This window comes from Maricaulis sp. W15 (assembly GCF_001924955.1).
Classification (GTDB): domain Bacteria; phylum Pseudomonadota; class Alphaproteobacteria; order Caulobacterales; family Maricaulaceae; genus Maricaulis; species Maricaulis maris.
Genome location: NZ_LQXG01000018.1, coordinates 112,224 through 227,566 on the forward strand (window position 1 = coordinate 112,224; position 115,343 = coordinate 227,566).

The 115,343-nt window shown below is 62.6% G+C and carries 99 protein-coding genes and 3 tRNA genes (2 of these 102 cut by a window edge); 51 read left to right on the forward strand and 51 right to left on the reverse strand.

The window, feature by feature from the left end; translation table 11 throughout:
- Nucleotides 1–254, forward strand: partial view of an AbgT family transporter gene (locus tag AWH62_RS11815; protein ID WP_075190706.1) — the 3' end only. Its footprint begins 1,300 nt before the window's first position; only the last 254 of its 1,554 coding nucleotides appear in the window; its start codon lies beyond the left edge, outside the window; the stop codon is at nucleotides 252–254.
- 21 nt (nucleotides 255–275) lie between these two features.
- Here the strand turns inward: AWH62_RS11815 and AWH62_RS11820 are convergent, their stop codons facing one another.
- Entirely contained in the window at nucleotides 276–1,643 is a 1,368-nt protein-coding gene (locus AWH62_RS11820) for a DEAD/DEAH box helicase (protein ID WP_075190707.1), read from the reverse strand.
- 356 nt (nucleotides 1,644–1,999) lie between these two features.
- Between AWH62_RS11820 and AWH62_RS11825 the strand changes: the two genes are divergently transcribed.
- Nucleotides 2,000–2,851, forward strand: coding sequence for a metal-dependent hydrolase (locus AWH62_RS11825; RefSeq protein ID WP_075190708.1), 852 nt, complete (start codon nucleotides 2,000–2,002; stop codon nucleotides 2,849–2,851).
- 80 nt (nucleotides 2,852–2,931) lie between these two features.
- Here the strand turns inward: AWH62_RS11825 and AWH62_RS11830 are convergent.
- From AWH62_RS11830 to AWH62_RS11845, 4 genes are all read right to left on the reverse strand, one after another.
- Nucleotides 2,932–3,008, reverse strand: a tRNA-Asp gene (locus tag AWH62_RS11830).
- A 103-nt stretch (nucleotides 3,009–3,111) separates the two neighbouring features.
- The gene (locus AWH62_RS11835; RefSeq protein WP_075190709.1) at nucleotides 3,112–3,516 is read right to left on the reverse strand and encodes a VOC family protein; all 405 of its coding nucleotides are present in this window, start codon (nucleotides 3,514–3,516) and stop codon (nucleotides 3,112–3,114) included.
- Entirely contained in the window at nucleotides 3,513–3,857 is a 345-nt protein-coding gene (locus AWH62_RS11840; RefSeq protein ID WP_075190710.1) for a helix-turn-helix transcriptional regulator, read from the reverse strand. The genes AWH62_RS11835 and AWH62_RS11840 overlap by 4 nt, the downstream gene beginning before the upstream one ends.
- A gap of 56 nt (nucleotides 3,858–3,913) precedes the next feature.
- A complete protein-coding gene (locus AWH62_RS11845; RefSeq protein ID WP_075190711.1) occupies nucleotides 3,914–5,203 on the reverse strand; it encodes an adenosylmethionine--8-amino-7-oxononanoate transaminase in 1,290 nt (429 codons plus the stop codon).
- Between the two features lie 43 nt (nucleotides 5,204–5,246).
- Here AWH62_RS11845 and bioF point away from each other — a divergent pair, with 43 nt between their 5' ends.
- Both bioF and bioD read left to right on the forward strand, forming a co-directional pair.
- Nucleotides 5,247–6,425: an 8-amino-7-oxononanoate synthase gene (bioF, locus tag AWH62_RS11850; protein ID WP_075190712.1), complete on the forward strand. Its 1,179-nt coding sequence runs from the start codon at nucleotides 5,247–5,249 to the stop codon at nucleotides 6,423–6,425.
- Entirely contained in the window at nucleotides 6,425–7,090 is a 666-nt protein-coding gene (bioD, locus tag AWH62_RS11855; protein ID WP_075190713.1) for a dethiobiotin synthase, read from the forward strand. Before bioF ends, bioD begins: the two co-directional genes overlap by 1 nt.
- Nucleotides 7,091–7,145: 55 nt before the next feature.
- On the opposite strand, the gene AWH62_RS11860 is transcribed toward bioD, so the two are convergent.
- From AWH62_RS11860 to AWH62_RS11895, 8 genes are all read right to left on the reverse strand, one after another.
- Nucleotides 7,146–7,221, reverse strand: a tRNA-Val gene (locus tag AWH62_RS11860).
- A 70-nt stretch (nucleotides 7,222–7,291) separates the two neighbouring features.
- Nucleotides 7,292–7,933, reverse strand: coding sequence for a TetR/AcrR family transcriptional regulator (locus tag AWH62_RS11865; protein ID WP_158025621.1), 642 nt, complete (start codon nucleotides 7,931–7,933; stop codon nucleotides 7,292–7,294).
- 125 nt (nucleotides 7,934–8,058) lie between these two features.
- Complete coding sequence (gene pheA / locus AWH62_RS11870) at nucleotides 8,059–9,213, reverse strand: prephenate dehydratase (protein WP_158025622.1); 1,155 nt, start codon at nucleotides 9,211–9,213, stop codon at nucleotides 8,059–8,061.
- Between the two features lie 280 nt (nucleotides 9,214–9,493).
- The gene (gene lon / locus AWH62_RS11875; protein WP_075190716.1) at nucleotides 9,494–11,899 is read right to left on the reverse strand and encodes an endopeptidase La; all 2,406 of its coding nucleotides are present in this window, start codon (nucleotides 11,897–11,899) and stop codon (nucleotides 9,494–9,496) included.
- 146 nt (nucleotides 11,900–12,045) lie between these two features.
- Nucleotides 12,046–13,317 (reverse strand): ATP-dependent Clp protease ATP-binding subunit ClpX, encoded by a 1,272-nt coding sequence (gene clpX / locus AWH62_RS11880; RefSeq protein ID WP_075190717.1) that lies wholly within the window; start codon nucleotides 13,315–13,317, stop codon nucleotides 12,046–12,048.
- Nucleotides 13,318–13,479: 162 nt separating this feature from the next.
- Nucleotides 13,480–14,115, reverse strand: coding sequence for an ATP-dependent Clp protease proteolytic subunit (locus AWH62_RS11885; protein WP_075190718.1), 636 nt, complete (start codon nucleotides 14,113–14,115; stop codon nucleotides 13,480–13,482).
- A 189-nt stretch (nucleotides 14,116–14,304) separates the two neighbouring features.
- Complete coding sequence (gene tig / locus AWH62_RS11890) at nucleotides 14,305–15,864, reverse strand: trigger factor (protein ID WP_075190719.1); 1,560 nt, start codon at nucleotides 15,862–15,864, stop codon at nucleotides 14,305–14,307.
- A 183-nt stretch (nucleotides 15,865–16,047) separates the two neighbouring features.
- Nucleotides 16,048–16,132 (reverse strand) — tRNA-Leu (locus AWH62_RS11895).
- A 154-nt stretch (nucleotides 16,133–16,286) separates the two neighbouring features.
- Between AWH62_RS11895 and AWH62_RS11900 the strand changes: the two genes are divergently transcribed.
- Both AWH62_RS11900 and AWH62_RS11905 read left to right on the forward strand, forming a co-directional pair.
- Complete coding sequence (locus AWH62_RS11900) at nucleotides 16,287–17,528, forward strand: hypothetical protein (RefSeq protein WP_075190720.1); 1,242 nt, start codon at nucleotides 16,287–16,289, stop codon at nucleotides 17,526–17,528.
- Between the two features lie 32 nt (nucleotides 17,529–17,560).
- Nucleotides 17,561–18,169 (forward strand): methyltransferase domain-containing protein, encoded by a 609-nt coding sequence (locus tag AWH62_RS11905; RefSeq protein WP_075190721.1) that lies wholly within the window; start codon nucleotides 17,561–17,563, stop codon nucleotides 18,167–18,169.
- Here AWH62_RS11905 and AWH62_RS11910 read toward each other — a convergent pair.
- The 3 genes from AWH62_RS11910 to AWH62_RS11920 form a co-directional block, all read right to left on the reverse strand.
- The gene (locus AWH62_RS11910) at nucleotides 18,166–19,614 is read right to left on the reverse strand and encodes an MATE family efflux transporter (protein ID WP_075190722.1); all 1,449 of its coding nucleotides are present in this window, start codon (nucleotides 19,612–19,614) and stop codon (nucleotides 18,166–18,168) included. The two genes, AWH62_RS11905 and AWH62_RS11910, sit on opposite strands and share 4 nt — an antisense overlap.
- Before the next feature lie 164 nt (nucleotides 19,615–19,778).
- A complete protein-coding gene (locus AWH62_RS11915; protein ID WP_075190723.1) occupies nucleotides 19,779–22,055 on the reverse strand; it encodes an NADP-dependent malic enzyme in 2,277 nt (758 codons plus the stop codon).
- Between the two features lie 71 nt (nucleotides 22,056–22,126).
- Nucleotides 22,127–23,659 (reverse strand): bifunctional ADP-dependent NAD(P)H-hydrate dehydratase/NAD(P)H-hydrate epimerase, encoded by a 1,533-nt coding sequence (locus tag AWH62_RS11920; RefSeq protein ID WP_075190724.1) that lies wholly within the window; start codon nucleotides 23,657–23,659, stop codon nucleotides 22,127–22,129.
- Between the two features lie 130 nt (nucleotides 23,660–23,789).
- On the opposite strand from AWH62_RS11920, the gene AWH62_RS11925 reads away from it, so the two are divergent.
- The 9 genes from AWH62_RS11925 to AWH62_RS11965 all read left to right on the forward strand — a co-directional run bounded on the left by AWH62_RS11925 (nucleotide 23,790) and on the right by AWH62_RS11965 (nucleotide 39,581).
- Entirely contained in the window at nucleotides 23,790–24,128 is a 339-nt protein-coding gene (locus AWH62_RS11925; RefSeq protein ID WP_075190887.1) for a P-II family nitrogen regulator, read from the forward strand.
- Nucleotides 24,129–24,160: 32 nt separating this feature from the next.
- Nucleotides 24,161–25,564, forward strand: coding sequence for a type I glutamate--ammonia ligase (glnA, locus tag AWH62_RS11930; RefSeq protein WP_075190725.1), 1,404 nt, complete (start codon nucleotides 24,161–24,163; stop codon nucleotides 25,562–25,564).
- Nucleotides 25,565–25,732: 168 nt separating this feature from the next.
- Nucleotides 25,733–28,912: an autotransporter outer membrane beta-barrel domain-containing protein gene (locus AWH62_RS11935; protein WP_075190726.1), complete on the forward strand. Its 3,180-nt coding sequence runs from the start codon at nucleotides 25,733–25,735 to the stop codon at nucleotides 28,910–28,912.
- Between the two features lie 162 nt (nucleotides 28,913–29,074).
- Complete coding sequence (gene parE / locus AWH62_RS11940; protein WP_075190727.1) at nucleotides 29,075–31,093, forward strand: DNA topoisomerase IV subunit B; 2,019 nt, start codon at nucleotides 29,075–29,077, stop codon at nucleotides 31,091–31,093.
- A gap of 108 nt (nucleotides 31,094–31,201) precedes the next feature.
- A complete protein-coding gene (locus tag AWH62_RS11945; protein ID WP_075190728.1) occupies nucleotides 31,202–33,814 on the forward strand; it encodes a M14 family zinc carboxypeptidase in 2,613 nt (870 codons plus the stop codon).
- Between the two features lie 234 nt (nucleotides 33,815–34,048).
- Nucleotides 34,049–35,476 carry an amidohydrolase gene (locus AWH62_RS11950; RefSeq protein WP_075190729.1) on the forward strand — a complete coding sequence of 476 codons (1,428 nt, stop codon included), beginning with the start codon at nucleotides 34,049–34,051 and terminating at the stop codon, nucleotides 35,474–35,476.
- Nucleotides 35,476–36,747 carry an amidohydrolase family protein gene (locus AWH62_RS11955; protein ID WP_075190730.1) on the forward strand — a complete coding sequence of 424 codons (1,272 nt, stop codon included), beginning with the start codon at nucleotides 35,476–35,478 and terminating at the stop codon, nucleotides 36,745–36,747. Before AWH62_RS11950 ends, AWH62_RS11955 begins: the two co-directional genes overlap by 1 nt.
- Before the next feature lie 112 nt (nucleotides 36,748–36,859).
- Nucleotides 36,860–38,383 carry a DEAD/DEAH box helicase gene (locus tag AWH62_RS11960; RefSeq protein ID WP_075190731.1) on the forward strand — a complete coding sequence of 508 codons (1,524 nt, stop codon included), beginning with the start codon at nucleotides 36,860–36,862 and terminating at the stop codon, nucleotides 38,381–38,383.
- Nucleotides 38,384–38,528: 145 nt separating this feature from the next.
- The gene (locus tag AWH62_RS11965) at nucleotides 38,529–39,581 is read left to right on the forward strand and encodes a GGDEF domain-containing protein (RefSeq protein WP_075190732.1); all 1,053 of its coding nucleotides are present in this window, start codon (nucleotides 38,529–38,531) and stop codon (nucleotides 39,579–39,581) included.
- A 59-nt stretch (nucleotides 39,582–39,640) separates the two neighbouring features.
- Here the strand turns inward: AWH62_RS11965 and AWH62_RS11970 are convergent, their stop codons facing one another.
- The 12 genes from AWH62_RS11970 to AWH62_RS12025 are packed head-to-tail and all read right to left on the reverse strand — an operon-like array spanning nucleotide 39,641 to nucleotide 49,099.
- Nucleotides 39,641–40,231, reverse strand: a complete 591-nt coding sequence (locus tag AWH62_RS11970; protein WP_075190733.1) for a glutathione S-transferase N-terminal domain-containing protein — start codon at nucleotides 40,229–40,231, stop codon at nucleotides 39,641–39,643.
- Nucleotides 40,232–40,236: 5 nt separating this feature from the next.
- Entirely contained in the window at nucleotides 40,237–40,596 is a 360-nt protein-coding gene (locus AWH62_RS11975; RefSeq protein ID WP_075190734.1) for an iron-sulfur cluster assembly accessory protein, read from the reverse strand.
- A 9-nt stretch (nucleotides 40,597–40,605) separates the two neighbouring features.
- The gene (locus AWH62_RS11980) at nucleotides 40,606–41,034 is read right to left on the reverse strand and encodes an SUF system Fe-S cluster assembly protein (protein ID WP_075190735.1); all 429 of its coding nucleotides are present in this window, start codon (nucleotides 41,032–41,034) and stop codon (nucleotides 40,606–40,608) included.
- An 8-nt stretch (nucleotides 41,035–41,042) separates the two neighbouring features.
- Entirely contained in the window at nucleotides 41,043–42,284 is a 1,242-nt protein-coding gene (locus tag AWH62_RS11985) for a cysteine desulfurase (protein WP_075190736.1), read from the reverse strand.
- Nucleotides 42,281–43,309 carry a Fe-S cluster assembly protein SufD gene (gene sufD / locus AWH62_RS11990; RefSeq protein WP_083635170.1) on the reverse strand — a complete coding sequence of 343 codons (1,029 nt, stop codon included), beginning with the start codon at nucleotides 43,307–43,309 and terminating at the stop codon, nucleotides 42,281–42,283. Before sufD ends, AWH62_RS11985 begins: the two co-directional genes overlap by 4 nt.
- 3 nt (nucleotides 43,310–43,312) lie before the next feature.
- On the reverse strand, nucleotides 43,313–44,077 hold the full coding sequence (gene sufC / locus AWH62_RS11995) for a Fe-S cluster assembly ATPase SufC (protein ID WP_075190737.1): 765 nt from the start codon (nucleotides 44,075–44,077) through the stop codon (nucleotides 43,313–43,315).
- Between the two features lie 40 nt (nucleotides 44,078–44,117).
- Nucleotides 44,118–44,801 (reverse strand): hypothetical protein, encoded by a 684-nt coding sequence (locus tag AWH62_RS12000; protein ID WP_158025623.1) that lies wholly within the window; start codon nucleotides 44,799–44,801, stop codon nucleotides 44,118–44,120.
- 60 nt (nucleotides 44,802–44,861) lie between these two features.
- Nucleotides 44,862–45,356 carry a cupin domain-containing protein gene (locus tag AWH62_RS12005; protein ID WP_075190739.1) on the reverse strand — a complete coding sequence of 165 codons (495 nt, stop codon included), beginning with the start codon at nucleotides 45,354–45,356 and terminating at the stop codon, nucleotides 44,862–44,864.
- Complete coding sequence (locus AWH62_RS12010) at nucleotides 45,353–45,964, reverse strand: hypothetical protein (RefSeq protein WP_075190740.1); 612 nt, start codon at nucleotides 45,962–45,964, stop codon at nucleotides 45,353–45,355. The genes AWH62_RS12005 and AWH62_RS12010 overlap by 4 nt, the downstream gene beginning before the upstream one ends.
- The gene (sufB, locus tag AWH62_RS12015) at nucleotides 45,964–47,439 is read right to left on the reverse strand and encodes a Fe-S cluster assembly protein SufB (protein ID WP_075190741.1); all 1,476 of its coding nucleotides are present in this window, start codon (nucleotides 47,437–47,439) and stop codon (nucleotides 45,964–45,966) included. Before sufB ends, AWH62_RS12010 begins: the two co-directional genes overlap by 1 nt.
- A gap of 17 nt (nucleotides 47,440–47,456) precedes the next feature.
- A complete protein-coding gene (locus AWH62_RS12020; RefSeq protein ID WP_075190742.1) occupies nucleotides 47,457–48,605 on the reverse strand; it encodes a cysteine desulfurase family protein in 1,149 nt (382 codons plus the stop codon).
- Nucleotides 48,606–48,610: 5 nt separating this feature from the next.
- A complete protein-coding gene (locus AWH62_RS12025; protein WP_075190743.1) occupies nucleotides 48,611–49,099 on the reverse strand; it encodes an Rrf2 family transcriptional regulator in 489 nt (162 codons plus the stop codon).
- A gap of 210 nt (nucleotides 49,100–49,309) precedes the next feature.
- Here AWH62_RS12025 and AWH62_RS12030 point away from each other — a divergent pair, with 210 nt between their 5' ends.
- Nucleotides 49,310–49,993 carry an alpha/beta hydrolase gene (locus AWH62_RS12030; protein ID WP_075190744.1) on the forward strand — a complete coding sequence of 228 codons (684 nt, stop codon included), beginning with the start codon at nucleotides 49,310–49,312 and terminating at the stop codon, nucleotides 49,991–49,993.
- A gap of 62 nt (nucleotides 49,994–50,055) precedes the next feature.
- Here the strand turns inward: AWH62_RS12030 and AWH62_RS12035 are convergent, their stop codons facing one another.
- Nucleotides 50,056–51,159: an anhydro-N-acetylmuramic acid kinase gene (locus tag AWH62_RS12035; protein WP_075190745.1), complete on the reverse strand. Its 1,104-nt coding sequence runs from the start codon at nucleotides 51,157–51,159 to the stop codon at nucleotides 50,056–50,058.
- Nucleotides 51,160–51,222: 63 nt separating this feature from the next.
- Between AWH62_RS12035 and tyrS the strand changes: the two genes are divergently transcribed.
- Nucleotides 51,223–52,470, forward strand: coding sequence for a tyrosine--tRNA ligase (gene tyrS / locus AWH62_RS12040; protein WP_075190746.1), 1,248 nt, complete (start codon nucleotides 51,223–51,225; stop codon nucleotides 52,468–52,470).
- 5 nt (nucleotides 52,471–52,475) lie between these two features.
- Here tyrS and AWH62_RS12045 read toward each other — a convergent pair whose 3' ends face one another.
- A complete protein-coding gene (locus AWH62_RS12045) occupies nucleotides 52,476–55,937 on the reverse strand; it encodes a DUF3971 domain-containing protein (RefSeq protein ID WP_075190747.1) in 3,462 nt (1,153 codons plus the stop codon).
- 103 nt (nucleotides 55,938–56,040) lie between these two features.
- Between AWH62_RS12045 and AWH62_RS12050 the strand changes: the two genes are divergently transcribed.
- The 7 genes from AWH62_RS12050 to AWH62_RS12080 all read left to right on the forward strand — a co-directional run bounded on the left by AWH62_RS12050 (nucleotide 56,041) and on the right by AWH62_RS12080 (nucleotide 61,653).
- Nucleotides 56,041–56,511, forward strand: coding sequence for a peroxiredoxin (locus tag AWH62_RS12050; protein ID WP_075190748.1), 471 nt, complete (start codon nucleotides 56,041–56,043; stop codon nucleotides 56,509–56,511).
- The gene (locus AWH62_RS12055; RefSeq protein WP_233128317.1) at nucleotides 56,504–57,319 is read left to right on the forward strand and encodes a ferritin-like domain-containing protein; all 816 of its coding nucleotides are present in this window, start codon (nucleotides 56,504–56,506) and stop codon (nucleotides 57,317–57,319) included. Before AWH62_RS12050 ends, AWH62_RS12055 begins: the two co-directional genes overlap by 8 nt.
- Nucleotides 57,320–57,432: 113 nt before the next feature.
- Nucleotides 57,433–58,662 (forward strand): peptidoglycan DD-metalloendopeptidase family protein, encoded by a 1,230-nt coding sequence (locus AWH62_RS12060; protein WP_233128318.1) that lies wholly within the window; start codon nucleotides 57,433–57,435, stop codon nucleotides 58,660–58,662.
- Nucleotides 58,663–58,720: 58 nt separating this feature from the next.
- Nucleotides 58,721–59,197, forward strand: a complete 477-nt coding sequence (locus tag AWH62_RS12065) for a polymer-forming cytoskeletal protein (RefSeq protein WP_233128319.1) — start codon at nucleotides 58,721–58,723, stop codon at nucleotides 59,195–59,197.
- Nucleotides 59,198–59,420: 223 nt separating this feature from the next.
- The gene (locus tag AWH62_RS12070) at nucleotides 59,421–60,638 is read left to right on the forward strand and encodes an acyltransferase family protein (RefSeq protein ID WP_075190752.1); all 1,218 of its coding nucleotides are present in this window, start codon (nucleotides 59,421–59,423) and stop codon (nucleotides 60,636–60,638) included.
- Nucleotides 60,639–60,698: 60 nt separating this feature from the next.
- Nucleotides 60,699–61,319 carry a hypothetical protein gene (locus tag AWH62_RS12075; RefSeq protein ID WP_075190753.1) on the forward strand — a complete coding sequence of 207 codons (621 nt, stop codon included), beginning with the start codon at nucleotides 60,699–60,701 and terminating at the stop codon, nucleotides 61,317–61,319.
- Nucleotides 61,320–61,329: 10 nt separating this feature from the next.
- A complete protein-coding gene (locus AWH62_RS12080; RefSeq protein ID WP_075190754.1) occupies nucleotides 61,330–61,653 on the forward strand; it encodes a transcriptional regulator in 324 nt (107 codons plus the stop codon).
- On the opposite strand, the gene prfB is transcribed toward AWH62_RS12080, so the two are convergent.
- The 3 genes from prfB to AWH62_RS12095 form a co-directional block, all read right to left on the reverse strand.
- Nucleotides 61,650–62,778 (reverse strand): peptide chain release factor 2 gene (gene prfB / locus AWH62_RS12085; RefSeq protein WP_143743034.1). Its coding sequence is split into 2 segments (ribosomal slippage): nucleotides 61,650–62,708 and nucleotides 62,710–62,778, totalling 1,128 coding nucleotides; the frame shifts between segments, so codons are not numbered across the junction. The two genes, AWH62_RS12080 and prfB, sit on opposite strands and share 4 nt — an antisense overlap.
- Before the next feature lie 102 nt (nucleotides 62,779–62,880).
- The gene (locus tag AWH62_RS12090; protein ID WP_075190755.1) at nucleotides 62,881–65,382 is read right to left on the reverse strand and encodes a penicillin-binding protein 1A; all 2,502 of its coding nucleotides are present in this window, start codon (nucleotides 65,380–65,382) and stop codon (nucleotides 62,881–62,883) included.
- 108 nt (nucleotides 65,383–65,490) lie between these two features.
- A complete protein-coding gene (locus AWH62_RS12095; protein WP_075190756.1) occupies nucleotides 65,491–66,681 on the reverse strand; it encodes an N-acetylmuramoyl-L-alanine amidase in 1,191 nt (396 codons plus the stop codon).
- 495 nt (nucleotides 66,682–67,176) lie between these two features.
- On the opposite strand from AWH62_RS12095, the gene AWH62_RS12100 reads away from it, so the two are divergent.
- The 6 genes from AWH62_RS12100 (at nucleotide 67,177) to AWH62_RS12125 (ending at nucleotide 75,428) form a co-directional block, all read left to right on the forward strand.
- Complete coding sequence (locus AWH62_RS12100; protein WP_075190757.1) at nucleotides 67,177–69,840, forward strand: ribonuclease E/G; 2,664 nt, start codon at nucleotides 67,177–67,179, stop codon at nucleotides 69,838–69,840.
- A 109-nt stretch (nucleotides 69,841–69,949) separates the two neighbouring features.
- Nucleotides 69,950–71,311, forward strand: coding sequence for a M48 family metalloprotease (locus tag AWH62_RS12105; protein ID WP_075190758.1), 1,362 nt, complete (start codon nucleotides 69,950–69,952; stop codon nucleotides 71,309–71,311).
- A gap of 11 nt (nucleotides 71,312–71,322) precedes the next feature.
- Nucleotides 71,323–72,507: a GNAT family N-acetyltransferase gene (locus tag AWH62_RS12110; RefSeq protein ID WP_075190759.1), complete on the forward strand. Its 1,185-nt coding sequence runs from the start codon at nucleotides 71,323–71,325 to the stop codon at nucleotides 72,505–72,507.
- 59 nt (nucleotides 72,508–72,566) lie between these two features.
- Nucleotides 72,567–73,454 carry a DUF3365 domain-containing protein gene (locus tag AWH62_RS12115; protein WP_158025624.1) on the forward strand — a complete coding sequence of 296 codons (888 nt, stop codon included), beginning with the start codon at nucleotides 72,567–72,569 and terminating at the stop codon, nucleotides 73,452–73,454.
- The gene (locus AWH62_RS12120; RefSeq protein ID WP_075190761.1) at nucleotides 73,454–74,986 is read left to right on the forward strand and encodes a mechanosensitive ion channel family protein; all 1,533 of its coding nucleotides are present in this window, start codon (nucleotides 73,454–73,456) and stop codon (nucleotides 74,984–74,986) included. The genes AWH62_RS12115 and AWH62_RS12120 overlap by 1 nt, the downstream gene beginning before the upstream one ends.
- 4 nt (nucleotides 74,987–74,990) lie before the next feature.
- On the forward strand, nucleotides 74,991–75,428 hold the full coding sequence (locus tag AWH62_RS12125; RefSeq protein WP_075190762.1) for an HIT family protein: 438 nt from the start codon (nucleotides 74,991–74,993) through the stop codon (nucleotides 75,426–75,428).
- A gap of 24 nt (nucleotides 75,429–75,452) precedes the next feature.
- On the opposite strand, the gene AWH62_RS12130 is transcribed toward AWH62_RS12125, so the two are convergent.
- From AWH62_RS12130 to AWH62_RS12140, 3 genes are all read right to left on the reverse strand, one after another.
- Nucleotides 75,453–75,992, reverse strand: a complete 540-nt coding sequence (locus tag AWH62_RS12130) for a hypothetical protein (RefSeq protein WP_158025625.1) — start codon at nucleotides 75,990–75,992, stop codon at nucleotides 75,453–75,455.
- Nucleotides 75,970–77,772, reverse strand: a complete 1,803-nt coding sequence (gene recQ / locus AWH62_RS12135; RefSeq protein ID WP_075190764.1) for a DNA helicase RecQ — start codon at nucleotides 77,770–77,772, stop codon at nucleotides 75,970–75,972. The genes AWH62_RS12130 and recQ overlap by 23 nt, the downstream gene beginning before the upstream one ends.
- A gap of 157 nt (nucleotides 77,773–77,929) precedes the next feature.
- Nucleotides 77,930–78,598 (reverse strand): glutathione S-transferase family protein, encoded by a 669-nt coding sequence (locus AWH62_RS12140; RefSeq protein ID WP_143743036.1) that lies wholly within the window; start codon nucleotides 78,596–78,598, stop codon nucleotides 77,930–77,932.
- 156 nt (nucleotides 78,599–78,754) lie between these two features.
- Here AWH62_RS12140 and AWH62_RS12145 point away from each other — a divergent pair, with 156 nt between their 5' ends.
- The gene (locus tag AWH62_RS12145; RefSeq protein WP_075190889.1) at nucleotides 78,755–79,720 is read left to right on the forward strand and encodes a GlxA family transcriptional regulator; all 966 of its coding nucleotides are present in this window, start codon (nucleotides 78,755–78,757) and stop codon (nucleotides 79,718–79,720) included.
- Here the strand turns inward: AWH62_RS12145 and AWH62_RS12150 are convergent.
- Nucleotides 79,717–80,544: a DUF2306 domain-containing protein gene (locus tag AWH62_RS12150; RefSeq protein ID WP_075190766.1), complete on the reverse strand. Its 828-nt coding sequence runs from the start codon at nucleotides 80,542–80,544 to the stop codon at nucleotides 79,717–79,719. The two genes, AWH62_RS12145 and AWH62_RS12150, sit on opposite strands and share 4 nt — an antisense overlap.
- Before the next feature lie 202 nt (nucleotides 80,545–80,746).
- On the opposite strand from AWH62_RS12150, the gene AWH62_RS12155 reads away from it, so the two are divergent.
- Nucleotides 80,747–81,877 carry an AraC family transcriptional regulator gene (locus tag AWH62_RS12155; protein ID WP_075190767.1) on the forward strand — a complete coding sequence of 377 codons (1,131 nt, stop codon included), beginning with the start codon at nucleotides 80,747–80,749 and terminating at the stop codon, nucleotides 81,875–81,877.
- A gap of 77 nt (nucleotides 81,878–81,954) precedes the next feature.
- Here the strand turns inward: AWH62_RS12155 and clpA are convergent, their stop codons facing one another.
- The 3 genes from clpA to AWH62_RS12170 all read right to left on the reverse strand — a co-directional run bounded on the left by clpA (nucleotide 81,955) and on the right by AWH62_RS12170 (nucleotide 85,436).
- The gene (gene clpA, locus AWH62_RS12160) at nucleotides 81,955–84,264 is read right to left on the reverse strand and encodes an ATP-dependent Clp protease ATP-binding subunit ClpA (protein ID WP_075190890.1); all 2,310 of its coding nucleotides are present in this window, start codon (nucleotides 84,262–84,264) and stop codon (nucleotides 81,955–81,957) included.
- A 4-nt stretch (nucleotides 84,265–84,268) separates the two neighbouring features.
- On the reverse strand, nucleotides 84,269–84,598 hold the full coding sequence (gene clpS, locus AWH62_RS12165) for an ATP-dependent Clp protease adapter ClpS (protein WP_075190768.1): 330 nt from the start codon (nucleotides 84,596–84,598) through the stop codon (nucleotides 84,269–84,271).
- A 421-nt stretch (nucleotides 84,599–85,019) separates the two neighbouring features.
- Nucleotides 85,020–85,436: a phasin family protein gene (locus tag AWH62_RS12170; RefSeq protein ID WP_075190769.1), complete on the reverse strand. Its 417-nt coding sequence runs from the start codon at nucleotides 85,434–85,436 to the stop codon at nucleotides 85,020–85,022.
- Between the two features lie 31 nt (nucleotides 85,437–85,467).
- Here AWH62_RS12170 and AWH62_RS12175 point away from each other — a divergent pair, with 31 nt between their 5' ends.
- The 7 genes from AWH62_RS12175 to rpmG all read left to right on the forward strand — a co-directional run bounded on the left by AWH62_RS12175 (nucleotide 85,468) and on the right by rpmG (nucleotide 94,416).
- Entirely contained in the window at nucleotides 85,468–85,845 is a 378-nt protein-coding gene (locus AWH62_RS12175) for a hypothetical protein (protein WP_143743038.1), read from the forward strand.
- A gap of 54 nt (nucleotides 85,846–85,899) precedes the next feature.
- A complete protein-coding gene (locus AWH62_RS12180; protein ID WP_233128320.1) occupies nucleotides 85,900–87,204 on the forward strand; it encodes a D-alanyl-D-alanine carboxypeptidase in 1,305 nt (434 codons plus the stop codon).
- Nucleotides 87,205–87,352: 148 nt separating this feature from the next.
- On the forward strand, nucleotides 87,353–89,983 hold the full coding sequence (gene topA / locus AWH62_RS12185) for a type I DNA topoisomerase (protein WP_075190772.1): 2,631 nt from the start codon (nucleotides 87,353–87,355) through the stop codon (nucleotides 89,981–89,983).
- A gap of 5 nt (nucleotides 89,984–89,988) precedes the next feature.
- Nucleotides 89,989–92,253, forward strand: a complete 2,265-nt coding sequence (gene rnr, locus AWH62_RS12190; RefSeq protein ID WP_075190773.1) for a ribonuclease R — start codon at nucleotides 89,989–89,991, stop codon at nucleotides 92,251–92,253.
- Nucleotides 92,250–92,930: an NUDIX hydrolase gene (locus AWH62_RS12195; protein ID WP_083635175.1), complete on the forward strand. Its 681-nt coding sequence runs from the start codon at nucleotides 92,250–92,252 to the stop codon at nucleotides 92,928–92,930. The genes rnr and AWH62_RS12195 overlap by 4 nt, the downstream gene beginning before the upstream one ends.
- Before the next feature lie 49 nt (nucleotides 92,931–92,979).
- On the forward strand, nucleotides 92,980–94,158 hold the full coding sequence (locus tag AWH62_RS12200; protein WP_075190775.1) for an MFS transporter: 1,179 nt from the start codon (nucleotides 92,980–92,982) through the stop codon (nucleotides 94,156–94,158).
- Nucleotides 94,159–94,248: 90 nt separating this feature from the next.
- Nucleotides 94,249–94,416: a 50S ribosomal protein L33 gene (gene rpmG / locus AWH62_RS12205; RefSeq protein ID WP_011643217.1), complete on the forward strand. Its 168-nt coding sequence runs from the start codon at nucleotides 94,249–94,251 to the stop codon at nucleotides 94,414–94,416.
- 49 nt (nucleotides 94,417–94,465) lie between these two features.
- Here rpmG and AWH62_RS12210 read toward each other — a convergent pair whose 3' ends face one another.
- Both AWH62_RS12210 and AWH62_RS12215 read right to left on the reverse strand, forming a co-directional pair.
- Entirely contained in the window at nucleotides 94,466–95,830 is a 1,365-nt protein-coding gene (locus AWH62_RS12210) for a PleD family two-component system response regulator (protein ID WP_075190776.1), read from the reverse strand.
- Nucleotides 95,831–95,842: 12 nt separating this feature from the next.
- Nucleotides 95,843–96,220, reverse strand: coding sequence for a response regulator (locus tag AWH62_RS12215; protein ID WP_075190891.1), 378 nt, complete (start codon nucleotides 96,218–96,220; stop codon nucleotides 95,843–95,845).
- A 180-nt stretch (nucleotides 96,221–96,400) separates the two neighbouring features.
- Here AWH62_RS12215 and AWH62_RS12220 point away from each other — a divergent pair, with 180 nt between their 5' ends.
- Nucleotides 96,401–97,312 (forward strand): ROK family protein, encoded by a 912-nt coding sequence (locus AWH62_RS12220; RefSeq protein WP_075190777.1) that lies wholly within the window; start codon nucleotides 96,401–96,403, stop codon nucleotides 97,310–97,312.
- The gene (locus AWH62_RS12225) at nucleotides 97,309–98,610 is read left to right on the forward strand and encodes a DNA polymerase IV (RefSeq protein WP_075190778.1); all 1,302 of its coding nucleotides are present in this window, start codon (nucleotides 97,309–97,311) and stop codon (nucleotides 98,608–98,610) included. The genes AWH62_RS12220 and AWH62_RS12225 overlap by 4 nt, the downstream gene beginning before the upstream one ends.
- Here the strand turns inward: AWH62_RS12225 and AWH62_RS12230 are convergent.
- The gene (locus tag AWH62_RS12230) at nucleotides 98,607–99,209 is read right to left on the reverse strand and encodes a hypothetical protein (protein WP_143743040.1); all 603 of its coding nucleotides are present in this window, start codon (nucleotides 99,207–99,209) and stop codon (nucleotides 98,607–98,609) included. The two genes, AWH62_RS12225 and AWH62_RS12230, sit on opposite strands and share 4 nt — an antisense overlap.
- Before the next feature lie 54 nt (nucleotides 99,210–99,263).
- Nucleotides 99,264–100,127, reverse strand: a complete 864-nt coding sequence (locus AWH62_RS12235; protein ID WP_143743041.1) for a serine aminopeptidase domain-containing protein — start codon at nucleotides 100,125–100,127, stop codon at nucleotides 99,264–99,266.
- A 107-nt stretch (nucleotides 100,128–100,234) separates the two neighbouring features.
- On the opposite strand from AWH62_RS12235, the gene AWH62_RS12240 reads away from it, so the two are divergent.
- Together AWH62_RS12240 and AWH62_RS12245 are read left to right on the forward strand one after the other, a co-directional pair.
- Nucleotides 100,235–100,696 (forward strand): RidA family protein, encoded by a 462-nt coding sequence (locus AWH62_RS12240; protein WP_075190781.1) that lies wholly within the window; start codon nucleotides 100,235–100,237, stop codon nucleotides 100,694–100,696.
- The gene (locus AWH62_RS12245) at nucleotides 100,696–101,007 is read left to right on the forward strand and encodes a cupin domain-containing protein (protein WP_075190782.1); all 312 of its coding nucleotides are present in this window, start codon (nucleotides 100,696–100,698) and stop codon (nucleotides 101,005–101,007) included. Before AWH62_RS12240 ends, AWH62_RS12245 begins: the two co-directional genes overlap by 1 nt.
- A 47-nt stretch (nucleotides 101,008–101,054) precedes the next feature.
- Here AWH62_RS12245 and AWH62_RS12250 read toward each other — a convergent pair whose 3' ends face one another.
- Nucleotides 101,055–101,483, reverse strand: a complete 429-nt coding sequence (locus AWH62_RS12250) for a hypothetical protein (RefSeq protein ID WP_075190783.1) — start codon at nucleotides 101,481–101,483, stop codon at nucleotides 101,055–101,057.
- Between the two features lie 138 nt (nucleotides 101,484–101,621).
- Here AWH62_RS12250 and AWH62_RS12255 point away from each other — a divergent pair, with 138 nt between their 5' ends.
- Nucleotides 101,622–102,365, forward strand: coding sequence for a thioredoxin domain-containing protein (locus tag AWH62_RS12255; RefSeq protein WP_075190784.1), 744 nt, complete (start codon nucleotides 101,622–101,624; stop codon nucleotides 102,363–102,365).
- Here the strand turns inward: AWH62_RS12255 and AWH62_RS12260 are convergent.
- Together AWH62_RS12260 and thiS are read right to left on the reverse strand one after the other, a co-directional pair.
- Nucleotides 102,362–103,165, reverse strand: a complete 804-nt coding sequence (locus tag AWH62_RS12260) for a thiazole synthase (protein WP_075190785.1) — start codon at nucleotides 103,163–103,165, stop codon at nucleotides 102,362–102,364. The two genes, AWH62_RS12255 and AWH62_RS12260, sit on opposite strands and share 4 nt — an antisense overlap.
- A gap of 1 nt (nucleotide 103,166) precedes the next feature.
- Nucleotides 103,167–103,367 carry a sulfur carrier protein ThiS gene (gene thiS, locus AWH62_RS12265; RefSeq protein WP_075190892.1) on the reverse strand — a complete coding sequence of 67 codons (201 nt, stop codon included), beginning with the start codon at nucleotides 103,365–103,367 and terminating at the stop codon, nucleotides 103,167–103,169.
- 76 nt (nucleotides 103,368–103,443) lie between these two features.
- Here thiS and aroQ point away from each other — a divergent pair, with 76 nt between their 5' ends.
- Genes aroQ through aat form a run of 4 tightly spaced genes read left to right on the forward strand, consistent with a single transcriptional unit; the run spans nucleotide 103,444 to nucleotide 106,443 of the window.
- Nucleotides 103,444–103,884: a type II 3-dehydroquinate dehydratase gene (aroQ, locus tag AWH62_RS12270; RefSeq protein WP_075190786.1), complete on the forward strand. Its 441-nt coding sequence runs from the start codon at nucleotides 103,444–103,446 to the stop codon at nucleotides 103,882–103,884.
- A gap of 22 nt (nucleotides 103,885–103,906) precedes the next feature.
- Nucleotides 103,907–104,389 carry an acetyl-CoA carboxylase biotin carboxyl carrier protein gene (gene accB, locus AWH62_RS12275; RefSeq protein WP_075190787.1) on the forward strand — a complete coding sequence of 161 codons (483 nt, stop codon included), beginning with the start codon at nucleotides 103,907–103,909 and terminating at the stop codon, nucleotides 104,387–104,389.
- Nucleotides 104,390–104,414: 25 nt separating this feature from the next.
- Complete coding sequence (gene accC, locus AWH62_RS12280; protein WP_075190788.1) at nucleotides 104,415–105,761, forward strand: acetyl-CoA carboxylase biotin carboxylase subunit; 1,347 nt, start codon at nucleotides 104,415–104,417, stop codon at nucleotides 105,759–105,761.
- Nucleotides 105,762–105,792: 31 nt separating this feature from the next.
- Entirely contained in the window at nucleotides 105,793–106,443 is a 651-nt protein-coding gene (aat, locus tag AWH62_RS12285; protein ID WP_075190789.1) for a leucyl/phenylalanyl-tRNA--protein transferase, read from the forward strand.
- On the opposite strand, the gene AWH62_RS12290 is transcribed toward aat, so the two are convergent.
- Nucleotides 106,410–106,886 (reverse strand): DUF2155 domain-containing protein, encoded by a 477-nt coding sequence (locus AWH62_RS12290; protein WP_075190790.1) that lies wholly within the window; start codon nucleotides 106,884–106,886, stop codon nucleotides 106,410–106,412. The genes aat and AWH62_RS12290 overlap by 34 nt on opposite strands.
- Before the next feature lie 42 nt (nucleotides 106,887–106,928).
- Complete coding sequence (locus AWH62_RS12295; protein ID WP_198928892.1) at nucleotides 106,929–107,345, reverse strand: NADH:ubiquinone oxidoreductase subunit NDUFA12; 417 nt, start codon at nucleotides 107,343–107,345, stop codon at nucleotides 106,929–106,931.
- A gap of 154 nt (nucleotides 107,346–107,499) precedes the next feature.
- Between AWH62_RS12295 and AWH62_RS12300 the strand changes: the two genes are divergently transcribed.
- The 3 genes from AWH62_RS12300 to AWH62_RS12310 all read left to right on the forward strand — a co-directional run bounded on the left by AWH62_RS12300 (nucleotide 107,500) and on the right by AWH62_RS12310 (nucleotide 112,481).
- Nucleotides 107,500–110,457, forward strand: coding sequence for a hypothetical protein (locus AWH62_RS12300; protein WP_075190791.1), 2,958 nt, complete (start codon nucleotides 107,500–107,502; stop codon nucleotides 110,455–110,457).
- Nucleotides 110,458–110,514: 57 nt separating this feature from the next.
- Nucleotides 110,515–111,003, forward strand: coding sequence for a pentapeptide repeat-containing protein (locus AWH62_RS12305; protein ID WP_075190792.1), 489 nt, complete (start codon nucleotides 110,515–110,517; stop codon nucleotides 111,001–111,003).
- Nucleotides 111,004–111,122: 119 nt separating this feature from the next.
- Nucleotides 111,123–112,481: a pentapeptide repeat-containing protein gene (locus tag AWH62_RS12310; protein ID WP_158025626.1), complete on the forward strand. Its 1,359-nt coding sequence runs from the start codon at nucleotides 111,123–111,125 to the stop codon at nucleotides 112,479–112,481.
- A gap of 70 nt (nucleotides 112,482–112,551) precedes the next feature.
- On the opposite strand, the gene aspS is transcribed toward AWH62_RS12310, so the two are convergent.
- Together aspS and gatB are read right to left on the reverse strand one after the other, a co-directional pair.
- Nucleotides 112,552–114,369, reverse strand: coding sequence for an aspartate--tRNA ligase (aspS, locus tag AWH62_RS12315; RefSeq protein WP_075190794.1), 1,818 nt, complete (start codon nucleotides 114,367–114,369; stop codon nucleotides 112,552–112,554).
- A 619-nt stretch (nucleotides 114,370–114,988) separates the two neighbouring features.
- Nucleotides 114,989–115,343: the end of an Asp-tRNA(Asn)/Glu-tRNA(Gln) amidotransferase subunit GatB gene (gatB, locus tag AWH62_RS12320; protein WP_075190795.1), read on the reverse strand. Its footprint extends 1,139 nt past the window's final position; 355 of the gene's 1,494 nt are visible here — the last part of the coding sequence; its start codon lies off the right edge, out of view; it ends in the stop codon at nucleotides 114,989–114,991.

A 115,343-nucleotide genomic window follows, 5' to 3' on the forward strand; every position in this document is an offset into this window, starting at 1 on the left:
CCAATATCATCACGCCGCTGATGCCCTATCTGCCGCTGATCCTGATCTTCTGCCAGCGCTATGTGCCGGAATTCGGTCTCGGCAGCCTGATCGCGGTCATGCTGCCCTATTCCATGGCCATCCTGGTGTCGTCCCTGGCCATGATTTTCGTCTGGTTTGCCTTCGACCTGCCGCTCGGGCCGGGTGATGCAAGCTTTACCTATGAGGTGCCCGCCGCCGCCACCGCCCCGGCCGAAGCCGGGACGGGAGGCTGACGCCTGATACCGGGCGCTGGATCAGGCCGGCGTGCGGGCGCCCGAACGGTTGCGACGACGCGGCCGTTTGGCACCGCCGCCGGACTGACCGCCACCGGGCTGGCCTGATCCACCACCACGATTGCCGCCACCCTGGCGTTGCCCATTACCCTGTCCCTGCGGCCGTGAGCCGCCGGTAAAGGGCTTCTTGCGGGCCGGACGCTGTTGCTTCTTCTGCGAAGCCGCCGGCGTCGCCTTCTTGGCTTCGGCGAGAAACTTGTCCTCATCGCCCAGATAGACACGCTCGATATCGAGCCCGGTCAGGCGCTCGATATCGCGCAGATATTCATATTCGCCCGGCTCGCACATCGACACCGCCACGCCCGATTTTCCGGCCCGTGCCGTCCGGCCGATCCGGTGGACATAGGCTTCGGGAATGTTCGGCAGGTCGTGATTGACGACGTGCGAGACATTGTCGACATCAATGCCGCGGGCGGCAATGTCGGTCGCGACCAGGATTTTCACCGCACCGGTCTTGAACCCGTCGAGCGCCTTGATGCGCTGGGCCTGGGACTTGTTGCCATGGATGGCGGCCGATTTGAGGCCGTAATCGACCAGATGGCGGTTGATCTTGTCGGCACCGTGCTTGGTGCGCGAGAAGACAATGGCCCGCTCGACGGCACGGTCCGACATCAGTTCGAGCAGGAGGTCCTTCTTGGACTCCTTCGGCAGCAGGACGACCGATTGTTCAATCCGCTCGATCGGGCGCGATTCCGGGGCGACGGAAACCTGTTTCGGATCATCCAGCATCTCATGCGCCAGCGCCCGGATCGGCTTGGGCATGGTCGCCGAGAGGAAGGCCGTTTGGCGCTTTTTCGGCAGGAAGCCGACGATCTTGCGGATCGCCGGGAAAAAGCCGAGATCGAGCATCTGGTCGGCTTCATCGAGGATCAGCGTCGAGGTCTGGTTCAGGCGAATGGCACCGGATTCCATCAGGTCGAGCAAACGGCCTGGCGTGGCCACCAGCACATCAACACCCTTGGACAGGGCCCGGATCTGCGGTCCCGGCTTCACACCGCCAACGACAAGCGTCGAGGTGACACGCATGTGACGACCATAGGCGCGGACATTCTCGAGGATCTGGGCGGACAGCTCGCGGGTCGGCGACAGGATCAGGGCGCTGCAGGTCTTCGGCTGCGTCCGCAGATTTTCGGTATGGAGCCGATTCAGGATCGGCAGGGTGAAGGCGGCGGTCTTGCCGGTACCCGTCTGGGCGATACCGAGGACGTCGCGGCCGTCGATCATCGCGGGAATCACTTCGCACTGGATCGGGGTCGGCGTTTCATAGCCTTCATCGGACAGGGCGCGGAGAATGGGCTCGGCCAGGCCGAGATCAGTAAACTGGGTCAAAAATCAATATCTTTCTTGGAAATCCTGCCGCGAAACATCGCTTGGCGGATCCTTGGGGTTTTGCGTTGCGGAAGCTTGCGTAGATCAGCTGCCAATTGACTGGCGCCGGACCTGGCACCGCGGTGGCAATGATCAATACGCGCCGGATCACCGACGGACTGTCTCGCCAACGCCTGCCGTTCGCAGCCATAGGGCTGCCTACACGCGGCAGGTCGTGAGGGCCATGTCCCATGTTTCGCCGGTCATGGCAAATCATTTCGCACGCGCAGCATGGCCGTTTGATTGACATGGCCGGGAACTCACGCAGAATGTGAACAGCGTTCACCTGTTGGTGGCAACGTGATTGGAGACTTGCAATGGCCCGTACCGCAACGCCTGCCGACCTGGTCATCACCCCGCGCAATCGCCGGTTTGAGGACACGCCCGGACGGGTCCGTTGGTGGATGGGCGGCAACGCCTTTTCCACGGCCTGGCACAATGCCCTCTCCGTCACTTTCCCGGCCGGCGAAACCTTCTTCATCGAGAGCGTGCGTCGTTTCCAGAAGGACGTGCCGCCGGAACTGGCCGCACAGATCAAGGACTTCGCCCGTCAGGAGGCCTTCCACACCCGCGAGCACAACGCCTTCAACGCGCGCGTCATCGCCGACGGCTATGATGTCAGCCGTGCCCTCAAGACCGTCGAGGAGAGCCTGGCCCAGGCCCGCGAAGGCCATCCGGTCGCCCAGCTGAGCATCACGGTCTCGCTGGAGCATTTCACGGCCATCTTCGCCCATCTCGCGCTGAAGGACCGCAGCCTCTACGCCGACACCGACCGCGAATCGCAGCGCATGTGGCTGTGGCATGCGATCGAGGAGATCGAGCACAAGAGTGTCGCCTTCGACACCTATGCCCATATCATGCGGGAGGTGAAGCCGATCAAACGCTGGGGTATCCGCTGCGCGGTCTTTGCCCGGGTTTCCCGCGACTTCATTGTCAAGCGCTGGCGGGAGAGTCTCGACCTGCTGGCCCAGGACGGTATCAAGGGCGTTCGCGCTCGCGCTGGTCTCGCCTGGTATCTGTGGGGACGACCGGGCATCCTGCGCCGTGTCCTGCCGGCCTGGCTGGCCTATTTCCAGCCCGGCTTTCATCCTTGGCAGATCGATGACCGCAACCTGATCGCCGACACCGAGACCCGTCTCGACCTCGCCGAGCCGGTCGCTGCGGAATAGGCGCATTGCGCCGGACCCAAACGCAAACGGCCGCCCCGAAGGGCGGCCGTTTTGTTTTGCGTCATTTCCGTGGTGGGAAATGGCGCGAGTGACGGGACTCGAACCCGCGACCTCCGGCGTGACAGGCCGGCGCTCTAACCAACTGAGCTACACCCGCTTGAGGCGTCTCGCCGAAGCGAGGTGCGTTGTTTATGGGCAGACCGCGGCCCGGTCAAGCGGGTTTCAGCACGCTTTGCAGACCGAATGCAGATCGAAGGCAGTCAGCGTTCCTGCGGCAGAAATTGTGAAACTTCCCCGCGCTCTTCAGTCCGGTGTTGGGTGTGAAATGCTTCCCACATCACGCCATCAGGGTCGGACGTCCAACTCTTCTCGGACTTGTGATAGCAGCAGGTTGTCACGCCTTCCGGGAGATAGGGCGCTTCCGCCGATTTCATGCGCTCAAAGACATCATGCAATTCGTCACTGCTGTCGGACTGCAGACCTGCATGACTGAAACCGACCGGCCCGTCACCGCTTTCGATCACGAAATTCATGCGCGGATCGTCCAACAGCCATTTGGCATAATCCTCACGAACCAGGGTCGGCTCACTGTCGAACAGCTTGGAATAAAAGCGGATGGACGCATCGAGATCGCGGACATTGAAACTGACATGCAGGCGTTTCATAAACAGGTCTCCTTGGTTTCGGTTGGGGCGCCCTGAGCGGCCACGCCCTTGCAACAATCGTCGAGAAGAAATCCGGCCAACGCCTCCAGTGCGGCAACGCAAGGCGAGTAGATCAATGATCGCCCACGCCGTTCGTACGTTACCAGTCCGGCGCGCGACAACTCCTTCAGATGGAAGGACAGCGTCGGTGCGGGCAGGCCCAATTTTTCGGCCATCAGGCCAGGCGTCAGCCCCCCCTCACCGTCACGCGGCGATGCCGAAGCAACGAGCAGACGGAACACATCCAGTCGGGCGGAATGGGCAAGCGCCGCGAGCGCGGCTATGGCGTCAGTCTTTTTCATAATTTCAGTATAATGAAATTAAATGATTGTACAAGCTCAATTTCAAAATATTGAAATTAAAGGAAATGGCGGCGCGCCCAAGCCTCTGTCACGCGCAGCGCCGCCTCGATCAGCGCCTGCAAGTCCTCGGCACTGATCACGTAGGGCGGCATGAGATAGATGATATTGTTGAACGGTCGCACCCAGACACCGGCACCAACGAAGGCCGCCTTGAGCGTGTCCAACGCGGGCAGGCTCTGCATTTCGATGACGCCAATGGCGCCCTGCCAACGCACATCGAGCACGCCCGGCAAGTCGCGCGCCTGTGGCAGCAGCGCGGCGAACATGGCCTCAATGGCGTGCACCTGGGCCAGTCGCGGCTCTCGCTCAAACAGGTCGAGCGAGGCATTGGCCGCGGCGCATGCGGCGGGATTACCCATATAGGTCGGCCCGTGCATCAAGGCCTTGCCAGCATCGTCATCCCAGAAGGTTTCGAACAGCCGCGTCGAAGCAATCGCTGCAGCCAGCGGCAGGGTCCCGCCCGTCAAGGCCTTGGACACGGTCATGATGTCCGGCGTGACCCCGGCCTTCTCGGCGGCAAACATCGTCCCGAGTCGGCCAAAACCGGTCATGATCTCGTCGAAGATTAGCGGCAGGCCGTGTTGGTCACACAGGGCACGCAAGGCCTGCAGTGTTGCCGCATCATGAAAACGCATGCCGCCCGCGCCTTGGACCATGGGTTCGACGATCACACCCGCCAGTGTCGCGCCCTGTTGGTCGAGAATGACCGACAGGCTGTCGAGCCGATCCGGATCGGTTGGCAGATCGGCGATCACCTGACGGGCAATTGCGCCGGCGAAGAGACTGTGCATGCCCTCATCCGGATCGCAGACCGACATGGTCGCCAGCGTGTCGCCGTGATAGCCGCCGCGAAAGGCCAGGAATTTCGTTCGCCCGCGCTGACCGCGATTTATGAACGATTGCACCGCAATCTTCATCGCGATCTCGACCGAGACCGAACCCGATTCGCAAAAGAAGACGTGATTGAGATCACCCGGCGCCAGCGCCGCCAGACGGCGCGCCAAACGCTCGGCCGGTTCATGGGTCAGCCCGCCCAGCATCACATGGGGCACCGCGTCGAGCTGACGTTTGACCGCATCGATAATGTGCGGATGACAATAGCCGTGACACACCGTCCACCAAGACGAAACGCCATCAATCAGGGTCCGGCCATCGGCAAGCTCCAGCCGCACGCCGCTCGCTCCAACAACCGGAAGGGCCGGCGCTATGGTCTTCATCTGGGCATAGGGCCGCCACAAGGCATGGTCGCCTGGGTCAAAGCCGCGCTTGTCTGCATCCTGAGTCATGGGGAGGCTTTAGCAGGCTACAATTCTGTGCGACAGGCTTTGCATGACCACCTCGACCGCTTCCCTGCAGCGTTTTGCCGACCGCAAACTCGCCGGACTGGACCGCCACAATCTGCGCCGCGTCACACATGAGACCCGGCCGATGGGCGGCGCCATCGTCGAGCGCGACGGGCGGCGCATCGTCAATGCCTGCTCCAACGACTATCTCGGCCTCAGCCAGGACCCGGCTGTCATCGAAGCCGCCGCCGCGGCCACCCGAACCTTCGGGGCCGGTGCCGGGGCATCACGTCTGGTGACCGGTGGTCATCCGCTATTGTTCGAGCTGGAACGGCGGCTGGCGGCTTTCAAGGGCAGCGAGGACTGCCTCCTGTTCGGTTCCGGCTATCTCGCCAATCTGGCCATCACCCCGGCGCTGGTCGGCGCGGGCGATCTCGTCCTGGTCGATGCCCTGGCCCATGCCTGCCTGCATGCCGGTGCCCGTCTGTCCGGTGCCCGGGTCGAGATTTTCGCGCACAATGACATGGATGATCTGGACGCCCGCCTCACCGTCCTGCGTGGCGATCACCGCCACGCCATGATCCTCACTGATGGCGTGTTCTCGATGGATGGCGACCTGGCGCCCCTGCCCGGGCTGCTCTCCCTGGCCGATCAGCACGACGCCTGGACGCTGGTCGATGACGCGCACGGTATTGGCGTGATCGGCGATGGTCGTGGCAGCTCGCATTGCTTCACTCCGCCGGTCACGCCGCCACTGCAGATGGGGACGCTGTCGAAGGCGCTGGGCAGTTATGGCGGCTATCTGTGTGCCTCGCGGGCGGTTTGTGACCTGCTGCGCACCCGGGCCCGACCACTGGTTTTCACAACGGCCCTGCCGCCGGCCTGCGCCGCCGCGGCTCTCGCGGCGCTAAACCGGATCGAATCCGATGAGGGTCTACGGGACCGTCCGATGACACTGGCCCGGCGGTTTTGCCGACGGCTCGGCCTGCCAGACCCCCACTCCCCCATCGTCCCGATTGTGATGGGCAGCGAAGGCGCAGCGCTGGCCGCGTCGAAGTCCCTGGAGGCGAGTGGCTTCCTGGTCACCGCGATCCGGCCGCCGACTGTGCCCCGCGGCACGGCGCGGCTGCGCATCACCTTCAATGCCGCCCATACCGACACAGATATCGACCAGCTTGCACAAGCCCTTGCAGCGATCCTGGAAACAACCCAAGCTGCCGAGTAATGCGACCACTTTTCTTCACCGGCACCGGCACCGATATCGGCAAGACGCATGTGCTGTGCTCCCTCATCCGCGCCTGGCGCGATCAGGGGCGGACAATGCGCGTCCTCAAACCGGTCATTTCCGGGTTCGACCAATCCGCACTCAACGAGACCGACACGATCCGGCTGATGCGGGCCAATGGCGACGCATTGACCGGAGACGGCGTTCAAGCAGTCTCGCCCTGGCGTTTCAAGGCCCCGCTATCACCGGACCTGGCCGCCCGCAAGGAACGCCGAGAACTCCCGCTCGATAGGATTGTCAGCTGGTGCCTCGACCATATCGACCGCGAGATGCCGACAGTGATCGAGGGGGCCGGCGGGGTGATGTCGCCGATCGCGTCAGACGGCCTCAATCTCGACCTGATCCGCGAACTTGATGCCCGCCCGGTCCTGGTCGCCGGAACGTATCTCGGCACGATTTCGCACACTCTGAGCGCCCTCAGAGTGCTCGACGGGCATTGCACGGTGATCCTCAATGACCACCCGCACAGCGACACACCGGTCACGGAAACCGCCCGCACCATCACCCGCTTCGCCTCGCGCGCCGATGTCCGAGTCTTTAATCCGGACGCGCCCGGCGGTCTGCTCGACCTGTTCGAAAGCGCGACGGACACCGTTCTCGATTAAGACAAGCCGGGTGGCTCCAAACCGAAAAACACGATTGGTCGTGTACCTACGGATATGGTGGGCGGTGAGGGGCTCGAACCCCCGACCCTCTCGGTGTAAACGAGATGCTCTCCCAGCTGAGCTAACCGCCCGGATATCGGTGCCCGGCTGGCGGGCAGGTGGCGCTTGTAATGCCTACCGCCCCAAAGACGCAAGCCCGTCTCAACGACGCGCTGCAGCATCCCGGATAAATGCGCCCACGATCATTTCGATCTGTGCCATCGCCGTCGCCACCGGGTCGGCATAGCGGGCATTGGGCAGGACGATAACGATGATGCCGTGCACGGCAGCCCAGATGGCCCGGGCAGCGGTCTCCCGAGCCTCCAACCCGTCCAGTCCCGGCGCCGGTTCCAGCACATCGGTGATGATATGGAAAAGCTCGTCTTCATGCTGCGTGTAATAGCGCGGCGCCTCGCCCGAATTGCGGCGATTGAAGGTCAGCAGGGCTCTCCAGCGGGCATCATTGTTGATGATGAAATCAAGATAGGCGCGGGCCAGAACCATCAGACGCCCGTGCACATCGCCAGCGTCCAGTCCTGCATTGGCCAGCGCGGCCTGATGATGCAGGGCGACATCACGATAGGTCAGCACATTCAGCTCGCGCACCAGGTCATCAATGTCGCCGAACAGCTTGTAGATCGAGCCCACGCTCAGGCCGGCCCGCTCCGCAATCGTTCGGGCCTTCATGCCCTTCAGTCCCTGCTCGGCGAGCAGTGCGCCGGCAGCCGCCAACGCCTCCCCTCGGGCTTCCGGAGCGAGTGCGGGACGACCGCGCGGCCGGGACTGATCCTGAACATCTGTCATGCGGTTCTGATACTCCCGACCGCGCCGTCGAACAACGTTCATTTTGTCGCCCCAACGAACCGTCATGTCACGGAGCGGCCGAACCGGAAGCGCCCGGTCAACCCCTTCCCGCCTCGCCATTCCACCTACTCGGCGGATGTCACCTTGTCGATCGCGTCCATGGCATAACAGCCGAGCAGTTTGATCTCGCGTGTGTGCTCCTCGAGCACCGCCATGGAATCCTTGATCTTGCGGTCCTCCAGATGGCCCTCGACATCCATGATGAACATTTCTTCCCAGGGATTGCCGGCAATCGGCCGCGATTCCAGCTTCACCAGATTGATGCCATTGTCGCGGAAACCCAGCAGGGCATCGACCAGCGAGCCCGGCGTATCGCGCGTGGTGAACATCATCGAGGTCTTGCATTCCACTTCACGGGTCGGGAGTTTGGACTTGCGACCGATCACAATGAAACGGGTGATGTTCTGCTCGTGATCACCGACATTGCGTTCCAGCACATCCATGCCGAAAAGGCGGGCCGCATCCTCACCGGCGACGGCGACGGCCGTGTCGTCATCCTCCAGCAACCGCTCCAGGGCGCGCGTCGTGGAGGCGGCCATATGGGTCTCCAACTCCGGATGGGACGCGATGTAACGGCGACATTGCGCCAGTGCCTGGGGATGCCCGAAGACCCGACGCACACGCCCCTGCCCGCTCGCCCGCCCCACCAGGCAATGATCCACCCGCAGCAGGAACTCACCGATGATCTGGGTGTGGGAATTGATCAGGATGTCATAGACCTCATTGATCGAGCCGGTGGTCGTGTTCTCGATCGGGATGACACCGTAATCGACCTCGGCATTCTCGACGGCCCGGAAGATCGACACGAAGTCACGTTTCGGCGACGGGATGACGGTCGCGTTGCGGCGCTGGAAGACTTTCTGGGCCGCGATATGACTGTAACTGCCCGGTCCGCCAAGATAAGCGACACTGGCTTCGTTGAGCTCGTCATTGCGCAGTGAGTCAAAATTTTCGCGCTGACGCCGGATCGAGCTTTCGAAGAGGGCATGAAACACCGTTTCGACAAGTTCGCTCGACAGACCGCGCTCTGCGCCCTGCTGGACGGCCGACCGCAACACTTCGCGCTCGCGTTCACGGTCGCGCACCGGGCTGCCGGTTTTCGCCTTGGCCTTGAGCATGTCCTCGACAAGGTCCGAGCGGCGGGCGATGGCATCGATCAATTGTTGATCGATCTCGCTGATGGCGGTGCGGATCTCGTCCCGCGTCATTTCCGTTGTCATGCTCGTCATCCCTTCAGACAAAAGAAAAGGGCCTCCCCGTGGGGGAGGCCCTGGTTACGCTGCGCTGATGCACATGCTAGCCGGCCACCGCCCCCAGATGGGTCGCGTTGGTAAAATAGGCCGCAAAGAAATACGTCGCGCTGTTCATGACGGCGACAGTGGCCGCCCCGGTGCGCACGGTCAATCCACTTTCTGCGCGAAATCAGATGATTTCTGCACAAAAATGGCCGGAGACATCGCCTCCGGCCAAGATTGTTTCAAATGAAACGATTTTCAGCGCCTAGTGCGCAATCGGCTGCCCAGCCGGGTCACCACCCTGCTGGGCGGCCATTGCGGCCAGGGCGGCCTCGTCTGCCTCCGTCCACTCGACCGGTTCAACTGGCTCGACCAGGGCTCGCATCAGCACTTCATCGGCGGTCTCGACCGCGATGATTTCCATGCCCTCTTTGACATTGTCCGGGATCTCGGCGAGGTCCTTTTCATTGTCTTTCGGGATGAGGACGGTCTTCACGCCACCGCGCAGGGCCGCAAGCAGTTTCTCCTTGAGGCCGCCAATCGGCAGGACACGGCCGCGCAGGGTGATCTCACCCGTCATGGCGATATCCTTGCGCACCGGAATACCGGTCAGCACCGAGACAATCGCGGTCATCATGCCGACGCCCGCCGACGGGCCGTCTTTCGGCGTGGCGCCCTCGGGCATGTGGACGTGAATGTCTGCCGCACGGAAAATCGTCGGCTTGATGCCCAGCGACGGCGCGCGCGACTGGACAAAGGAATTGGCCGCCGAGATCGACTCCTTCATCACATCGCGCAGATTGCCCGTGACCATCATCTTGCCGCGCCCCGGCATGCGGACGGCTTCGATCGTCAACAGGTCACCACCAACTTCCGTCCAGGCCAGGCCGGTGACAATACCGATCTGGTCATGATCCTCGGTCTCGCCAAAGCGGTGCTTCCGGACCCCCGCGAAATCACCGAGATTGGCCGGCGTGATCGTGATCGCGCTGGCCGTGCCGCGCTCAATGCGAACGACGGACTTGCGGGCAAGATTGGCGATTTCACGTTCGAGACTGCGAACACCCGCTTCACGCGTGTAATAACGGATCAGATCACGAAGACCTTCCTCGCTCAGCGACCACTCACTGTCCTTGAGCGCATGATTTTTCATCTGCTTGGGGATGAGGTGGCGCTTGGCGATCTCGACCTTCTCGTCCTCTGTATAGCCAGCGATACGGATGATCTCCATCCGGTCGAGAAGCGGCTGCGGCAGGTTGAGCGTATTGGCCGTGGTCACGAACATGATGTCCGACAGGTCGTAATCGACCTCCAGATAGTGATCGTTGAAATTGGCATTCTGTTCCGGATCGAGCACTTCCAGGAGGGCCGAAGCCGGGTCACCGCGATAATCGGCGCCGAGCTTGTCGATCTCATCGAGCAGGAAGAGCGGATTGGACGAATTGACCTTTTTCATCGACTGGATGATGCGGCCGGGCATGGAACCGATATAGGTCCGGCGGTGACCGCGGATCTCGGCTTCGTCGCGAACGCCGCCGAGCGACATGCGCACGAAGTCGCGGCCGGTCGCCTTGGCAATCGAGCGGCCAAGCGAGGTCTTGCCGACGCCGGGCGGGCCGACGAGGCACAGGATCGGGCCTTTCAGCTTCTTGGTGCGAGCCTGAACTGCGAGATGCTCAAGGATGCGCTCCTTGACCTTCTCGAGGCCGTAATGGTCCGTTTCCAGAATGTTTTCAGCGCGTTCCAGGTCATTCTTCAGACGCTTGCGCTTGCCCCACGGAACAGAAAGGATCCAGTCGAGATAATTGCGCACGACGGTGGCCTCGGCCGACATCGGGCTCATATTGCGCAGCTTCTTGAATTCGGCATCCGCCTTGGTGCGGGCTTCCTTGGAAAGCTTGGCCTCGGCCAGTTTCTCTTCCAGCTCGGCCAGCTCTTCACGGCTGTCATCGGTCTCGCCCAGCTCACGCTGGATCGCCTTCATCTGCTCGTTGAGATAATATTCGCGCTGGGTCTTTTCCATCTGGCGCTTCACGCGCGAACGGATTTTCTTCTCGACCTGAAGGACACCGATCTCGCCCTCCATCATGCCGAGAATGCGCTCCAGGCGGCGGGTCACGTCCGGCTCTTCGAGCAGCGACTGTTTCTCGTCGATCTTGACGGCGAGATGGGCTGCAATGGAGTCCGACAGCTTGCCCGGTTCACGGATCTGCGACAGCGACGCCAGGGCTTCCGGCGGCACTTTCTTGTTCAGCTTCACGTAGTCATCGAACTTGGCCGACACCGTACGCATCAGCGCTTCCAGTTCGGAGACATCGCCCGGATCCTCGTCGATCGGCGTGCATTCGGCCTCGTAGAAATCGGTCCGGGCCGTATAGCCGCCGATTTCGACGCGAACACCGCCTTCGACCAGCACCTTGACCGTGCCATCCGGCAATTTCAGCAATTGCAATACCGAAGCGATCACGCCGGTGGTGTGGATCGCGTCAGCGCTCGGCTCATCGTCGGACGCGGTGCGCTGGGTGGCCAGCAGGATTTGCTTGTCGGCCTTCATCACCTCTTCGAGCGCCTTGACCGATTTCTCGCGCCCGACAAAGAGCGGCACAATCATATGCGGGAAAACGACAATGTCGCGCAGGGGTAGAAGGGGGAGTGTCTTCGTGGTGGACATGCTTGCTCCATGCGCGCTCAACCGGAGGAGCGCGTGCAGACCTTGATACAGATCGTGACTCTATTCGGAACCACCGGATGCACGCGCCGAGCGCGGTCTCCGGTGTTCCAGCTTACCTCAAGAGGTGGCGACGAGACCCTGAAAGGTCAAGCACCCTCCCGCTTGTCGTCCTTGCGCTCGGCATAGATGGACAGCGGCTTGGCATTGCCCTCGACCACTTCGCCGTTGACGACGATCTCTTCCACGCCTTCCAGACTTGGAAGATCGAACATGGTTTCCAGGAGGATGCCTTCCATGATCGAACGCAGGCCACGGGCACCGGTCTTGCGGGCAATGGCCCGGTTGGCAATGCCTTTGAGGGCGTCTTCGGTGAAGGTCAGGCCTACGCCTTCCATCTCGAACAGGCGCTGATACTGCTTCACGAGCGCGTTCTTCGGTTCGGTCAGGATCTGCACCAGCGCACCGACATCAAGGTCCTCCAACGTCGCGATGACGGGCAGGCGACCCACGAATTCCGGGATCAGGCCGAAGCGCAGCAGGTCATCGGGCTCCACTTCGCGCAGGATTTCACCCGTACGACGGGCGTCCGGCTCACGCACATCAGCGCCAAAGCCAATCGAGGAACCCTGCCCGCGCTGCGAGATCACCTTGTCGAGACCGGCGAAGGCGCCGCCGACGACGAAGAGGATATTGGTGGTGTCGACCTGCAGGAATTCCTGCTGCGGATGCTTGCGACCGCCCTGCGGCGGCACCGACGCGACCGTGCCTTCCATGATTTTCAGGAGCGCTTGCTGCACACCCTCACCCGACACGTCACGGGTGATGGAAGGGTTGTCAGACTTGCGCGAAATCTTGTCGATCTCATCGATATAGACAATGCCGCGCTGGGCCCGTTCGACATTATAGTCGGCAGCCTGGAGCAATTTCAGGACGATATTCTCGACATCCTCACCGACATAACCGGCTTCAGTAAGCGTCGTTGCATCGGCCATGGTGAAGGGCACATCGAGGATACGGGCCAGCGTCTGCGCGAGCAGCGTCTTGCCGCAACCGGTCGGTCCGATCAGCAGGATGTTCGATTTGGCGAGTTCAACGTCAGAGTTCTGCGAAGCGTGATTGAGGCGCTTGTAGTGATTGTGGACCGCCACGGCGAGCACGCGCTTGGCATGCGCTTGGCCGATCACATAATCATTGAGCACGTTGAAAATTTCCTGCGGAGACGGGACGCCTTCCTTGGACTTCACCAGCGAGGATTTGTTCTCCTCGCGGATAATATCCATGCAGAGTTCGACGCATTCATCACAGATGAACACCGTAGGTCCGGCGATCAGTTTGCGGACCTCATGCTGACTCTTTCCGCAAAAAGAGCAGTAGAGAGTGTTCTTCGACTCGCTGTCTCCGCCCGTCGTCTTACTCATGACCGCTCCATTTCAACCCGCAGGCATCGCGATGATACCTGCTTTCGCTTTCAGCCTCGTGCAAAATCAAGGCCGAACTTTAGCGAAAGGTTTCCGTCGCTGCGCATTCGATCACATGGATGCAGTACCGATCAAGCATCATGCCTGCATCCCGGTTCGGTGCTAGCTGTCAGAACCTTCCTTCTCGTCTTCCGCGCGGCGTTCGATGACCTTGTCGATCAGGCCGAATTCCAGCCCCTCTTCCGCCGACATGAAATTGTCGCGATCGAGGGCATTTTCAATCTCTTCATATGTGCGACCGGTGTGGCTCACATAAATCTCGTTCAGGCGCCGTTTGATCTTCTGGATGTCAGCCGCGTGGCGCTCAATGTCGGACGCCTGGCCGCGGAAACCACCGGACGGCTGGTGCACCATGATGCGCGCATTGGGCGCTGCAAAGCGCATGTCCTTCTCGCCCGCCGTCAGCAGCAGAGATCCCATCGAAGCGGCCATGCCCAGGCACATCGTCGACACCGGCGAGCGGATATATTGCATTGTGTCATAGATGCCGAGACCGGCCGACACCACACCGCCCGGTGAGTTGATATACATCGAGATCTCTTTTTTCGGGTTCTCGGACTCGAGGAAGAGAAGTTGGGCAATGATCAGGCTCGCCATATGGTCCTCGATCGGACCGGTGACGAAAATGATGCGCTCCTTGAGGAGGCGCGAATAGATATCGAAAGAGCGCTCGCCACGGCTCGTCTGTTCGACGACGATCGGAACCAGATTCATCATTACATCCTGGGGATCATGCATATCGCGCTCCTTGGGGTGACGGCACCGGGATCGGGCCGATTCTCATCAGACGGGATAATGGGACTATCGCGGGCGTCGAAGTTGTAGGCAAGGCGCACGCTGCAGCGACATCTGCCAAATCGTGCCGAAACGAAAAGCGCCGACGCTTGGATAGCGCCGGCGCTGTGTCATTGCGAAACGCTGTCAGGATCAAGCGTCTTTCTTGGCAGCCGCCTTCTTGGCCGGGGCCTTCTTCTTGGCAGCCGGCTTCTTGGCCGCAGCCTCGTCCTTGTCAGCGGTTTTCTTGGCCGGCGCCTTCTTCTTGGCGGCCGGCTTGTCGTCATCCGCCTTGGCAGCGGTCTTCTTGGCCGGTGCTTTCTTGGCCGGAGCCTTCTTTGCGGCGGCCTTCTTGGCCGGCTTGGCAGGCGCTTCGTCCTCGTCCGCGTAGAGCGCTTCCTTGGAGACCGTGGTTTCGGTCACTTCGGCAAGCTCGAGGATATAATCGACGACTTTTTCCTCATAGATCGGCGCGCGCATCTGGGCGACGGCGTTCGGGTTCTTCTGGTAGAACTCGACGACTTGGCGCTCCTGGCCCGGATACTTCACCGCTTCCTGGTTGATGGCGCGGGACAGTTCTTCCTGGGTCACATCGATATTGTTGCGGCGACCGATCTCGGCCAGCACCAGACCCAGGCGCACGCGGCGCTCGGCGATCTCGCGGTATTCCGACTTGAGTTCGTCTTCCGACTTGTTCTTGTCTTCTTCCTCGAGATGATCGTGCTCGATGGCGTGCGCCACTTCACGCCAGATATTCTCGAACTCGGCTTCCACCATTTTCGGCGGCAGGTCGAATTTGTGCTCGGCATCCAGCTTGTCGAGCAGGTCACGCTTGACCTTCATGCGCGACTGCTGGGCGTGCTCGCCGGCGAAACGCTTTTTCAGCGCATCCTTCAGGCTGTCGAGGTTTTCCAGGCCGAGACGTTTGGCCAACTCGTCATCGACCTTGGCCTCCTGCGGGGCCTCGAGGCCCTTCACGGTGACGTCAAAAGTGGCAGCCTTGCCGGCCAGCTGAGCGGCTTGATAGTCGTCCGGGAAGGTCACATTGAGCACGCGCTCTTCGCCGACCTTGGCGCCAAGCAGCTGCTCTTCAAAGCCAGGAATGAAGGCGCCATCGCCAATGGCAACGCGCGCGTCCTCGGCGGAACCGCCCTCGAAGACTTCACCATCCAGCTTGCCGACAAAGTCGACCACGACGACATCGCCGTCTTCGGCCTTGGCGTTCTTGCCGCCCTTCCTGGCCGCGAACTCACGGCTTTCACCGGCCAGACGCTCGAGCGCCTCGTTGACTTCAGCGTCCTCGACTTCAGCCACCGGACGGGTCACCGACAGTTTGGACGGATCAGCCGGCTCGAAATCGGGCATGATCTCAAGAGCGATCTCGAAAACGAAGTCAGCCTTGCCGCCGAGCACGTCCTTGGCTTCGCTGGTCACCGAGATGTCCGGCTGCGAGGCCGGACGGAGATTCTTCTCGTCGAGCGTTTTCTGGGTAGTTTCCGGAACCAGCTCGTTGAGCAGGTCACCCATGATACTTTCGCCGAACATCTTGCGGATGTGGCTGGTCGGCACCTTGCCCGGGCGGAAGCCCTTCAGACGGACTTCAGGACGGATCTCTTCGATCTTCGCAGCCAGGCGAGCTTGCAGATCGTCGGCCGGGATGACGATCTCATAGATGCGGCTCAAGCCTTCGGTAGCTTTCTCGATGACGTTCATGGGTTAGCCTTGATGTTCAGGTAAACGGGCGGCGCGAACCGCGTGCAAAATCGAGCGCGCGTTATGTCACGCGGATTCGGCGCGTGCAACGCTGTGCAGCGGTTGGGCCGCATCACCGCACACTGTTCGTGCTGATTGCGACCGCCAAGGCGGCCTGCCACCCGAAGCCCGCAGGGCGATGGGTGGTGCGGATGGAGGGACTCGAACCCCCACGCCTCTCGGCACCAGAACCTAAATCTGGCGCGTCTACCAGTTCCGCCACATCCGCAGGTCGGGCCGGCGTTATGGCGCGGCTTGTCGCGGCAGGCAAGAGCCGTCCTGCGCCGTCACACGTCGATGGCTGCTGCCGGAACCTGCAGGGTCAATGTGGCCTTAAGCATTGTCGGTACATCATCCCTCAAACGACTGTGCGACGGGCCTTCATGACAGCCGATCTCAAGACCTTCATACGCCGGGCCATGGCCCGGGGCGAGCGCATTGATGTCGGGCAATTCCGCTTGCTCAACCTCAATGCCGTCCGCGAACAGGCCGGCGAGAACTGGCCCAGCGTCAAGAAGAAGGCGCTCGTCGCCGGAACGCAGTTTCTCGCCAAACGCCTCGACGAGGATGACGCCGTCATTCCGTGCGAGGAAGGCTTTCTCGTCCTGTTTGCCAGCGCGCCGGACAATCCCGCGGACATGCTTGCGGCCCTCTCCGAGGCGCTGATGCGTTTCTTCCTTGGATCACCCGATACGGCCGACCTGTCCGTCGAGACGGAAGCCGGCCGCGTCGATGCCAGCGATATCACGCAACTCGCCGCAACGCGCGTGGCAACAGCGCCGGAGACGGATGCCGACGCCCGGCGATCCCGCACCCAGCCACCGGTGGAGCCGGAAGTGCCCCTGCCCCGCAGCCGCCCGGTGACCGAGTGCGAGGAAGACAGCGTCATTGCGCAATACCGGCCGCTCTGGGATGCCCAAAAACAACTGCTGGCCGCCAATGCCTGTCTCGCCAAGGTCGTTATCGGCGGACGGGCCCTGGAAGGGCGTCGCGCCATCGCGACCCGGATGAGCCGGGTCAGCCAGATGGATCTCGACAGCTGCGCGATCGACGCCGCGACCGCAATGCTCCTGGCCCTTGCCCGCAAACAAAAGCGGATGACGCTGCGGGTTGCCATACACGCCAGCTGTTGGGCCAATGACACGCACCGCGCGACGCTCCTTGATACCATCAACGGATTACCGGCGCCGCTTCGCAAGTCGCTGCTGGTTCGCATCGACGGCCTGAGCGATCAGCCGGCCAAGCAGGCCGCCGCGCTGGCCGAGCTAGGCAAACACGGTGTGGGTTTGATGGCCGAGATACCGTTCGGTGAGAGAGAGCTGGGCGCGTTCGCCCAAAGCGGCGTCAGCCTGTTCTCTTGCGCCTCGCCGCCGCCGATGAATGCGAACTCGGAAGGTCTGATGGACCACGACGCGCGTGCCCTGAACCAGATGGTGAAGGCGGCGGCAGCACTGAAGGCCGCCACCTATCTGCACGATGTCCGCGACCTGCATGTGCTCAAGGCCGCGATGGCCAGCGGCGTTCGCTTCTTTTCCGGCCAGACGGTAGTCGCGGATCGCGCCGCGCCTGCGCCGGGCCAAGCCTTGTCGATGGTCGATCTCTATCGCATGCACAAGGCAGCCTAGACCCGGCACGAGGCGCATCAGATACTGTCGCCATGACGCCTGATGAAGATCGCAGCCCAATCGATTGGGAGATCCGGTTTCGCGACAATGACACACCGTGGGAACGCGCCACTGTGCACCCCGCCTTTGCCGCGTGGGAAGCAAGCGGTGCCTTCATCGCCGATGAGCGGGTCGTGGTGCCGGGCTGTGGCCGGTCGCCGGAGGTCCTCGCCTTTGCCAAAGCCGGCCTGACAGCAGCAGGGATTGATCTCTCACCGACCGCGATCGACTGGCAGACGGACCAGTTTGCCACGGCGAAACAGCGCGCCCGGCTGATCGCTGGCGATGTCCTCGCCTGGACACCACCGGAGCCGGTCGACCTTGTCTATGACCAGACATTCCTGTGTGCCATCCATCCGCGCCTGCGAAGCGACTATGAGACAACGCTCGTGCGTTGGCTCAAGCCCGGCGGCCGGATGCTTGCGTTGTTCATGCAGAAGGATGAGCGCGGAGGTCCGCCTTATGGCTGCCCGTTGGATGTGATGCGGGACCTGTTTTCCGATATGCGTTGGCGATGGCCCGAGCCGGAGACGATCTCCACTTGGCCGCATCCACAGCTGAACGGCAAACCCGAACTCAGCGCCGTTCTGGTCAAGCGCTAGGGCGTATCCTGCGCCGCGACCGGGTCGGCAACCGGCTCGGCCGCGGGCGGAGCGCTGCGCTTGCGCTGCCGCCCGTGCTTGGCCGTCATCGGCGCCCTGGTGAGAACAAACAGCGCCGTTGCCAGACCGGCCACGATGTTGGCAAAGGCCACGCCCCAGATAACGCCGACCGGCGCATCCAACCAGTACGCCCCGATGATGACGGCGGGAATCATCATGCCAAGTGCGCGCGATGCCGTGATCACCATGCCATGCGCCGGTCGGCCAAGGCCGTTGAAACCGGCAGATGCCGCGATGGTGATGCCATAGCCGGCGATCGTCAGCGGCACAATGCGCCAATAGGCGATGGCGGTGGATTGCCCGGCCTCACTGGGAAGGAAGGCGGCTGCCAGCCAGGGCGCGGTCACCCACAGGATCGCAGCGATGCCAAGGCTCCACCCGATGCAGAAGATAAAACTCGACCGGAAGGCCTCGCGGACCCGGTCGAGGCGGTCAGCACCACCATTCTGTCCGGTCACGGCGCCAATGCAGGCCGACAGCGCAAACAGCGGTACGATGGCAAAGGCTTCGATACGGCCGGCCACCCCCAGGCCACCAACCGCAGAATCCCCGAAACGAGCCATGGCGAGACCCGACATTGCGATCGTCATCGCCAACGGATTGAACACATTCGACAAGCAGGCGGGCAGGCCAACCCGGGCAATGTCCAGCCAGTGATGCCAGACCTCGCCAAACCCTTCCGGTTTGACATCGATCAGCTTTTCCTTAACCGCCAGATACCAGGCGACCATTGCGAACGTCACCGCATTGGCGGCAACCGTTGCCAGCGCTGCACCGGACACGCCCCAGCCGAGGCCGGGAATGATGCCGAACACGTCATCAAGGATGAAAATCGGGTCGAGAATCAGGTTCACGAAAGCGGCCGCAATCATCATCAGGCTGGGGATAACGGCATTGCCGAGTGCGCGGAGTATGTTGCTGGCGACCATGGGACCGACGATCAACACGATGCCGGCGAACCACACCGACATGTAATCGACGACATGCGGCAACATGGTCTCACTGGCGCCGAGTTGCCGGAAGATTGGCTCGACGAAGATCACGCCGAGCATCGAGACCGAGCCGACCGATATCAACGCCAGGGTCATGGCATCGGTCGCGATCCGGGCGATGGTCGACGTGCCGTCCTTGCGACCGGCGGCGCGCGACACGGCCGAGACCGCACCCGCGCCCAATCCGATCGCCACACTCATCACCAGCATGGTGACCGGGAAACTCATCTGGACGGCGGCCTGTTCGGCGGTGCCGAGCGTGCCGACCCAATATGTGTCGACAATCCCGACCAGCATCATCGCCAGGATGCCGAAACTCATCGGCATGATCATGCGGAGGATATGGCCGAAGACCGGCCCTTCCGTCATGTCATGTGCTGCCCGTCCCGCCATTCGCAACCCCTCTTCACTCGAACACGAGCATAGATAGGCATGGCGGTGCCTGTCTGCATCGCAACGCCGTCAATTCGCCGTGAGATCACTGCGATTGGTTACTGCTTCCGGCCTCGGCCGAAACGCTTGACGAGTACTCCGGCGCACCGGCCGCGATCACGATCTCAAAGCGCCGGCTGATTGAGGTCATAAGCGGCAATGCCCGCCAGATTGACGATATCCGTCACATTGGCGCCAAGGCGTGCGATCTGAACCGGTTTTTCCAACCCAACCAGCATCGGACCGATCACGGTCGCGCCGCCGGCCGCCTTGAGCAGGCGCACGGCAATCGAGGCGGAATGAATGGCCGGCATGATCAGCACATTGGCCGGCTGGGTCAGGCGCGAGAACGGGTAAAGCTTGTGATGGTCCGGGTCGAGGGCGACATCGGCCGCCAGCTCGCCCTCATACTCGAAATCAGCCCCCTGGGCGTCGAGAATTTCGACCGCCTGCTGGATCTTGGTCGTCCGTTCGCCCGGCGGGTTGCCGAAACTGGAATAGGACAGGAAGGCTAGGTGCGGCGTCATCCCGAAACGACGGGCAGCGTTGGCCGTGACGACAGCGATTTCAGCCAGCGCCTCGGCGTCCGGAAACTCGGTGACCGAGGTGTCGCCGATGACCAGGCTGCGACCGCGGGTGACCGCGATGGTTACGCCGACAGGCCGACTGCCCGCGATCGGTTCCAGCACCAGCTCGACGTCATTCATGACCACGTTAGAGTGGCGCGTGACGCCTGTGACCATGCCATCGGCATGGCCCATTTTCAGCATGCAGGCGGAGAAGACATTCCGGTCATTATTGACCCGCCGCTGAACGTCACGACGCAGATAGCCCTTCCGTTGAAGGCGCTCGTAGAGATAGTCGGAATAGTCGGCATTATACTCGGACAGTCGCGCATTGCAGACTTCGAGCGTCCCCGCCGGAATCCCCAACTCTTTCATGTTGGCCGCAACCACGTCCTCCCGCGCCACTAGGATCGCCTTGCCCAGACCCTGGGTCTGGAAAGCGTGCGCAGCACGGATCACGGCCGGCTCTTCGCCCTCGGCAAAGACAATGCGCTTTTGTTGGGCGCGGATTGAGGCAGTGATGCGCTGCTGGACGGCCGCCGTTGGGTCGAGGCGCCGGGCCAGAACCTGTTTGTAGGCCTCGCTGTCCTCGAGGGGGCGGCGGGCAACGCCACTGTCGATCGCAGCCTGCGCCACGAAGGGCGGAACCCAGGAAATCAGACGCGGATCGAAGGGCGTCGGGATGATATAGTCCGGCCCGTATTGCAGACGTTCGACCTTGTAGGCTTGCGCCACCTCGTCGGGCACATCTTCACGGGCCAGGGCGGCAAGCGCCTGGGCCGCCGCAATCTTCATCTCTTCATTGATGGTGCGGGCACGGACATCGAGGGCGCCGCGGAAAATATAGGGAAACCCGAGAACATTGTTGACCTGGTTGGGATAATCGGACCGCCCGGTCGCCATGATGACATCGTCACGGACCGCCTTGACCTCTTCCGGCGTGATTTCCGGGGTCGGATTGGCCATCGCGAAAATGATCGGATTGGGTGCCAGCGACGCCACAATCTCCTTGGTGAACACACCCGCTGCCGACAGGCCCAACAGCACATCAGCGCCCTTGGCAGCGTCGGCGAGCGTGCGCTTGTCGGTCTTGATCGCGTGCTTGTTCAGCCGCTCATGCCCGCCCGGACGGCCTTCGTAAACGACGCCATCGATATCAACGACAATCGTGTTTTGCGACTTCACGCCCATCGACTCGATCAGTTCGAGCACGGTCAGGCCGGCGGCTCCGGCACCACACAGGACGACTTTCAGTTCGTCCATCTTGCGACCGGTCAGATCGCAGGCATTGATCAGACCCGCCGCAGCGATGATCGCAGTGCCGTGCTGATCATCGTGAAAGACAGGGATATTGAGCTCTTCGCGCAGTCTCGTTTCGATCTCGAAACATTCCGGCGACTTGATATCTTCCAGATTGATCCCGCCGAACGTGTCACCAAAGCCGCGCACACACTCAATGAACTTGTCCGGATCGGTATAATCGACTTCGATATCGACCGCATCAATATCGGCAAAGCGTTTGAACAGGACCGCCTTGCCTTCCATCACCGGCTTCGACGCGGCCGGCCCGAGATTGCCCAGGCCCAGAATGGCCGTTCCGTTCGACACCACAGCGACCATATTGCCCTTGGAGGTATAGTCGTAGACCGTGTCCGGATCTTCGGCGATCGCCCGTACCGGCGCGGCCACCCCCGGGCTGTAAGCGAGCGCAAGATCGCGCTGTGTCGCCATCGGTTTGGTCGAGGTCACGGCAAGCTTGCCGGGCGTCGGTTTCATGTGAAAGGCGAGCGCATCCGCATCGAGTTGATTATCGGCGCGATAGGTTGTGTCAGACATGATTTACCCCGGGGGAAGGTCGTTACCAGACCCTGCACCGGTCCGCGACAAGTTCCAAGCCCCGCAAACGCTTAGCATCCATGCGACAGCAGATGGCTGTGAACCGCCTCGCGATGGCGACGGCGGCGAAGCGCCTGCAGCACAGCCGGAAGTTCCTCCGGCAGGTCCTCAGCAATCAGTCCGGCACCGAGGCGCCGCCCGGCAGCGCCATGCAGCCACGCCGCACCCGCGGCGGCGTCATGTGGCGACAAGCCGGATGCGAGACCCGAGGCGATCATGCCCGCGAGGACATCCCCGCTGCCGGCCGTGGCGAGCCACGCACTGGCGTGCCGGTTGATAAACGGCACCCGACCCGGCGACGCAATCACGGTGGCGGCTCCCTTGAGCAGGACGGTGCATCCCGCCAGTCCCGCCGCACCGACGGCACGGTCAAACTTGCTGCCACGTCGCAATCGGTGCGCGAAAAGGCGGTCGAACTCGCCTTGGTGCGGGGTCAGGACGCAGGCCGGGTGAAGCGCGTCGAACAGGATATCGGGGGTGTCTGCGAAACTGGTGAGCGCATCGGCATCAAGCACCAACGGCAATCCGGTTGAGAGCGCCGAAAGCACGCTTTCCCGGCTCCCGTCTCCGACTCCCATGGCTGGTCCGAGAACCGCCGATTGCGCTCGCAGATCCGCCAATACGCGCGCAGTGTCGGCCGCACCGTCCCAGCGCGTAAGCATCGCCGCCGTCAGATGACCCGCATTGACGAGGTGAGCGGAGGGTGGCGAGCATACCGTGACCAGACCGGACCCGGCCCGCAACGCAGCCCGGGCTGCCAGTCGTGCCGCTCCGGTCGCGCTCGCCCCGCCGGAAAACACAGCCACGCGGCCACGCTGGTGTTTGTGGTCACCACCGCCTGTTGAGCGGGCCGCCGGCCAGTCCGGTGCGACAACTTCCTGCGCGATGGGTGCCACCAACTGCTGCCAACCATCGGGAATTCCGATGTCGGCACACACGACCTCGCCGCAAAGCCCGGCGAAGGGTTCGATGAGATGCGCCAGCTTGCGGGCATGGAATGTGACCGTCAGATCGGCGGTCAGAACGGACCCTTCCGACATGTGTGCATCACCGGCGACGCCGCTGGGCAGATCGACCGCAATGACGGGCACTGCCCTCCCCCGTTGCGGGGTTCGCGCTCGCTGCAATTGCTCAATCCAGCGCGCGGCATCGCCCGAGATCGCCTGCGACAGGCCGGCACCAAACAGGGCGTCGACCACCAGGCCCGTCTTGTCGATATCGACACCGTGAGCCCGCTCGACCGCCTCACCCCAAACGCCAAATGCCCAAGCTGCATCATCGGTCAGACTGGCAGGTTCTGCGAACAAGACGACCCGGACCGGCCAACCCGATTCTCTCAAAGACGCTGCCGCGATCAAACCATCGCCGCCATTATTGCCTGGACCGGCCAGCACCAAGACCGGACGAGGCGCCCAACGTGTGCGAATCGCGGTCGCAACGGCCTCCCCCGCCTTGCGCATAAGGCTTTGGGACATCACACCGTTTTCAACCGCATACCGGTCGCACGCGGCGCAGTCAGCGGCAGCAAGGATATCAGTCGTCATCGACGCACCATTGTGAGGCAGTCCTGCCCGATTGTGTGGCATATACTCGACACGCTGCGAACGAGTCCCGTTTCTGTCTTGTCACCCCGACGCCCGCGGCTAGCGTCACTGCGAGATCATGGAGTCCGTGATGAAAAAAATTGAAGCCATCATAAAACCCTTCAAGCTCGATGACGTGAAGGAGGCCCTGCAGGAGATCGGTGTGCAAGGCCTGACTGTCATAGAGGCCAAGGGGTTTGGTCGGCAAAAAGGGCATACCGAACTCTATCGCGGCGCCGAATACGTCGTCGACTTCCTGCCCAAGATCAAGATCGAACTCGTGCTGCCTGCGGACCGTGTGGAAGCGGCCGTCGAAGCCATCCAGAATGCGGCCCAGACCGGACGCATCGGCGACGGCAAGATCTTCGTAAGCCCGATCGAAAGTGTCATTCGCATCCGCACCGGCGAGACCGGCCGGGATGCCCTCTAATCCAATTCGACCAGTAATCCGGAGCCTGGCCCATGTCAGACGCAATTCTCAAAAAGCTCAAAGACGAAGACATCAAATATGTCGATCTGCGCTTCACCGACCCGCGCGGCAAGCTGCAGCACGTCACGTTCGACCGCTCGGAGGTCAATGAGGACTTCTTCGAAGACGGCATCATGTTTGACGGCTCTTCGATCGCCGGCTGGAAGGCCATCAACGAGTCCGACATGGTTCTCAAGCCGGACGCCAGCTATTGCGAAGTCGACCCCTTCTATCAGCAACCAACCGCGGTCATCATCGCCGACATTCTGGAGCCAGGAACCGGCGAAGCCTATAATCGCGACCCGCGCACAACCGCCAAGAAGGCCGAGGCCTTCCTGAAAGCGTCCGGCGTCGGCGACACCGCCTATTTCGGTCCCGAAGCCGAATTCTTCGTGTTCGACGATGTCCGCTACTCCACGAGTCAGCAGGACACCGGCTACAAGCTCGACAGCGAAGAAATGCCGCACAACACCGGTTCGAAGTTCGAAGGCGGCAATATGGGGCACCGCCCGGGTCCTAAGGGCGGCTATTTCCCGGTCAATCCGATCGATAGCGGTCAGGACATGCGCACCGAGATGCTGACCGTGCTCGAAGAACTCGGCCTGCATCCGGAAAAGCATCACCATGAAGTGGCACCGGCCCAGCACGAGCTCGGCATGAAGTTTTCGTCGCTGACAACCATGGCCGACCGCATGCAGCTGTATAAATACACCGTGCACATGGTCGCCCACGCCTATGGCAAGACCGCGACCTTCATGCCCAAGCCGGTCTGGAACGACAATGGCACGGGCATGCACGTCCACCAGTCGATCTGGAAAGACGGCAAACCGATGTTCGCCGGCGACCGCTATGCCGATCTGTCGGAGACCTGCCTGCACTATATCGGTGGCGTCATCAAACACGCCCGTGCGATCAACGCCTTCGCCAACGCATCGACCAATTCCTACAAGCGCCTGGTGCCGGGCTTTGAGGCGCCGGTCCTGCTGGCCTACTCGGCCCGCAACCGGTCGGCATCAATCCGCATCCCCTGGGTCGGCTCGCCGAACGCCAAGCGTCTGGAAACCCGTTTCCCGGACCCGGCCGGCAATCCCTACCTGACCTTCGCCGCCCTCCTGATGGCCGGCCTCGACGGGATCGAGAACCGCATTGATCCGGGCGATCCGATGGACAAGGACCTCTACGACCTGCCGCCGGAAGAACTCAAGGACATCCCGACGGTTTGCCGGTCACTGCGCGAAGCCTTGGAATCGCTGGACGCCGACCGCGGCTTCCTCAAGAAGGGCGGCGTCATGGATGACGACCAGATCGACGCCTATATCGACCTCAAGATGGAAGAGGTGCTGCGCTACGAGATGCACCCGCATCCGGTCGAGTTCGACATGTATTACTCCTGCTAATTCAAGGAGTTTCGACCGAGTTGTGGTCAAGGACGGCGACCGGGCATCTGCCCGGTCGCTTTCTTTTGTGGCCAGCGCACCTGACACGGTCGACGAGCGCGCAGGCTTTCGCTACAAATCGTATCTCATTCGACCCAATCGTTTTGGGAAGTCCTGTCAGGAGTTCGTATGCGTCGCCGTTTTTTGTTCGCCAGCGCCCTTGTATCGCTGACCGTTACAGCTCCTGCCGCTTTCGCAGACCGCGAGATTACCGATGAAGTGACGACACCGGTTGCGACATCAACCGCGGGCGATGGCGGTGTCGCCGACAACATCGTGATCAGTGCCAGCGGTCGCGTCACCGTTTCACCTGGTTCCACCGCAGTCACGATGGATAGTGACCACGCAATCACCAATAATGGGACTATCCTGATCGACGGCGACGGTGATGACGGTGTCGGCGTCCATATTGTTGGCGGCTCAACAGGCGATCTTGTCCACAACGGCACGATCCAGGTCGTGCCCGAAACACGTGCGACGGACACTGACGATCCGATTGACGGCCGCGTCGATGGCCCAAATGCCTATGGCTCCAACCGGGTTGCCATTCTCGTCGACGGGGCTGCGGTTTTCACCGGCGATATCATCACAGCCAGCAGCAGCGGCATCACTGTCATCGGCAATGACAGTGCCGGCCTGCGCATTCTCACGGGAATCGACGGCAATCTTGACCTCAACGGCCTGATCCGTCTGACCGGCGACAATGGCCATGCGGTTGATGTCAGCGGCGATGTCTCGGGCAATGTGCTCGTTGACGGGACGGTGAGCGCGACTGGCGTCGGCAGTCACGGCCTCGCCTTGATGGGTGACGTCGGTGGCGCCGTCCGCATCGGCGCGAGCATTTCAACCACCTCCTATCGGTTCTTGGGACACCCAAGCGACGAGTTAACCCCCCTCCTTGACGAATATGACACGGGGCTGAGCGGATCCGCATTGGTGCTGAACGGCTCTGTTGCAGGTGGCGTTTACATCGCCGGTCCGAGTGAAACCTTTCCGAACGAAGTTGCAGGATCGATCTCCGTTCGCACGTCGGCCCCGGCCGCCCATATTTTCGCCGACGCTAGCTCCGGCGACATTGTGCTCGGCGAAATCGTTCTTGAAGCCGTTGAGGATGATCCCGACACCCCTGATGTCGACGAGAGCATTCCCGCCCAAAGTCTCGGCTACGCATTCGTCAATCGCGGCACGATCAACGCCCAGGGAGATCTTGACGGCGTGGATGCTTACGGCATGCGCGTCGAGGGGCTCGACGGCAATACGGTTACCTTCGAAGGCGGAATTGAGAACGCCGACCGGCTGAACCTCACCGCATACGAAGCAACCGGGACGGGCGTCTTCCTCGGCAATGGCGCGATTGTTCCAACATTTGCCAACTCAGGCACCTTCCTTGTCGGCGTTAACGGCGTCGGCGGGGTTGCCCGCGGCGTCTACATTGATACCGGGGCTTCGGTTCCGAGCTTCATCAACACCGGCACACTGAGCGTCAACGCCGTTTCCGGCGGCAGTGCCTACGCGCTGTTGGATCAATCCGGAACTTTGACCTCGGTCGAGAACACCGGCCTTATCCGCACGACCTACACCGCCCCCCCTGAAGGAACCGACCCGGTCCCGTATGAAACAGTGGCCATCGACCTGAGCGCGGGTTCACTCGGTGCCGTCGTGCGCCAATACCTGCACGCTGAGGCCGAAGAGGATGCCGTCGTCAGCATCCTGGGTGATATTCGTCTCGGTTCGGGTGCCGATGAGCTGCGCGTGGAAACCGGTACGGTCACGGGCGATATCAGCTTCGGCGACGGCGCTGACCAGCTGATCCTGTCCGGCGATTCGGTTGTCGCCGGTGCCGTCACCGACAGTGATGGTGCGCTCGCGATAGAAATCGACGACGCAGAGCTGCAACTCACCGCCGACACGAACCTGTCGTTTACGACAGCCCGCTTCGGGGATGGTTCGGTGCTGCGGTTCCAGATCGACGATGCGACCAGCACTGCCGCCAGCATTCATGGCAGCGGCACGGTGACCTTCGAATCCGGATCGCGTGTTTCCGCCACCTTGTCGAACCTGATCGGCGACGGGGCGACTTTCGTGGTTCTGACCGCAGATAACCTCGTGATCGAGGAAACACTGGCGTCGCTGCAGGATACGGATGCACCATGGCTTTATGAATCCAGCCTGCAATTCGATCCGACAGACGACAATGCCCTTATCCTGACATTGCGCCGCCGAACTGCTGAAGAGCTGGGAATGAATGCCAACCAGGGCGCCGTCTACTCGGCCGCACTTGAAGGCTGGCAGTCCAATACAGAGCTCGGCCAGGCCATTGCCTCGCTGATGACGCAGGACGAGTTTTTCTCGGCCTATGACCAGCTTCTGCCGGAGTATTCCGCCAGTGCCATCCAGTTTGCCCTGGCCGCCAATGACAGTGCCGTCGGTGCCTTGGCCAACAGACTTGAGGCCGTCCGCCGCAGCCCGGAAGAAAGCGGCGGCCTTTGGGTCCAGGAATTCGGCTATTTCGCGGACCGGGCCGGCAGCGCATTCGGTCCGGGTTATCGCGGTCACGGAATCGGTATCGCCGCCGGTTTCGACCGTCCGTTCGGTCCTTTCTACGCGGTTGGCGTCAATGTCGTCGGCGCCGCCAGCGAAGTCTCCGAGGTTGACGGCGTCGATGACCCGATGAGCGCGATGACGGCACAGATCGGCACCTATGCCGGCGCGCGCATGGACATGTTCGATGTCGATCTCTACGCATCGGTCGGATACGACAGTTTTGAACATAATCGCCGGGTTTTGATCGGCGCCTTCGACGCGTCACCCAGTGCCGACTGGACCGGCTGGCACACATCGGCCTCTGCCCGCATTGCACGGGACATCGCGGTCACTGAACGTTGGTATGTTCGCCCGGCCTTCTCGGTCGACTATCTTCGCCTCAGCGAAAGCTCCTATGTCGAAACAGGCGGCGGTGTCGGCGTTGACCTGTCAGTCGGTGACCGGGAAACAACCAGTTTTTCAGGTACTGGCCTGTTGACGCTCGGCGCCCGCTTCACAAGCACCAACAGCTGGTGGTCGCCAACCGTTCGGGTCGGCTTCCGCAACGAGTTCGCCGACTCCGACTCCGAAACCACGGCGAGCTTTGCCGATTTCGACGATACCTTCACCCTGCGCTCGCAATCGATGCCGGGCACCGGTGCCATTTTCGGCTTCGGTATCGCCGCCGGATCCGGGTATTCGACCTTCTCCTTCGACTATGACGCCGATGTCCGTGAGGACTTCATTCGCCATACAGCACGTCTGGTCATGCGCATGGTCTTCTGACCCCGGCGTCGCGTCGCAATTGAAAAGCCCGGCTGTCATCAGCCGGGCTTTTTTGTGGAACACCCTGAAATCCCGCCTCGATGACTGCATACACTGGCTGCCCGCCCGCGATCCGCTGCGTAGAATTTCCCGTCTGACGCCCGACTCGTGCAAAGTGAAATCATGTCGAACCAAAGCTCCGATTCCGACCTGTTTTCCGGCGCCGCCGCGCCGACCCCGTCCAAAGCACCCGCGCCCGGCTATTCCGCGGCGCATATCGAGGTGCTTGAAGGCCTGGAAGCCGTCCGGCGGCGGCCAGGCATGTATATCGGCGGCACGGATGAACGCGCCTATCACCACCTGTTCGCGGAAATTCTCGACAACTCGATGGACGAGGCCGTCGCCGGCTGGGCCGACCGTATCGAAGTTGCAGTCGATGAAGACGGCCATATCACTGTCACCGACAATGGCCGCGGTATCCCGGTCGATCCGCACCCGAAATATCCCGACAAATCAGCCCTCGAAGTCGTGCTGACCGTGCTGCACGCCGGCGGCAAGTTTTCCGACAGCGCCTACAAGACATCCGGCGGCCTGCACGGAGTCGGCATTTCCGTCGTGAACGCCCTCTCCGAAGTGCTTGAAGTCGAAGTGGCTCGCGAGAAAACCCTGTGGAGTCAGTCCTATTCACGCGGCCTGCCGCTGGGACCATTGGTCAAGGTCGGACCGGCACCGAACCGGCGCGGAACAAAGCTGCGCTTCCTGCCAGATACCCAGATTTTCGGCGACAAGATGTCGGTCAAACCGGCCCGTATCTACGCCATGGCCAGGTCAAAGGCCTTCCTGCGCCGCGGCGTCAAGATTCAGTGGCGTTGCGCGCCAAGCCTGGTCGAAGGCACCGACATACCGGCCGATGACATCCTCTGCTTCCCGGGCGGCCTGGCGGACCGCATGGCCGAGATGGCTGCCAAGCGCGCGCTCGTCACCGCAGAAGGCTTTACCGGGCGCGTGGAACGCGAAGACGGTGGTGGTGGCGTTGAATGGGCGGTCACCTGGTCGGCCAATGGCTATGGCGGCGATGCCGACGGCTTTTGCCAGTCCTACTGCAACACGGTCCCGACACCACAAGGCGGCACGCATGAGCAAGGCCTGCGGGGTGCGCTCTCCAAGGGTTTGCGCGCCTATGCCGAGCACACACATGCCAAGAAAGCGGCCCAGATCACCGCCGAAGATGTGATGGGCGGCGCCGGCGCTCTGGTCTCGGTTTTCATCGGCGATCCGGAATTCCAGGGGCAGACCAAGGAACGCCTGGCCACGCCGGAAGCCACCAAGCTGGTGGAAACGGCCGTCCGCGACCAGTTTGATCACTGGCTCGCCGCCTCGCCCAAGGAGGCTGCCAAACTGGTCGAATTTGCGATCGAGCGCGCCGATGACCGGATGCGCCGACGCAAGGAAAAAAACGTCAAACGCCAGACCGCTTCGCGGCGCCTGCGTCTGCCCGGCAAGCTGGCAGATTGCTCCCGGGCTGACGCCGATGGAACCGAGCTTTTCCTGGTCGAGGGTGATTCCGCCGGCGGCTCGGCCAAACAGGCACGCTCGCGCCAGACCCAGGCCATTCTGCCGCTGCGCGGCAAAATCCTGAATGTCGCCTCAGCGACCGCCGACAAGATCTCCGCCAACCAGGAAATCAGCGATCTGCTTCTGGCGCTGGGTTGCCAGACCGGCAGCCGGTTCAAGCTCGAAGACCTGCGCTATGATCGGGTCGTGATCATGACCGACGCCGATGTCGACGGCGCCCATATCGCGGCGCTGTTGATCACCTTTTTCTACCGCTCGATGCCGGAGTTGATCCATTCCGGTCGGCTCTTCCTGGCGCAACCGCCACTCTACCGCCTGACCCAGGGAACGCGCACGCTTTATGCCCGCGATGACGCCCATCGCGAGCAATTGATCCGCGATGAGTTCAAGGCCAACGGCAAAATCGATATCGGCCGCTTCAAGGGTCTTGGTGAGATGACACCATCGCAGCTCAAGCAGACCACCATGGACCCGGCGGTGCGCACCCTGGCTCGCGTGGTGATCAATGAAGATGACCTGCCAACGCTTGAAGCCCTCGTGGAAACACTGATGGGAAAGAAGCCGGAAGCCCGTTTCAAATTCATTCAGGACAATGCCAGCTTCGTCACGGAAGACCTCGACCTCTAGCCACACCTGGTCCTGGTCGCTTCACGATACTGAGCGGCGAGTGGACAAGCGCGGCCGGCGCGCTAGCCTCTGGGCCAACAAGTTGACCAGAATCACGAGGGGACGCCCATGACGCATCGACGCGCAATCCGGCAGGTATTGGCGGGAGGCTGCATCGCTGCAGCGGCCGCCAGCGGACTTCTTGCTCCGGCACTCGCTGAACCGATCGAATTCTTCCAGGTAGACGGCGTCAGCTATGACGCAGATGTTCCGGCTCCGGAAGACGTCATTGGGTGGGGTGTCGGCGAGCATCCAGTCCGGCATGAACAAATGGTCGCCTATCTGACGGAAGTCGCGAACGGCTCCGACCGGATTTCCGTCGAGACCATCGGCTATACCCACGAACGCCGCCCCATTCTCTTTTTCGTCGTCACCTCACCGGACAACCACGCCCGTATCGACGACATCCGCGCCAATCACCTCGCCTCGCTCGAACCGGGCGCACCGGCGAGCGACGGCCCCGCCATCCTGTGGTTGAACTACGGCGTACACGGTGCCGAATCCGCCGGCATGGATGCGTCGATCCCGACGCTTTATCACCTCGCCGCCGCGCAGGGTCCCGAGATCGAGGCAACGCTGGACAACAGCGTGATCCTGATCACGGCCATCTTCAATCCGGATGGCCATTCGCGCCGGGCCAATCATGTCGAGACCTTCGGCGGCGAAGTGCGGACCACCGATCCCGCGCATGAACAGCACAATCTGTGGACCACCGCGCGCACCAACCACTATTGGTTCGACCTCAACCGGCAATGGCTGTTGCAGACGCAACCCGAATCCCGCGCCTGGCTGGAGCAATGGCATGCCTGGAAGCCCCAAGTCTCGGCCGACTTCCACGAGATGGGCACTGAAAGCACCTTCTATTTCCACCCGGGTGAGCCGCGCCGTCGCAATCCGCTGATCCCGGAACAGGCCCGCGAACTGACGCTCGGAATCGCCCAGCATCACATCGGCTTTCTCGACAGCGAGGCCCGCCTCTATACATCCGAGGAAGGGTTCGACAATTTCTATGTCGGAAAGGGATCGACCTACCCGCAGGTCAATGGCTCGCTCGGCATCCTGTTCGAGATCGGCGCCGCACGGGGCGGCCTGATCGAGGCGGAACGCGGACTGGTCAGCCATGGTGACAATGTGCGCACCCATTTCCGTACCTCCCTGACGACGATTGAGGGGGGGGTGGCGGCGCATGACGAGATCGCGGCCTATCAGCGCGAATTCTTCGCCAATTCGATGGCGGCGGCCGGGCGCGACCGGGATCGCGGTTTCATCTTCACCGCGGAGGGCGATCCGGCCCGGGCCAACATGTTTGTCGATTTGCTCAACCGGCACGATATCCGCGTCAATCGCCTGGCTCGGGACGTGCGCAGCAATGGCCGGACCTGGCGAGCCGATGAAAGCTATGTGATCTCGCTGAACCAGCCGCAATACACGATGATCCGATCGCTGTTCGACCGCGTCACCGAGTTCGAGGAAAACATCTTCTACGATGTGTCAGGCTGGACGCTGCCCCTCGCCTATGACCTCGACTACGCGCCGCTGGGTCGCGACTGGTCAGACGATATTGTTGGCACCGAGGCCAGTGCGGCCGAGCTGGCGCAACCTGCGCCGCCGCGCTCGAATTATGGCTATGTCCTGCGCTGGTCCGACTATTATGCTCCGCGTGGCCTCTACCGCCTGCTGGACGCCGACATCCGGGTCCGCGTTGCCACCGAGTCCGCCACCATCGCAACCCATCTCGGTGCTACCGAGTTCGGCCCCGGAGCGGTCTTCGTGCCACTGGTCGGTCAGGACACGGATCGCGACACCATCCACGAACTGGTCACCTCGATCGCCCGGGAAGACGGCGTCGCCGTCCATGCCGTGACCTCGGGATCAACCGCCGGTGGGTCGCCAGACCTCGGCGATGGCAACGGATTTCGGGCCGTACGGCGCCCCGAAGTCCTGGTCCTGTTTGATGACGGGCTCACCAGCTATGATGTCGGCGAAGTCTGGCACCAGCTTGACCATCGGATGCACATCCCGGTCACCCTGCGACGCAAGAATGATCTCGGCGGGCTGGACTGGTCCCGCTATACGCATCTGGTGATCGTCGGCGGTGGGAATGCTGATTTGTCAGCCCGGTCGGCGGACCGGGTCGGTCAGTGGATCCGCGAGGATGGCGGCGTATTGATTACCATGCGACAGGCCTCCCGCATGGCACAGTCGGTCTTCTTCGACATGGAAGCCGAGGAAGACGACGAAGACGCCTCCGACAACGGGACTCCGGACCGGCGCAATTATTCCGAACTGGGTGTCGATGACGCCGAGCATGTCATCGGCGGTGCCATATTCCAGACCGATCTCGACCCGTCCAACCCGATCGGATTCGGCTATTCGGACCGCGTGTTGCCAGTCCATCGCAACACGACGTTCACGCTGCAGCGACCGGACGACAACCCGTTTGCGGTGGTCGCCCAATATGCCGACGAGCCGCTTCTGTCGGGCTATGCCTCCCCGCGTCGGCGTGACGAGATCGCCGGCACACCTGCCATCATTGCCCAGCGCCTGGGGCGCGGGACCGTGGTGATGTTTGCCGACAATCCGACCTTCCGGGCCACTTTCCGCGGCACCGAACGGGCCTTCATGAATGCCATTTTCTTCGGCACCCTGATCGACCGACCCTACGGCGACTACGAAGACTAAAGACAAGCCGGCGCCTGCCCACGGCCAGGCGCCGGCTACCTAAAACTGTATTGATACGTGAAGTAACCAAGAGAAATTGGGGAGTTCCGCAACCGCGAGCGGACCATCTCCCTGAAAATCCACAAATCTTTGCTTAATCGGTATGATCGGGGTTTGACGACGGCATGCTGAAGGCGTTCAATCCCGACATCTCGCCCGGCCCTGTCAGCCTGGGCGCAATGTGGGGAACAGCGAATGACACTCAAGGCATGGATGCCAGCGCTTGCGGCCACCGCCGTGATCGGCCTGGCAGCGTGCAGTGCCGGAAGCGGATCGAATGATTCGGGTACTGACGCGTCGGAAACGGACATTGTCCGGCACAGCCTCGATCCTTATCCGTCGACCTATGCACCGCGGCCCAGCGGCGTCACCCTGATCCAGGGTGCGACGGTGCTGGATGGCATCGGTGACGAAATCGAAAACGGCGATGTACTGATCGAGAATGGTCGCATCGCCGCGGTCGGTACCGGTCTGGAAGCCCCCGAGGGCGCGACGGTGATCGATGCCACCGGGCGCTATGTCACGCCCGGCGTGATCGACATCCACTCCCATCTCGGCGCCTACCCCTCGCCGAGTGTCAGTGCCCACAGCGATGGCAATGAGGCGACCCAGCCCGTGACGTCCGAAGTGTGGGTCGAACACAGTGTCTGGCCGCAAGATCCCGGTTTTGAGGCCGCCCTGGCGGGCGGCGTGACCACGCTGCATGTCCTGCCCGGCTCAGCCAACCTGTTTGGCGGACGCGGTGTCACGCTGCGCAATGTTTCCGGCCGCACTGTCCAAGAGATGAAATTCCCCGACGCGCCCTACACGCTGAAAATGGCGTGCGGCGAAAACCCGTCCCGCGTCTATGGCAATCGCGGCCAGTCGCCAGCGACGGACATGGGCAATATGGCTGGCTACCGGGCGGCCTGGATCCGCGCCGCTGACTATCGCGACAGCTGGCACGAATACTGGGAAGCGGCCGAAAGTGGCGACGATGGCGACGCGCCCACCCGCGATCTCGAACTGGAAACCCTGATGGGTGTGCTCGACGGCGAAATCCTGATCCAGATGCATTGCTACCGCGCCGACCAGATGGCGCAAATCATGGATCTGTCTCAGGAGTTTGGCTATCAGGTCACTACTTTCCACCACGCGGTGGAAGCTTATAAAATTCCGGACCTCCTCGCCGAGAACGGCACCTGTGCCGCTGTGTGGGCTGACTGGGGCGGCTTCAAGATGGAAGCCTATGACGCGGTGCGCGAAAACCTCGCCATGACCCACGCCAACGGCGCCTGTGCGATGATCCATTCGGACAGCGATATGGGTATCCAACGCCTCAACCAGGAAGTCGCAAAGGCACTCGGCGATGGCCGTCGGGCCGGTCTCGACATCAGCGACGGCGAGGCTTGGGCTTGGCTGTCCTCGAACCCGGCCCAGGCGCTTGGTATTGCCGATCAGACCGGCAGCCTTCAGCCGGGTCTGCGGGCCGATGTCGTGCTGTGGTCCGGCAATCCCTACTCCACCTATACACGGGCCGACCAGGTCTGGATCGACGGCGCGATGAGCTTTGATCGTCGTGACGAAAGCCAGCAGCCGGTTCGTGACTTCATGCTCGGCCAGCCCGGCGAGGGAGAAGACTGATGAAAACCCTGATTCCCGCACTCGCCCTGGCACTCGCCAGCGCCGCTCCCGGCTTGGCACAGAGCTATGCCGTCACCAATGGCCGCGTTGTCACCAATACCGACCAGGGCATCATCGCCAATGGCACGGTTCTGATCCGTGACGGCAATATCGTTGCGGTCGGAACAGACGTGACCATTCCCGCCGACACCGATGTGATCGACGCCAATGGCGGCTGGATCACGCCGGGCCTGTTTGCACCGGTCACCCAGATCGGCCTGATCGAAGTCGCGCTGGAAGGCTCCACGACCGATGCCGGCGCCAATGACTCGCCCTATTCGGTTGCGCTTGATGTCAGCGATGGTTTCAACCCGGCCGGCACCCACATCGCAGCCACCCGCGTTCGCGGGGTGACCCGGGCAGCGATCTATCCCTCGACCGGCCACAATATCTTTGCCGGGCACGGCGCCTTGGTCGAAACGAGCGGCGCCGCCGATTCGATCTTCAACAGCGGCAGCTTCGTCTACGCCGATCTCAGCCAGTCCGGCGCATCGACAGCGGGTGGGTCGCGCCCCGCAGCCTGGGCCTATCTGGAAGCCGCCTTCAATGATGCCCGCGGCTATCCCGGTCGTTTCTCGGCCGACCATGAAGGCGACGCCCTCAACCGTTATGACGCACAGGCCTTGCTGCCGGTCGTTCGTGGCCGGGTGCCGCTGGTGCTGAATATCGACCGCGCCGCTGACCTGCGCCGGGCCATCCGCTTCCAGGCGGACAATGCCCCGGTCCAGATCATCATTGATGGTGGCGCCGAGGCCTGGCTGGTCGCCGATGAATTGGCAGCAGCCGGCATTCCGGTCCTGCTCGACCCGCTGCGTAATCTCCCGGCCTCCTTCGACGAGATCGCCGCGACCCTGAGCGGTGCCCAACGCCTGCACGATGCCGGTGTTGTCGTGGCCTACACGACGCAGACTTCGGACGGGTATTACAATGCCCGCCTGATCACCCAGCATGCCGGCAATGCCGTTGCCAATGGCGTTGCCTGGGACCAGGCCTTCCGCTCCATCACCCTCACCCCGGCCGAAATCTATGGAATGGGGGACCGTTATGGTGCTCTGGCCACGGGTTATGCCGGTGACGTTGTTGTGTGGGACGGTGACCCGCTAGAAGTGATGAGTTCGCCGCTAGCGGTATTGATTGACGGCGAGGCGACCGCGATGGATTCGCGGCAATCGCGCCTGCGGGACCGTTACATCAATATCACGGACGAGACGCCATTCGCCTATCGGCGATAGGGGATCAGCCTTGTTGCGTTGACTTGCAGCGGGGCCTCCTTATTTTGCGCTCACCAAGCGGCCGCGCCACTACGGCGCGGCCGTACGTTTTCTGGTCAAACAAAAGGACGCCATGACGTTCGCAGAACTGGGTCTGAGCCCGAAACTACTCGAAGCCATCGAACAAGCTGGCTATAGCGAACCGACCCCGATCCAGGCCGGCGCCATTCCTGCGGCGCTTGCCGGGAAAGATGTGCTTGGCATTGCCCAGACCGGTACCGGCAAGACTGCGTCCTTCACCCTGCCCCTGATCGAGCGCCTGTCGCGCGGCCGCGCCAAGGCGCGCATGCCCCGCTCACTGATCATTGCGCCGACCCGCGAACTCGCCGCCCAGTGCGCCGAGAATTTCGAGACCTATTCCAAGGGGCAGCGGCTTTCGATGGCGCTGCTGATCGGCGGCGTCGCCTTTGGCCCGCAAGAGGAAATCCTCAACAAGGGTGCCGACGTCCTGATTGCGACGCCGGGCCGCCTGCTTGACCATTTCGGTCGCGGCAAGCTCTTGATGACCGGCGTACAGATGCTGGTGGTCGATGAAGCCGACCGCATGCTGGACATGGGATTCATTCCCGACCTCGAAAAAATCTTCTCGCTGGTCCCGCCGCCGCCGCGCCGCCAGACACTGTTCTTCTCGGCCACCATGCCGAAGGAGATCCAGAGCCTGGTCGACCGTTTCCTGCGCGATCCTGAGCGTGTCGAAGTGTCGCGACCGGCCCAGACCGGCGCCAATATCACCCAATTGATGGTTCGCTTGACCGACAGCTCGGCCAAGGCCAAGCGCGCCGCCCTGCGGCTCGCCATGGCGCGTGAAGGCGTCCGCAACGGCATCATTTTCTCGAACCGCAAGCGCGATGTTGACGTGGTTGCCCGCTCGCTGCAGCGCCACGGTTTCTCCGCCGCCCCGATCCATGGTGACCTCGACCAGTCGGCACGCACCGCGACCCTGGCCGATTTCAAGGCCGGCACCCTGCGCTTCCTCGTCGCCTCGGATGTGGCCGCACGCGGCCTCGACATTCCCGATGTCAGCCATGTGTTCAATTACGACATGCCGCATCACGCCGACGACTATGTCCACCGCATCGGTCGCACCGGCCGCGCCGGCAAATCCGGCGAATCGATCACGATTTTTGCGCCCGGCGACGAAAAGTCGCTGTCGGCGGTGGTAAAGCTCATCAAGCAGGAGATTCCCGAGCTCACACTTGATGGTCTCAACGACGCGTCTTCCGACGTCGGCGCCGGCTCGTCCGGCGGACGGTCTTCGTCCGGTCGTGGTAGCACGCGCAAAGGTCCCGAGAGCTCCGGGCGATCACGACGTTCGCGATCAGGCAAGTCCGAAACAGCCGAACAGCCCCCCGCGGACGCGCAAACGGCATCGGCCGCCACGCCAAGCGAACCGGTTGAGTCTGCTAAAGAAACCAAGCCAGAACCCGCAATCGACAACCGCCCGCCCCGCGCCAAACGCAACACGGACGATGCAAGCGAAGGCCATCGCAGATCGTCGCGCAAGCCGGGTCAAAAACGAGAACGCGGCTCGGATTCGGACCGTTCCGTGGTCGGCTTCGGTGACCATGTTCCCAGCTTCATGAACGCTGACCGTTAGGGGCATCGGTTCGAAGTCAGTCCCCGACCGGGGTGCAGTTGCTCATATTCCATGAGCGATTTTTACCACTTCTTTCCCTTTGCGGGGTAGCGTCCCCCTTAACCGCTGGGCGAAGTCATTCGCCTCCGCAGGAAAGGACTTTCTGGTGAACGGTCGACTGCTTGGAAAAGAAGGACGTGAGTTCGCGCTCAAAGCGCTTGATCTCATGGATCAATTCGGCATCGCGCCGACCCCCGAGAATTACGCGGTGTGGGTCTGCTTCGCCAGTGACACCAATCCGGAGCTTTGCGAAACCCTGCGCGGTCATGTTGAAGCCGGCGATGCTTTCAGCGAGACCCTGAACGCCGAATTGTTCGAACAGTATTTCCAGTGGAAGGCCATCCAGGACGCGATTCTGGAGAGCGGTGGAGTCATGTGCCGCGAATTGGGCGCGGTCCAGGAAACGCTCGAAGCCGCCGAACGTGACACGCTTGCCTATGGCAAGGCCCTTGAAGGCGCCAGCCATGAACTGATCGCCAGCCCTGATGCCCAAGGCATGAAACGTCTGGTCGAGGGCCTCGTCTCGGCGACCGCGCGCATGCAACGGCGCAGTCAGGCGTTGGAAGATCGCCTGCAAGCGACCTCGAATGAAGTGACCCAGTTGCGCTCGCATCTGGAGAAAGTTCGCGAAGAAGCGATGACTGATGCCCTCACCGGCATCGCCAATAGCAAGCGGTTCGATGAAAGCCTGCGCCGCGCCCGCCGCGACGCCGAAACCAAGAAACAGCCGCTCAGCCTAATCCTGTGCGATATCGACTTCTTCAAACGCTTCAACGACACTTGGGGCCATCAGACTGGCGACCAGATCATCCGTTTCGTCGCGGGCTGCCTAACGCGTCATGCCGGAGAAGGCCATCTGGTTGCCCGTTATGGCGGCGAGGAATTCGGCATCGTGATGCCAAACACGGCGCCAAATGTCGCCGAACAAGTGGCCGAGAAAATTCGCAAGACGGTTGAGTCCAAGAAGCTCCTGCGCAAATCGACCAACGAAGACCTTGGCAATATCACCGTCTCGCTGGGCATTGCGACCTATCAGGATGGCGAGTCCATCGAAGAGCTTATCGAGCGTTCCGACACCAATCTCTACCGCTCCAAGACCGAGGGTCGAAATCGCACCACGGTCGATGACGGGCGCACGAATTCGCGCAGCGCTGCCTGACAGCGGCTTGCAGGAATGGATTGAATGGTCAGACCGCCCTCGCCGGCGGTCTTTTCATATCAGGCACCGACAGGTGGTGGCGTCGCCTTGAAACTGGGCCGCGCCTCCCAGGCCTCGAGCAAGCTCTTCAGGTGCGGCCGACCGGCACGCCACTGGCTCTCGGGATAGCGGAAATCCATGTAGGACAGCGCGACCGCCATGGTCAGCGGTCCCTGCGCCAAGGGCGTATCAAGCGCCCCGACGGCCATTTCCAATTCATCGATTGCCCGCATGATGCCGCGCTCGCGCCGGCCGATCCAATAATCCGATTGAATGCCCTCATCGCGAACCATCTCGACCCGACGGGCCACGGTCAGATCAAGCAGGCCATTGCCCAGCGCCTCAAGCCGTCGATCATTCCAGTCTCGCGGCCACGGATCACCCGCCTGTTCACACAGATAGTCGGCGATCAGCGCGCTCTCGGTATAGGCTTGGCCGTCATCCAGGACCAGGCACGGCACCCGGCCGAGCGGATTTGCGGCCAAGAGTTCCGGGTCATCATCGAACGGATGTGACTCAATTTCCTCGACCTGGCCGTCCAACCCCAGCTCGCGCACCATGACACGGCATTTGCGGGAGTATGGCGATGTCGTCGAGATAATGAGTTTCATGCCGGTCAGATCTCCTTGACAGGAACAATCGTCACGCTTTCCCCACAGCCACAAGCGTCGGTCTGATTGGGGTTGTTGAACACGAATTTCGCATGAAGCGGCGTGATTTCATAGTCGATCTGTGTGCCGAGCAAAAACAGAAGTGCCTTCGACTCCAACACAATCTCGACGCCCTGGTCCTCGACACGCTCGTCGAGGGGGCCCGGGGCCTCAACATAGGCCATCTCGTATTCCATGCCGGCACAGCCGCCATTCTTGACGCCGACACGCAGGAATCCGGCGCCGCGTTGGGCCATCAGCGCCTTGACGCGCTGGGCCGCCGCTTCGCTCAGGGTGACGGCCTTGGGACGTTCACGCACGGTCACATCAGCCTCCTAAAACATGTTGAGCGCGAGTCGCGCTTCATCAGACATGCGGTCGGGCGTCCAGGGCGGCTCGAAGGTCAGATCGACCAACGCCTTGCCCACCCCGTCGACCTTTTCGACCGCATCCTGGACCCAGCCCGGCATCTCGCCGGCCACCGGACAGCCCGGCGCTGTCAGCGACATCTGAACCTTCAAGGTCCGGTCGTCTTCCAGGTCGACCTTGTAGATCAAACCCAACTCATAGATATCGACCGGGATTTCCGGATCATAGACCGTCTTGAGCGCTTCAACGACGTCATCCGTGATCCGCGCCAACTCATCGGCGGGAATTGCCCCTGTGCCGTCGGCGGGGTGGCTGTCCGAGACAGCTGCATGGATGATCTCCGCTTCGGTGGGAGCGGACAGGTCAATCACATCGCGGTCGGTTCGTTCGGTCATGATAAGTCCTAGATGAGGAAGTCGCGGGCCTTTTTCAATGCGTCGACGAACGCATCGGCCTCTTCGATCGTGTTGTAGATGGCAAAACTGGCACGGGCTGTCGATGTCACGCCCATGCGCCGCATCAGCGGCTGGGCGCAATGATGGCCCGCGCGCACCGCGACACCGTATTTGTCGAGTATCTGCGCCACATCATGCGGGTGGGCACCATCCAGCGTGAAAGAGATGATCGCCCCCTTGTCCTGGGCGGTACCGACAAGCCGCAAGCCATCGATTTCTGCCAGACCGGTCATGGCCCGGTCCATCAGGGCCCGCTCATGCTCGAGCACCGCCATGCGATCATGACGTTCCAGCCAGCGGATCGCAGCGCCCAGACCGATCGCATCGGCAATCGCCGGCGTGCCCGCCTCGAACTTGTGCGGGACGTCGGCGAAGGTAACCCGGTCCTCGAACACATCGGCAATCATCTCGCCGCCGCCCATATAGGGGGGCAGACGGTCAAGCCAGTCGCCCTTGGCATAGAGCGCGCCGATGCCCGACGGGCCATAGAGCTTGTGACCGGTGAAGACGAAGAAATCACAATCCAGGGCCTGGACGTCGACCGGCAGGTGGACCGCCGATTGCGAGCCGTCCAGCAGTACCGGAACGTCATGCGTCTTGGCGATTTCGACGATCCGGGCGGCATCGTTCACTGTACCGAGCACGTTCGACATATGGGTGATGGCGATCAGCTTGGTCTTCTCACTAACCATACCCGCCAGTTGTGGATAATCCAGTTCTCCGGCATCCGTGACAGGTGCCCAACGTAGATTTAATCCTTTTGAGTCAGCCAATAAGCGCCAAGGAACGATATTGGAATGATGCTCCATCTGGGAGATGATAATCTCGTCGCCCGCACGCAGCATCTGGCCGAAACTGTGGGCCACCAGATTGATCGCCTCGGTCGAACCGCGTGTGAAGACGATCTCTTCAGTGCGCGCCGCATTGAGGAAACGGCGGACATCCTCGCGCGATTTTTCGAACTCTTCCGTCGTCTCATTGGCCAGCGTATGCAGGCCGCGATGCACATTGGCGTACGAGGCGCGATAAACCCCGGCAACACTCTCGATCACGAATTCGGGCTTTTGGGCCGAGGCCGCATTGTCGAGATAGCGCAGCGGATAGCCATTGATCTCGCGTTGCAGGATCGGGAATTCAGCGCGGATCGCGTCGATGTTCAACGGTGCCTCGATTGTGCTCTGCGCCGTCATGTCAGCGCCCCCAAGCGGGTTCGCAGCCAGACCTTCAACTCGTCACGCAGCGCTTCGTCGCTGACCATGTCGAGCGGTTCGGCGAGATAACTCTCGATCAGAAGCGCCCGCGCCTTGGCCTCCGGCAAGCCGCGCTGGCGCATGTAGAAGAGTGCCGTTTCATCCAGCGTACCCAAGGCATTGCCGTGCGCGCACTGGACATCATCGGCGTAGATTTCCAGCTCCGGCTTGGCGTCGATCTCGGCTTTCTCCCCAAGCATCAAGGCCCGGTGCGTCATCCGCGCATCGGTCTGCTGGGCTGCCCGGTCGACGATGAACTTGCCCTGGAAAACCCCCTGCCCGCCGGAGGCGACGGCGCCCTTTACGAGCTGCGTCGTGATGCCGCCCGGGCCGGTGTGGTGAACCAGATTGGTGCTGTCAGCATGCCGACCGGCGGCCAGGATATAGGCACCGCCCATGTCAACGCGCGCGCCCTCGCCCGGATGACGCACATGGGTTTCGTTGCGGGACAGACGCGCGCCCGTGTCGATAAGGGTCTGGTTGAGCGTCGCCCCCGCGGCCAGTTCAATCTCTGCCGACGCGACGAAAACAGCCGCCGCATCATGATCCGCGATCACGATCCGGTCGAGGCAAGCTCCGTCCTCAAGGCGGATCTGCATATGCCAATTTCCCAGCGCCCCCGCCTCGCCATGGAGGCGCTCAATCAGGGTCACGGCGGCGCCAGCCGGAATGACGAACTCCGCATTGCCGGCACTGGCACCGGCTGCCGCTGTGACGACCAGCTCGATCCGGCTGCCATCCGTGACCGAGGTCAGACCGTCCAGCCCCTCCACCGCAAGACGGCCGGGCTGGCTGACATCATTGGCGGCGCGGCGCAGGTCTGACCATTTCCATTGCTCATGGCGCCGCGTCGGGAGACCGTCGCGCCGGGTGGCTTCACGCAATTGCGCTTGCCAACCTGTGGCGCCATCCAGCGCATCGATCAGGGCCTGTTCGGCCGGGGTATGAATAAGGGTCGCGGTCATGCCTCAGACCGCCTCACCGAGATATTTGTCATAGCCTTCGGCTTCCAGCTCGCGGGCCAGTTCCGGGCCGCCCGATTTGACGATCCGGCCATCGGCCATGACATGGACGACATCCGGCGTGATGTGGTCCAAGAGGCGCTGATAATGGGTGATCACCAGCATGCCGCGATCGGGCGCCCGCAGCGCGTTGACGCCGTCGGAGACGATCTTCAGGGCGTCGATATCGAGGCCACTGTCCGTCTCGTCAAGGATAAGGAATTTCGGTTCCAGGACCAGCGCTTGGAGGATTTCCATGCGCTTTTTCTCACCGCCGGAAAAGCCGACATTGACCGGGCGTTTGAGCATGTCCATCGAGACATTCAGCTGTTTGGCCTTTTCCCGGATCAGCTTCATGAATTGAGGCGCCGAAACCTCCTCCTCGCCGCGCGTCGCACGCTGGGCGTTGAGCGCTTCCTTGAGGAAGGTGATGGTCGGAACACCCGGAATTTCAACGGGATACTGGAAGGACAGGTAAAGACCCAAAGCGGCGCGTTCTTCCGGCGCCAGCTCGGCCAGATCCTCGCCGGCAAATTCCATCGACCCACCCGTGACCTCATAACCATCGCGGCCTGTCAGCACATAGGAAAGCGTCGATTTGCCTGACCCGTTCGGCCCCATGATGGCATGCACCTCGCCGGCCGGCACCTCGAGCGAAAGGCCTTTCAGGATCGGCTTTTCGTCCCCGTCCTGGGTCTCAACTTTGCAGCGAAGGTCTTGGATTTTCAGCATTGTCATGTCCGTCTCTTGTCGTCGGTGCAGCGGGTGCGGGTCAGTTGGCGAGACCCGCTTCGCAGTCGGCGGTGATCGTCGCGGCATCAAGGCCGCGGGCCATGATCCCCGATCCGTCGGTGATCGTGCAGCTGCCGTTGGCGGCGTTGATCAACATCTCGTAGATGGGAACAAATCCATCAACATCAAGCAGTTGCGCGGTTTCGTGATAGGTGGTGGCGCTGTCGCGCGTTGTCGTGATGACCAGGCCGTCGCGCAGTTCGAAGGCATCGACACCAAATCCGCCCAGCTCGCCGGACGGGTAGTAGAGGCCCGCCTCATCGGCCTGCCAGACATAGTAGTAGGTGTTCACATTGCCGGTGATGTAGGGGATGAAAACTTCCGGTGTGCCGTCCTCGTTGATATCGCGCAGGGTCGGGGCCGATACGACGCTTTCAATGGTCAGCGGATCGGAGGCGTCGAGCAGTTCGCCAGTCATCGGATCGTGCTGGGTGAAGCTGAGGATCGACTCCCATTCACCTGTTTCATAAGCGAAATTTAGCAGGACGTCTGCCGGCATCAGGGCGCAGTCGACGGCCCCGGCGGAGCCGATTTCCAGCGTGTCGCACCAGGGCATGCCGTCGTCTGCATGGGTGAAGTCCTGGCCATGGGCGGCCGTCGCGACGAGACCTGCGACAAGCACGGCGCCGAGCCGGGTCATCATCGGGGTCATCCTGGTGGTCATTGTGGTGATCATCGTCATCATCATCATCTTTCCCGCATCATCGAGAGGCTGGCGCACGCGTCAGCCCTCGCCCTCCCAGTAGTCGACCGGTTCGGCGGCAAACGCGCGATGCCGGAAGGCCGGTTCATCACCATCGGCCTCGGACCAGCGCACGGCGCCGACCTTGTTGCTGTCCGGATATTCGACGACATCAACCGGCTGCATCGTTGAGACACAGATATATTTGAGATCGCCCGCGCCGGTATTGATCAGCTGGTGGGCGACATCGCGGCCACCGGTCGGTGCCGCGAGCACATGACCGGCGCGCACAGAGTGACGATCCTCGCCGAAGCGATAGCTCCCCTCACCCGCCAGGATGATGATCGCTTCCTCGATGGCGTGGTGATTGTGGTAGGGGAAAGCCGTCTTGCCCGGCGGGACGATGGTCAGGCAGCAGCCGAGCTGCTCAAGCCCGATCACCGGGCCAAGGCGCGCGAGATCGGCGGAAAAGGTCTCACCATGCGCCAGGCTTTCCAGCGGCGCGTCGTCGATATGGGTGATGGGGGAGCGGGTCACGGCGTGTCACCCTCCCGAACCTGGACGGAATGGCTTGTCTGTCCATAAAAACGCACATCGCCAGCCGTCAAACTGAAACTCGGCCCCTCCGGTGGGGCCTGACCGCAATCGTCGCGTCGCCGGTATTCGACCTCGACAACCTGACGAACCGGGCTAGTGACAGCGTCAGCATCCTCGCGCAGCGTGACCGCATTTTGCATGGACGTAAAACGCAAACCACAATGGGTCACGACAACCCGGTCATTGCTCGCCCAACTGATAGCAAGACGGTCATCCTGCTCCAACGGCGACAGGCGGTCATCCTCACCCAATCCCAAATATGCCACGGCGTACTCGGCCTCACCCGATTTCAGTGCCACCATCGACTGCGAGAATGAGCCTGTCATTTCGCCATTTGTGATGAGGTCACGGGTGGCGGATTGCACGGACAATGAAAGTTCGCCCGACGGCGATACCGCTTCACCCAGCACTTCCATTCGGCTGTCATAGGCGAAATCGGGCTGCCAGAAGCCCGATACGAGGAACCAGTCCCAGATCACCGCGCACAGGACGACCAGCCCCCAAATCGGGAGCAGTCCTTGCCAGATGACCCGCAGAACCAGTTTCATCACCCCACACTCCCCTCAAGCGAGACCTTGAGCAGCGCTTGCGCTTCCACCGCAAATTCCATCGGCAATTGCTGCAACACATCACGGACGAAGCCATTGACCAGTAACGCCGTCGCCGCCTCTTCGCCGAGGCCACGTTGACGGGCGTAGAAGAGTTGGTCTTCGGAGAGCTTGGTTGTCGTGGCCTCGTGCTCGAGGACGGCCTTGGGCGTCTTGCACTCGACATAGGGGACGGTGTGGGCGCCGCACTGATCACCGATCAGCAGGCTGTCACACTGGGTAAAATTGCGGGCGCCCTCGGCTTTCGCGTGCACAGAGACGAGGCCGCGATAGGTCTGGTCGGAACGGCCGGCAGAAATGCCCTTGGAGATGATGCGGCTGGTCGTGCCCTTGCCGAGATGGATCATCTTGGTGCCGGTATCGGCCTGCTGGCGACCATTGGTCACCGCGATCGAATAGAATTCACCGCGCGAATTATCGCCGCGCAGGATGCAGGACGGGTATTTCCAGGTGATGGCGGAGCCGGTCTCGACCTGGGTCCAGGAGATCTTGGAATTCTTGCCGCGGCAATCGCCGCGCTTGGTGACGAAATTATAAACCCCACCCTTGCCGTTCTCATCCCCCGGCCACCAGTTCTGGACGGTGGAGTATTTGATCTCGGCATCGTCCAGCGCAACCAGTTCGACCACGGCGGCATGGAGTTGGTTCTCGTCGCGCATCGGCGCCGTGCAGCCTTCCAGATAGGACACATAAGCGCCCTTGTCGGCGATGATCAGCGTGCGTTCGAACTGGCCGGTGCCCTGCGCATTCATGCGGAAATAGGTCGAGAGCTCCATCGGGCAGCGCACGCCCGGCGGGACATAGACGAAGGAGCCGTCCGAGAAGACGGCGGTGTTCAGCGTCGCAAAGAAATTGTCCGAGGCCGGCACGACCGAGCCAAGATATTTGCGGACAAGCTCGGGATGCTCGCGCAGGGCTTCGGAGATCGAGCAGAAGATCACCCCGGCCTTGGCCAACTCGGCCTTGAAGGTCGTGACCACCGACACGCTGTCGAAGACGGCATCAACTGCGACCCGGTTCTCCGAACCTTTGACGCCCAGCAGGACTTCCTGCTCCTTCAGCGAAATGCCCAGCTTGGCGAAATCGGCGAGGATTTCCTCGGGCACATCGTCAATGCTGTCATACTTCGCGCCGGCCTTGGGCTCGGCATAGTAGTGAATGTCCTGATAGTCGATCTTCGGATAATCGACCTTGGCCCATTCCGGCTCCTTCATCGCCTTGAAGCGTTCCAGGGCTTCCAGACGCCATTGCAGCATCCAGTCCGGCTCGCCTTTCTTGGCCGAGATGAGACGCACGGTCTCCTCGTTCAGCCCCTTGGGAGCGAGGTCCTGTTCGATGTCCGTCGTGAAACCGTACTTGTACTTGTCGGCTTCAAGCTTGCGAACGTCTTCAATGGTTTCCTTGACCGCAGCCATGATATCCTATCGCCTCTTCAGGCACTTGCTTTGAGTGTCGGGGAAATGCGCGCCAGAGCCGCCGACCACGCGTCGACGAAGGCGTCTGCATCATCCGGTTTCGAATTCCAACCCAGGCTTACACGCACAAAGCCCTGCGACGCCGCTTCGGGCAGGCCAAGCGCGGTGCCGACCTTCGAGCCTTTTGACGTGCCCGAGGAACAGGCCGAGCCGGCGCTGATCGCAAAACCGGCCAGGTCGAGCGCCATGACCTGGGTCGCGCCGGGCCAGCCCGGCTGGCTCAGGCCGAGCGTGTTGGGCAATCGCGGTGCCCCGGCACCGATCTCGATCAGATCCGGCGACACGGCCTTGAGCGCCGCCGCCATGCGATCACGGTGGATTGCCAGCGCCGCGAACGCGCCGAGCGAGGTGACCGCCTCATCGAGCGCTGTCGCCAGGCCGACAATGCCGGCCACGTTCAAAGTGCCGGCACGGCGGCCCTTTTCCTGGCCACCGCCATGATGATGACGAGCCATCGGCGCATCACAGCTCGCCAATAATGCGCCAACACCCTGGGGGCCACCGAACTTGTGGGCCGAAATGGCCATGTAGTCGCAACCCAGACCGGCGAAATCGACAGGGATCTTGCCCACCGCCTGGATCGCATCAACCACGCTCAGCCCGCCGGCTTCGCGGATCAGCGGGGTTGCTTCCGCGACCGGCTGGATGGTGCCGATCTCGTTGCTCGCCAGCATCATCGCCAAAACGGGCTTGCCGTCAGCCGGGGTCCAGCGTGACAAGCGCTCGACCAGCCAGTCGACCTCGACAACACCTTGCGCATTGACCGGCCAAACCTCGACCGGCAGGCCGCTGGCCCGGGCCGTGGCCGCGACGGCTTCGTGTTCAATCGCAGTGACAACGATCCGTCCGATCCCGCCATCGCTGATCGCCGCATGGATTGCCAGATTGAGTGCCTCGGTACCGCCTGAGGTGAAAACAATGTCTTCAGGGCGCACACACAACGCCTTGCCGACCTGGCGACGCGCCGTCTCGACCTGCGCCAGCGCCGCCTGACCGTCCGCATGCACTGAGGACGGATTGCCGACACGGGTCATGATATCGGTCATCGCCGATACGGCGCCGGGCCGGACCGTCGTGGTCGCGTTATGATCAAGATAGGTGCGCATGAACTCTATTCAGCCGCGTGAATGTCGTCGGCAACAGCCGCTCTGGCCGGACGTTCGATCCGGCCCATGGCGCCTGAAGCCGAACCAAACAGGCGACGCTCGAGTACGTCTTCCAGGGTGACCGAGGACAGGTAGAGATAGATGTGCCGACCCAGCTCGTCCCACAGGTCGTGCGTGATGCAGCGACGGCCATCGCTGAGACAGCCCTTGGCTTGCGAACAGCGCGTCGCACGCAGCGGCTCGTCGACGGCGAGGATGATGTCGGAAATCCGGATCTGGCCGGCGCCGCGGCTCAGCCGGTAACCACCGCCAGGCCCGCGAACCGAGGACACAATGTCCGCGCGGCGCAACTTGGCGAATAATTGCTCAAGATAAGACAGGGAGATTGACTGGCGCGACGCGATGTCACTCAGCGTCACCGGACCGGTGTCAGCGGCATCCGCCAAGTCGGCCATCGCCATGACCGCATAGCGACCTTTTGTGCTCAGCTTCATGCGTTTACCTCCTTAAACACTCGCATCCGGCAGGCCGATCATGCTAAGACCCGCCTTTCCGGAAGGGGGGCTGACCTCGATGCGAGGGACGCACGTCCAATATCCGAGTGAATTAGTCAAGAATATGGGCGCGCTTTTGTGCACTTGCAACGGGCGAAATGCCGCATATTCACCAGACACAGACTTAGAGACCCAAAAAGGCGAGACTGAATGCCTGATGTGATCATTCCCGGCCCGGCCGGCCGGCTTGAAGGGCGCTATAGCCCGAGCGAAGATCCTACCGCTCCGATTGCCCTGATTCTGCATGCCCATCCGCTGGGCGGCGGGCATATGGAAAACCCGTCCGTGGACATGATGTATGACGTGTTCCGCAAGCGCGGTTTCGCGACCCTACGGTTCAATTTCCGCGGCGTCGGGCGCTCCCAGGGCAGCTATGACCAGGGGCTTGGCGAACTCTCGGACGCCGCCACTGTTCTCGACTGGGTCCAGGGCTATAACCAAGGTGCGCGCTTTTGCTGGGTCGCCGGGCATTCCTTCGGTGCCTGGGTCGGCATGCAGCTTCTGATGCGCCGCCCGGAGATTGCCGGCTTCGTCTCGGTCGCCCCGCCGACCAACATGTATGACTTCACCTTCCTGGCGCCCTGCCCGGCTTCCGGCATCATCGTGCACGGCGCGGCCGACAAGATCGTGCCGCCGGATGATGTCGAACGCGTGATGTCGAAAGTCCGTGTCCAGAAGGGTATCGAGATCACAACGGAGGTCGTGCCGGACGCCAATCACCTCTTCTCCGAACATCTCGACGTGCTGGAAAAGCATATCGAAACCTATCTCGAAAGCCGGCTGCCGCTGGTCGAGAAGGAGCGTTCGGAACGCACGATCACCGGCAAACGCTGAGCGTGACAGCGCCCTGATTGAACAAAGCCCCGGCCGATCGGTCGGGGCTTTTTCATTGCCCCCTAGGGGTCGGCGCGCCGGCCGCCGCAGACCGGCTCGCTGGCACCGGTCGTTGAGGGCAGGCTTGTCGGCAGACCGGAATCAACGCGCGCGGCCAGCCAGGCAAAAGCCTCGGCTTCCAGCAGGTCTCCCCGCCAGCCCACAGCTTCCACCGGCTCCTGCACCAGGCCGGTCGCCTCACCGAGCGCCGCCATCAAGACCGGATTGTGACGACCTCCCCCGGTGACCAGAACACGTTCGGGTCGGCCCAGAGCGGCAATCGCGTCGGCAACAGTCCGTGCCGTAAACGCAGTGAGGGTCGCGGCGCCGTCTTCGGCAGCAAGGTCAAGCACCGGGTCGAGCGTAAAATCCCAGCGGTCGAGCGATTTCGGCGGTTTCAGCGCGAAGAAGGGATGCGTCATCAGGACGTCGAGCGCTGCCTGATCGATCAGGCCCCGCGCCGCCAGCTTGCCGCCATGATCATAAGCCTGTCCGACCATGCGATGACACCAGGCGTCGATCAGGCCGTTGGCCGGTCCGGTGTCGAACGCGACGGGATCCGCATCAGGCGCGAGCCAGGTCACATTGGCGACGCCGCCCAGATTGAGCACGGCGAGCGGCCGTGTCAGCCCTGACTGGCGCGCCAGTGCATCATGATAGAGCGTGGCCAGAGGCGCACCCTGTCCGCCCTTGACCATGTCGGCGGAGCGGAAATCATGGATCACCGAGATGCCGGTGGCCCGCGCCAAAGCCGGACCATCGCCGATCTGCAGCGTCTGACCGTTGGCGCCGGCGGCCGGCGCCTTGTGAAGCACGGTCTGGCCGTGAAAGCCGAGCAGATCGATATCCGCTGCCGCCAGGCCAGCGGCATCCAATACCCGCTGGACGGCGAGACTATGGCGCAGGGTCAGAACGCGTTCGGCGGCACCGAAATCCGGCCTGGGACCAACAAATCCCCACGCCAACGCGCGATCAACCGCGTCCTGCAGGATAGCCCGGTCATTGTCGGAATAGGCCTGGGTTTCGCCGGGGCCGAAACGGGCGATCCGGTCGCCATCCGTCTCGATCAGGGCGGCGTCGATTCCGTCGAGCGAGGTCCCGCTCATCAAGCCGATGATCCGTTTCATGCAAGCCCCCTCTTTTCCCGGCGCTCCAGTCGACCTAGAAGCGTCCTATCAGGAGACATCTTCATGAGTGATTACAAGTCCCAGCTGGTGCGCGATCTCGTTGAACGCGGCTATCTCAACCAGGCCACCGACATTGACGGTCTCGACAAGGCCGCCAGCGAAGGCGTGGTGACGGGCTATATCGGCTTTGACGCGACGGCAACCAGCCTGCATGTCGGCTCACTCGTGCAGATCATGATGTTGCGCCGCATCCAGCAGGCCGGCCACAAGCCGATCATCCTGATGGGCGGCGGCACCACCAAGATCGGCGACCCGTCGGGCAAGGACAAGTCGCGCTCCATGCTCACCGACGAGGCCATCAACACCAATATCGACGGCATCCTGCAGGCCTTCCGGCCGCTGGTGCAGATCGGCGATGGCCCGACCGATGCCGTGCTGGTCAATAATGACGAATGGCTGTCGGAGTTCGGCTATATCGACTTCCTGCGCAAATTCGGGCCGCATTTCACCATCAACCGGATGATGACCTTTGACTCGGTCAAGCTGCGCCTCGACCGCGAACAGCCGCTCACCTTTCTGGAATTCAACTACATGCTGCTGCAGGCGGTCGATTTCCTCGAACTGAACCGGCGCTATGGCTGTACGCTGCAGCTCGGCGGCGGCGATCAGTGGGGCAATATCATCAATGGCGTCGAACTGTGTCGCCGGGTCGACCAGAAGGAGGTCTACGGCTTCACGACGCCGCTGATCACCACCGCCTCGGGCGCCAAGATGGGCAAGACGGCAGACGGCGCGGTCTGGCTCAATGCCGACATGCTCAGCGCCTATGAATACTGGCAGTTCTGGCGCAATACCGAAGACGCCGATGTCGGCCGCTTCCTGCGCCTGTTCACCGATCTGCCGCTGGACGAAATCGCCGATCTGGAAGCGCTCGAAGGTGCCCGGATCAATGATGCCAAAGTCCGTCTCGCCAATGAGGCAACGGCCCTGCTGCACGGTGTGGACGCGTCGCGCGCTGCCGAGGAGACAGCCCGCCAGACCTTCGCCCAGGGCGGCGTCGGCGCGGCACTGCCGACGATCGAGTTCGGCGGACTGGACAGCGGCGACGTCTTGTTGATCAGCCTGTTCATCGCCGCCGAGCTGGCATCGTCGAACGGAGAAATGCGCCGCCACATCAAGGCCGGTGCGGCCAAGGTCAATGACAAGCCGCTGACCGACCCGTTCGCCAAGGCCAGCGCTGCCGATCTGGTCGATGGCGCCATCAAGCTGTCGATCGGGAAAAAGCGCCACGCCCTCGCCAAGCCAGCCTGACGGGATCAGTTCTCGCCGGAATCTGTGTCGGGATCAGGGTCGGGGTCAGCGGATTCGGATCCAGACTCCGGTTCGACGGGTGCGGCCTCGTCCTCACGGGCACGGTCACGCGCCGCGCGCTCAGCCGCCGTGCCTTCGAACATGCGCCGCAACACACCCGGTGCCAGCGCCGAGAGCGGATTGGCAAAGACGGTCAGGCTGTCGAACGGGCCTTCCACCGAATAGGTGATGCCGATCACGCCCTCGCCCGGCCGCGACACCAGCACCTCGCCGATGATCGGCAAGCCACCGAACAGGGAATTGATCACGTAGGACGGGGCGAGATTGCCATCGATGGCGGCATGACTGTCGGCAAAGTCGATGGTGCCCGCCCCGGTCACGCCCAGCGCACTGCCGCGGGCCCGCCCCTCGCCGATGGTCAGCAGCCCGTCTTCATAGGCGATATCGGCATCAACCGCGTCAAAGCTGATCCCCTCGCCATTGAGCAGGGCACCAAGGCCCTGGAACGAACCGGCCGCGAGGATGCGGGCCAGGACAGGAACCCGGACCAGGGTCAGACCACGCACTTCCACGCGCGCCGTCAACGGTCCGTCCGTGCCCAGTGGCGGCGCACTGCCGAGCACCGAGACCTGACCACCGAGGGCATAGCCCTCAATGCCAAGCAGGGCCGATATCCGTTCCAGAGACTGCGCCTCGATGCGGAAATCACGCGGACCGCCGGCCTCGCTCGCGCCAAAGGAGGCCTGGAAGGGCCCATCCATCGCATTGCCTGATACGGACACCGCCCGGATACCGGCGGCTTCGCTACGCCAGATCAGGTTGAACTGATCGAGCACGCTCTGTTCGGACAGGATGAGGCGTCCGACATCGACCTGCAACGACAGCGGCAGAGTGATCCCGCCTTCACCGCCAAGCGAGGTGATGTGCGGCATGATCGAGCTGATATCGGCATACTGTCCCGCCAGACGCACCCGCAGCGCTTGCTCGGCGTCGAGGGCCGGCGTGACCTGTCCGGTCAAGTCCATCAGCCCTTCGACGAAAAGCCGGTCCACCGTGACATTTTCCAGCCCGCCGGCCGCACCAATCAAGGCTGATGCTTCCAACCCCGCGCCGTCCGCAGCAAGCCGGATGGCACCAAGTTCATAACCGCCAACATCCCGACGGACGAGATTGAGCGAGGCGCTGCCCGGCGCGCCCGCCTCCTTCTCCCACAATCCACCCGGCGCCTCGATCAGCGCGTCAACCAGATCGGCCTCGATGGCGACCGAGCGAAAGTCGAGCCCGTCGGACACCGCCTCGGCGGCAATCCGGATCGAGCCGTCGAAATAGCGGCGTGCCGGCATGTTGAACCGGTCCAGCGTGCGGGCATTGATGACCGCTTCCAGTCCGATCCGGGTCGACGCCTCGCCATCAGCCAGGCCGAATGTCTCACGCCAATCGATCTGCACGGGCGCGTCGAAAAGTCGGGCCGTGCCGGATGCCTGCAACCCGTCCTGGTCGGCGGAAATATCGACCTCGCCGCCGCTGATCGCATAATCGGTTCCGGGAATATCGAGCGAGGCATTCGAGAAATGCCCCGTGATGACAAAGGGAATGTCCTCCGGCGCGACCTCGGTCAGCATGGCGCGACTGATCTCGAACCGCATCTCGCCATCGCCGCCGATTTGCGCCGGATCGAGCCCGTAATCTGAAACGAGGTAGAGCGGCTCCTCGTCAATCAGCGCCAATATGTCCGAGCCCCGGCCACGTGCCACACCGCCATAGCGCGCCATGGCACCTTTCGGGTTGAGGCGCGGCAGGTCGACAAAGCCCTCGCTGATCACAAGATCCCCGATCCGGCCACGATCCATCTGCACTTCGAAGGAATTGCCGTGCAGAGTCGCCGAGCCGCGCCCCTCCGTGATCGGCGTCATTGTCGAAATGTAGCGGACATGCGCGTCCTCAAAATCGAAACTCAAACGCATGCGGTCGTCGTCGAGCCGCCCCTCGTCAATTGCCGAGGCCGGCAGATCGAGGAAGAAGCGGGCGTTGAAAAACCGCCCGCCCAGAATGCCTTCGCCGACCCAGGTCCGGCCGCCATCCGCGAGTTCGACCGGCCAATAAGCGAGCACAGTCTGAGGTTGGATATCGCCGGTGATCGGCCCTTCCAGCTGCATGTTGGGCAGCCAGCTGCCATCCGGGCGCTGCTCCAGCTGCAAACCACCGCTGAGTTCGGCCCGAATGGTGTCGATCTCGAGATCGAGATGGTCGAACATCACCGCAAACTCATCGAGGCGGATTTCCCCGGACGCGGCCAGGAGCTCCCATGTCGGCACTCGTTCGAAAACGGGCCCGATATCGACAAAGCCCTCGCCGATCGCCAGATCAAACCGCGCCCGCGTCGGCAACACGCCTTCATAATCACCGATATCGGTCAGCTGCCCTTCAATCGAAGCGGCAAAAAGGTCTGAGCGGACACGGCCCGAATGCAGCGTCAGCTCGCGCAGGACCGGATCGAAACTGGCATAGAGATTGGCGCCTTCAAACGCATGCATCTCGCCATCGACCAGTATCCCGCCTTCGCCAATATCCAACTGCAACGAGGCCGTGCGTATCCCGCTGTCGCGGGTCGCATCGACCACCAGGTTCAAGTCGATAGGCGCATCCAGTGCCCGCAGCGCCGACGCTGGCCCGGTATCCGGCAGGATACCGGCCGGGGACAATCCCTCAAAGCTGGCCTCCAGCAACAGGCTTTCAAGATTATTGCCGGCCCGCAATCGTAGCGCCACCGGCGCAAACCCGGATGGCGTCGCCAATTGCCCGTCGATCTCGGCCAGTATCCGGTTATCGTCGCGGTCGAAGACGACCCCGGCCGAATCGACAAACCAGGCCAGACCCACAACGTCATCAACCACGCGCACCGCGGCATTCGACACATTGACCCGCCGCAAGCGACCCAGTTGCGCCGGCGCTTCCGGTCCGGACAGGATTTCAAACAGGGAGGCGCTGTCATCGCCGCCGCGCGCCGGTTGCCGCGCCGTCGCCGCCACCCGCTCAACACCGCCGAGTCCCGCCCCCACCGCGCCGTCGGCGCGACGCACGACGGACACCGACCCGCCATCAATTGTCAGCTCGACCGGTTCAACCCGGCCGAAGATCAAGGCATCGGCCGCCAGTCCGGCTTCGATACGCGGCGCCCGGCTGACCACCTCACCGGACGCTTCCGCCACGGTCACATCCGTCGCGACCAGCACAATGGTACGCGACGACGGTTCGAATCGCGCCTGCAGCGCTCCCAACGCCACGACCTCGCCTTCAAAGGCGCTGGCCAGCATGGCCTGCGCATCCTCACGCAGGAATTCCAATTCGACCGGACCTGATGACAGGCGCCACAGCACGAATCCAATCGCGAAAATGCTCAGGGCCAGCAGCGCCGCCACGGCTTCGAGCAGGTAGATCAGCGTCCATTTGACGGATTTGCGCAGCATTCAGACCGGCCTTCCCGCAGTCCGCACACTGGACGTGGCGGCCCGGAACCGCACATTACACGGCAAGACAAGCCATGCAGGCGAAACCAGACAGGGGAATGACATGAGTGAACTCAAAACCGGCGACCTTGCTCCGACTTTCAAACTGCCCGCCGATGGCGGTGACGAGATCGACCTCGCAAACCTGCGCGGCCAGATCGTCGTCCTCTATATGTATCCCAAGGACGACACCCCCGGCTGTACCACAGAAGCCCTCGATTTCACGGCGGCAAGCGCGGCTTTTGCGAATGCCGGCGCAGTCGTCATCGGCCTGTCCAAGGATAGCGTCAAAAGACATGACAATTTCAAGGCCAAACATGGGTTGCAGGTGCGTCTGGTCTCGGACCCGGAGGGCGAGACCATTGCAGCCTACGGGTCCTGGGTGCTCAAGAAACTCTATGGGCGCGAATATATGGGCATTGATCGCTCAACCTTTCTGATCGATCGCGAAGGCCGGATTGCCCGTATCTGGCACAAGGTCAAAGTGAAAGGTCATGTCGATGAGGTCATCGGGGCCGTGCGCGAACTTGGCTGACGCAGGCGACATTCTGACCCTGGCCCGCAGCGTGTTGGCGACGGCATCGCCGGACGCCAAGGCGGACCGGGCCCGCGAGGTGGCTGCGCTTTGGCGAGCCGGCCGGGCGCCACTGCCAATGCAGGGCGTCATTCCGGCCGATCACCCGGCCAGGCCGGACCGCCCCCGGCTTGTCGCCCCGGCCGATGTCCCGCGGCGGCGGTTGAACAGCCCGGCCGGACGGGTGGCCTTGCTGCACGCCGTCGCCCATATCGAGTTCAACGCCATTGATCTCGCCTTCGACATGCTGGCCCGCTATGCCCTCGACGACGCGCTGGCCGACGAGGCCCGCACGGCCTTTATTGATGACTGGATCGGTGTCGGCGACGACGAGGCTCGCCATTTTCGCCTCATTACCGGACGCTTGGCCGAACTCGGCGCCGGCTACGGTGATTTTCCGGCCCATAGCGGGTTGTGGGACGCGGCGATGGCAACACGCGATTCGCTGGCCGGACGCCTCGCCGTCGCGCCGCTCGTGCTGGAGGCCCGCGGGCTGGATGTGACACCCGGCATGATCAACCGGCTCGTCTCTGCCGGGGACACGGTCAGTGCCGACTGCCTGCGAACGATCTACACCGAGGAAATCGGTCATGTCGCCGCCGGAGCGCGCTGGTTTCGCCACGTTGCGGCGCGCGCTGGCGAGGATCCGGTGACCTGGTTCCAAGCTCTTGTACGCAAACACTTCAGTAGTGGTTTGAAACCGCCCTTCAACGCCGAGGCGCGGCTTCGCGCCGACCTGCCGCCGGAATTTTACGAGAACCTAGTATAACCCGGCGCATCTCTTGCATCGGACTTGTTGATATTGGGGCCGGTTTTGTGTCACATGCTCGCCTTGGGGCCCGGGGCAATCAGAACAGAGCGGCGTACTGCATGTTCACAAGAGTGAAAGAAGCTGTTTGGGGAACGGCTGAGCGCTGGTTTCCGGACCGGCAGATCTACCATCGGTCCGATGGTCAGGTTCGCTATTTTGCGATCTCCACCACAGTCCAGATTTCAGCCCTGCTTGGCGCGACCGTCCTTGCCGGCTGGCTTTGCTTCTCAACCGTCTCCGTTGCCTTCCATGGCCAAGCCATGGCGGCCAAGGAATACGAGATTGAGCGTGAGCGTCTCGAATCACGTCGTCAGGTTGCCGAAGCGCGCGCCACGGAAGCCACCGCCATCTCGATGATGGAATCACGGATGGAGGAATTCGACCGGACGGCCTACGAATTCCAGATGCGCCATGAGACCCTTCGACAGCTAGTCGAATTCGCCGAACAGCTGACAGGCCAAGAAATGGAGCCGTCACCGGCCCTCGCCGACAGCCGTGTCCTGATGGCCGCGACGCCCGCCGACCCGACCCCGCGTGAAGCGCGTGATCCGCTGATCGCCGTCGCAGCAACCGTATCGGGTGAGCCCGAAGACCAGATCAGCTATCTCATGGGCGAACAAGATAATGTGCTGGCCCAGGCCGAAGATGCCACCGAGGCGCGCCTGCAAAATCTGCGAGCTGTCCTGCGCCTGACCGGGCTCGACCTTGACACCGTGATCGCTGACAATCGCGACAGCACCGAAACCGGCGGCCCCTTTATTCCGCTTTCCGAGACTGACACGTTTGCGTCTTCGTCGGTCAGTATGGATCCTGCGTTTACCAGTCGCATCAACCGGATTGCCTCGCGCTTGCTTGAAGTCGAGGAACTCGAGGATTTCGTGCAATCCGGTCCGCTGGGCGAGCCCGTCGGTGACACTTATCGCCAGACCAGTGATTTCGGGGTCCGGATCGATCCGTTCAATGGTCGCCCAACCTCTCACCGCGGCATGGACTTCGCCGCCTATCGCCGCGCACCGATCGAAGCAACGGGGCCGGGCCGGGTTATTTACGCCGGCTGGCGGGGCGGCTATGGTCGTTGCGTGGAGATTGATCATGGTTACGGCTTCGTGACCCGTTACGGTCACCTCCACGAAATCGACGTGCGGCGTGGTGATACAGTCGAACGCGGTCAGCGTATCGGGGGGATGGGGTCCACGGGACGCAGTACGGCCACGCACCTGCACTATGAAATCTGGTATAACGGATCGGCAATCGATCCTGAGCGTTTATTGAGAGCTGGCCAATATGTTCAACAAGGGTAACAAAGACTCTTCGTCTCCCGAGACCGGTGCGTACAGCGCCCCCCCGAAAAGGACCGCCATGAAATCGAAAGCCCCCTCCATTCTTTCCGGTGATCTCGTTCTGACCGGTACGATCGTTTCCGACGGTGAAATCCAACTGGATGGCACGGTCGATGGTGATATCCGCGCGGGCTCGCTGATCATTGGCGAAGACGCAACCGTGTCCGGCGAAGTCCAGGCTGAAACCGTTGTCATCCGTGGCCGCGTCACAGGCAGTGTTCGCGCCCGTCAGGTACAGCTTGCCTCGACAGCACGGATCGAGGGCGACATCGTCCATGCTGCCCTGTCCGTGGAAAGCGGTGCTTTCTTCGATGGTCATTGCCGCCACTCCTCCGATCCGCTGAAAGATAGCGGCGGCGCCAAACCGGCTGCCAAGGACAATGGCGTGAAGGCTGAGCCTGCCGCCAAAGCCGACAGCAAGCCGCCGGCACCGAGCAAGGCGCAGGACCCGCTCGGTTCACTGGAGCCACCGGTCGCGAGCAAGTCCGGCTTCTAGCCAAAATCGACACCGATCATGAAAACCGGCGCTCCATCCGAGCGCCGGTTTTTTTGTGCGCGTGACCACGCGCCCTGTCTCACCGGGCTATTTGGCACGATTTACAACAACTTGACCTGTATCTAGCGCATGCCTTTCCCAGCCCTCGCATTTCACACAGACAAGTTTGTATTGTAAACTTGTCTGTGATATATGATCGGTAACTCACAAACCGGAGCCCTTCATGTCCATCTCGCCTTCACCCCGAATTCACGCGCTCGATGCGGTGCGTGCACTCGCCCTCTTTCTCGGCGTGGTTCTGCACGCCTCCATGTCCTTCATTCCCGGAATTCCGATCTGGATCGTCCAGGACAGCCAGGCCACGGCCGGGTTCAGCCTTGGCTTTTTTGTCCCGCACATTTTCCGGATGGTCCTGTTCTTCATGATTGCCGGCTACTTCGCGCACATGGCGCTAGGACGACGCGGCATTCTCGGGCTCGCCCTCGACCGCGCCAAACGCATTGCCCTGCCACTGGCAACCTTGTGGATGCCCATCTTCGCCCTGATTGTGACGGTGGTGATCTGGGGCGCCATCAAGGCGAATGGCGGCGAAGCGCCGCAGCAGGAAACCCCGCCACTGACCGCGCAGAATTTCCCGCTGACCCATCTGTGGTTCCTCTACATGCTGGTGATTTTCTACGCCGTCTCCCTGCCGCTGACAGCGCTGGTGCGCCTGATCGACCGTTCGGACCTGAGTGGCAAACTGATTGATGCAGTCACCGGTCTTCTGGCCCGAACCCCGCTCGGCACCCTTCTGCTCGCAGCTCCGCTGGCGATTTGGTTCATCACAACCCCGATGTGGATGAGCTGGTTCGGCATTCCGACACCGGATACCGGTCTTCTCCCAAATACCGGCGCGCTGATCGCCTATGGCACGGCGTTCGCCGCCGGCTGGGCCGCCCATCGCTGCAGCGATCTCGTGCTGACGGCCTGGAAGCGTGCCTGGCACATCAATCTTGGCATCGCCATCGCGCTGACGACCTGGCTGGTCATGGAACTTGGCATGACGCCGAATTTCACCCCGGTCGGTCCGGGCATGGACCGGCTGCCCGTCGCGGCAGCCTATACACTGGCGATCTGGACCTGGGCGTTCGGCCTGACCGGCGCAGCCCTGGTGATCTTCTCACGCGAGAACAGGGTCTGGCGTTATCTGGCGGACGCGTCCTACTGGGTCTATCTGATGCACTTGCCGCTGGTGATGGCGCTGCAGGTCGCCCTGTCCGATGTCGCACTTCCGGGGCTGGTCAAACTGCCCATGATCCTGGCGATCAGCTTTGCCATCCTGCTCGGAACCTATCAGTTGATTGTCCGGCATACCTGGATCGGTGGTTGGCTGAATGGGCGGCGGGCCATCAAGGGCCGCTCGGAAGACGCGCGCATACCCGCTGATGCATCCGCGTGAATCAAGACATAGTGCCGGCGCGCCCGCTTTGGGCGCGCCGGAATTCGTCCGAGGATGCCCATGACCGATGAACTCGCCACAGCCCGCGCCGATCTCGCATTCCTGCGAACGCTTGCCGAGGGCGACCCGCGCCCTTCGCCGGGTGCCGGCCTGTTGCTGATGTCGGCCGGACTCCTTTACGGGCTTGAAACACTCATCCATTGGGTCGGTATCAGCGACCTTGTTGCCTTGCCGGGCTGGGTCCATCTGACGGCCGCGGTTGGCGCGACCGGCGGCTTCATGCTCGCGCTTGTCATCATACTCTGGATGGATCGCAAGCAGCCGACCGGAACAGCAATGCGCAAGGCCTATGAGACCGCGTTTCAGGCTGCCGGGCTGGCCAATCTCGCCATGGTCTTCGTATTCGGATTCAACGCATTCAAGACCGAGAACTTCGCGCTCTGGCTCTACTATATACCCGTCGTTTTCGCCCTGCAGGGCGCGGCCTGGTTTGTCGCCGCCCGTGTCCAGAAACGTCTTTGGTATGGCGTTGTGGCGATCGGTTGGTACCTGGCCGCCGCAGCACTCGGCCTGACGATGGGCTCGCCCGGCCTGTTCAATCTGGTCACATCGGTGGCCCTGTTCGGGCTGATGGCCGTGCCGGGGTTCGTGATGTGGCGGTTGTCCCGCGCCGCAGACTGACAGGTCTGCGATGAGCACGCCCCCGATCGGCCAGATCGACGAGATCATCCACGGACGGCTAAGGCTCGGCGTGATGACCTATCTCGCCCAAGCCGAAGCCGCCGACTTCAACGAATTGAAAACTGCACTGGGCGCGACCCAGGGCAATCTCTCGGTCCATCTTCGCAAGCTCGAAGAAGCCGGATATGTCACCATCGAGAAAAGTTTTCTCGATCGCAAACCCTTGACGCGCGTGCGAATTTCGAAGTCCGGCCGGGCCGCATTCGGCCGCTATGTCGACGCCATGGCGAACCTGCTCGGACGCCTGGACGGGACCGACAAGGCGGGAGGCTAGGCCTCCTCCTCGTCCCCGCCGACACGAGCTGCCAGGGCTGCGGCCATGAACGCGTCGAGATCGCCGTCGAGCACACCGCCGGTGTTCGACGTCTCCACATTGGTCCGCAGGTCCTTGACCATCTGATAGGGCTGCAGGACGTAGGAGCGGATCTGGTGACCCCAGCCAATCTCACTCTTGCTGTCGGCCTCGGCCTGGGCCGCGGCTTCGCGACGCTGCAGCTCGATCTCATAGACACGGGCACGCAACATGTCCCAGGCCTGCGTCCGGTTCTTGTGCTGCGAGCGGTCATTTTGACACTGCACGACGACCGCTTTTTCCTCGCCCGGCATGTCATAGGTCAGGCGGACGGCACTGTCGGTCTTGTTGATGTGCTGACCACCGGCGCCAGAGGCACGATAGGTGTCGGTGCGCACTTTCGAGACATCAATATCGACCTCGATTGCATCATCGATCTGCGGATAGACGCCGACGGAGGAGAAGCTGGTATGGCGGCGGGCGCTTGAATCAAACGGCGATATCCGCACCAGGCGATGTACGCCGGCCTCGGTCTTCAGCCAGCCATAGGCATTCTCGCCCTTGACCAGGATGGTGGTGGATTTCAGACCCGCCTCCTCGCCGGCCTGCTCTTCCATCGTTTCCACTTTGTAGCCATGCGCATTCGCCCAGCGTGAATACATGCGCGCCAGCATGGCGGCCCAGTCCTGGCTTTCCGTACCACCGGCGCCGGAATGGATTTCAACGAAGGCGTCATTGCCGTCGGCCTCGCCGGAGAGCAGCGTCTCCAGCTGGGCGCGGCGCATGCGCTCACCGAGATTGCCGAGGCCAGCGACGGCCTCCTCGATCATGTCGGCATCGTCTTCCATCTCGGCCAGCTCGATGATTTCGAGACTGTCGGAGAGTTCCTGCTCGGCCTCGATCACGGTCTTGATCGCCGCGTCGAGCCGGTTGCGTTCGCGCATCAGGACCTGCGCCTGCTGCGGCTGGTTCCAGAAGTCGGGGTCTTCCGACTTCGCATTCAGTTCATCGAGACGTTTCTGGGCTGTATCCCAGTCAAAGACGCCTCCTCAGCAGGCCAACTGCCTGCTGGATTTCGTCGGACAGGGTCTGGATGTCTGCACGCATGGGCGTTCAATCCTGCGATTCTTCAAACCGGTTGCTCACAAGGGGATAATCAGCACGCGCGCCTCAGACAAGCCGTGGCCGCACTGACGGTCGGAACCGTACTCAGTACAGGCCGCCCAGCTCATCGTCGGGTTCATCGTCTTGCGAATCCGGCTCATCGAGCAGGAAGGCAAGCGGATCATCACTGACCGAATCGCGGGCAAAGCTGAGACCACTTTCCACTTCATCGGTCTGGCGTGACGGCTCGGTACCCGGACGGAAAGCCTCGAGAATCACCCCGGATTGGCCCAGAATGCCGGGCTCTCCATTGAGACGATTGATCGGCACAAGCCGCACACCCGGCGGTACCCGGAACGGCGCGACGGGATAACCCTCAAGCGCGACTTCCAGGAAGTCACGGGCGATCGGTGCCGCGACACGGCCACCGGCCTCGCCTGCGCCGAGCTGATAGGGTGTGTCGAAGCCGACATAGATACCGACCACGAGGTCCGGTCCGAACCCCATGAACCAGGCATCGCGGAAATCATTGGTCGTGCCGGTCTTGCCAGCCAGCGTCCAGGGCAGCGAGCGAAGCGCCGTACCGGTGCCGCGCTGCACGGCTCCTTCGAGCATGTTCACCACCTGATAGGCCGTCACCGGATCGACGACTTCCTCACGGGTTTCCGGGAAGAGCGGTTCGAGCACGGCTGAGCGATCCCACTCTTCAGCATCGCAGGTGTCGCAGGGCAGGACTTCGTGGGCAAAGATCGTGGCGCCGGTACGGTCCTGGACCCGGTCGATAATGGTCGGCTCGACGCGGCGGCCACCATTGACCATGGTCGCATAGGCGGAAACGAGGCGGTAAAGCGTCGTTTCCCCGGCCCCGAGCGACATTGCCAGCACCGGTTCCATTTCGTCATAAATCCCGAAACGCGTGCCATAGTCGACGATCGGCGCCATGCCCATTTCCTGGGCCAGGCGAACCGTCATGACGTTCCGCGACAACTCCAGGCCGAGCCGCAGGGTCGACATGCCATAATAGCGTTCCGAATAGTTGGACGGCATGTAAAAGCGCTCGTCCGGCCCGCCGGAGGCGATGAAGGGCGCGTCCAGGATCAGGCTGGCCGGCGTGTAGCCATTATCCAGCGCCGAGGCGTAGACGAAGGGCTTGAAGGCCGAGCCGGGTTGGCGCCGCGCCTGGGTGGCGCGATTGAACTGGCTGTGTTGGAAGGAATAGCCGCCAACCATCGCCAGCACACGACCGGTGTGTGGATCCATGGCCATGATACCGCCATTGATCCCCGGTACCTGACGCAAACCATACTGGCCATCGCTGAAGCCTTCCTGGTCGGCAATGCTGGCCACCAGGATCACATCACCCGGGTTCAACACCTCCGAGGGACGGCTGACCGGCGGTCCGATCTCGCCATCAGGTAGGGTTTCGCGGGCCCATTCCAGCGCCGACATCGGGATCGAGCCTTCCTCGCTGTTGAGGAAGCCGATGCGAGCTGCATCTGCAGTGGTCTCCAGAACGACCGCTTGCAGCCAACCCTCGTCGAGGTCACGCGGGATATCGGCGGCGGCCAAGCGCTCGACCCAGCCCTCGCCCAATTCGATATTCGACAAGGCGCCGCGATAGCCATGGCGGCGATCATAGGCCTCCAGCCCATTGCGCAGGGCGGCGCGCGCCGCGAGCTGCATGCGCGTATCCAGGGTCGTCCGGATCGACAGCCCGCCATCATAAAGCTCATCCTCGCCATAGAGGGAGAAGACTTCACGGCGGACATTCTCGACAAAATACTCGGCCGCCGTATAGGTGGCACCCGACAGGCGGTCGACGGTTTCCAGCGGCCGGGCCATGGCCTCGCGCGCGGCTTCCTCGGTCACAAAACCGTTCTCGGCCATGCGTGAGAGCACCCAGTTCCGGCGCTCGATGGCGGCGTCGTGATGACGATCCGGGTGATAATTGGCCGGCCCCTTGGGCAGGGCCGCCAGATAGGCGATCTCGTGCAACTCGAGCTCGTCGAGCGAGCGTCCGAAATAGTTCAGCGCCGCCGCCGCAACGCCATAGGCGCGGTTTCCGAGGTAAATCTCGTTGAGATAGAGCTCGAGGATCTGGTCCTTGGTGAAGGCGCGCTCGATGCGCCGCGACAACACCATTTCACGGACCTTGCGCTCAAGGCGCTGCTCGCTGGAGAGCAGGAAATTCTTGGCGACCTGCTGGGTGATCGTCGACGCGCCTTCCAGACGGCGCCCCTGCAACACGTTGGAGATATTGGACAGGCCGGCGCGGATGATGCCGCGAAAGTCCAGGCCGCCATGCTCGTAGAAATTCTTGTCTTCGGCCGAGATGAAGGCATGCACCACATTCTGCGGAATATTGGCGATCGGCACGAAGACACGGTGTTCGCGCGCATATTCCGCTATCAACAGGCCATCACCGGCATGAACACGGCTCATGATCGGCGGCTCATACTCGGCGAGCTGCTGATAGTCCGGCAGGTCATCGGTCACGCGGACGACATAGATGGCGACGGCGATGAAGCCGATAACAGCCAGCACCGCAGCCGCGATACTGCCCCAGAGAGCTGTCCGCAAAACATTACGCAAGGTGAAGAGTTTCATTCTGCCCTCTGGCTGCAACCCGACCGTTCGACCTCCAGGTCAGACGCGCCGTTCCAGCATGACTCCGAGGCGGCATTATGGCCGCGCTCGGCAACAGATTAAAGGGAGTCAGCGTGCCGGAAGTGCGATCATGTCCCGATCCGCGAAGATTTCATCACCGCGGTTGGTGAAATAATCGTCGATCCCGTTCACTATGGCACTCATCTGGCGGCGCCGGAAACTCGCCGATGTCAGATTGGCCTCGTCCGTCCGATTGGTCAGGAACCCCATCTCGACAAGGACTGCAGGCACGCGCGAATCGAGCAACACGAACAGGTTGGCCTGACGATGCGGATTGGCCAGCAAGGGCCCCTCCGACGAAAGGTGCTCCAGCAGGACTTCGGCAAAGGCCGACGACTGGTTGCGTTTCTCGCGCAGTTCCAGTTCGACCAGGATATTGTTCACATCCACTTGCGAGGTGTGGTTCGCGCCTTCGCGGGCACGCTGACGGGCACGGTTCTCGGCTCGGTCATTGAGCGTATAGACCGCAGCGCCCCGCACGTTCGAATTCTGGGAAGAATCGGAGTGCAGGGAGATGAAGAGGTCCGCTCTGGCTTCCGCCATGACACCGACACGTTGTTCCCAGGACGGGTAGACGTCGCGATCACGCGTCAGCAGGACTTCATAATTGCCCGTCGCCTCGAGCTGGCGGCGCAGTTCGCGGGCGGCTTCCAGCGCGACATCGGCCTCATGGGTCCCGTGGATCCCGAGCGAACCCGGATCACGGCCGCCATGGCCGGGATCCACAACGATCACGCGGCGTTCGCGCTGCGGCGGCACGTAAACAGCCTCGACGCGTTCGGCGATCAGCGAATCAAGAGAATCGGCGCGGGTATGATCAAAGCCCGACGCGGTCTGAAAACTGCCTTGGCTCGCGCGTTCCATGTCGATCACCAGACGGTGATTGCCACCGGGTGTGGCCGGATCAAGCGCGAACTGGTTGACGATGACGGCCGGGTGGTCGAGCTCGAACACAACGCGAGAGCTGGATACCGAATTGTCAAAAAAGCGGAAGGCATCGACCAGCCCGTGCCCGACGCCCTCTCCAGACGCCAGATTGGCAACCGACCAGCGCGCCTGCGGCAAGTCCACGACCAGACGATCAGAGAGGCCATCTAGCGTGAAAGCGCGGAACTCGGCCGGTTCCGAGATCTCGATCACAACCCGCGTCGTGGCGACATCCACGCCAAAACGCACATCCCGGACCTCCTGGTCCGCGAGACCGGGACTGGACAGTGCCAGAACCGACGACAACGCCATCAAAAACTGTTGAACCCGCATCACTACACCATCGCACACACCGTGATTCTGTCCACGGCTTTTGCGTAACCATAGGGCACGGAGCTTGACGTTTGGTTGATGCCCAAAGGAATTCTTCCAACCGGCTCGCCTACGGCGCGAAAGCCTTTTCTTCCGCATTCGAATGTTGCATGTTGCCAAGGCCTTGGCGACGCACCACCGGATATGCCGGTCGAGTGCGGAAGCTAGGCGCGAAGCGGCTGGGCTTTAACGGCCTGCCAACACGCTTATCGTCGCCCCGGTCCGACCGAAAAATTGCCGGGGCCCCGACCGCCGCGTCCTCCCGTAACGGAGCGGGACGCTAATGGTAACTGCCGATGCGCAGGGAGCGCCTGATGCCCAGAGCACTGAAAACAGGCCGCACCCCGTCCATCTCGCCCCCGCCGCCACTCTCTTCCTTGTCCCGCCGACTGGCAGGAAACAGGCGATTGTGCGCGGGTGCAGGAGACGACTTTAATGTCCAAGAAAATGCTGATCGATGCAGGTCATCCCGAGGAGACCCGCGTCGTCGTACTCGATGGTTCGAAAGTTGAGGATTTTGACTTCGAAGCGGCCGCCCGCCGCCCCATCCGTGGAAATATCTATCTCGCCAAGGTAACGCGGGTCGAACCCTCGCTGCAGGCGGCGTTTGTGGAGTATGGCGGCAATCGCCACGGCTTCCTCGCTTTCAATGAGATCCATCCGGATTACTACCAGATCCCCTATGAGGACCGCGTCGCCCTCGCCGAAGAGGAAGCCTCTGCGGCCGATGAGGATGATGACGAGGCGGATGACGCCAAGCCCGAAGCCGCCCCGGCGGCCGACACCGCGTCCGATGACGCGGATGGAGACGGTGAGGCCGAAGCGCCCGAAACCATTGGCGATGACAGCGAAGAAGACGATATCAGCGACCAGCAGGCTGCGCGCCGCCGTCGCCAGATGTTCCGCAAATACAAGATCCAGGAAGTCATCAAGCGGCGCCAGATCCTGCTGGTCCAGGTGGCCAAGGAAGAGCGCGGCAATAAGGGCGCAGCCCTGACGACCTATCTCTCGCTTGCCGGCCGTTATTGCGTGCTGATGCCGAACACGCCGCGCGGCGGCGGCATTTCCCGCAAGATCTCCAATGCATCCGACCGCAAGCGTCTGAAGTCGGTGGTCTCGGAGCTGGAACTGCCCAAGGGCGTCGGTCTCATCATCCGCACGGCCGGTGCCTCGCGCACCAAGACCGAGATCAAGCGCGATGCCGACTACCTCCTGCGTCTGTGGACAAATATCCGCGAACTGACGCTCAACTCGGTGGCGCCGGCGCTGATCTATGAAGAAGGCAATCTGGTCAAACGCGTGATTCGCGATCTCTACGACAAGGAGATCGATTGTGTGCAGGTGGAAGGCGAAGAGGCCTACAAGGAGGCGAAAGCCTTCATGAAGATGCTGATGCCGAGCCATGCCAAGAAGGTGCAGCACTACAAGGAAACCGTGCCGCTCTTCCTGCGCCATCAGTGCGAAGCCCAGCTTGAAGCGATCTACTCGCCTGTCGCCCCGCTCAAATCGGGCGGCTATCTGGTCATCAACCCGACCGAGGCACTGGTCTCGATCGATGTGAACTCGGGCAAGTCGACCCGCGAACGCAATATCGAGGCGACTGCGCTCAAGACCAATCTGGAAGCGGCAGCCGAAGCGGCGCGTCAGATGCGCCTGCGTGACCTTGCCGGCCTGATCGTCATCGACTTCATCGACATGGACGAGAGCCGGAACAACCGCGCTGTCGAAAAGAAGATGAAGGACATGCTGAAGCGTGATCGCGCCCGCCTGCAGGTGGGACGCATCTCGCAATTCGGCCTGATGGAGATCTCGCGCCAGCGCCGCCGCACCAGCCTGCTGGAAGGCTCCACGACGACCTGCCCGACCTGTAAGGGCACCGGGCATCTGCGTTCGACCGAATCGAGCGCCCTGGTCGCCCTGCGCGGTCTTGAGAAAGAAGGCACGCGTGGTCGCGCCAAGCGGATCCGCATTTCGGTGCCGACAGCTGTTGCGATTTACCTGCTCAATGACAAGCGCGATCATCTGTTGATGATCGAACAGCGTTTCTCGATGAATGTGCTGGTCACGGCGGACGACACCATCCTGGCCCCGGAATTCACCATTGAAGCGCTCGAGAATCGCGAGCCGGGTGAAGAACTGACCATCGCGCCGCTCTCCGTCGAATCGATCGAGGAAATCGAAATCCCCGACGTTCCGGACGAGGACGACGCGGACAATGACGAAGAAAGCCGCGAAGCTTCCGGTGGCCGTCGTCGGCGGCGGCGCCGCCGCCGCAAACCGTCTTCCGATGACACCGCTGCGGCGATGGAAGTCGTCAAGGTGGAAGGCGATGACAGCGATGAGGACGGCAGCGCCGACGAGGGCGACAACCCGCGCGACGCCGCTGGTGAGGATGGCGAGGACCAACCGCGCCGCCGTCGTCGCCGGGGTCGCCGTGGTGGTCGCGGTCGTCGCCGGACCGAGGACGAGGCGAATACGGACGAGGCAAATACTGACAATGCTGCGTCGGGCACAGACGAGGTGACCAGCGAAGCCGCGACGACCGCAGCTGAGCCGGACGCCGAGCCGACCGCCGAAGCCGCCGCCGTCGAAACCGCTCCGGTCGAAGACAAGCCGAAACGCCGCCGCACCTCGCGGCGCAAGCCCGCAGCGGCCGACAGCGAACCTGCCTCCGATGCGGTCGAGCCGCCGGCCGAAGTACAGGCCGTCGAAGCACCGGCAGTCGAAGCGGCCGTCGAAGAGGCCCCGAAAAAGCGGACACGGCGTCCGCGCAAAAAGGCGGCTGATACGGCGACGGAGGCTCCGGCAGCCGAGGCCGCTGCTGATGAACCGGCCGCAGAGCCGGTTGCCGAAGAGGCGCCCAAACCCAAGCGTCGGACCCGTCGCAAAAAAGCCGATGAAGCGCCGGCCGAGCCGGTCGCCGAGGCGGTCGAACCGGACCTCGCTGCCGAACCCGCCGCCGACGCGACGGAATCCGGCAACGAAACGCGTGAAACCGAGGCAGAGACCGAAAAGGCCGACACCGCGAAACCCGCCGACGACGATGGCAAGTCCAAGCGTCGCGGCTGGTGGAACCGGACCGGCCTGTTCGGGAACTAACCAGAACAAGGGTTGCCCGGCCTGTCCGGGCAACCCATCTTGGTCATGGTGGCGTCTTGGGGTGACGCTGCTATCATGGGCCGAGCGGGGGCCGATCAGTGGAGGCAGGATGTCGATCCTGAAAACCGTCGCCACAGCCTGCGTTCTTGCTGTGGCCACACAAGCGTCCAGCCTGGGTCAGTCCTTGATCCGGGACACGGAAATCGAGCATATGCTGCGCGAATACTCCGACCCCATTCTCGAAGCCGCCGGACTGGTTCCGGCTGATGTCGATCTCTATATCGTGGCCGACCCGGAACTGAACGCCTTTGTGACCGGCGGCCAGAACATCTTCCTGCATACCGGGATCATTCTGGAATCAGAAACACCCAACCAGCTCAAGGGCGTGATCGCGCACGAGGCCGGCCATATCTCCGGCGCCCACCTGGCGCGCGTTGGCGACGGCATTTCGGCGGCCCAGGCCCCGATGTTCGTCAGTCTCGGCCTCGGCGTGCTTGCGGCACTGGCTGGCGAAGGCGGCGCGGCCGGTGCCCTGCTCGCCTCGTCGCAACAGTTCGGCGCCCTCTCCTTCATGACCTATAGCCGTGCCCAGGAAGCCTCTGCCGACCAGGCCGGCCTGCAATTTCTCGAAGCCAGCGGCCAGTCCGGCGAAGGGCTCGTGCAGTTTTTCGAGCGCTTCCGCTATCAGGAAGTCATGTCGAACGCGCGCCGCTATCCCTATTTCCGCTCACACCCCCTGTCGTCGGAACGGATCGCCAATCTGCGCGGCGGTGCCAGTGAGTCGCCCTTTTACGATGTTCAGGACAGCCCCGAGGAAATGGCCCGGCTCGCCCGTATCCAGGGCAAGATCTACGGCTTCCTCGCTGAGCCGGAATTCGTGTTCTACCGCTACCCTGAGAGCGACCAATCGCTGCCGGCACGCTATGCCCGGGCCGTCGCCCACTATCACGACGCCCGTCTTGATCGCGCCCTGTCGGAAATCCAGGGCCTGCTCGATGAAGAGCCGGAGAATCCGTATTTCCATGAGCTGCACGGCCAGATGCTGTTCGAGAGCGGACATGCCGACGAGGCCATCGCGCCCCACGCCCGGTCGGTTGAACTGGAGCCCACCGCGCCGCTGCTGCGGGTCAATCTCGCCATCGCCATGATCGCAACCGACAATCCGGACCATCTTGAAGAGGCCGCCCAGCATCTGCGGGTCGCACTGGATATCGAGCCTGACAATGGCTTTGCCTGGTACCAGCTCTCGATCATTCACGAGCGCAATGGTGACACCGCCCTCGCCCAGCTGGCCATCGCCGAACAATCCTATGCGGCCGGCAACCGACCGCGCGCCCACCAATTTGCGTCGCGGGCCCGGACGTCGCTGGAAGTTGGCACGCCGGCCTGGGTTCGGGCCACCGAGATCGAGGCCGTGTCTGTGCCGAGCGAGGCGGAGCTTCGCCAAGCGCGCCGTCAGCGCCGCAACTGATCGGTCCGACGATGGCGCCTCCCCCGGCGGATGATGGCGATCAGTCTCTGGCGGTCACCGTGCAGCCGGTTGCCGGTCTGGGCGATGTGCCGCGTGACGACTGGGACCGGTTGGCCAATCCGCCCGGCGCCGAGTTCGACCCTTTCCTGAGTTGGGATTTCCTGGAAGCGCTCGAGGCCAGCGGCTGCGTCGGCGCCGAGACCGGCTGGGAAGCCCGGCATCTGCTCGCCCGCGATGCCATGGACAAGCTGGTCGGCGCCGTGCCGCTCTATGTGAAATCGCATTCCATGGGCGAATATGTGTTCGATCACGCTTGGGCAGACGCCTATGAGCGGGCCGGCGGTCGCTATTATCCCAAACTCCTGACCGCCATCCCCTTCTCGCCGGTCACCGGTCGCCGCATCCTGGCCGACAGCCCGGCCCTGCGACAGGCCCTCACCCGTACCTGCTGTGACCTGGCGACGCGTTGGGGTGTGTCCGGCTGGCATGTGAATTTCCCCGGCGAAGCCGAAGCAGATGAATTGCACGCCAGCGGCCTGCTGCCGCGCCTCGACCGGCAATATATTTGGTCGAACCGCGGCTATAGAGACTATGACGACTTCCTCGCCGACTTGTCCTCACGCAAACGCAAGGCCTTGCGCAAGGAACGCGCCGCCGCCCAGGACGGTCTCACGATCGAACACCTGACCGGCGAACAGCTGTGCCCTGAACACTGGGACGTGTTTTATGCCTGTTATCAGGAAACCGGCGCCCGCAAATGGGGCTATCCCTATCTCAATCGCGATTTCTTCGACCGGCTGCATCAACGTCTCGCCGACCGTGTCCTGCTGGTCATGGCCAAGAAGGATGGACGCTATATCGCGGCCGCACTCAACCTGATCGGCTCACACGCGCTCTACGGTCGATATTGGGGCAAGCTGGAGGACCATCCCTTCCTGCACTTCGAGCTGTGCTACCACCAAGCCATTGACGCCGCGATGGCACGCGGGCTGCAACGCGTCGAGGCTGGCGCCCAGGGCGAGCACAAGCTGGCCCGCGGCTATCGTCCGCAGCCGGTCCGCTCAGCCCATTTCATCACCAATGAAGGCTTCCGGAATGCCGTGGTGCAGTATCTCGACCAGGAACGGGCCGCTGTCGCAACCGAAATCCAGCTTCAAGACGCAGACAGCCCGTTTCGCAAGGACCAGCCGCGCTAGCGGCATCCGCTTTTGTTTGAACGGGTGAATCGCTCCAGTCTCGAATTGGGGGATTGAATGTGACGACATCAAGCTTGATCCGTCGCGCGCTGGCGCTGGTATTCCTGACCGCTTTGGTGATCGGGGGCAGCGGTGCCTTCTTTGCGCTGCAGGCACGCGCCTTCGACGAGGCCACGCGCGAATCGCGCCTTTTGCTGGCGACTGCCCAGGCTATCCGCGCCTACACATCTGACCAGGTCGCACCGCTGGCCTACACAGCGTCGAGCGACACCTTTCATCCGGAAACGGTGCCGTCATTCGCGGCGCAAACAGTCTTCGCCGAAGTTTCCAGCGCCGACCTTGCCTATACCTATCGCGAGGTCGCCCTTAACCCGACCAGCCCCACCGACCGGCCGGTTCCGTTCGAAACCGAATTGATCAACGCCTTTCGTCAGGATGACGCCCTGACCGAGCGGTCCGGCCGCTGGCGCCGCGGCGGACATGAACTGTTCTACCTGGCCCGTCCAATCCGGATCGAACAGGAAGCCTGTCTGAGCTGCCACAGCACGCCCGACCAAGCGCCGCCCGCCATGGTCGAACGCTATGGCACTGAGAACGGGTTCGGATGGCAGATGGGCGAGACCATCGGCCTGCAGATCGTGACCGTGCCGATCGAACAGGAAATGCGCGGCATGTTCGAACTGGTGCTGGCACTGGGCACCGGCCTGCTTGTCATCTTCCTGGCCGGATACGCCGCGACATCAAACACCATCAATCGTCAGCTCGTCGTCCCGCTGCAGGCACTGACCGCGCGGGCTGAAGATGTCTCGGTTGGTATTGATGACGGCACGCCCCTGCCCGACGACGGTGCAAGCGAACTCAAACGACTGTCGGCAAGCATCGAACGCCTCCGACGCAGCCTTCGCCGCGCACTTGCCGACCGAAACGACCACGAGGGGCAGGCGTAATGTTCCGCCTCGCACTGCTCGCCTTCATGACCTTGCTCGCCTGGGTCGTGCACGCTTGGGTGGGTAGCAATCTTCTCTTCGCAGACACCGAATTGCCGGGCCTGATCAAACTGACCGCCGGCGCGCTGACCGCGCTTCTCGTGACTTTCATCCTGGTCGGCATCATCCTCGAGATCGGCCTGCGCCAAAGCCTGCGGATCGAGCCCGTCGGCGCCCAGCGTGTCGTGATTTTCATCATCGTCACATTCGCTGTCAGCGCCATCGCGCTCAAGTTGATGGGCTTCGACATCACAACGATCCTGACCACCTCGGCCTTGCTGACCGCCATTATCGGGTTCGCGCTTCAACCGACACTGGGCGGGCTTTTTTCTGGTATCGCCCTGCAGCTCGACAGCCATCTCAAACCCGGTGACGGCATCCGCTACAAGGGTGAGAACGTCAAAATCGAGTCCATGAACTGGCGCTCGGTCGTCGGCCGAAAACGTGACGAAACGCTGATCATCATTCCCAATTCCAGCCTCGCGGGCGAACCGGTCGAGATTTATCCCAATGATCGACCGGTCTGGAGCATTTGCCGGTTTTCCGCGCCGATGAACTGGCCACCACAATTCATCTCAGATCTCGTGCGCCGTGCTGTTGCCGACCTCGACTATGTCGACGCGGCGGCCCCTGTCATGGTTCTACCGGAGTCGGAAAACGCCGAAGATGGTCAGATAGGGTATCGCGTGCGCTACAAGGTCGCGTACTATTTCGAGACCCCCGAACTGGACTGCGAAGTCCTTCGCCGACTGTGGTACTGCTTCCAGCGCGAGGGGATTCCGCTCACCGCATCGCGCCTGTTGCCAGCCTCACTCCGTGAACGCCGAAGCGACATGCAAGTCTGGCCCGGTGGCGCGACACCGGAAACACTCCTTTGCGCGTTGGCTGCAAACGCCGGACATTCGCTGACCGAGGCCGAGCATGACCAGCTGGCCCATGCCTTGAGCAACCATGCCCGCATTCTCCTGTTCGGACCTAATGAGCGCATCGCCCTGCCTGCCGGTCTTGCGCCCGGCCCGCTCCTGCTGGCCGCCGGTTCCGTTCATGGCCAAGAACGCGGCTTCTCGGAACGACGCATGGTCGGTGACCTTCCTCCCCAAGGCTCGGCACGGCACTACTACCAGCGCCTGTCACCGAACGCCGTCATGCACCAGATGGCCGTCCTGCTGGCCGATCAGATTGGCCCCTATGCCGAGCGCGTTGTGAGCCAAGCGGCGATCGAGGCGCCATGCCTGCCAAGCGCCGCGATCCAGTGCGCCGCGCATATCGATGACGCGCAAGACCGGGCCGCTTTCCTTGCCGTCACCAACGCGTTGATCCAGACGTCCGACATCGACAAGATCGTCTTCACCACAGCGCCGGGCGTTGCGGGAACGACCGTGGCGATGCCAAGCTGCCGCGCCGTCGACGAAGCCGTCTTCCTGGCGCTTGATCCGGCCGCCGTCTGCGCATTTGATGCGATATCTCCCCGCTTGCTGACACCACGGAGCTGACCCGATGAGCCTCGACGGCGACTATGATCCGGACAATATTTTCGCAAAAATCCTCAAGGGGGAACTGCCCTGCGTGAAGGTCTATGAGGACGAACACATCTTGTCCTTCATGGATATTTTCCCGCAGGCGCCGGGCCATGTCCTGGTGGTGCCGCGCGAACCGGTTCGCAATGCGCTGGAAATGACGGATGGCGCCCTTCAGGCTGCCATCGTGCGGGTCAAGCGGATCGCCAATGCGGTCAAGACGGCGCTGGCGCCGGATGGCATCATACTGACCCAGTTCAACGGCGCGCCGGCCGGCCAGACAGTGTTTCACGTCCATTTCCACATCATCCCGCGCCAGGAGGGCGTCGCGCTGGGCGCTCATGGTGGCGGGCAAGCGGATATGGACGTTCTGAAAGATCAGGCCGCCCGGATCGCGGCCGCTATCGAACACCCCTGATTACGGCCACCGACCGGGCAAGGGTCAGCGCAATCGTCCTTCAAAGGTCAGGAAGACCAGCATGGCGATGATCGCGCCCTGCAGGGTGAAGGAAAACAGCGTCCAGGCGTCCACATTCACCATCGTTGAAAACAGGTTGTTGCTGCCCATGATCACCCATTCGGCACGATCCAGGACAAAAGACAGGACAAAGGCGGGCAAGGCCCATCGTTTCCCTCGCAATACCAGCACCAGGGTCACCAGATTCATGACAACATGAGAGAAGAACAACACTTCCTGCGTCAAGGTCAGGCTCTGGACGAAGGCCGCCGCCAGCGCCGCATCCGGCCAAAGCCCGATGCGTGCTGAAATGTCATTGATCGCCCAATAGCCACCATAAGCCACCTGAACCGACAGGAGGCCGATGAGAATATAATAGGGGGTGTCGCGGCGCGTCATCCAGGTCCTTCGCCCAAAAGCCACCCGACGCGGCAACGCCGGTAACATCCTAATCATCCATGAAACCGGCAGTGAGTCATCCGCTTGCCGCACAATCACACCGTCAAGCCAGCGTTCGAAGCACACCGAGAAAGCGCTCGCCGAACGTCTCCAGTTTCTTGGGGCCGACGCCGTTGACCGCCGCCATTTCATCCAGTGAACGCGGCTGCAGATGCGCCATGTCGATCAAAGTCGCATCGGAAAACACCACATAAGCCGGCACGTTGCGCTCGGCCGCCAGCTCGCGGCGAAGTGCCTTGAGCGCCGCCAACACATCCGCATCGACATTTGCCGCCGCAGCCTCGATCATTTTTTTGGGCCGCTTGGACGATGACGGCTTTGCAGTGATCTCGCGAATGGCAACCGTCTGCTCGCCCTTCAGGACCGCGCGGGCATCGGAAGTCAATTTGAGCGCGCCATAGCCCTGGATGTCGATCTCCAGCAATCCGGACGCCACGCATTGACGGACCAAGCCCTGCCAGAAGGGTTTGGGACGCTCGGCGCCAACGCCATGGGTCGGCAAGTTGTCATGACCGCGTGCCCGGATCTTCTCGGTATCGGCGCCGCGCAGGACATCGATGACATGCGCCGTGCCGAAACTCTCGCCGGTCCGCACAATGGCCGAAAATAGCATCTGGGCCTCCCGCGTGCCGTCGATCAGGGTTGGCGGGTCGAGGCAGAGGTCGCAATTGCCGCACGGCTTGCCGCCCGTTTCACCGAAATAGGCGAGCAAGGACAGGCGGCGACACCGGGTCGCCTCGCAATAGGCCAGAAGGCTGTCAAGGCGCTTGTGCTCGCGGCGGCGATGACCGTCATCCTCACCATCCTGGTCGATGAATTGCCGACGCATGCGCGCATCGGAGAGACCATAGAGCATCATCGCCTCAGCCGGCTGACCATCGCGACCGGCACGGCCGATTTCCTGGTAGTAGGCCTCCATCGAGCCGGGCATGTGAAGATGGAAGACATAGCGGATATCCGGCTTGTCAATGCCCATGCCGAAAGCGATCGTAGCCACCATAACCACCGCTTCTTCGGCCATGAATCGCTCCTGGTTTTCGCGGCGGACCTCTGGCGCCAGCCCGGCATGATAGGGCAGAGCGTGATAGCCTTCTGCCCGCAGCAGCGCCGCGACTTCCTCGGTCGATTTTCGCGACAGGCAATAAACGATGCCGGAAACGCCCCGCCGACCATCGAGAAAGTCGAGCAATTGCGCTTTCCAGCCGGATTTCGGTGCCACCGAGAGTGTCAGATTGGGTCGGTCAAACCCATGCACGACGATCTCACCGCCGGCCCCGAACAGCTTGGCCGCGATATCGGCCCGGGTCGCCTCGTCGGCGGTCGCCGTGAACGCGGCCAGCCGGGCCGTGGGGAAACGCTCACGCAGATGGCAGAGATCCTCGTATTCCGGTCGGAAGCTGGCGCCCCATTTGGAGATGCAGTGCGCCTCGTCGACCACGAACATGGCCGGCTCGACCGCATCCAGCGCAGCCAGCATGCGGCCGGTCATCAGGCGCTCCGGCGACAGGTATAACAAGCGTATCTCGCCCGACTGCACCCGGCGCCAATCCTCGACATTGGCGCCGCGGTCGCGCCCGGAATGGATGGCCGCGGCAGCAACGCCATTGGCCTGCAGGGCCGCAACCTGATCGTCCATCAGGGCCGTCAACGGCGAGATCACCACCGTCAACCCGTCGAGGATCAGGGCCGGCACCTGATAGCAGATCGACTTGCCGGCACCGGTTGGCATGACACACAGGGTCGGACGGCCGGCCAGGATGTGGTCAACAATGTCGGCCTGGCCGGGCCGAAAACCGGGAAAGCCGAAAGTGGCACGAAGGACAGCATCTGGGCTGGGCTGCGTCATGAAATTCCGGTCCCGCTGGCGTCGCCCTGTTCTGGGCGAATTCGGGCGGCGCTTCAATAAACACCTCGCACCTTGCCGCCTCCGGGCGGGGCCGGCGTGATTTCAGTCGCTTGTTTTCATGATACCAGCCCGCTCGATCCCGCGTCCCGCCCTTCTTTCAATCGTCCGTTGATGCGGTGTCGATGAAGGCGCGCGCACCCTTGTCTGCGAAATCACCGCGCAATGCATCCATGTCGGCCTCTATCACGGCCTTCCAGTCAGGTTGCGCAAGCAGGTTTTGACCTGCCCGCATGAGCTGCGGTCGGGCTGCAATATCGAGCCCTATCACCAATGCCATCGACAGAAACCAGGCCAGATAGGCATCCGCCGCGGTCAGACCACCACCAACCAGCGTATCGCGACCTGTCAGATGCCTGTCCAACAGATCGAGTCTGGGGCCGGCCTTGCCGCGGATGAATGCCTTGTAGCCGGCATCAACGTCGGCGCGCAGCAATGGCCAGAGCAGGCCCTTGTGCAATTCAGTGGCGCAAAAACTCGTCCACCGGATCAGTTCGAAAAAATCCGGATCGGTCATGGCCGGAAGCCCCGGCCCTTGCCCCTGCAGCCACAGCAGTATCGCGGTATTTTCGGTGAGCACGGTGCCATTGTCCTGCCGCAAGGTCGCGACAAGCCCGAGTGGATTGATCGCAAACAGGGTGCCACCAGTCTCGACGTCCTTGTTGAAGACATCGGTTCGGACAATCTCGAGCGGGACGTTGAAGGCCGCAGCCGCCAACCGGCACGCCGTCGAACAAGCCATGGGATAGTGGTAGAGGCGATGCGCCATTTACTGCTCCATAGGTTCTGCGCCTGCGCCAGCAGGCAAGCCCGGCCCGGTCTCAAATCCCGGCCCGAGCCATGGCCCGATTGCTCTGCCGGGCATTGATGCAATTTAGTTGGCACGGGAATGGCGGAAACGACAATTAACGACTATATTTCGCCAATGACTGACACAAGAACCATATATTTCGCGACCTTCCCGGGTGCCGAATTGCTCGACATAGCCGGGCCGGCCGCAGTGTTCACAGCTGCCAACCAACTCTCGGGAAGACCGCTTTACCGCGTCGACGTCATCGCACTACCAAGTGGCGAGATTGACCATGGTGGCGGGCTGGGCCTGACCGCCCGGGCGATCGCCGACATAATACCGGGTCCGGCGGACACGCTTGTGGTGGCCGGCGGCTATGAGGCCGAGATCACACGGGCGGTCGCCGACACAGACCTGCTCGCCGGACTCGGCCGGATCGCACGCCAATTCGGCCGGATCGGTTCGGTATGCAGCGGCACCTTCCTGCTGGCCGCAGCCGGAATCATCACCGACCAGCGTGTCGCCACGCACTGGCGCGGCGCGCCGCGGCTCGCGGCCCGTTTTCCGGGCCTCACCGTCGATCCGGATGCGCTCTACGTGCGGGACGGCGATATCTGGACCTCGGCTGGCGTGACCACCGGGATCGATCTGGCCCTGGCAATGCTGGAGGCCGATCATGGCCGGGCCCTGAAGACACGGGTGGCGCGCGAACTAGTGGTCTATGCGCACCGCCCCGGTCACCAGTCGCAATTCTCCGATGTCCTCGATGCCCAGACCCGGGCCGGAGACCGCTATGGCGCATTGATCGACTGGATGCAGGACCGCCTTGACCAACCCCTGAAAGTCGCTGACCTGGCCGCCTATTGCGGCCAGACCGAACGGACCTTCCAACGCCGGTTCAGCGCCGCCTCGGGCATGCCGCCTGCACGCTTTGTCGAAACCCTGCGCATGAAGCATGGCCGCGACCTTCTGGAAGCCGGCCTTGCGGTCAAACAAGTCGCCGGGCGCTGCGGCTTCCGGTCGGAAGCCGCATTCCGGACCGCATTCCGCCAGCATTTCGGCGTGGCACCGGGCCAGCATGCCCGCATGCTGGCGGTCTAGATCAGGATATTGGGCGACCACATCATCATCCAGGCCCCAAACAGGCCCAGCGCGGTGATGCCGCCGCAGACCAGGATCAAGCCCGCCACGCCAAGCTTGAAAGGCGCCGAGCGGCTGTCCCGGGCCTTTTGGTAAACTTCCAGCACGATAAGCGGTACGAGGAAGGCCAGATACGGGACAAGGATATCCGTGGGGCCATCCAAGGTCCGGCGCATGCCCGCTCCGCCACTGGCTATGGCCCAGGCCATATAGGCCACTCGGATGAACCAGACACCGCTGACTACGACGAAAAGGCGCATCGCCCAGCGCCGGTGCAGATCGATCCTGCGCGCCATCGCGTGGCGCAGGGTGAAGGTCGCAGTGACCAAAATCAGCAATCCGTCAATCGTTGTCCCGAGGGCCGCCCAATCGTTCAAACGGGTCCCACGGACCCAGATCAGGAGAATACCGCCGATCGCCAAGAATACCGCCACCGAGATATAGGCGCGGCCGGTCCAGCGATGGAAGGCGGGAAACTTGCGCCGGATCATGGGCAGGAGCTGGATCACGCCGGCCGCACTGACAAAGGCCGCAAGCAGGACATGGGAGATGAAGCCGAGATTTCCCAGCCAGTCACCCTGAACATACCCCTCAATCAGGCCGGTCTCGTTCCAGCGTGAATAATCGCCGGACGCCGTGCGCGGAATATAGGCGCCCAGAATATAATAGGTGAACAGCCACTGGCCGGCAGCGGCGATGATGAACCACAGGACACCACTGCCCTGGAGCAGGCTCTGCGGTGTGAAGCGTCGGCGCCGCGATGGCGCAGCGACGGAATCGGACATGATCTAGCCTTTCACTTCGAGTACAAGCGATCGCGAACTTCCGCGACGACGCCACACTCTTCACGCCTAACCACACCCGTCTCGCCGATTTGGAAATCGGCCAGATATTTTGATTGCGGCGGCAGCGGGTTTGATCATGGCCCGAAATATGCGACACAGAGCCTTGCGCTCGGGGGCGCCCGATTTCAGGAGATATGGTCCGATGCTGGAGTTCGCGGGCGCCGTCAAACTCACCTTCTCCGCCGCCGCGATCGTCTCGATCCTGGCCGTCCTGACTGTGCGTCAACGCAGCGGTCTCCAGATCGCTTGGGCGATTTTCTGTGCCGGTCTTGCCGCCGTGATGATACGCGACGTCTTTCCCGATTATACCGGCCCCTTCGCCGCCATTCTCGCGATCACCGGATGCGCCAGCTGCAGCTGTTTCTGGCTGGTCTCGCGCGGCATCTTCCGGGCGGATGTTGGCTTCGGCTTGCCGCAGGCGATTCTTGTCGGCGGCATTTTCGCACCGTCCGTGATCAACCAGTTGCTGGTCGGCGCATCGGCCGAGCGGATCATCGGGGATGCCGGACTGACCGCCGTCCTCGCCGCCACCAGCAGTTTCCAGTCCATGCTGAGTTCAACCGTTCTGGTCCTCGCATTCTGGGAGGGTATACGCAGCTGGACGAAGAGCGAGCCGCCCGCCGAACGGCGCCTGCGGATCGGATTCCTCGCCAGCTATGGCACCTGTGTCTCGGTCTGCGTCATGTTGCTCGATCATGGCGATACGACGCGCTTCGACGCCGGCACGATTGCTCTCGCACAAGCACTCTGTGCGCTGCTGATCTTCCTCGCCGCCGGGTTTGCCGTGGTCTGGCGCCAGCGCCATCCATTGCCTGTCCCTGCCAATGATACGGAACGCATGACGTCGCAGGCCGCCCGCGACGCCGCGCCAAGCGCTGAGGAACGGGCCTTGGGACAATGGGTGCGCCAGCGGGTTGAGGCGGACCGGCTCTTCCTCGATCCAGACCTCAAGGTTGCCAGCCTCGCCCGGCGCCTGCGTGAACAGGACTACCGGGTCAGCCGAGCCATCACGCTCGGACTCGGTGAGCGCAATTTCAACCGCTTCATCAATCGCTACCGGATCGATCATGCCTCCGCGCTGTTGTCCGATCCGGCGCAGGCCGGGGCCAGTATTCTCGACATCGCCCTGGAGAGCGGCTTTGCCTCGATCGGCCCGTTCAACCGGGCCTTCAAGGAACAAACCGGCCTGACTCCACGGGCCTTCCGGCAGCATGGCCCCGGCCCGAAACCCGGCCGCGGAATCGCGCCTGCCGAACGGGCTGCTACGTCCTGAATTCAGCCGGAGAGCCATCCGAACACAAAAACGGCGCCCCGCGGGGCGCCGTTTCTCATTGAACCGGAAGGTGAGGATCAGACCTCTTCCTTCTTGTCCTTTTTCTTGGCATTGCGCGGCAGGAGCCGGTCGCCGGGCGTGACATGGAAATCCAGCCGGTTGCTGTCGGCCTCGTCGACATCGACCTTGACCAGACCGCCCTTCTTGAGCTCGCCAAACAGGATCTGGTCGGCCAGGGGCTTCTTGATATGCTCCTGGATGACCCGGGCCAGCGGACGGGCGCCGAAGCGGCTGTCATAGCCGCGCTCAGCCAGCCAGGCGGTGGCATCGGCGGTCAGTTCGAAGGTCACGCCGCGATCAATGAGCTGGGCTTCCAGCTGCAGCACGAATTTCTCGACCACACGACCGATGGACTCCGGCGACAACGGCGCGAAGGGAATGACCGCGTCGAGGCGATTGCGGAATTCCGGCGTGAACAGGCGTTCGACCGCCTTGTCCGCTTCATCGGTCTTTTTGCCGCGACCAAAGCCGATCGATTCCTTTTGCGCGTCGGAAGCGCCCGCATTGGTCGTCATCACGAGGATGACATTGCGGAAATCGACCTTCTTGCCGTTGGTATCGGTCAGCGTGCCATTGTCCATGACTTGCAGGAGGATGTTGAACAGGTCCGGGTGCGCCTTCTCGATCTCGTCGAGCAGCAGGACCGAGTGCGGGTGCTGATCGACGCCATCCGTCAACAGGCCGCCCTGGTCGAAACCGACATAGCCCGGAGGCGCGCCGATCAGGCGGGAAACGGCGTGCCGCTCCATGTATTCCGACATGTCGAAACGCTGCAATTCGACGCCAAGCGTATCGGCCAACTGCTTGGTGACCTCGGTCTTGCCGACACCGGTGGGGCCGGAGAAGAGATAGCAGCCGATCGGCTTGTTCGGCTCGCGCAGGCCGGCCCGCGACAGCTTGATGGCCGTGGCCAGCTGGTCAATCGCTTCATCCTGGCCAAACACGGTGTGCTTGAGATCGGTCTCGAGATTGCGCAGCGACTGCTCGTCATCCTTGGACACCGTTTTCGGCGGGATGCGGGCCATGGTGGCAACAATGCCCTCGACCTCTTTCACACCGATCGTCTTCTTGCGCTTGGACACCGGCTGCAACCGCATTTGCGCTCCGGCCTCGTCGATCACGTCGATCGCCTTGTCCGGCAATTTGCGGTCGCCCATGTAGCGCGAGGAGAGTTCGACAGCCGATTTCAGCGCCTCATTGGTGAAGCGGACATCGTGGAAGTCCTCGAAATAGGATTTCAGCCCTTGCAGGATCTTGATCGCATCCGGCACGGACGGCTCGGGCACATCGATCTTCTGGAAGCGGCGGACAAGCGCCCTGTCCTTCTCGAAATGCTGGCGATATTCCTTGTAGGTCGTCGAGCCCATGCAACGCAGGCTGCCTGACTGCAGGGCCGGCTTGAGCAGGTTGGACGCGTCCATGGCGCCACCCGAGGTCGCCCCGGCACCGATGACGGTGTGGATCTCGTCAATGAAGAGGACGGCATTATCCTTTTCCTCGAGTTCCTTGACGACCTGCTTCACACGCTCCTCGAAATCACCGCGATAGCGGGTCCCGGCGAGCAAGGAGCCCATGTCGAGCGAATAGATGGTGGCACCGGCCAGCACATCGGGGACTTGGTCTTCGATGATCTTGCGGGCAATACCCTCGGCAATGGCCGTCTTGCCGACGCCCGGGTCACCAACCAGAAGCGGGTTGTTCTTGCGGCGACGGCACAGAACCTGGACACAACGCTCGACTTCCGCATCGCGACCGATCAACGGATCGACGCCGCCCTTGCGAGCCTTTTCGTTCAGGTTGACCGTATAGGCGGTCAGCGCATCGCCATCCTTTTGCGGCTCTTCCGCGGGCTCGGCACCGCGTACAGCGCGTTCTTCCGAAGCGCCCGGCTTACGACCAATCCCGTGCGAGATGAAATTGACCGCGTCGTAACGCGTCATGTCACGCTCGGCGAGGAAATAGGCCGCATGGCTTTCACGCTCGGCGAACAAGGCCACCAGGACATTGGCCCCGGTCACTTCCTCGCGCCCGGCGTTCTGGACGTGGATCACCGCCCGCTGAATGACGCGCTGGAAGCCGGCCGTCGGCTTGGCATCCTCCTCGTCATCAACGACGAGTTCGGTGAGTTCATTGTCGACATACTCGGTCAGGGTCGCTCGAAGTTCATCGAGGTCAACGTCGCAGGCCTTCATAACCGCCGCGCCGTCCTGATCATCCACGAGAGCAAGAAGGAGATGCTCCAGGGTCGCAAATTCATGCCCACGCTCATTGGCGTATCCCAGAGCGCGGTGCAGGCTGTCTTCCAAGTCTGAAGAGAATGAAGGCACCACTCTATTCCTTTTCCATTGTGCACTGCAGCGGGTGTTGAGCCCGCCGTGCGGCGTCCATGACCTGGGCTACCTTTGTCTCGGCAACCTCATATGTGTACACGCCGCACATACCGACACCGTTCTGATGAACATGCAGCATGATTCGCGCTGCATCTTCGGGCGACTTCCGGAAAATTCGGACGAGAACCTCGACCACGAATTCCATCGGCGTGTAGTCATCATTGAGTAGCAAAACACGGTAAAGCGAAGGTTTCTTGGTCGCCGGCCGGGTCTTTGTCGCGAGGCCAGTTTCCTCTTCTACGCCGGTATCGTCATGTTTTCGTTCGGTCATATTTTAAACGTGCTCGAATATTACTTCGCTACTCATCGGCACAGATAGGAATCCCTGCCGGACTTGGAAAGAGACGCTCCGCAGCGCCGTCAGGACACAAGAATAACACGCTCAGCAAATTCTTGCTTCCCGTTTCACCGCGTTCAGCCTAAAAAGGCGCACCCCGTTCATATCGGGGATCCACCGGAACCATCCCGAAATCACCACGGGCCCGGTCGGGGAGGACGCCAGCGTTTCGTCCAGCAGCCGGAAAACCGGCGCCGGAACGCACCGGACCGAAAGGTGCTCGCACCTGGAGGTCCCAAGACGGCCACAAGGCCACACCGTCTCTACGAGGCGACGCCGACAAAAAAAGGGCCCGGTGACTAATCACCGGGCCCAGTCGGGGAGGAAAATTCCAAAACTCGTCAGTTCACTAGGCTCAGCGCTGAGCCTGTGCGAACTCCATGGCGGCCGCGACGCGATCGTTCAGCGGCTTCACCGAATTCTTGAACAGGTCGGAGAACAGGTCCGAGGTCTTGTTGATCTCGGCGAGATAATTGTCCATGGCCGACTTGGTGAATTCGGACTGGATCTCGAACACTTCCTGGACCGACTTGGCGGAGGCGAACTTCTTCGTCGCAGCAACACCGTCTTCCATCGCCGATTTGGCATAGGTCACGGCGTTCGTGTTGGCGGTTTCAAAGCCCTTGCCGGCCACGGTCGCGGAAGCGATCAGGGCGTCGACAGTCTCTTTCTGGAAATTGCTGGCCTCGGTAACCGATTTCAGCGTCTTCTCGAAACCTTCCTTGAGCGCGTCATTGCTCGCGGCGGTCATGCTCTCAATGGTGTCATTCATGGCAAAGCTCTTTGTGGTGCGGGCAGCGGGTTTGGCTTTCGAGGCCGGCTTGGCTGCCTTGGGGGCGGGTTGGGACGGCGCGGATTTGACTTTCGCCGTCGACGTCTTCGGCGCGGCCTTCTTGGCTTTCGCCGGCTTGGCGGTCGTCGCCTTTGCCGGTTTGGCCGGGCTCGCCGTTGCAGTCGTCTTCACCGGCGCCACGGTCTGCGACACAATGCGGGGCGCGCTCGGGGCAGTCGCTTTGGCAGCGGCCGCTTTCGTTTCGGTGGAAGTTTTCTCGACGTCGCTCATCACGGGTCACTGTCTGGTTGCTAAACTTGCTGCGGAAGCTCTTCGCAGTCGCAATATAAATACCACACTCCCGGCCGGGGTCAAGGAAATTATTGTGCACCGCACAAAACATATCTGATGACCACGGGCAGGCCTTAACCCGCTGGCAATGAGCACGCGTCAGGCTGCCCGCATGATCACTGCAACCCGCCTTCTCGCCCTGACCGTCGGCCTTGCCCTCTCTGGCCTGTCCGCGCCTGCCCACGCGAACAATTCGCGCTATGCCGCCTTTGTGGTCGACGAGAATACCGGCGTCGTGCTCCATTCCCGGCGTTCCGACGCGGAGCGCTATCCGGCCTCGCTGACCAAGATGATGACGCTCTACATGCTGTTCGAGGCTCTCGAGACCGGTGAAATCGGCCTCAATGACCCGATCCGTGTGTCCGCGAACGCATCGAATGCCAGCCCGTCACGCCTCGGACTAAGCGCCGGCGACACGATTTCGGCCGAAAACGCGATCCGCGCCCTCGTGGTGAAAAGCGCCAATGATGTGGCGGTGGCCGTCGGCGAACGCCTAGGTGGGGGCGAAAGCCGCTTCGGTGAGCTGATGACCGCCCGCGCGGCCGAGCTCGGCCTGACCCATACCACCTTTCGCAACGCCTCCGGCCTGCCCAATTCGCGGCAGACAACGACGGCGCGCGACATGGCCCGGCTGGCGATCGCATTGCACCGGGATTTTCCGCAATACTTCGACTATTTCAACGAAGAGAGATTCACCTGGAACGGTCGCACCTACCGCAACCATAATTCACTGGTTGGACGGGTTCGTGGCGTGGATGGACTCAAAACCGGCTATATTCGTGCCTCCGGCTTCAATGTCGTCGTATCGGCCGAGCGGGGCGATCACCGCCTGATCACCGTAATCATGGGCGGACCAAGCGCCGCCGCCCGCGACGCCCATGCCGAAGAGCTCATCGAAGCCGCCTTCGCAACGCTGGAACAGCGACAGGATACGCGCTTGTTCGCCGCCCTCTCCTCACCGCGCATCAACCCCGTGCGACAGCAGGATCTGATCGCCCGAGATGTCGCCGCCCTGCACCTGGACGAGCCGACCGAAATGGGTTCCGCCAATCCACCACCCTCGGTGCAGATCGTCCTCGCCGATGAAGACGAAATGCGCCTCGAACCGCTCGCGCCAGCCCGCCTCGATGCACCGACAAGCCGCCCATCGGCCGAGCCGAGCCTGATCCGCGGCGCCTGGTCGATCCAGGTCGGCGCCTACAACACCGCCGACGCGGCGCAAGACCGCCTCGCCGAAGTGGCCATCTTCTCCGGCGCCCTCGACGCCGCTCAGCCGGCCGCACGGGCCGTTACGATCAGCGGTGACCGCCTCTGGCGGGCGCGTTTCGAAGCCCTGACCGAAGACGAAGCCCGGCTCGCCTGCCGCGAGCTGAGTGCCCGCGACCATCCTTGTTTCGCGGTCGCGCCGGGACGATAACTCCACACATCGACGCTACGGTTCGGCGCGCATATGCGCGTCGGACTGGAATCCTTCGGTCGGTTGACACAACCTTTCCGCTCGAACACTTTCGCGCGCCTTGGCCGCTGCCTGGCGGTCCCTGCCTCATGTCTGGAACCAAGCACCGATGAATGTTGTCGTCGTAGAATCCCCGGCCAAAGCCAAAACCATCAATAAATATCTCGGCGCGGACTACACCGTTCTGGCCAGTTTCGGACATGTCCGTGACCTGCCGCCCAAGGATGGCTCGGTGAAGCCGGATGAAGATTTCGCGATGGCCTGGGAGATCGACACCGCCTCGGCCAAGCGCGTCAAGGCAATCGCCGATGCGGTACGCGAGTCCGACCGCCTGATCCTCGCCACTGACCCGGATCGCGAAGGTGAGGCGATTTCCTGGCACTTGCTGGAAGCGCTGCAAAAGCGCCGCGTCCTGAAGGATGTCGTTGTCCAGCGCGTGGCTTTCAACGCGATCACCAAACCGGCCATCCTGGAAGCGATGGCGCATCCGCGTGCCGTCGACATGGAGCTGGTCAATGCCTATCTGGCGCGCCGGGCGCTGGACTATCTGGTCGGCTTCACCCTGTCGCCGGTTCTGTGGCGCAAACTGCCGGGTTCGCGTTCGGCCGGACGGGTGCAGTCGGTCGCCCTGCGGCTTATCTGTGACCGCGAGCTGGAGATCGAAAAATTCCGCTCCGAGGAATACTGGACGGTTGATGCCGACCTGACGGCGAATTCCGACAATTTCCGGGCCAAGCTGGTGACGCTCGACGGCAAGAAATTGCAAAAGCTGTCGATCAAGGACCGCGCCAGCGCCAATGCCGCCGTTGACGCGATCAACGCGGCCAGCCTGTCCATCACCGGCGTTGAAGCCAAGCCGGCCAAACGCAACCCGCCACCGCCCTTCACCACCTCGACGCTGCAGCAGGAAGCGGCACGCAAGCTGGGCTTTTCCGCCACCCGCACCATGCAAACGGCGCAGAAACTCTATGAAGGTGTCACGATCGGTGGCGAGACCACCGGTCTGATCACCTATATGCGGACCGACGGCGTTTCCATGGTTCCCGAGGCGATCAGCCAGGCCCGCGACGTGATCAGCAAGGAGCACGGTTCGCTCTACGTGCCGTCGGCGCCGCGCATGTACGCCACCAAGGCCAAGAACGCCCAGGAAGCGCACGAGGCAATCCGCCCCACCAGCTTCGCGCGCCTGCCCGAGAAAATGTCGCTGGACCAAGATATGGCCCGCCTTTACCAGCTGATCTGGCGCCGCGCCGTTGCCAGCCAGATGGAGAGCGCCCGCTTCGAGCGCACCACGGTGGACATCACCTCCTCTGACCAGAAAACCGCCCTGCGGGCCGTCGGCACCGTGCAGCTGTTTGACGGTTTCCTGGCGCTCTACCAGGAGGGGCGCGACGATGAAGAGGATGAGGGCGAAAACCGCCTGCCCAAGCTGAGCCAGGGCGCCGCCGCGACCGTCGGCAAGACCCATGCGGACCAGCACTTCACCCAGCCGCCGCCGCGCTTTACCGAGGCCTCCCTGGTCAAGCGGATGGAAGAGCTCGGCATCGGTCGCCCCTCGACCTATGCCTCGACACTGCAGGTCCTGCGCGACCGCGACTATGTCCAGATGGACAAGAACCGCTTCAACCCGCTCGACAAGGGTCGGGTTGTCATCGCCTTCCTCGAGAATTTCTTCGCCCGCTATGTCGAGTATGACTTCACGGCGGCGCTGGAAGGTCAGCTCGACAAGGTCTCGGCTGGCGAACTCGACTGGAAACAGCTGCTGCGTGATTTCTGGACCGATTTCCGCGCTGCCGTCGACGAGATCGGCGAGCTCCGCATCACCAATGTACTGGACGCCCTCAACGAAGCGCTCGCCCCGCACATCTTCCCGGAGAAGGAAGACGGCACCGATCCGCGTCTCTGCCCGTCCTGCGGCGAAGGCACGCTCAGCCTGCGTCTCGGCAAGTTCGGTGCCTTCCTCGGTTGCTCCAACCATCCCGATTGTTCCTTCACCCGCCAGATGAGTCCTCCGGGCGAGGACGACGTGCAGGGCGACCGGGTGATCTGTGTCCATCCGGAGACCGGCAAGGATGTCGAGCTGAAGAATGGCCGTTTTGGCTGGTATCTGCAGATGCAGCTCGATGGCGAGGACAAGCCGAAACGCTCCTCCATTCCCAAGGGCTGGGACGCCGCAACCCTGACCGAGGAACAGGCGATCAAGCTGATCGACCTGCCGCGTACGGTCGGCGAGCACCCGGATGATGGCCAGCCGATCACGGCCAATATCGGTCGCTACGGCCCCTATGTTCATCACGACAAGACCTACGCCAATATTCCGTCGGTCGAGGACGTGTTCGAGATCGGCGTCAATCGCGCCATCTCGGTCATCGCCGACAAACGTGCCAATGGCGGCCGTCGCGGCGGCACGGCCACGGCGCTCAAGGAGCTGGGCGAGCATGACGGCAAGCCGGTCCGCATCATGTCGGGCCGCTATGGGCCCTATGTGAAGTATGAAAAGATCAATGCCACCCTGCCCAAGGACACCGACCCGGAAAGCGTGACGCTGGAACAGGCGATGGAATGGGTCGAGGCCAAGGCCGCCAAGGGCGGAAAGAACAAGGCTCCGGCGAAGAAGAAGGCTCCGGCCAAAAAGCCGGCTGCCAAGAAGACCACGGCGAAAAAGCCCGCGGCCAAGAAAACCACCGCCAAAAAGCCGGCTGCGAAAAAGCCGGCAACAGCCAAAGCCAAGGCGGAATAGATCCGATGGCCGGCGAGACAGAGTTTGATGCCGGCCTCACCCGCGAGGCGGTCGTGGAGGCTGTCCGCGTCGGCGGCGGCGAGTACGGCAAGCGGGAGCTGGCGCGCGAACTGGCGCTCAAGGGCAGCGATGCCAAACGCGCCCTCAAGGATGCCCTGGTCGCCCTGACCGAAGACGGCACGATCACCCGCGCAAACGGCAAAACCTATGCCCTGCCCGGCGCGCTGCCCGCTGTCACCGTGGTGCAGCTGATCGGGCGCGACAATGATGGCGAACTGCTGGCCGAGCCGGTCCGTCCGGACCGCGCGGCTCCGCTGATCCGCCTGGCGCCGGGCGAAGGCGCGGGCGGCAAGGGCACGCCGGCGATCGGCATTGGCGACAAGGCGCTGGTCCGGCTCGCCTTGCAGGAGGATGGCAGTTATGAGGCCCGGCTGATCAAAAAACTCGGCCAAAGCGCCCACAAGCTTCTGTGCGTGCTGAGGAAACCGCAATCCGGCCCGTTCCGTCTGCTGCCGGTCGATCGGCGTTCGCGACATGAACTGGTTCCGGCCAAGGGCGAGGCCGAAAAAGCGCGCGATGGCGATCTCGTGCTGTGCCAGATCGCCAAGGAGCGGCGGCACGGGTTGAAAACCGCCGAAATCATCGAGGTGATCGGTGACGCCAATGCGCCCGGCGCCGGTAGCATCATTGCGCTCTACTCACACGGCGTCCCACAGGGCTTTGCCGAGGCCGAACAGCGTGAAGCCGATGAGGCGCCGCTCGCCAAGCCGGGCAAGCGCGAGGATCTGCGGCCCCTGCCGCTCATCACCATCGATCCCGACGACGCCAAGGACCATGACGACGCGATCTGGGCCGAAGCGGATGCCGACCCCAAGAATCCCGGCGGCTGGCAGGTCATCGTCGCCATCGCCGATGTCGCCGCCTATGTGACACCCGGCGGCGCGCTCGACCGCGGCGCCTTCAAGCGTGGCAATTCGGTCTATCTGCCCGACCGGGTCGTGCCGATGCTGCCGGAACGCCTGTCGAACGATTTGTGTTCCCTGCGCGAAAAGGAAGACCGCCCCTGTCTCGCCGTGCGCATGGTGTTCGACAAGGACGGAAACAAGCGCTCGCACCGCTTCCTGCGCGGCTGGATGCGCTCGGCCGCGAAACTCTCCTACACCCAGGCCCAGGCGGCGATTGACGGTCAGGATGGCGGCCCTGCCAATGCCCTGCTCGACGCCGTGCTCAAACCGCTCTGGGGCGCCTATTTCGCCTGCCGCGAGGCGCGCAATCGCCGCGAACCGCTCGAGATCGACGCTCCGGAACGCCGGGTTCGTGTCGGTGAAAACGGCAAGGTTCTGGCCATCGAAACCCGGCAGCGCTTTGACGCCCACAAGCTGGTCGAGGAATTCATGATCCAGGCCAATGTCTGCGCCGCAGAGAGCCTGGAAGAAAAGCACAGCCCGCTGATCTACCGCGTCCACGAACCGCCCTCCCGCGAAAAGATCGACGCGCTGGCCGATTTCCTGCCGACCGTCGGTCTGAAATGGACGCGCGGCGACAAGGTTGCGACCGGGCGTTTCAACCAGCTGCTGAAGCAGGCGAAAACGTCCGAGCATTGCGAGACGATCAATGAGGTGGTGCTGCGCAGCCAGTCGCAGGCGATCTACGACACGCAGAATCAGGGCCATTTCGGTCTCAACCTGCAGCGTTATGGCCATTTCACCTCACCGATCCGGCGCTATGCCGACCTCACGGTCCACCGCGCCCTGATCCGCGCCCTCAAGCTCGGGGATGACGGCCAATCGGATGAGGAACGCAGCCGCCTGACCGTGATTGCCGAAGAGATCACCCATGCCGAGCGCCGCGCGATGGCAGCCGAGCGCGATGCCGTTGACCGTTTCATCGCCGCCTATCTGGCCGACAAGGTCGGGGCGGAGTTTGATGGCCGCATCACTGGCGTTACCCGTTTTGGCTGTTTTGTCCGTCTCAACGAGACCGGCGCCGACGGGCTGGTTCCGATCTCGCGATTGGGCGAGGAACGCTTCGAGCATGATGAGCGCGCCCACGCGCTGATCGGCTTGCAGACCGGCTCGCGTTTCCGTCTCGGCATGCCCGTTACCGTGCGTATCGACGAAGCCACACCGGTCACCGGCGGGCTGCTGCTGGACATGCTGACCGAGCCGGAAAAGGGCGACCGCCCCAATCGCCGCAATCGCGGCCGCACCGGGGGACCGCCAAATGGCAAGCGCTCGGGCAGACCCTGGAAGAAGGGGCGACGCCGGTGAGTGATGAGCGACACCGCAAGGACGTCAAACCGATGCGCCCCCGCCTTGCCGCCTCGCTGATCCTGACCCGGCGCGAGGGCGAACGGGTTGATGTGTTGATGGGGCGCCGCTCCGCCAAACATGTCTTCATGCCGAACAAATACGTCTTCCCGGGCGGACGGGTTGATCGGGCTGACAGCACAGCGCCGCTGGCGCGCGATCTCGACGGCCGTGTGCTCGACATCATGACCCGCAGCCTTGATGCCCGCCGCGCCCGCGCCGCCGCTGCCGCTGCCGTGCGGGAAACCGCCGAGGAAACCGGCCTGCTGATCGCCCGCGAGGCGCCGGTAGCCAGTCGTCACGCCAATTGGCAGCCTTTCCGCCGCGCCGGCGCCGCACCGGATCTGGCACCGCTGAAACTGATCACCCGCGCCATCACGCCGCCGGGCCGGACCCGCCGCTTCGATACCTGGTTCTTCACCGTTGACGCCTCGGCCCTGCTGGACGACCGCGCGCCCAAGCCGAGCGCCGAGCTGGAAGACGTGCAATGGGTCACCCTCGCCGACGCCCGCGATCTCGACCTGCCCTTCGTGACCCATTTCGTGTTGGATGAACTCAAGCGCGTCCAGCCGCCCGCCCCGGAGCGCCCGCGCTGCATGCGGGCGGTGCGTGGCAAGATGCGGATTGCGGACTTGTAACCGGATCCGGCAGGAGACGCGGTCACGACGCGGCGCTATAGAGCACCGCATGACCAATCCGCTCACCGATCCCCGCTTTGCCAACAACCGCTCGCTGATCGCCTCGATCTGCTGTGCGGCGGTGTGCGGGATTGTGTTCGGACTTTCCATGCCGCTGGTCTCGCTGCGGCTGGAGGGCATGACATCATCCGGTCTGATTGTCGGCCTCAACGGCGCCGCCGCGGCATTCTCGACCCTTGTGATGGCCCCGATCGTGCCGCGCCTCCTGTCGCTGGTTCCCGGGCGGGTGCTGATCGTGGTCAGCCTGCTCTGTGCCGGCGCCCTGCACGCCCTCTTCCCGGTGTTTGAAACGGTGCCAGCCTGGTTTGTCCTGCGCTTCGTGATGGGCAGTTTCATGACCGTGGTCTTCGTGGTCTCGGAAACCTGGATCAACCAGATCGCCACGCCATTGCGCCGGGCCACGATCCTGGGCGTCTATGGCACGGTCCTGTCCGGCGGTTTCGGGGTCGGCGCCTTCCTGTTCGGTCAATTGGGCACCAGCGGCGATGCCGGCTTCTATGCCGGCGGGCTGATCTTCCTGATCGGCGCCTTGCCGATCATTCTGTTGCAAGGCCCCGCCGCGCAAGCGCCGGGCAAGGACGAAGCCTCGCCAACCACCATCCTGAACGCGGCCCGGCTGGCCCCGGCAGCGATCGGCGCGGCACTCGCCTTCGGGGCGCTGGAAACCGTGCTCTTCTCCATGGCCCCGGTTTACGGCGACCGGCTGCTGCTCAGCGATGCTGGCATCTCGTTGGTCGCCATGGCCGCGGCGGCCGGCGCGCTGGCCTTCCAGATCCCGCTGGGATGGATCGCCGACAAGACCGACCGCCGCGAAGCGCTGAAATGGATCGCCACCACCGCCGCAATCACCCCGCTCGCTATCTGGGCGGTGGGCGATTACCTGCCCGGCATGATGCTGCTCTTCTTCGTCCAGGCCGGCGTGGCCAGCGGACTCTACACGGTCGGCCTCGCCCTGGTCGGCGAGCGCTTCTCCGGCGGTGCCATTGCGGCCGCCAATGCCGCCTTCATATTCGCATACGGCACCGGCTCGCTCTTTGGTCCTCCAGCCAGCGGCCTGGCCATGGACGGGCTCGGACCGCACGGGCTGATGATCGTCATGGCAATGATTGCTGCGATCTATGCAGCGCTGGTCTGGGTGCGTGCAGCCCCGACAGACGCGGACAGTTGACAGCGGCGCTGCCGTGCGTATGTTCGCGCGCTCTCGCGTCGGCATGGGGCCGAATGCGCGCACACTCACAGCACCAGGACATTTAGAGCCATGGCGAAGCCGACAACCATCAAGATCCGCCTGAACTCCACGGCTGGTACGGGTTACTTCTACGTGACGAAGAAGAATGCGCGCACCATGACCGAGAAGCTCGTACTGAAAAAGTACGACCCGGTCGCTCGCAAGCACGTCGATTTCAAGGAAGCGAAAATCAAGTAGGACGGTTTTCCGTTCGAACGGTTATCCCCGCTCGACCATCAAGTTTTTATCAGGCCGCGGCATTGTCCGCGGCCTGTACTTGATTCCGGCCTGAATTCTTGGCGGCGTAGAGCGCCTCATCGGCCCGGCGCAAAAGCGCGTCCAGCCCCTCACCGCGCTGGGCCTGAGCCACGCCGATGCTCACGGTCACCGGAACACGCCCGCCATCCTTGAGCTTGAATCCGCTCTCCGCGACAGCAGCGCGAAGGCGGTCGGCCGCGATGCGCGCCTCGGCCATGCCGGCGCCCGGCATCACGACGACGAACTCCTCGCCCCCGTAACGCGCCGCCAGGTCCAGCGCCCGCAAGCCCTGCAGCAGACGGGCAGAAAAATCGCGAAGAACAATATCGCCGGCCTCATGGCCGTGGCTGTCATTGATCTGTTTGAAATGGTCGATATCGGCCAGCAAGAGAGACACTGGCGCACCGCCATTGCTGGCACTGTCCATCGCCTGGCGCAAACGCGAAGAAATATAGCGGCGATTATGCAGACCGGTCAGCGGATCGGTGACGGCCAGCTCCATGCCTTCATCGAGATGCGAGCGGAGCTGGTCGGCATAGCGTTTACGGCGCAGCTGGGTGCGCGCCCGCGCGGCCAGCTCTCCGGCATCAACCGGACGGTGGATGATGTCATTGACGCCGAGGTCGAGCGCCCGGACAGCATGATGGACATCATCCGGTTGTACGACGGCCAGAATGGGTAATTGCCGCGTCGCGGCGTCCGAACGGACACGCGCACACAAGCGCAGACCGTCATAATCAGTCGCTGTGAGATCGACGATCAACAGATCCGCCTCATCCCGGGTTGCGGCGATAGCGGCAGCCGGGTCGTGGATCTGACGGACATCGGCCTGGGCCGGCATGGCCGCAGCGTAACGTCCGGTCGCACGCGGATCCGCGCTGACGATCACAATCCGGGACGCGGCATCAATGTCATCGTGCATGTCGCCGGAAACACCCGACATCGCCGAGTTCGATTCGCGATAACGCAATTCGTCCAGCACCGCCTTCAGCCGCAACAGGCTGCGCACGCGGGCAAACATGGTGACATCATCGATCGGCTTGGTGAGAAAATCATCGGCCCCGGCCTCGAGGCCTCGGATCCGGTCTTCGCGCTGGTCCAAAGCGGTCACCATCACCACCGGAATATGGCGCGTCGACGGGTCGTCCTTGAGTTTGGAGCAGGTCTGATACCCGTCCATCACCGGCATCATCACATCGAGGAGAATGAGGTCGGGTTGCTCTGCCTTGGCCACCGCAATGGCCTCTTCGCCATTGGTCGCGGTGCAGACATCGAAATACTCGGCCTGCAGCCGGGCCTCAAGCAGCCGGACATTGGCGGCTTGATCATCAACGACGAGAATACGCGCACTCATCGACGACCACCCCTAGTCGAGAAACTGACGAACGGTCTCGATAAACGTGGCCACGGTAATCGGCTTGGACAGATAGGCTTCGCAACCGCCCTCACGGATGCGTTCCTCATCGCCCTTCATGGCGAATGCCGTGACAGCCACCACCGGTATCGCCGACAGGCTGTCATCATCCTTGAGCCATTTGGTGACTTCAAGGCCGGACACTTCCGGCAGCTGGATGTCCATGAGAATCAGGTCGGGCGTATGCTCGCGCGCCATTTCGAGTGCCTTGAAACCGTCCTTGGTCTGCAAGGTCTCATAGCCATGAGCCTCGAGCAGATCGTTGAACAGCTTCATGTTCAACTCGTTGTCTTCGACAATCAGGACCTTTTTGGGCATGACCTGCAGCATGTCGGTGACGCGCTTCCCGTTGTTTGCACGTATTTTATCGTGCTTGTTGAACCCCACCTGCACTAAACCCGATTTTCCTTAACCAACCATGAGTCAAAGGCGACTTTTCGGGCGTTTCGGAACAAGATAAGAACAAAAGCGGCCGAAAAAAGTATACGCCATGCGGGAGGGGACGACAGGATGAATCGAATCGGCATCGACCTCGGTGGCACCAAAATCGAAGCCCGTCTGTTTTCCCGGCACGGAACGGAGTTGGCCCGCGAGCGCCTGGCCACGCCGCGCGACCCGGACGGCACGATCATCGCCATCCGCGACCTGGTCGTGCGACTTGAGTCCGCCCACGGACCGGCCCGCGTCGGCCTTGCCCATCCCGGATCGATCAGCCCGGCCACCGGGTTGATGCGAAACGCAAATTCGGTCTGGCTCAATGGCCGCCCCTTCCGTGATGACTTGTCGGCAGCGCTCGATCGACCTGTCCGTAGCGCCAATGACGCCAATTGTTTTGCCCTGTCCGAGGCCCGCGACGGGGCCGGCCGTGACGGTCGGGTCATCTTCGGCGTCATCCTGGGCACTGGCGTCGGCGGCGGTGTGGTCGTCAACGGGCGACTGCTCGACGGCGCCCAGGGCATTGCCGGCGAGTGGGGTCACAATCCCCTGCCCTGGCCGCGCCAGGATGAACTCGCCCCGCCCGCCTGCTGGTGCGGCAAGACCGGCTGCCTGGAAAGCTGGGTCTCCGGCCCCGGCCTGGCGGCGGACCATGCCCGGCGGCATGGTGGCAATCTGGCGGCGAATGCGATTTTCGACGCGGCGTCAGGCGGCGATGCGGCGGCAGCGGACAGCGTTGACCGGCATGCCAACCGATTGGCCCGCGGGCTGGCGACCATCGTCAATATTCTCGATCCCGACATCATCGTGCTTGGCGGCGGCGTGTCGAACGCGCCCGGCCTGTGCGAGCGGGTCAGCGCTGCCCTGCCCGACTGGATATTCTCCGATGTGTGCCGGACGCGGATCGTCCGTCACGAACATGGCGACGCCTCCGGTGTCCGCGGTGCGGCCTGGCTTTGGCCGGCGGATGAAAGCGGCACGCCATGAGCGAGCCCGGCTATTGCCGCGCCTGTCTGACACCACTTCCCGAGCAGGCCGATTCCTGTCCGGCCTGTGGCAGTCACAAACTGCTACGCCATGCCGAACTGAACACGCTGTCGATCGCCCATATCGATTGCGATGCCTTTTTCGCGGCGATCGAGAAGCGCGACAATCCCGAGCTTGAGGACAAGCCGGTCATCATCGGTGGCCGGCAGCGCGGCGTGGTCTCGACCTGTTGCTACATCGCCCGACTCTATGGCGTGCATTCGGCGATGCCGATGTTCAAGGCGCTCAAGGCTTGCCCGGACGCCGTGGTCGTCCGGCCGGAGCATGGCAAATACACGCGTGAGGGCTATCGCATCCGCGACATGATGAAGGATATCACCCCGCAGGTGGAACCGCTTTCGATCGATGAGGCCTTCCTCGATCTCTCGGGCACGTCACGCCTGCACGGCTCACCGCCGGCGCTCACCCTGCTGCGCTTGCAGCGGCGAATCGAGGAGACGGTCGGGATCACGGTCTCGGTCGGCCTGTCCTTCAACAAATTTCTCGCCAAGACCGCCTCCGACCTCGACAAGCCGAACGGGTTTGCAGTGATCGGTGAGGCCGAGGCCCTGGACTTCCTGGCGCCGCGCCCGGTGCGCTCGATCTATGGCGTCGGACCGGCCTTTGCCGCCAAGCTGGAACGCGACGGTATCCGCACGCTGGCCGATATCCGGCGCCAAGGCGACAAGCGCATGGCCGATCGCTATGGCGATATGGGTTATCATCTCTCGCGCCTGTCGCGCGGCGAGGATCGGCGCAAAGTCTCGCCCGAGCGCGAGCGCAAGAGCGTGTCCTCGGAAACCACGTTCAACGCCGATCATGATGATCGTGAAACGCTGGAGAAACATCTCTGGCGGCTGAGCGTGAAAGTCGCCGACCAGATGAAGGCCAAGGGCGTGTCCGGCCAGGTGATCACGCTGAAGCTCAAAACCTCGGACTTTCGCTCCCGCACCCGGCGACGCACCCTCAACGAACCCAGCCAGCTGGCCGACACCCTGTTCCGGGTCGGCCGGCAATTGCTGGCGCCCGAGATAGACGGCACGCGCTTCCGGCTGATCGGGATCGGCTTTTCAGGCCTGCGCGACGCGGTCGGCGATGCCGGCGACCTGCTCGACCCGCAGGCCATCCGTCGCGCCACCGCCGAACGGGCGATGGACAAGGCACGCGAGAAATTCGGCAGCGATGCGGTGATGAAAGGTCGCGACCTCAGTTCGAAGCCGAAGCCGAAGCCGAAGTCGAAACCTGATCAAACTGATTAATCAGAGATAGCGTTCACGCTGGCGCATTGACCACTATATGCGGCTTCGTATGTCGCGCCGAAACACCGAACCAATTTGTCGACCACGTTCAAATTTAGCGGCCAAGTTGGAACGGGATGGTCTGGGTAGAGTCGCTCGAAACGTTCGATAGCCGCCTCGAACCCCTCAGGAGGGGGAAGGTCCGCGAGCTCATCCCGCGCTGCTTGGAGAGCGGCACGATCATGTTGAAGGAAGGCTATCGTTGCCTCCGCGTAGTGCCGATCAGCAGTACCGCTTTCTCGCGTATCGAACGTCGCGCGAAACAAGTTGATGGCAGCGCTATAGTCGCCCGCATACGCTCGCATCTGCCCTTCGTGCCACTCGAGGCGACTCGTGGATTCTAGCCCGAGGTCGTCAAGATTGGCTTGTTTGTAGTTCGATATCAGATTGGCGGCCTCTAGATAGCACCCCTCCCGTGCCACGCCGCGCCATCCGGCTTCAGACTGATCAAACTCTTGAAACCCCAGTTCCAACGCCTCATACCTCGGCTCCATGCAAGGCACATTTGGCCCCGTCGATTGCGTCACCAACACTGCTGCAACAACTTGAATGACGTTCACAATACGCCTCCCGGAGAAACTGCATGAAGGCATGTCAGGACACGCGACGCAACCCTAACGCGCAAATCCATCAAACCAGTTGAAGACCAGCGGCCAGAAGCCGGCCGCATCGCGCTTGAACGCCCCATGATGGTCCACCCACTGCGCCCCGATATCGGCCGGGTCGAGGCGCAGATGCTCGGACGGCGCTTTGGGATAGAGTTTCAGCAGATCTTCAGCCGAGCGTCGGGCACAGAGGCGATCGTCGGAAAACGTCCAGGAGCGGATCGGAGCTGTCACGGTATCAAAACCGTGTGGCGTCAGCTGATCGAGAAATGCGCCGAAATAACCCGGCTTCGACGCCCATTGCCGCCATTGCAGGAAAACATCGCGCGGCAGGGCTGTCCCGCCCCAGATGCCACCGGCCGGGATGTGTCCGGTCAGGGCGAGGCAGGCCGGGCCATACAAGAGCCAGAACATCAGCGCCGAGGGGCGATAAGACAGCTCATGGGCGCCCCAATAACCCGTCCCGACCGTGATGAAGGCATGGGCGCTGACCCGGTCTGCATTGTCGGCAAAGCCGACCAGATGTCCGCCCACCGAGTGACCAACCGCAAAGACCGGTCCGCCCGGCACCAGGCCTGCGACGCGATCCAACGCGGCGGAATAATCAAGCCGGCCCCAATCAACGATATCCGCCTTGAAACCCCGCATCTGCTTGGGCGCCGAACCGCCGATACCGCGATAATCATAGATCAGGCTGGCATAGCCGCGTTCAGCCCCCGCCAGGGCGAGGCGGCGATAGAGGCCCTTGGGAAAGCCGGTCCCGGACGAGATCAGGACCGCGGCACGCGGATTGTCCGGTGCGATGATCCTGCCGGACAGCGAATAGCCGTCGCGGGCATCGAATCGGATCTCGTCTTCATGGATCAGGGTCATCATCCATCCACCATGCCGGATGACGCGCGCGTCAAGTCAAGCGTGCAGATTGCATGAGGCCGATACGCCGCTAATCTCCGCCGCGAACCCACAGTCTGGAGCCTGACATGTCCGCCATCGACACCCGCCTCACCGAGCTTGGAATCACCCTGCCGGAACCGGTCGCCCCGGTCGCCAATTATGTGCCCTTCGTGCAGAGCGGCAGCCAGGTCTTCATTTCCGGCCAGGTCTCGATCGGCCCGGACGGGCTGGTGAAGGGGATGCTTGGCAGCGATATGGACGTTGCGGCCGGGCAAGCCGCAGCTCGCCTGTGCGCCATCAATCTCATCGCCCAGCTGAAAGCGGCCTGCGGCGGCGACCTGTCGCGGGTGAAGCGGATTGTGAAGCTTGGCGGCTTTGTTGCGGCGGTACCGGGCTTCACCGACATTCCCATGGTCATCAATGGCTGTTCCGACCTGATGGTCGAGGTCTTCGGCGATGCCGGCCGTCACGCCCGCTCGGCGGTCTCCTGTCCCGCCCTGCCGCTGGGCGCCGCGGTCGAGGTCGACGCTGTGATCGAGATCGTCTGATGAAACGCCTCCGCGCCCGCGACTTTACCGCGGACAGGGCCTGGGGCGCAGAGCGCCTTGCGCTGTTCGGCTCAACCGGCGTTAGCCTGCACTGGACTGATCGCCCCTATCGCTGGCACCGCAATACCGGCGACGAAGTCTTCGTGGTGCTCGATGGCCGGGTCGAGATGAAATATCGCGAGGGCGGCGAAGAAAAGTCCATGCAGCTCGAGGCCGGCGATGCACTGACCATCGGCGATGGTGAGGAGCATGTCGCCCACCCCGTCGGCGAAGCGCGCATCCTCGTGATCGAGGATATCGGCAGCGAGTGATACCCGCGATCCGACCAGGATGTGACTTTGGGTGGGCGACAGACCGGTCAGGACATGTATCGGTCGGCGGCGTTTTCGGCTTCCGCTGACTGATCCATTCGCCACAGCTGCGACATGGTCAGGGCTGCAAACAGGGAAAATGCCAGGATCAACGTGTAGCGCCAGTGCCAACCTCCGATGTCCGGTTGGACAATGACCCAGGTATTGGCTGCCAGGTCACTGACCAATACGGCCACGCCCACCAACAAGCCGACGCGGCGGCGGAACAGGACAAGCGCCGCGACGAGGAAGTCGAGTGGCAAGAGTGCCGTGAAATAGGCATTCAGAAGAATTGGTACATGGGTGTACGGCAACCATCCCCACTGAACGACGTCGATGAGGTGAGAACTGCCACCCACAACGAAACCGACGACCCAAACCGCAACGATAAGGCGACGCCAAAAACCGGACCCGCTTACCTGCCCCTGATGCACCATGGATCGCCCCATACCCCGAGTCCCGACTTCCAAGCGCAACACTCCAACAAGATCGTGACCACCTCAACCGCAGCACCCCCTCGAAAGATGCGTCGGTCCGGGCTAACTAGTCGGCAACAAGGCACAAGGATGAGATTCATGTATCGACTGTTCGCCATCGTCGCGGCGTCAATTGCCCTTCTCGGCTGCCAGCAGCCGGCCGCTTCCGCCCAGCTGAACGACACAGCACGCGACGAAGTGCGCGAGATTGTCCGCGACTACATCCTGGAAAATCCGGAGATCATCGAAGAAGCCCTGATCGAGCTGCAGCGGCGCGCCCGGGCCCGTGAAATGCAGGCCGTCTACAACGCCGTCGCCGCCAACAGCGAAGCGATTTTCAACGACGCCCGGGACCCCCGCCTCGGCCCCGATGATGCCGAAGTCGTGATCATCGAATTCATGGACTACAAGTGCTCCTATTGCCGCGTCGCTGCGGCCTGGGTGGAAGACGTTCGCGAGCAATATGGCGACCGCGTCCAGATCGTGTTCAAGGAATATCCGATCCTCGGCGATGACTCGATCGAGGCGGCCCGCGCCGCACTCGCAGCGCTGCGTCAGGGTGAAGAGGTCTACGCCGCTTTCCATCTCGCCATGGTGCGCTCGTCCGGCCCGCTGCCTTCGGCCCGCATCGACCAGCTGGCGACCGTGTCCGGCGTCGATGTAGCCCGCATGCGGACCGACATGGATGATCCTGCGATCATGGCCCACATCAACCAGGTCCACTCGCTGGGCCGGGCCCTCAATGTCACCGGCACGCCCTTCTTCATCGTCGACGGGACCGTGATCCCGGGGGCCAATGAAATGGCGCTGGATGAAGCCTTGGCCGCCGCCCTGCGGGGCTAGATCAGGCCCGACAGCGGGCTGGACGGGTCGGCATAGCGCTTTTTGGGCATGCGACCGGCCAGATAGCTCTCGCGACCGGCAATGACCGCATGGCGCATCGCCCGCGCCATGCGGATCGGGTCTTTCGCCTCGGCGATGGCGGTGTTCATCAACACGCCGTCACAGCCCAGCTCCATCGCCACGGTGGCGTCTGACGCCGTGCCGACACCGGCATCGACAATCACCGGCACCTTGGTCTGCTCGATGATGAGGCGGATATTGACCGGGTTCTGGATTCCGAGGCCCGAGCCGATCGGCGCGCCCAGCGGCATGATCGCGCAGCAACCGATCTCTTCCAGCTTCTTCGCGTAGACCGGATCGTCGGAGCAATAGACCATGACGTCGAACCCGTCCTTGATCAGCAGCTCGGCGGCGCGCAGCGTCTCGGCCATGTCGGGATAGAGGTGTTTGGGGTCGGACAGGACTTCCAGCTTGACCAGGTTCCAGCCGCCAGCCTCGCGGGCCAGGCGCAGCGTCCGCACGGCATCTTCACCGGTGAAACAGCCGGCCGTATTGGGCAGGAAGGTGTAGTCGGCCGGTGAAATGAAATCGACCAGGCGCGGCTCGTCCGGATTGGACAGGTTCACCCGGCGGATGGCGACGGTGATCATCTCGGCGCCGGAGGCCTCCAGCGCTTGGGCATTCTGGGCATAGGTCTGGTACTTGCCGGTACCGATGATCAGGCGCGAGGTGAAGGTGCGACCGGCCACAACCAGCGGCGTGTCCTCGAACGGGGCGTTCACGGCCTGTGCGTCATCCATCTCATCCACCTCCAACAAATGCGACAATCTCGATCCGGTCGCCATCGGCGAGCGCGGTCTGGTCATATTGCGAGCGCGGCACAATGGCCAGATTGCGCTCCACCGCGATCTTGCGGCCATCCAGGCCGAGAATCGTGACGAGGCCACTCACGCTCGTATCAGGGTCGACCTTGCGGCCTTCGCCATTGACTGTCAGCTGCAGCATGGTCTTCGCTGGCCTTTCTCTGAGTCCCTCGTTAGACCCGTGGTAAATCCCGTAACGGCTGCAAAGCAAGGCCATGACCCAACCGATTCACATTCTTAACGGTCCCAACCTCAACCTCCTGGGCACGCGCGAGCCGGATGTCTACGGCACGCTGAGCCTGCAAGAGATCGAACAGGCCTGCGCCAAGCATGCCCGTGACTTGGGGTTTGGCATCGTCTTTCGCCAGTCCAATCATGAGGGAGAGCTCATTGACTGGCTGCATGACGCAAACGTCAATGCGAGTGCAGTTGTTTTCAATCCGGCTGCATTCACACATACATCGGTCGCTTTGCATGACGCGGTTCGCGCGATAGAACCTCCCGTCATCGAAGTTCACTTGAGTCAGACTGCAGCACGCGAAGCCTTCCGGCACCATTCCTACATCGCCCTTGCGGCCCGCGGATCGATCACTGGCCTCGGACTGCAGAGCTATCTTCTGGGCATCAACGCTGCCGTCTCCTGTCTCGGCAACTGACGGAACCAAAGGTCTAATTATCATGAGTTCTGATTCCCGACCCCGCTCCCCGATCAGCGCAAAGCTTGTCCGCGAACTGGCGGATATCCTGCGTGAAACCGACCTGTCGGAAATCGAGGTCGAGCGTGGCGATTTGCGCCTCAAGATCGCCCGTCAGATCACCGCAGCCCCGGTCGTTCACAGCGTCGCTGCCCCGACCCCGGCCGCCGCAGCACCGGTCGCAGCAGCGCCGGCAGCCGTGGCAGCTGCGGCCGCGGACCCGGCCGATGATCCCAATGCCGTGAAATCACCGATGGTCGGCACCGCCTATCTCAAGCCGAACCCGGATGCGGTGAATTTCGTGAAGGTCGGCGACCAGGTGAAGAAGGGCGATACCGTGCTTCTCGTCGAGGCCATGAAAACCTTCAACCCGATCACGGCAGAGAAGGCCGGCACGGTCACCGACATTCTCGTCGAAGACGGCCAGCCGGTCGAATACGGCGAACCCCTCTTCGTCCTGTCCTGACGCGACCAGCAAGGCGAGCGACGACATGTTCGACAAGATCCTGATCGCCAATCGCGGCGAAATTGCCCTTCGCGTCCACCGCGCCTGCCGCGAGATGGGCATCCGCACCGTGGCCGTGCACTCGGAAGCCGACGCCAATGCCATGCATGTGCGCCTCGCCGATGAGAGCGTGTGCATCGGCCCGCCGCCGGCCAACAAATCCTATCTCAACATCCCGGCCATCATCACGGCAGCCGAAGTCACCGGCGCCCAAGCCATCCATCCGGGCTATGGCTTCCTGTCGGAAAATGCCCGCTTCGCCGAGATCGTCGAGGCGCACGGTCTCGCCTTCATCGGGCCGACGGCGGCGCATATCCGCATGATGGGCGACAAGATCACCGCCAAACAGGCCGTCATGGATGCCGGCATTCCGGTTGTTCCCGGCTCTGAAGGCGGTGTGAAGGATTATGACGCGGCCAAGCCGATTGCCGAGAAGATCGGCTATCCGGTGCTGATCAAGGCCGCTTCGGGCGGTGGTGGTCGCGGCATGAAAGTCGCCGAGACTGCCGACAAGCTGAAAGAGGCCATGGAAACCGCCTCGGCCGAAGCACTCGCGGCGTTCGGCGACGGCACCGTCTATATCGAGAAATATCTCGGTCGGCCTCGCCATATCGAAATCCAGATCCTCGCCGACACCCACGGCAATGTAGTGCATCTGGGCGAGCGCGATTGCTCGCTGCAGCGCCGTCACCAGAAAATCCTCGAAGAGGCCCCCTCGCCGGCCCTCAATGACGAAGACCGCAAGAAGATTGGCGATGTCGTGCGCCGCGCCATCGAAGCGATCGGCTATCGCGGCGTCGGGACGATCGAATTCCTGTGGGAAAACGGCGAGTTCTATTTCATCGAGATGAATACCCGCCTGCAGGTCGAACACCCGGTCACCGAGATGATCACCGGCATCGATCTCGTGCGCGAGCAGATCCGCGTCGCCGATGGCCAGAAGCTCGACATCAAGCAGAGCGATGTGACCTTTGAAGGCTGGGCGATTGAGTGCCGGATCAATGCCGAGAATGCGCGCACGTTTGCGCCCTCACCCGGCACTGTCACCGATTTCCACGCGCCCGGCGGTCTCGGCGTGCGCCTCGATTCCGCCCTTTATGCCGGCTATGCCATTCCGCCTTATTATGACAGCCTGATCGGCAAGCTGATCGTGCATGGCCGCACCCGTCACGAAGCGCTGCTGCGCCTGCGCCGGTCGCTGGAGGAAATGGTTGTCGGCGGTGTCGAGACCACGATCCCGATCTTCCTCGACCTGCTCGAGGAGCCGGACTTCGTGAGCGGCAATTACCATATCCGCTGGCTTGAGGAATGGTTGGCGAGCCGGGAGAGCTGATCCGCCCGGCCGGCCCGGTTGAGGAGAGGACATGCGCGGCTTCGGTGCCGAGGAATTGCTCAACTGCTATGCCCGCGGCGTCTTCCCGATGGCCGAGGGGCGCGACGATCCGCGCATCTACCTGCTCGACCCCGACGAACGCGGTATCATCCCGCTCGATGGTTTCCATGCCTCACGCAGCCTGAAAAAGACCGTCCGCCAGGATGTGTTCCAGGTCACCGTCAATCATGACTTCGCGGCCGTGGTCGCCGGCTGCGCCACCCCGGCATCGGGCCGCGAGGAAACCTGGATCAATGATGGCATCATCCGGCTCTATGGCGATCTGCATACCGCCGGCTATGCCCATTCGGTGGAGTGCTGGAGCGGTGATGATCTGGTTGGCGGACTCTACGGCGTTTCGCTGGGTGCCGCCTTTTTCGGCGAGAGCATGTTCTCGCGCCGCCGCGATGCCTCAAAGGTCGCCCTCGTCCACCTGATCGCACGGCTCAGGGCCGGCGGCTACAGCCTGCTCGACACGCAATTCACCACCGAGCATCTGCAAAGCTTCGGCGCGCAGACGATTTCACGCAGCGATTATCGCGCGAAACTGGCGGATGCGTTGATTTTCGAGGCGGACTTCAACACCCTGCCGGACGAGATAACCGGCAATCAGGCCCTGCAGTCGATCACCCAGACGTCATAGACGGGGTGTTCCAGCGGGTTCTGGGCCGGCCGCGAAGCAAACATCCAGCCGGAAAAGATCGGCTCGCCCTCGACATCAACACCGAAACCATCCGTGCGGCGATCATTGATCTGCAGGAAGGCATAGGTTTCCGGCGTCTCTTCCGGTGGCCGCTTGCGGCAGTATTGCGCCGTGATCGATAGTGCACCGAACTGAACCGTGTCGCCGATGGCAACCTCGAAATCGCGGGTGCGGGCAGTCACCTTATCGAGGCCGCGCAAGACAACCAAGCTGCCCGGCTGCGATGACAAGGGGCCCCGTTCCGGCGTGTTGTCTGGGTCGTCGCGGCGCAGGAGGTCGGATGCGTCCTCGGCGGATGAGGACGATGACGGGGTCTCGTCCTGGGCCCAGAGCGGGGCCGCCAGCGCGAGCGAGACAATCGAGGCGAGTACACAGGTTTTCATGACGCATACCCTGTCGCGGGATTGTGACGCGGTAAAGGCGGATTATGCCTCGTCCGGAGACCAGGCCTGATAGTCACCGGTCGTCGACTGGCGGCGGTCACTGGAGGCGAGCGAGCCGGTCGGACGATAGGCGTGCACCGTGCCGGTGAGATTGGGATGGTGATCCTTCTCCCACGCCTGGCGCATCAGCGGCGTGTCGCTGGGACGTTCGTCGAACGTGTGATGCAGCCAGCCATGCCAGTCAGACGGCACGCGCGAGGCGTCGGCATAGCCCTTGTAAATGACCCAACGACGCTTCTGGCCCTGGCCATCCGGACCGGTGACACCGGCTTCCTCGAAATAGCGATTGCCGTACGCGTCCGAGCCGACCTGTTTGGCGCCGCGCATGCGCAGCGTCAGGAAGGTTCCCGGGGTGGCATCTTTCCACCACACAAAGATTTTTGAGATCAGTCCGAACATTGTCAGCGGCTCCGAGTCGGTCGAGGCAGGCTTGGCCTATATGCCCCTGTCGGGCAGCCGGGTCCAGTGTTGAACGCGGCGGGTTTCAGGTCCGTATCACGACGCGGTAGACTCGTCGTGCGCCCGAGCGATTCGGGTCGGGAGGGAATTCAGCATGCAGGTCTTCGGTCGCCTAGCCGATTTCATCGCCGAGACAGTGTCCGCCAGCGGGCTTGAGACGCACCTGCTGGCATCCAGTGATGATGACGCGGACGGCCCGACCGATGCCGCAAGCGGCACCGTGCAGCAGATCACCACGCCGGCGGGCTGGAGCGGCACCGCCGCCCAAACCCTCGCCGACCTGCTGGACACGCCACGGCCGCTGCAAACCAGCCCGCGCAAAGGCGCCAAGACCTTCGGCGCGCTGTGCCCGGCCTCGGCAAGCGGTGATGAACGCGCCCTTGAAACGGTTTTTGCCACCGCCGCTCAGCGCTTGTCCGGCGCCATGGCCTGGTCGGCGGCCCGGCAGGGCGGTTTCGCCAATGACACTGACGCTGAACTGTTTGCCGCCGAACTCGCCGCCAGCCTGACCGGACGACTGGTCATTGCCGATGCCACGCTGATCCGCGAAGGCGGTGTCGACTGGGCCTATGGTGATCCGGTGCCCGGCGCCGCAACGCCAACACCGCCGCTCACCATCCGCGTCAATTCGCGTCAGGCCCCGGGCCAGCTGCGCCGCGTCGCCGAAACGGCGCTGCGCGCTTCGGTCCTTGATGTCGGCGCCCGCGTCACCCGTGATCGTCTCGAAGCGATCGGCGAAGCGGTGCGTCGTTGCTCCGGTGATATCGAGGAATGTTTCGATCCGCGCCGCAACGCCGCCCTTGCCCGCGCCATGCGCCGCGCCCTCAAGGACGGCCTGCCGGAAGAAGCCGTCGAGCGCGCCCTCGCCCTGGCCCGGCAAGGCACAGATGACGAGGCGCTCTCGGCGCTTATTCCCGACGCGGTCGAGACCCGCCCGGCGGTTTTGCATGTGCCTGCGGCCTTCACGGCTGCCGTATCGGGCGACCAGACTTGGACGTTTGAACAGGATGGCGGCGAAGTGCGTGCCCGTGACTTGCGGACCGGCATTGCCCGCACCGTATGGAGTTTCGGCACGCCGTCACTGGCCTTCCACGCCAGTCCGGACGAGACCGGGCCGAGCCTGTGGATCAATCTTCCCGCCTTCCTTGATCGCAAGCATGGCTTCCAGGCCGAGCTGTTCAGCGATGCCCTGCGCTACTGGGCCATCGCACTGACACTCAGCGCGCCCAAAGGGGCCAGTTCCGCTGGCTCCCTGGCCCTGACCGGGCTTGGCGCCCTTTTAATGTCGACCGGCCTCGCCTATGGCAGCGACGCGGCCCGCGCCGCCAGCGCCGCCATTGCCCATCTGGCAACACGAACCCTGCGCGATGTCGCGATGGAAACCGGGGCCGCCGCGCCCGGGCTGGGAGAACTGCCGGATCTCGACCTCCTGCCCGCCGCCTTCTCGCTGGTGGCCGCCGAGCTGCGAACGTCCCCCGCCCCCTTCCTGCCGAAAGCCGCCCTGGCCAGGCCGGGACCGACCCTGACCTGCCGCGAACCGGATGCCACGGTCGCCGCCCTCATCGATGCCGACAGTTTCGCCGCCAAGCCGGTCGCGTCGGCGATCACCAGCGATGCCGACATGGCGGGTGGCCGGCGCCTGCGCGATTGTGCCCGTGCCGGCCTGCTTGCCTTGGGCTGCAGCGTCACCGAGGTCGAACGCGCCGAAGATCATGCTGCCGGCCATGGCAGCCTGCGCGGCGCCCCCGGCATCTCGCTGGAAGACCTGATGGCCCGCGGCGTGCCTGCCGAGGCGCTTGAACGCCTCGAAGACTCGATCGCGGAAGGCGCCTCGGTTCGCCACGCGCTCAATCGCTGGACACTCGGTGACCGGACATGCCGCGACGCGCTGTGCCTGACCAGCGACGTGATCGAGCGTGACGGCAATTCCCTGTGCCACGCCATCGGTTATGACGAGGCCGATATCCGCGCCGCTGACGCTCATGCCCATGGCACTGGTGATCTCGCCGGCGCTGCGAACCTGTCGGCCAATACGCGTCAGGTCTTCAACACGCCGTCCCACCAGGACCAAATGCTGATGGCGGCGTCGATCGAGGCCCAGATCGGCGGATGTTGCCAAACCGCGATCGCACTCGATGGTGACGCCACGATTGATGATGTCGCGGCCTTGATTGATCTGGGCGGCGAGCTTGGCCTGCGCGCCCTGTCGATCCGGCGCACGGCTTCGGGCCTGTTCGACCTCTTGCCGGCGATTGATTTCGACAAGGGCGATTATGCCGCCGAGGCCCCGCCGACCGAACGCGTCGTTGAACGCACGATTGAACGGGTTGTCGAAATGCCCGCCGCCCGCCGAAAACTTCCGGACCGGCGCAAGGGCTATATCCAGAAAGCCACTGTTGGCGGCCACAAGGTCTATCTCCACACCGGCGAATTCGATGATGGCGAACTCGGCGAGATTTTCATCGACATGCACAAGGAAGGCGCTGCCTTCCGCTCGCTGATGAATAATTTCGCCATCGCAATCTCGATCGGCCTGCAATACGGCGTGCCGCTGGAAGAATTCGTCGATGCCTTCGTCTATACGCGCTTCGAACCCGCTGGCGCTGTGCAGGGCAATGACTCGATCCAGCACGCGACCTCGATCCTGGACTATCTCTTCCGCGAGCTTGGCGTTTCCTATCTCGGCCGCGATGATCTGGCGGAAATACCGGCTGACAAGGCTGATCCCGGCGATCTCGGTCGCGGCGTCCAGGAAGAGAAGCTGGCCCAGGAAGACGCGGCCAAATTCATTTCGCGCGGCTTCTCGCGCGGCCAGGTGCCCGACAATATCCTGATGTTTGCCAATGCCCCGAAGCGGGCCGCCAGCGGCGATGGCAAGGACAATCAGTCCGGCCATTACGAGATCGAGGATCAAGGCCACGCCACGCGATCGACCTCGCGTGACATCTCCGTCTACAGCGGCGCACCCTGCCCGGAATGTGGCCATTTCACAGTCGTGATGGACGACGAGACGGGGCAGAAATGTGATGCCTGCAACTGGACCGGTAGCTGATCCGGTAACGGCGCGGGCCTTGCAGCACACCCGGCAATATCTTCGGAGTGCTCCACAATGGTACGGCTTATCCTTGCCCTGACCGCCCTCGTCGCGACATCCGGCCTTGCCCAGGCCCAGGATGCGGGACAGATTGCGCGTGTCCAGGCGGGCCAGTCCTGCCCCGGCTGCAACCTTTTCCAAGCGGAACTGGCTTATCGCGACCTGCCCGGCATTGATGTGTCCGGTGCCCGCCTGCGGCAGGCGAACCTCGCCTTGGTGACCATGAACCGGGCCCGTTTCGACGGCACCGACCTGTCTGTTGCCAACCTCTTTGGCGGCCGTTTCACCGGCGCCAGCTTCCGCAATGCCAATCTCAGCCGGGCCAATCTGGTCGGCGCCCATTTTGGCAGCGCCGACTTCAGCGGCGCGGATCTCAGCGGCGCAACCCTGTCCGGCGCCGAGATGGAGCGGGTTCGCGGCCTCACCCAGGCCCAGCTGAGCGCAGCGTGCGGCGACAATTCGACGCAATTGCCGGCCGGACTGACGCTGCCAGCCTGTCGCTGATCACCGCTTGCAATGCTGGCCAGCCCAGCCATGCCCTCATAGGATATGCAATCGGGTTACCGTGATTTAAGTCGCCTTGCCGGTTTGGCTGGCCTATCCGTGAGCATATGCGGAACAGATTGAAGATATTCGCTTCTTCGGCCGCGCTCCTGGCGCTGGCAGTCTCGCCTGCCTTGGCGGGCGGCGACGACGACCATCCGCGTCGTGGCTTGGCCATTGGCGGCGAATGCGAGGGCTGTGACTTTTCCGACAAGAACATGGCCAATGCCGTTTTCATCGGCGCCAATTTCGAAGGCACCACTTTCGCCCAGTCGGAACTGCCGTCGGTCACGATGATCGAGAGCCAGTTCAACGATACCGATTTCAACGAAGCGATCATGGTCAACGCCCGCCTGACCGGTGTGACCTTCTCGCGCGCCAACATGTCCGGCGCGACGATGGCAAACTCGGTCATTGAGCGGGTCAATTTTTCCTCGGCCGACCTCGCCGACACCGACTTCACGAGCGCCCAGATGGTCTTCGTTACCTTCATCGGGTCTTCGCTCACCGACACACTGTTCGCCGATGCACGTTTGCGCCAGGTGAATTTCCTGCGCGCCCAGCTCAGTGACACCAATTTCCGGGGCGCCGAGCTGCGGCGGGCGAATTTCGCCGAGGTCTCGGGCAATGACGTCAATTTCCAGGATGCAGACCTGACCGGCGCCAACTTCCAGGGCGCCAGCCTGCGCGAGGTCGACTTCACGGGTGCCAGCCTGATCGGCGCCAATTTCTCCGGCGCCTCATTTGCCGAAACCACCGGGCTGACCAAGGAAAATCTCAGCGGCGCCTGTGGAGACGGGACCACCGCCCTGGGTCCGGGCGTCAACCTGCCCGATTGTGGCAGCCTGTCCGATGACGCCCGCACGACCTCGCGTTTCGAATATGCGCTGCGCTTCTCGCAGCCGGAACGGGTCGAGCGCGTGATCGAACTCCAAGCGTTGGAAAATGCCCGCATCGAGATCCTGTCAGAGATCGGAGCGGCGCTGCAATTGCACGCGTCAGAGCTCGACCAGGACGCCATTCGCGAAGCCACCAATGACGCCATGCGTGAGATCGCCCGCGCCGAACGCGAACTGCGCCGTATCGAACGCGAACGCGAATCCCAGCGCGAGGCGATCAGCGAGGAAAGGCGCCGCATCCTGGAAGATGCGCGGCGCGAAGCGATGGATGCCAACCAGGCCGCCCGTCGCGCACTTCGCGATCAAAACCGGGCCCTGGGCCGCAATGGCCGCGCCACCGCCCGCATCGAGACCGAGGACGGCACCTATATCATCGAGCTACCCGATACAGACACTGACACAATCTGGATGGTCGATGACGAACATCTGCGCCGGGTCACACCGACACCACCCGATCCGCACACTGCGCCGGAACCACCGGAACCGCACAATGCCATGCCGGATCCCCAACCCGGTCGCCGCGGCCACCATCCTGATTGACCACATCACCACACACGAAAACGCCGGCCCATCGGGCCGGCGTTTATCTGTCTGACGCGATCAACGCCGATCAGGTCTTCTTCGCATCCGGCACCACCGTGCGGATGTGCAGCTCGCGCAATTGTTTGAGCTCAACCTCGGCCGGTGCGTTCATCATCAGGTCGCGAGCTTGCTGATCCTTCGGGAACATCACGACTTCGCGCAGGTTTTCGACGCCGGCCAGCAGCATGACCATCCGATCAACACCCGGCGCGATCCCGGCGTGCGGCGGGGCGCCATAGCGGAAGGCGTTGAGCATGCCGCCGAACTCTTCCTCGACCGTCGCCGCATCATAGCCGGCAAAGGCGAAGGCTTTCAGCATCACGTCCGGACGGTGATTCCGCACGGCGCCGGATGACAGCTCCACGCCATTGCAGACAATGTCGTACTGGAAGGCCTTGAGGGCCAGCAGCGTGTCGGCATCGGTATTGGCATCGAGCTTGAGGAATTCATCCGGATCGATCTGCGGCATCGAAAACGGATTGTGCGAGAAGTCGATCTTCTTGTTGTCCTCATCCCACTCATACATCGGGAAATCGACGATCCAGCAGAAGCGGAAGGTATCCTTTTCGCAAAGATCGAGTTCGGTGCCGACGACATCGCGGGCACGCCCGGCAAAGCTGGCGAAATCCTTCGGGTCGCCAGCCGCGAAGAAACACGCGTCACCTGCGCCGAGGCCGAGTTCAACGCGCAGCGCCTCGGTGCGCTCCTCGCCGATATTCTTGGCGATCGGGCCGGCCGCTTCCAAGCCACCCTCGGCCTCGCGCCAGAAGATATAGCCCATGCCCGGCTGGCCCTCTTTCTGGGCCCAGGAATTCATCCGGTCACAGAAGGCCCGACTGCCGCCGGTCTTGGCCGGGATCGCCCAGACCTGGACCTTGGGATTGCGTTCCAGCATGCCGGCGAAGACCTTGAAGCCCGAACCGCGGAAGGTTTCCGAGGCGTCGGCCATCTTGATCGGGTTGCGAAGGTCCGGCTTGTCGGAGCCATACCAGCGCATGGCATCCTTGTAGGCGATCTGCACAAAAGGTTCGTCCGGCACGGCGCGACCGTCGGCAAACTCGTCGAACAGGCCCTTCATGACCGGCTCGATCACATCGAACACGTCCTGTTGGGTGGCAAAGCTCATTTCCATGTCGAGCTGGTAAAACTCGCCCGGCGCCCGGTCGGCGCGGGCATCCTCGTCGCGGAAACAGGGTGCGATCTGGAAATAGCGGTCAAAGCCGGAGACCATGATCAGCTGTTTGAACTGCTGCGGCGCCTGCGGCAGGGCGTAGAATTTGCCCGGATGGACCCGGCTCGGCACCAGGAAATCGCGTGCACCTTCCGGTGAGGAGGCGGTCAGGATCGGCGTCTGGTATTCGACGAATTTCTCGTCGACCATGCGGCGGCGAATGCTGTCGATGATCTTCGAACGCAGCACGATGCGCTTGTGCAGGCTCTCGCGGCGCAGATCGATATAGCGGTGCTTGAGGCGCACCTCTTCCGACCAGTCCGGCTCACCAAAGACCGGAAGCGGCAATTCTTCCGCTTCCGACTGGATCGCCAGCTCGGCCAGGCGGACCTCGATCTCGCCGGTCGGCAGGTTGGCGTTCACGGTCTCGTCGGAGCGGGCGATGACCTCACCGGTCACAGTGATCACGCTTTCAACACGCAAGCGTTCCAGCGTCGCGAAATGCGGGTTTTCCGGCTCCAGCACGACCTGGGTCAGGCCATAATGGTCGCGCAGGTCGATGAAGAGCAGACCGCCATGATCGCGCTTGCGGTGGATCCAGCCGGAAATCCGGGCCGTCTGGCCGACATGGTCCTTGCGCAGTTCGGCGCAAGTATGGGAGCGGTATGCATGCATGGGAAAGCGTCCGTAAAACGGGGGTTAGACAGGTTGCCGCGATGTGCCGGTTTGTGGGGTGAAATGTCAAGCTGGCCGGGCCTCGGGGCGCAGTACCCGCGCACAACAACATCACCGCGGCGACCTCGCCTTGCGTTCCTGGACAAAGAGAGCGTGGGGATACCGATCGAATCCGATAACATACTGATTCAAAAATATTAATTTCGACACACACGCCACCATACCTTTGGCAAGAAGCGGGAAGGTCTCCCGACTCACCGTCCCGCCCCGAATTCAAAATCAGCAGCAATGGAGCGATCAATCGTGGTGGCCACGTTATTTGTCGTGTTTTGCCCCTGTCGATGACCGCGCGGGGTCAAGTGGTCGTCATGCCCGCTAAACCGAATAAGCGCCGCCCGCGGTACGCCCCGGACAACCAATCCGCCCCCCGATGAGTTGGGTGCGCGAGATTTATGAGGGTGAGTGAGACGAGGCCGGCTCCCTCTCCCCGCCGGCAGGGACGAGGGAAAACCTCCAAGCGGAATCAGCCTGCGTCAGCCGCTTCGTATGGTTCGGAAAGATGGATCCACCCGATCCGAGGCGTTGGAAACACGTGGCCGGAAATTGCGCTATGGGTTGCCTATCCCAGCAATTTCTTCCGCAAAATCTCGTTCACGGCTTGCGGATTAGCCTTGCCCTGCATGGCTTTCATCACCTGGCCGACGAACCAGCCCATCGTCTTGGGCTTGTCCTTGACCTGGGCGGCCTGGTCGGGATTGTCGGCGATGAGCTGGTCGATGACGGCTTCGATGGCACCGGTATCGGTGACCTGTTTGAGGCCCTTCTCTTCGACAATTTTCGCCGGGTCGCCGCCTTCGCTCCACAGGATTTCGAACACGTCCTTGGCGATCTTGCCGGAGATGGTGTCGTCGGAAATGAGCGCGATCAGACCACCGAGCTGTTCGGCCGAGACCGGGCTGTCGGTGATGTCGAGA

Excerpts from the sequence above, each read along its gene's own strand:
- bioD (WP_075190713.1), top strand. The coding sequence starts at position 6,425 with ATGCGACCACTTTTCTTCACCGGCACCGGCACCGATATCGGCAAGACG.
- AWH62_RS11840 (WP_075190710.1), bottom strand. The coding sequence starts at position 3,857 with ATGAAAAAGACTGACGCCATAGCCGCGCTCGCGGCGCTTGCCCATTCC.
- AWH62_RS12080 (WP_075190754.1), top strand. The coding sequence starts at position 61,330 with ATGAGCACGCCCCCGATCGGCCAGATCGACGAGATCATCCACGGACGG.
- AWH62_RS11905 (WP_075190721.1), top strand. The coding sequence starts at position 17,561 with ATGACGCCTGATGAAGATCGCAGCCCAATCGATTGGGAGATCCGGTTT.
- aspS (WP_075190794.1), bottom strand. The coding sequence starts at position 114,369 with ATGCATGCATACCGCTCCCATACTTGCGCCGAACTGCGCAAGGACCAT.
- rpmG (WP_011643217.1), top strand. The coding sequence starts at position 94,249 with ATGGCGAAGCCGACAACCATCAAGATCCGCCTGAACTCCACGGCTGGT.
- AWH62_RS12210 (WP_075190776.1), bottom strand. The coding sequence starts at position 95,830 with ATGAGTGCGCGTATTCTCGTCGTTGATGATCAAGCCGCCAATGTCCGG.
- AWH62_RS12200 (WP_075190775.1), top strand. The coding sequence starts at position 92,980 with ATGACCAATCCGCTCACCGATCCCCGCTTTGCCAACAACCGCTCGCTG.
- AWH62_RS12110 (WP_075190759.1), top strand. The coding sequence starts at position 71,323 with ATGGCGCCTCCCCCGGCGGATGATGGCGATCAGTCTCTGGCGGTCACC.
- AWH62_RS12235 (WP_143743041.1), bottom strand. The coding sequence starts at position 100,127 with ATGACCCTGATCCATGAAGACGAGATCCGATTCGATGCCCGCGACGGC.
- AWH62_RS12305 (WP_075190792.1), top strand. The coding sequence starts at position 110,515 with ATGGTACGGCTTATCCTTGCCCTGACCGCCCTCGTCGCGACATCCGGC.
- AWH62_RS12140 (WP_143743036.1), bottom strand. The coding sequence starts at position 78,598 with ATGGCGCATCGCCTCTACCACTATCCCATGGCTTGTTCGACGGCGTGC.
- AWH62_RS11920 (WP_075190724.1), bottom strand. The coding sequence starts at position 23,659 with ATGACGACTGATATCCTTGCTGCCGCTGACTGCGCCGCGTGCGACCGG.
- AWH62_RS12290 (WP_075190790.1), bottom strand. The coding sequence starts at position 106,886 with ATGAAAACCTGTGTACTCGCCTCGATTGTCTCGCTCGCGCTGGCGGCC.
- AWH62_RS11825 (WP_075190708.1), top strand. The coding sequence starts at position 2,000 with ATGGCCCGTACCGCAACGCCTGCCGACCTGGTCATCACCCCGCGCAAT.
- AWH62_RS12225 (WP_075190778.1), top strand. The coding sequence starts at position 97,309 with ATGAGCGAGCCCGGCTATTGCCGCGCCTGTCTGACACCACTTCCCGAG.
- AWH62_RS12010 (WP_075190740.1), bottom strand. The coding sequence starts at position 45,964 with ATGAAACTGGTTCTGCGGGTCATCTGGCAAGGACTGCTCCCGATTTGG.
- aat (WP_075190789.1), top strand. The coding sequence starts at position 105,793 with ATGCGCGGCTTCGGTGCCGAGGAATTGCTCAACTGCTATGCCCGCGGC.
- AWH62_RS12260 (WP_075190785.1), bottom strand. The coding sequence starts at position 103,165 with ATGGATGACGCACAGGCCGTGAACGCCCCGTTCGAGGACACGCCGCTG.
- accB (WP_075190787.1), top strand. The coding sequence starts at position 103,907 with ATGAGTTCTGATTCCCGACCCCGCTCCCCGATCAGCGCAAAGCTTGTC.
- AWH62_RS12245 (WP_075190782.1), top strand. The coding sequence starts at position 100,696 with ATGAAACGCCTCCGCGCCCGCGACTTTACCGCGGACAGGGCCTGGGGC.
- AWH62_RS12150 (WP_075190766.1), bottom strand. The coding sequence starts at position 80,544 with ATGTCCGATTCCGTCGCTGCGCCATCGCGGCGCCGACGCTTCACACCG.
- AWH62_RS11955 (WP_075190730.1), top strand. The coding sequence starts at position 35,476 with ATGAAAACCCTGATTCCCGCACTCGCCCTGGCACTCGCCAGCGCCGCT.
- sufD (WP_083635170.1), bottom strand. The coding sequence starts at position 43,309 with ATGACCGCGACCCTTATTCATACCCCGGCCGAACAGGCCCTGATCGAT.
- AWH62_RS12095 (WP_075190756.1), bottom strand. The coding sequence starts at position 66,681 with ATGGCGTTGTCGTCGGTTCTGGCACTGTCCAGTCCCGGTCTCGCGGAC.
- AWH62_RS12030 (WP_075190744.1), top strand. The coding sequence starts at position 49,310 with ATGCCTGATGTGATCATTCCCGGCCCGGCCGGCCGGCTTGAAGGGCGC.
- recQ (WP_075190764.1), bottom strand. The coding sequence starts at position 77,772 with ATGACGCAGCCCAGCCCAGATGCTGTCCTTCGTGCCACTTTCGGCTTT.
- AWH62_RS12220 (WP_075190777.1), top strand. The coding sequence starts at position 96,401 with ATGAATCGAATCGGCATCGACCTCGGTGGCACCAAAATCGAAGCCCGT.
- AWH62_RS12020 (WP_075190742.1), bottom strand. The coding sequence starts at position 48,605 with ATGCGCACCTATCTTGATCATAACGCGACCACGACGGTCCGGCCCGGC.
- AWH62_RS12170 (WP_075190769.1), bottom strand. The coding sequence starts at position 85,436 with ATGAATGACACCATTGAGAGCATGACCGCCGCGAGCAATGACGCGCTC.
- AWH62_RS11945 (WP_075190728.1), top strand. The coding sequence starts at position 31,202 with ATGACGCATCGACGCGCAATCCGGCAGGTATTGGCGGGAGGCTGCATC.
- AWH62_RS12120 (WP_075190761.1), top strand. The coding sequence starts at position 73,454 with ATGTTCCGCCTCGCACTGCTCGCCTTCATGACCTTGCTCGCCTGGGTC.
- AWH62_RS12065 (WP_233128319.1), top strand. The coding sequence starts at position 58,721 with ATGAAATCGAAAGCCCCCTCCATTCTTTCCGGTGATCTCGTTCTGACC.
- AWH62_RS11970 (WP_075190733.1), bottom strand. The coding sequence starts at position 40,231 with ATGAAACTCATTATCTCGACGACATCGCCATACTCCCGCAAATGCCGT.
- tyrS (WP_075190746.1), top strand. The coding sequence starts at position 51,223 with ATGAGTGATTACAAGTCCCAGCTGGTGCGCGATCTCGTTGAACGCGGC.
- AWH62_RS12000 (WP_158025623.1), bottom strand. The coding sequence starts at position 44,801 with ATGACCACCAGGATGACCCCGATGATGACCCGGCTCGGCGCCGTGCTT.
- AWH62_RS11845 (WP_075190711.1), bottom strand. The coding sequence starts at position 5,203 with ATGACTCAGGATGCAGACAAGCGCGGCTTTGACCCAGGCGACCATGCC.
- AWH62_RS12050 (WP_075190748.1), top strand. The coding sequence starts at position 56,041 with ATGAGTGAACTCAAAACCGGCGACCTTGCTCCGACTTTCAAACTGCCC.
- glnA (WP_075190725.1), top strand. The coding sequence starts at position 24,161 with ATGTCAGACGCAATTCTCAAAAAGCTCAAAGACGAAGACATCAAATAT.
- sufB (WP_075190741.1), bottom strand. The coding sequence starts at position 47,439 with ATGGCTGCGGTCAAGGAAACCATTGAAGACGTTCGCAAGCTTGAAGCC.
- AWH62_RS12025 (WP_075190743.1), bottom strand. The coding sequence starts at position 49,099 with ATGAAGCTGAGCACAAAAGGTCGCTATGCGGTCATGGCGATGGCCGAC.
- AWH62_RS11980 (WP_075190735.1), bottom strand. The coding sequence starts at position 41,034 with ATGACCGAACGAACCGACCGCGATGTGATTGACCTGTCCGCTCCCACC.
- AWH62_RS12250 (WP_075190783.1), bottom strand. The coding sequence starts at position 101,483 with ATGGTGCATCAGGGGCAGGTAAGCGGGTCCGGTTTTTGGCGTCGCCTT.
- AWH62_RS11865 (WP_158025621.1), bottom strand. The coding sequence starts at position 7,933 with ATGACAGATGTTCAGGATCAGTCCCGGCCGCGCGGTCGTCCCGCACTC.
- AWH62_RS12070 (WP_075190752.1), top strand. The coding sequence starts at position 59,421 with ATGTCCATCTCGCCTTCACCCCGAATTCACGCGCTCGATGCGGTGCGT.
- AWH62_RS12255 (WP_075190784.1), top strand. The coding sequence starts at position 101,622 with ATGTATCGACTGTTCGCCATCGTCGCGGCGTCAATTGCCCTTCTCGGC.
- tig (WP_075190719.1), bottom strand. The coding sequence starts at position 15,864 with ATGAACGTCATCGAGAAAGCTACCGAAGGCTTGAGCCGCATCTATGAG.
- parE (WP_075190727.1), top strand. The coding sequence starts at position 29,075 with ATGTCGAACCAAAGCTCCGATTCCGACCTGTTTTCCGGCGCCGCCGCG.
- clpS (WP_075190768.1), bottom strand. The coding sequence starts at position 84,598 with ATGACCGAACGAAAACATGACGATACCGGCGTAGAAGAGGAAACTGGC.
- AWH62_RS12180 (WP_233128320.1), top strand. The coding sequence starts at position 85,900 with ATGATCACTGCAACCCGCCTTCTCGCCCTGACCGTCGGCCTTGCCCTC.
- AWH62_RS11985 (WP_075190736.1), bottom strand. The coding sequence starts at position 42,284 with ATGACGGCGCAGAGCACAATCGAGGCACCGTTGAACATCGACGCGATC.
- AWH62_RS12125 (WP_075190762.1), top strand. The coding sequence starts at position 74,991 with ATGAGCCTCGACGGCGACTATGATCCGGACAATATTTTCGCAAAAATC.
- AWH62_RS11910 (WP_075190722.1), bottom strand. The coding sequence starts at position 19,614 with ATGGCGGGACGGGCAGCACATGACATGACGGAAGGGCCGGTCTTCGGC.
- bioF (WP_075190712.1), top strand. The coding sequence starts at position 5,247 with ATGACCACCTCGACCGCTTCCCTGCAGCGTTTTGCCGACCGCAAACTC.
- aroQ (WP_075190786.1), top strand. The coding sequence starts at position 103,444 with ATGACCCAACCGATTCACATTCTTAACGGTCCCAACCTCAACCTCCTG.
- AWH62_RS12045 (WP_075190747.1), bottom strand. The coding sequence starts at position 55,937 with ATGCTGCGCAAATCCGTCAAATGGACGCTGATCTACCTGCTCGAAGCC.
- AWH62_RS11950 (WP_075190729.1), top strand. The coding sequence starts at position 34,049 with ATGACACTCAAGGCATGGATGCCAGCGCTTGCGGCCACCGCCGTGATC.
- accC (WP_075190788.1), top strand. The coding sequence starts at position 104,415 with ATGTTCGACAAGATCCTGATCGCCAATCGCGGCGAAATTGCCCTTCGC.
- AWH62_RS11925 (WP_075190887.1), top strand. The coding sequence starts at position 23,790 with ATGAAAAAAATTGAAGCCATCATAAAACCCTTCAAGCTCGATGACGTG.
- AWH62_RS12295 (WP_198928892.1), bottom strand. The coding sequence starts at position 107,345 with ATGTTCGGACTGATCTCAAAAATCTTTGTGTGGTGGAAAGATGCCACC.
- AWH62_RS12105 (WP_075190758.1), top strand. The coding sequence starts at position 69,950 with ATGTCGATCCTGAAAACCGTCGCCACAGCCTGCGTTCTTGCTGTGGCC.
- AWH62_RS12155 (WP_075190767.1), top strand. The coding sequence starts at position 80,747 with ATGCTGGAGTTCGCGGGCGCCGTCAAACTCACCTTCTCCGCCGCCGCG.
- pheA (WP_158025622.1), bottom strand. The coding sequence starts at position 9,213 with ATGACAACGGAAATGACGCGGGACGAGATCCGCACCGCCATCAGCGAG.
- AWH62_RS12300 (WP_075190791.1), top strand. The coding sequence starts at position 107,500 with ATGCAGGTCTTCGGTCGCCTAGCCGATTTCATCGCCGAGACAGTGTCC.
- clpX (WP_075190717.1), bottom strand. The coding sequence starts at position 13,317 with ATGAGTAAGACGACGGGCGGAGACAGCGAGTCGAAGAACACTCTCTAC.
- AWH62_RS11915 (WP_075190723.1), bottom strand. The coding sequence starts at position 22,055 with ATGTCTGACACAACCTATCGCGCCGATAATCAACTCGATGCGGATGCG.
- lon (WP_075190716.1), bottom strand. The coding sequence starts at position 11,899 with ATGTCCACCACGAAGACACTCCCCCTTCTACCCCTGCGCGACATTGTC.
- sufC (WP_075190737.1), bottom strand. The coding sequence starts at position 44,077 with ATGCTGAAAATCCAAGACCTTCGCTGCAAAGTTGAGACCCAGGACGGG.
- AWH62_RS11960 (WP_075190731.1), top strand. The coding sequence starts at position 36,860 with ATGACGTTCGCAGAACTGGGTCTGAGCCCGAAACTACTCGAAGCCATC.
- AWH62_RS12240 (WP_075190781.1), top strand. The coding sequence starts at position 100,235 with ATGTCCGCCATCGACACCCGCCTCACCGAGCTTGGAATCACCCTGCCG.
- AWH62_RS11935 (WP_075190726.1), top strand. The coding sequence starts at position 25,733 with ATGCGTCGCCGTTTTTTGTTCGCCAGCGCCCTTGTATCGCTGACCGTT.
- AWH62_RS12215 (WP_075190891.1), bottom strand. The coding sequence starts at position 96,220 with ATGCTGCAGGTCATGCCCAAAAAGGTCCTGATTGTCGAAGACAACGAG.
- AWH62_RS12100 (WP_075190757.1), top strand. The coding sequence starts at position 67,177 with ATGTCCAAGAAAATGCTGATCGATGCAGGTCATCCCGAGGAGACCCGC.
- AWH62_RS11885 (WP_075190718.1), bottom strand. The coding sequence starts at position 14,115 with ATGCATGATCCCCAGGATGTAATGATGAATCTGGTTCCGATCGTCGTC.
- AWH62_RS11835 (WP_075190709.1), bottom strand. The coding sequence starts at position 3,516 with ATGAAACGCCTGCATGTCAGTTTCAATGTCCGCGATCTCGATGCGTCC.
- AWH62_RS12090 (WP_075190755.1), bottom strand. The coding sequence starts at position 65,382 with ATGAAACTCTTCACCTTGCGTAATGTTTTGCGGACAGCTCTCTGGGGC.
- topA (WP_075190772.1), top strand. The coding sequence starts at position 87,353 with ATGAATGTTGTCGTCGTAGAATCCCCGGCCAAAGCCAAAACCATCAAT.
- AWH62_RS12075 (WP_075190753.1), top strand. The coding sequence starts at position 60,699 with ATGACCGATGAACTCGCCACAGCCCGCGCCGATCTCGCATTCCTGCGA.
- AWH62_RS12035 (WP_075190745.1), bottom strand. The coding sequence starts at position 51,159 with ATGAAACGGATCATCGGCTTGATGAGCGGGACCTCGCTCGACGGAATC.
- AWH62_RS12145 (WP_075190889.1), top strand. The coding sequence starts at position 78,755 with ATGACTGACACAAGAACCATATATTTCGCGACCTTCCCGGGTGCCGAA.
- AWH62_RS11900 (WP_075190720.1), top strand. The coding sequence starts at position 16,287 with ATGACAGCCGATCTCAAGACCTTCATACGCCGGGCCATGGCCCGGGGC.
- rnr (WP_075190773.1), top strand. The coding sequence starts at position 89,989 with ATGGCCGGCGAGACAGAGTTTGATGCCGGCCTCACCCGCGAGGCGGTC.